We start from the raw sequence: 111,501 nt of genomic DNA on the forward strand, positions 1-111,501 counted from the left end.
TGCAGATAGTTGCGCTCAATCGTCCGGTCATAGCTGTTGTCGCGCATCGGATCGTCCTCCGCTGGAGCGATCCAATCAGCGAATTAGTGAACATGCACAGCAATGACGACGTGGCGACATCACGGCGCCTCGATCACCGTCGGCACGCCTGGCTCCAGCAGGCGCAAGCGCGTCCCGAAGCCGAGCACGTCGAAGGTCTTGCGCAGATCCTCGCTGCTCTGGCGGAAATGAGCCCAGCCTTCGGTGTGCAGCGGCACGATCGTCGCATCGGGAAAGGCACGCGCGGTCTCGATGGTGTCGTTGGTGTCCATGGTGAGATGGAACGGCCCGCGCGTTTGCGCCGCGCCTGCGAAGGGCAGCACCACACCGCATTTGAAGCGGCGCGCGACTTCGGCGACGCCGTCGAACCAGGTGGTGTCGCCGCTGATATAGACCGGCCGCGTGTCCTTCCGGCTCGACGACACCACGAAGCCGATGACGTCGCCGGACAAGGGCTCGATGCCGGCCGGGCCATGGCGCGCGGGCGTCGCGGTGATGGTCAGCGCATTGCCGTCGCCGTCCCTGAGATGCGCGGCGCTCCAGGGCGCAAGGCCCTCGACATGGCCGCCGAGGCGCTTTGCGCCGGCTTCGGTCGTCAGCACGCGCTTGACCTTGCCGAGAAGCTCCCGGCCGGAATTGTCGAGATTGTCGGAGTGCTGATCGTGGCTCAGCAACACGGCGTCGATCGGACCGATTGCGTCAGGCCTGACGGCAGGTCCGATCGTCTTCTCCAGCTTCACATGCGGCAGTTGATAGGCACCGGGCGCGTCGAAGGTGGGGTCGGTGAGCAGGCGAAAGCCGTCGATCTCGATCAGCGCAGTGGGGCCGCCGATCAGGGTGATGGAAACGGGCATGATGAACTCCTGTTACGAGACGAGCTTTGCCGGACGCGTCACCAGATAGATACCGAGCGCGACTGGAATGATCCCGAGCAAATCGCGGGCCTCGACATGCTCGCCGAGCACGAGAAACGCGAACAGCATGCCCAGTGGCGGCATCAGGAAATGATAGGCGCTGGCGGCGGTGGCGCCACACACTTTCAGGAGATGAAACCAGAGCAGGTAGGCGAGGATCGAGCCGCCGAGCACGAGGAAGGCAAAGGCGCCGATCAGGCTCGGGGTGACCACGATCGCGTGAACGTCGGCGAAGGTGAGCGCGACCGGCGCCAGCACGATGCCGGCGGCGAGATTCTGGATGCCGTTGCCGATCCACAACGAGCCCTTCGGCGCCAGCAGCTTGAACAGGATGGTGCCGGCTACGATCGAGGCCAGTGAGGCCAGCGTGAACAGGATGCCGTGCAGGCTGTCGGTGCCGACCGACAAACGGTGCCACACGATGAAGGTGACACCGATGACGCCGAGCAGCAGGCCCGCCGCCTTGCGCCAGGTCGTGCCTTCGCCGAGCAGCAGCGCCGCAAGCGCAGCCGTGAACACCGGATTGGCCGAGACGATCAGCCCGCCGAGGCCCGCGGAGACCGATTGCAGGCCGGTATAGCCGAGCCCGAGATAGAGGGCGTTGTTGGCGATGCCGAGCACGGCGAAGATCGCGGCGTCGCGCCAGGACAGGGACCAGCCGTCGCCTCGAATCCAGGTCGCGCCCAGGATCAGAACGCCGGCCAGCGAGAAGCGCGCGGCGAGCAGGATCAGTGGCGGGCAATAGGTGACGCCGATCTTGCCGGCGATGAAGGCGTAGCTCCAGAGCAGGCAGAACAGGCCGATATAGAGCGGCAGCGGATTGAAACGGCTGCGGGGGACGGCGATCGATGGGGCGAGCGACATGACATTCTCCTGAGCCCTCGATCTAGGAAGGCAGCTTGCCATTTGGAAATTAAATGATTAACTTCCATTCAGTGGATTTTCGAATGGAGGCGGCGATGCTCGATCTCGAGCTGCTGCGCAGCTTCGTCTCGGTGATCGAGGCCGGCGGCTTCACCCGCGCCGGCGAGCGCGTTCACCGCACGCAGTCGACCGTGAGCCAGCAGATCAAGCGGCTGGAGGAGGACGTCGGCCAGGCGCTGCTGCACCGCGACGGCAAAGATGTCCGCCCCACAGAGGCCGGCGAGCGGCTGCTGTCCTATGCGCGGCGGCTGCTCTCGCTGGCCGAGGAGGCGCGCGACGTGCTGCGCCAGCCCGAGGGCGAAGGCGCGATCCGGCTCGGCATTCCCGAGGATTTCGCGGCATACCGACTGGCGAAACTGCTCGGTGCGTTCTCGCGCTCGCATCCGCGCCTGCGGCTCGACGTCCGCGCCGACCAGAGCAAGCATCTGGCCCGTGATCTCGAACGCGGCGAACTCGATCTTGCGCTGTACAAGCGCGAGGCCGGCGCGAAGGACGCCATCGCGGTGTGGCCCGAGCGGGTGCACTGGGTCACCAGCAAGAGCCATCCGGTCGACGTCAACGTGCCCTCGGTGCCGCTGATCGGGTTTCCGCTCGGCTGCATCTATCGCGCCGGCGCCATTCACGCGCTGGAAAGCGCGGGCCGCGCCTGGCACACCGCCTACACGTCATCCAGTCTCGCCGGCATCCAGGCCGCGGTCGCCGCCGGCATGGGGCTGAGCATCCTGTCGGAGATGGCCATCCAGTCCGACCACCGCGTGCTGACCGCCAAGGATGGCTTTGCGCCGATCAACCGCACGGAGGTGGCATTGATGGCCGCGCCCGGCGCCAGCCCCGCAACGCTGCGGCTGGCCGATCGGCTCGCCGAGTTCTGCGATGATGTGCAGGCGAAGGCGGCCTAATAACACCGCGACGCGGCGATCGCGTGGACGCGGCGGTCGCCGAGCAGATGGGCGACAAAGCCGTTGGTCGGAAAGACCTTTGCGAAGGCGGCATCGCGGATGCTGAGGCCGCCAGTATAGGCGCCGAAGGCCGGCATCACGGCCCGCATCCCGTCACTGGCAAAGCAGCGGCGCTCCATCGAGCGGCCGCGCGTGGAAACGCGGGCCTTCGGATGCAGATGGCCGGCAATCTCGCCGCTTGCGCCGGTCGGCTCGTGGCGGAAGGCGATCGGGCCAACCAAGACTTCGTCGGCGGCGGTGCCGCCGAGATCACGCGGCAGCATGGGATCGTGATTGCCCGAGATCCAGATCCAGTCGCGGCCGGTCTGGAGTGCGGCGACAGCGTCGCGATCTTCCGCCGACAAACGCTCATGCGCGGTGCGGTCGTGAAAGCTGTCGCCGAGCGCGATGACGATGCGTGGATCATGGCGGGAGATGACAGCAGCAAGGCGGCTTAGCGTCGCCAGCGTGTCGTAGGGCGGCAGCAGCACGCCGCGGGTGGCGAAGCTGGAGGCTTTTTCCAGATGCAGGTCGGAGACGACGAGCAGGCGCTGCTCTTCCCAGAACAATGCACCGGCGAGGTCGGCCGCGAACGTCACACCGCTGATGGTAACCTTCGAAACGCGCATGTCCTCGACATCTCCTGAAACCTGCGCGCCTGCCGTCACGTCCGAACCTGCTCTTATCCCATGGCCTCTTTGACCAGCTCGTCGGCGGCTTCCGCCAACAGCTCGTCGCCAGCTTCGCCATAAACTGACTCGCGGCCGATTTCCAGCATCACGGGGACGGCGAGCGGGGAAACGCGGTCGAGTTCCCGAAGCGTGATCCGGCCCTGAATACGCATCAGCATGTCGCTGAGACGGCGCAGGTCGAGCAGGCCGGTGGCGGCATCGGCGCGGGCGGCGCGCAAGAGCACGTGATCGGCCTGGTGCTTGCGCAGCACGTCGTAGACCAGATCGGTGGAGAACAGCACCTGGCGCCGGCTTTTCTCTTCGCCGGTATGGCGTCGCGCGATCAGGCCGGAGATGATCGCGCAATTGCGGAAGGTGCGCTTCATGAGCGCCGATTCGGCGAGCCAGGCTTCGAGATCGTCGCCGAGCATGTCGGGGTCGAACAGGGCATCGAGATCGATCCGGCCGTCCCGGATCATGAACGACATATCGCCAAGCGCCCAGACCGCGATCGCATATTCGTTGGCAACGAAGCCGAGCGGCCGGGCGCGGGCGCGTTCGAGACGACGCGTCAGCAGCATGCCGAGGGTCTGGTGCGCGAGACGGCCCTCGAACGGATAACAGACGAGATAATGCTTGTTGGCGCGTGGAAAGCTCTCGACCAGGAGCTCGCGCACCGCGGGCACGCGGGAGACATCCTTTTGCAGCGACAGCCAATCGCGCACCTGCTCGGGCAAGCCACCCCATGCGCGCCCATCATCGAGCAGCCGGCGCACGCGCTCGGCGAGATAGGTCGAGAGCGGGAATTTGCCGCCCATATAGGACGGCACCTTCGGATCCTTGTCATGCGCGCGCGAGACATAGACCTGGTCCTCGACCAGGGTCTCGTAGCGGACCACCTCGCCGCTGAACACGAAAGTGTCGCCGGGGCTCAAGCCCTCGATGAAGGCTTCCTCGATCTCGCCAAGCAGCCTGCCGCCGCGCGCGATCACCCCGGTCGAGCCGCCTGCTTTTCCTTCACCGCCGCGCGAGCGCACTAGCCGCACCTTCAGCATGTCGTCCTCGACGATAGTGCCGACATTCATGCGGTAGCTCTGCCGCACTTTTGGGTTGGCGACGCGCCAGCGTCCTTCCTTGTCCTGCTTGATACGGGCGAAGCGCTCATAGGTCTTCAGCGCATAGCCGCCGGAGGCGACGAAATCGACCACGTCGTCGAAATCCTGCCGCGACAGGTTTGCGTAGGGCGCGGCGGTGCGAACCTCGCCGTAGAGCTCGTGCGAGAGGAACGGCTCGCCGCAGGCGCAGCCGAGCACGTGCTGGGCGAGCACATCGAGCGCGCCCGTGCGCAGCGGCGGCGTGTCCTGCGCATTCTCCGCGATGGCATCGATGGCGACGCGGCACTCCAGCACCTCGAAGCGGTTGGCGGGCACCAGCACCGCGCGCGAGGCTTCGTCGAGGCGGTGGTTGGCGCGGCCGATGCGCTGCATCAGGCGCGAGGATCCCTTGGGTGCGCCGATATTGACGACGAGATCGACGTCGCCCCAGTCGACGCCGAGGTCGAGCGAGGAGGTGCAGACCACGCCACGCAGCCTGCCCGTCGACATCGCGTCCTCGACCTTGCGGCGCTGGGCGACGTCCAGCGAGCCGTGATGCAGGGCGATGGCGAGGCCGTCATCGTTCATGCTCCAGAGATTCTGGAACAGCATCTCGGCCTGGCTGCGGGTGTTGACGAATACCAGCGTGGTCTTGTTCGCCTTGATCAGCTCGTAGATCTCAGGGAGCGCGTGGCGCGCGCTGTGACCGGCCCAGGGCAATCGCTCGCGCGTATCCAGCATCTCGACCAAAGGCGGCGCGGCGCCACCGGCGATGACGATGTCGGCCGCAGCTTCCCTGCCTTCGGGCTGCGGCACCAGGAAGCGCGCGAGCTGCTCCGGCTCGGCGACGGTCGCCGACAGGCCGATCGCACGCAGCTGCGGCGCCAGCCGCCATAGCCGCGCCAGCCCGAGTGAGAGCAAATCGCCACGCTTCGACGTCACCAGCGCATGCAGCTCGTCGAGCACGATGCGCTTCAAGGAGGAGAACAGGAATGGCGCGTCGTCGGAGGACAGCAACAGCGCAAGCTGCTCGGGCGTGGTCAGCAGAACGTCCGGCGGGTAGCGCCGCTGCCGCTGCCGGCGCGACACCGGCGTGTCGCCGGTGCGAGTCTCGACCTTGATCGGCAGCGCCATCTCGGCGATCGGCCGCTCCAGATTGCGCGCGATGTCGACGGCGAGCGCTTTCAGCGGCGAGATGTAGAGCGTGTGGAGACCGCCGCTGCGCTGCAGGCTGCGTCCGGTGGAGACGAGGCTCTTCTTCGCGCTAGCCTCCCGCCGAGCTGCATCAGAAGACAGCTCCACCAGCGTCGGCAGAAATCCCGCCAGCGTCTTGCCGGCGCCGGTCGGCGCGATCAGCAGCGCCGAGCGGTCCTCGCGTGCCTTCTCCAAGAGCGCCAATTGATGGGCGCGCGGCGACCAGCCGCGGGCTGCGAACCACGCGTTGAAGCGGTCCGGCAGCAGCGCAGGCGTCTCGGCCGGGGATTTGAGGATGCGGGGCGGCACGGCATAAGAAGTAAGCCGTGCGCGCGGGTTCGTCGAGGGGTTGAAGCGGCCGAATAGCCGACGCCACTGTCCCTGTCCCCTTGTGGGAGAGGGTGGATCGCCGCGCAACGGCGAGACGGATGAGGGGTCTCTCCCCACGAATCTAACTCTCGTTTGGAGGCGCGGATAAAAACCCCTCATCCGGCGCTTCGCGCCACCTTCTCCCGCAAGGGGAGAAGGAAGAGCTTCCCTACTCCGACATCGGCTTGTCGGAGATGTCCCAGTCCTTGCCGGTGAACGTCGAGATGAACAGCGTCTTCATTGGCGTGTAATTCTCGGGCGTGTAGCTGTAGGTGACGCCGTCGAGGAAATAGGGCGAGTGGAAACCGTTGAGGTTTGATGCCTGCTTCAGCACGTTGGCGCGGGTGAGCTCGTCGCCGCAGCGGCGCAGGATCTCGCCCATGGTCACCGCCTGGCCGTAGCCGGCGAAGGCGATGGTGTTGTCGGGATCGATCGCCGGTGTGTATTTCTTGCGCAGCTCCTCGAACGCCATCACGTCGGGGTCCTTCTCCCATTTCGGCAGGCCGACCTCCTTGTTGTAGCGGATGGCAACGATGCCGGTGGCGTTCTCGAGGCCCGCGGCGCTGAGGATGGAGCGGCCGGTCGAGCCGGCCGACAGCAGCTGCAGCGGTTTCCAGCCGAGCTCGGCTACTTTCCGAATCGACTGCGACGACGCCTTGCCAGTGGAGATGTTGTAGAAGACATCGGCGCCCGACTTCGAGAGGTTGATGAGCTGGGAATCGACCGTCGGCTCGGTGAGATCGTAGGTCTGCTCCATGATCACCTGCGCGGTGCCGCCGGCATCGGCCAGCACCTTCTTGAAGGGACCCAGGAAGTCGCGGCCGAAATCGTCGTTCTGGTAGAGGATGCCGATCTTGGCGTTCGGCTTCACGCTGACGACGTGCCGGGCCAGTATGCGCGCCTCGGTCGGGTAGAGCGGCAGGCCCGCCATGGTCCATTTGAACTCTTTCGGGTTATTCCACTTCGACGCCCCGGTGTTGAGCAGGAGCTGCGGCACGCCCTTGGAGTTCAGGTATTTGTGCACGGCGGTCTGCGGTGCGGTGCCGAGCGAGCCGTAGAGCGCCAGCACCTCCTCCTGCTCGACCAGGCGCCGCGTCGCCTCGACGCATTTCGGGGCGCTGTAGGCATCGTCCATGGTGAGGAACTTGATCTTGCGCCCGTTGATGCCGCCCTTCTCGTTCAGCATCTGGAAATATGCCTCGCCAATGCGGCCGAGCACGCCGTAGAGCGAGCCGGGGCCGGAATGCGGCACGGTCTGCCCGATCTTGATCTCGGTGTCGCTGGCCCCCGCATCGTATTTCTTCTCCGCGGCCCAGACATAAGGCGCAGGCAAAGTGGATGCGGCAATTGTGGCGAGCGCGGCGGCGCTGAAGTCGCGCCGCGATGGATTCTTGGTCATGTTTGTTTCTCCCTGTGCGCGCATTGTGCTGGCACCGCCGCACGGCTCGCAAGTGGGAAGTCGCAGCTTTGCGACGCAATGACGCTCAAATTGCCAGGCGATTAGCGCCTAGACTCAAGTTTTCTCGGCAACGGCGACGAGGCCGCGCACCGGCTCGTTGTTCTCGTTGCGCGGCGAGGCCGGCTCCAGTGTCAGCAGCTTGAGCCCGGCTTTCGCGATGGCGGCGCGCACATATTCCGCGGAATGGGCGTAGCGCAGGCCTTCGCCGAGCACGATGCCGCTGCCGTCATGCGTCTCCAGCGTGAAGGCCAGCACGCCGCCGGCTGCGAGCACGCGCTTGGCCTCGGTGAGCACCGGCGCAAGATCAGAGAGATAGACGAAGGCATCCGCGGCAACCACGAGGTTCGCGCTCGCATCACTCTTGTCGCGCAGACCTTCGATCATGTCGGCGACTTCGAGCTCGGCATAGAGATTGGTGGCGCGCGCCTGCTTGATCATGCCGGGCGACAGATCGATGCCCACGAAATGATCGACCTGCTTGGCGAAGGCGGCAGCCGCGAGCCCGGTGCCGCAGCCGAGATCGATGGTGCGCTTGAAGAAGGCGGGCTTCTTGGCTGCCGCGCGTGAGGCCAGCACCGCCTTGAAGATCAGGCTCGGGGCGCGGTAGCCGAGATCGTTGATCAGCGTGTGCTCGAAGCGCGGCGCATATTGATCGAACAGGGCCTGCACATAGGCCTTCGGCATCTCCGCCATCTCGGCATCACCGAGCCGCATCAGATGCAGGCCGGCGCCGTGCTGATCCTCGGGATCGGACCTGAGCGCTTCACGAAACGCCGCGATGGCCTTGTCGCGCTCTCCGAGCTGCTGACGGACTTCGCCGAGCGTGAACCAGGCCGAGGTGAAGTTCGGCGCGAGCTCGATCGCCTGCTCCAGCAGGTCCGCGGCCGCGGGCAGATCGCCCTTGAGTTGGAGGTCGCGCGCGAACTCGAAGCGGCGGTCGGCCATGAGATCGCCGGAGGTCAGGAACAAGCGCAGCGGCATAGGAACTCGGCTCGTCATTGCCGGGCTGACCCGGCAATCCATCAAAAAACGACTGTTTAAGTGGATGGATGCGCGGGTCAAGCCTCCGCCCATTGGCTTCGGCGGGCTTTTTACACCGCCGGGCCGGCGAAGCCTAACGGAGACGGCAAGCCCGCGCATGACAGGTGAATTCGGGGCGCCTGCCTCCTATATCGTCTCCATGCGCCCGCAAGACATCCTGCTGCCAGTTGCTGCCGGCCTGTGCTGCAAGCCCGGCGGCTTCCATATCGACCCCGTGCGCCCGGTTGAGCGGGCGGTGATCACCCACGGCCATTCCGATCATGCCCGCGCCGGCCATGGCGCGGTGCTGGCGACGCAGGAAACGCTGGACATGATGCGGCTGCGCTATGGCGAGCATTTTGCAGGCTCGACGCAAGCGATCCGCTATGGCGAGGAGGTCCGGCTCGGCGACGTCACCGTCAAGTTTCACCCGGCCGGACACGTCTTGGGCTCGGCACAGATTGCGGTGAGCTGCAAAGACACCTGCATCGTCGCCTCCGGCGATTACAAGGACGCACCCGATCCGACCTGCACGCCGTTCGAGCTCGTGCCCTGCGACGTTTTCATTACCGAGGCGACCTTCGGGCTGCCGGTATTCCGTCATGGCGATGCCGCCGACGAGGTGAAGAAGTTGCTCGCCTCCGTCGCCCTGTTTCCGGAGCGCGCGCATCTCGTCGGCGCCTATTCGCTTGGCAAGGCCCAGCGCGTGATCGCACTCTTGCGCCAGGCCGGCTACGACGCGCCGATCTACCTGCATGGTGCGATGGAGACGATCACGCATTACTATCAGAGCCGCGGCATCGAACTCGGCGAGCTCAGGCCCGCGAAAGGCGTGAAGAAAGCGGCGCTCGCCGGCACGATTACGCTGGCACCGCCGTCGGCAACATCCGATCTCTGGACACGGCGCTTCCCCGATCCTCTTACCGCCTTCGCCTCCGGGTGGATGCGCGTGCGCGCCCGAGCGCGGCAGCGCGGCGTCGAGCTGCCGCTGGTGATCTCCGACCATGCCGACTGGGACGGCCTCACCGCCACGATCGGTGCGACAGGTGCCGGCGAGATCTGGGTCACCCACGGCCAGGAAGACGCGCTGGTGCATTGGTGCCAAAGCAAGGGCTTGAAGGCGCGGCCGCTTGATCTCGTCGGCTATGGCGACGAGGAGGGGAGCGAGACGCCAATTGAAGGCGAGGCGGAGGCATGAACCGCTTCGCCGAGCTTCTGGACCGTCTCGCCTACGAGCCCGGCCGCAACAACAAGCTGCGGCTGATCACCGGCTATTTCCGCGAGGTCGGCGATCCCGACCGCGGCTACGCGCTCGCCGCGCTGACGGGCGCGCTCAGCTTCAAGCACGCCAAGCCGGCCCTGATCCGCGATCTCATCGCCGCGCGCACCGACCCGGTGCTGTTCGGGTTGAGCTACGATTATGTCGGCGATCTCTCGGAGACGGTGGCGCTGATGTGGCCAAAGCAGGCGCATGGTAATAACGAATCCTTTCCGGGCTACCCCTCTCCCCAGCCCTCCCCCACATCCACATCCGCCTTCGCTCTTCGAGCTTCGACGGACGAGAGGGGGGAGGGAGCGCAGCGGAGTACTGCGCAATCACCTGATGCTTCGGTAACCATCGCAAAACAGTCCAAGCGTGAGGGACACACGAGCCTCACCGTTCCCTCCCCCCTTGTGGGGGAGGGTCAGGAAGGGGGGTACCGCGGGCGCGATACCAATGTGTCCTCTCACCCAAGCAACCACAACAGCCCGCCACCCCCATCCCTCACCGAAGTCGTCACCACACTGCGAACGCTCGGCAAGACCGAGCTGCCAAGGCAACTCGAACGCTGGCTTGACGAGCTCGATGAGACCGGCCGCTGGGCACTGCTGAAGCTCGTCACCGGTGGGCTTCGCATCGGCATCTCCGCGCGTCTTGCCAAGACCGCGGTAGCGGCGCTCGGCGACAAGGATCCGCACGAGATCGAGCTGATCTGGCCGGGGCTCGCCCCGCCGTATCTCGACCTCTTCGCGTGGCTCGAGGGGCGCGCCGAAAAGCCGGTCAATCGCGATCCGGCGCCGTTTCGGCCCGTGATGTTGGCGCATGCGATCGAGGACATGGATTTCGCCGCACTCGATCCCGCCGATTACATCGCCGAATGGAAATGGGACGGCATCCGCGTGCAGGCGGTGGCAGGGCGCGATGATCGCGGCCACATCACGGCGCGGCTCTACTCGCGCACCGGCGAGGACATCACGGGAAGCTTTCCCGACCTCGTGCCGGCGCTGCGCTTGCCCGGCGCCATCGACGGCGAGCTGCTGATCCTGCGTGAGGGCCGCGTGCAGAGTTTCAACGTCCTGCAACAGCGGCTGAACCGCAAGGTGGTCTCGCCGAAGCTGATCAAGGAATTTCCGATCCACTTGCGCGCCTACGATTTGCTGGGCGACGACGAGAACGATCTGCGCGAGCTGCCGTTCGCGGAACGGCGTGAGCGGCTGGAGACCTTCATCGCAAAGCTTGACGATCCCCGCATCGACCTGTCGCCCACCATCCCGTTCGCAAGCTGGGAGGCGCTGACCGCTGCGCGCGCCGATCCTGCCAGCGCCGGTGCGGGCGAAGATGCGGACGCGGTCGAAGGCGTGATGCTGAAGCGGCGCGATGCGCCCTATATGCCGGGGCGGCCGAAGGGACAATGGTGGAAGTGGAAGCGCGACCCGCACATCATCGATGCCGTGCTGATGTACGCGCAGCGCGGTCATGGCAAGCGCTCGTCTTATTATTCCGACTACACGTTTGGCGTCTGGACCGCAGGCGATGGCGGCGACGAGTTGGTGCCGGTCGGGAAAGCCTATTTCGGCTTCACCGACGAGGAGCTGTTGCAGATCGACCGCTTCGTCCGCCGCAACACCACCGAGAAATTCGGCCCCGTCCGCCATGTCGTGCACGAGCCGGACAAGGGGCTGGTGCTGGAGGTCGCTTTCGAAGGGCTCCAGCGCTCGCCGCGACACAAATCCGGCGTCGCCATGCGTTTTCCCCGCATTAGCCGCTTGCGCTGGGACAAGCCGCCGCGCGAGGCCGATCGGCTGGAAACGCTGGAAAGGATGCTGAAGGCGGAGGCGGCGGAGATCGAGGCGTGAAAGCGCGCTGAGTCGAGGCTCGTTTCTCGCCCAGGCAGAGGTGCGCTCCCTCTCCCGCAAGCGGGAGAGGTTTGCACCGCGCCCGCGGCGGGCGGCGCGCCCAAATCGTGGCCCTGGCGCTGCCCGAATTAAAATGCGGTAAGCTGATTGACGCACCGTTGCGGGTTCCCCATGTGCCCCGCGGTGACCTATAATCGGGGCGAATCCCCGTTGAGGAGTTTCTTGCGATGGCCCACGACGTCAGAGATTTGCCGGCTGGCCGCAGCGATGGCCTGAACCGCTTTCTCGGCGGCACGCCGCTGGCGGTCGCGTTTCGGCTGGTCCTGCTCTCGATCCTGGTCGGCGTCGTGCTGGCCGCGATCGGCTTCGATCCCTGGAATATCATCTACAGCATCCGCCTGTTATTCCAGCGGCTGTGGGATCTCGGCTTCGATGCCGTGAACTGGCTGTGGCGCTACTTCCTGCTGGGCGCGGTCATCGTTATTCCGATCTGGCTGCTGTCGCGCGTGTTCGGCGCGCCGCGCGGCAGGTAAGGATTTAGGGGCCCGCAGCCGATGCAACTACGCTTTGTCGGCTGCGGTGACGCCTTCGGCTCCGGTGGCAGGCTCAACACCTGCTTCCACATCTCGGGGCGCGAGACCAATTTCCTGATCGATTGCGGCGCGTCGGCTCTGCCGGCCCTGAAACGGCTGGAGATCGAGCGCAATGACATCGATCTCATTCTCATCACACATTTCCACGGCGATCATTTCGCCGGGCTGCCATTCTTCCTGCTCGACGCCCAATTCTCGCGGCGGACGCGGCCGCTGACGATTGCGGGCCCGCAAGGCATCGAGATGCGACTAACGCAGGTGATGGAAGCGCTGTTCGAGCACTCCTCGAAGACAAAACAAGGTTTCGAGCTCTCCGTCGTCGAACTCGCGCCTCAGCAAAGCCAAAGCTTCGACGCAGTGACAGTGACGCCCTACCCGGTCGTGCACGGCCAATCCGGCGGGCCATTCCTGGCCTATCGCGTCGAGGCTGAGGGCCGCACGCTCGCCTACAGCGCCGATACCGAATGGACGGAGACGCTCATTCCGCTGGCGCATGGCGCGGATCTTTTCATTGCCGAAGCCTATATGTACGAGAAGGCGGTCAAGAACCATCTCAGCCTGAAGACCTTGGAACAGCATCTGCCCGCGATCGGCGCAAAGCGCCTCGTCCTCACCCATATGAGCGAGGACATGCTGTCGCGCCTGGACGACATCGAGCATCTCGCCGCCGAAGACGGCATGGCGCTCGTGTTCTGACATGCACGCGCCCGTTCATCCCAGGATCGGTTCCCGCCAGGTGTTCGCCATCGCCGGGCCTGCGATGGTCGCGAACCTCACTACGCCGCTGATCGGCGTGGTCTCGACCACAGCGATCGGACGGCTCGACGATGCGGCGCTGCTCGGCGGCGTCGCGATCGCGTCAGTGATTTTCGACTGCCTGTTCTGGCTGTTCGGCTTCCTGCGCATGAGCACGCTCGCCTTCACCGCGCAATCGCTGGGCGCTGGTGATACGCGCGAGCCGACCGCGATCCTGGCGCGCGGTTTCATCGTTGCTGGCCTGATCGGCGCCGCGCTGATCGCACTGCAACTGCCGCTCGCCGCGATGCTGTTCGACCTCATGGGCGGCAGCGAGGGCGTGACGCAGGCCGCGAAGACGTACTTCAAGATCCGGATCTGGTCGTCGCCGTTCGCGCTCGCCAACTACGTCATCCTCGGCTGGCTGATCGGCCAGGCCCGCGCCAATTCGGCTCTGTTGCTTCAGGTCGTCATCAACCTCGTCAACATGGCGGCGACGATCCTGCTGGTGCTGGTCTACGACACCGGCATCGCCGGCGCCGCGAGCGCCGCGCTGTTGTCGGAAGCCGTCGGGTTCGCCCTTGGCGTGATCGTCTGCCGCTATTATGCCGGCGGCGGCTTCGCCGTCCCGTACGCTACGCTGCTCGACCGCGAGAAGCTCCTGCGGATGCTGGCGGTGAATTCGGACATCCTGATCCGCACCGCGGCGCTGATCGCCGTGTTCCTGTTCTTCACCGCCAAGGGCGCACAGGCCGGCGACGTCATGCTGGCCGCCAACTCCGTGCTCAACAACTTCCTGCTGGTCAGCGCCTTCTTCCTCGACGGTCTCGCCAACGCGGCCCAGCAGCTCTGCGGCCGCAGCCTTGGCGCACGCGATGCCAAGGGATTTGCCGATTCGACCCGGCTGGTGCTGCTGTGGGGGCTCGGCTTTGCAATCGTCGTCGCGGTGCTGTTTGCGCTGTTCGGGCCGGCCCTGATCGATTTCATGACGGCAAGCGAAGACGTCCGCCGTACCGCGCGCGACTTCCTGCCGTTCGTTGTACTCGCGCCCCTACCCGGCGTCTTCGCCTTCGGCTTCGACGGCATCTACATCGGCGCGACCTGGGCGCGCGAGATGCGCAATTTGATGCTGGCCTCGCTCGCGATCTTCCTCGGCACCTGGTGGGCGCTGCAATCGTTCGGCAATGCCGGACTGTGGAGCGCCCTGCTGGCCTCCTACGTCTCGCGCGGCGGCTTGCAGGCCGCGCGCTATCCGGCGCAGTTCAGGGCGACGTTTTCGAAGCCGTAGAAAGATCGTACCCGAGATGTTCGTGTCCCGGACGCGCTGCAGCGTGAAACGCTGCTGCGCAGAGCCGGGACCCCGTGGCTTGTGGGCCCCGATCAGCACCGCACCGCCCAAGGCGGCGCGGAGTCCACCTTACATCCCCGGCCAATCTTCCGCCGTGAGCGTCGCCGCATCCGCGCCGACGATCTCGGAGAGCGAATCCCGCCCGGTGCGGAGCAGCGTCGAGGTCAGGTCGCGCTTGATCTCGTCGACGAGGCCGAGTCCTTTGTAGACCAGCGACGAATAGAGCTGGATCAAGCTGGCACCGGCGCGGATCTTGGTCAGCGCGGCCCCGCCCGAATCGACGCCACCAACGCCGATCAGGGGAAATGCGCCCTCGACGCGCACATAGGTCTCCGCGACCATGCGCGTCGACAGGCGGAATAGTGGTCGTCCGGACAGACCGCCCTGCTCCCTGGCGCGCATCTCCTCGCGCAGCGTGGTCGGTCGCGCGATCGTCGTGTTCGACACGATCATGCCGTCGACCCGGCGCGAGCGCGCCACCTGCACGACATCGTCGAGCTGAGCAAGGCTGAGATCAGGCGCGATCTTGAGCAGCACCGGCGTGTCGCCCGCCTTCTGGCGCACCCGTTCGCGCGCGTCGATCACGCGTGCGAGAAGATCGTCGAGCAGTGCGCCTTCCTGCAAATTGCGCAGACCCGGTGTGTTCGGCGAGGAGACGTTGACGGTGAAATAGCTCGCAACCGGCGCAAAGGTCTCTATCAGCTTGACGTAGTCGCCGACGCGATCGGGTGAATCCTTGTTGGCGCCGACATTGACGCCGACGATGCCGCCGTGCGCTGCGCGCGCCGCGAGCCGGCGCAAGGCGACGTCCGCGCCGTCATTGTTGAAGCCCATGCGGTTGATGACGGCCTCGTCGCGCTCCAGCCGGAACAGCCGCGGCCGCGGGTTGCCGCTTTGCGGCTTCGGCGTCACCGAGCCGATCTCGACGAAGCCGAAGCCGAGCCGCAGCAACGCATCCGGCACCTCGGCGCTTTTGTCGAAGCCCGCGGCCATGCCGATCGGATTGGGGAAGTTGAGCCCGAAGGCGCGCACCGCGAGCTTGGGATCATCAAGGCGCGGCTTGACGGGTGGCAAGAAGCGCAGACCCTGGATCGCGAGCCGATGCGCATCCTCCGGGTCGAGCCAGCGCAGCACCGGCAGCGAAAACGCGTCGAAAGCGCGGATCACGGGGCAAGCTCCGGAACATCGTGACCGCCGTCGGAACGCAAGTTGAGGTTCATCACAGCGATCACCGCGCCGAGATCGAGCTCGCCATAAAGGTGCGGAAACAGCTCGTCATTGCGCGATCGCTCCCAGCGCAATTCGCTGCCGAGCGCATCGCCGTCGACCTCGACCAGGAACAGCGCGCGCTGCCCGACATAGTGCTTGCGCAGGGTCTCGGGAACCTGGGCGGCGGTCGAGAAATGGATGAAACCGTCGCGCGCATCGTCCGCGCTGCCACGGTAGACACCCTGCCGTTCCGCCTCGCGCCAAGCCGAGGCCGGACAGATTTTGTAGATCTTGACCACCGCTACCGCAGTCCTGTTTGCTCTTTGAGTCTTTTGGGATTTTTCGTCTCTCGCGGGTCCTCAAAACCCGGCCGCGACCGTAAAGGCGGCCCCTTCCGAACTCAAGACCTAGAGCCTTTCCGTTCCGATGAAATCGGAACGGGCCTCTAGACTCTTGTTTTGACGCGTTTTCTTGACGCGAACCGGTGCCCACTTGGCTTGAAAAAGCTTCTGCCCACCACCCCTTGCGCGAAAAACGGAAAACCGGTTTGATTTGAGGACAGTTTTCCTGAGTTGCTTCGATGGTCAAACAGGCCAAAGCGCAGAGGATGCTGACTCACGACCAGATCTGGGTCGCGCTGGATCGGCTGGCGGCGCGCGCCGGGCTTTCGCCATCCGGCCTTGCCAAGCGCGCGGGGCTCGATCCCACCACCTTCAACAGGTCCAAACGCGTCACCTCCGACGGCCGCGAGCGTTGGCCCTCGACGGAATCGATCGCGAAGGCGTTGGCGGCGGCCGGCGCTTCGATCGACAGCTTTGCGAGGCTGATCGACGAGGAGGCCGGCGAGCCTCACTCGGTGCCGCTGCTCAGCTTCGCACTCGCCGGTGCGAGCGGCGCTTTCGACGAATCGGGCCTTCCATCCGGCAAGGGCTGGACCGAAATCGCGCTTCCCACCGCCGAGAACGGCCACGCCTTTGCGCTGGAGATTTCCGGCGATGCGCTCCAACCAGCCTATCGCGACGGCGACGTCATCCTGGTCTCGCGCGGCACGCCGATCCGCAAAGGCGATCGCGTGGTGGTGAAGACCAAAGCGGGCGAGATGGCGGTCGCGACGCTGAAGCGCCGCACGGCAAAGGCGCTGGACTTGCAGCCGTTCGATGCATCACAGGCGGAGCGGGCGATCGCGGTGAGTGATGTCGCCTGGATGGCGCGGATCGTCTGGGCGAGCCAGTGATTGCGCCCCGCCTGGCGTGGTGAACCAGGCGATGACATCACCCGCGCCGCGCGTTTCGCCGTGGCCCTCGGCAAGGTCAAGTACAAGCAATCGGGACTACGTCTTACGCACTCCGCGCCAGCGCGCCGTCGATCATGTTGACCGCGTTCTGGATGCCGTAGACCGCGACGAAGGAGCCGAAGCGCGGGCCCTTCTCCTGACCGAGCAGCACCTGGTAAAGCATGTTGAACCAGTCGAGCGTGACGCCGGGACGGCCGTCCTTGCCCTTCTTGACCTGATCGAGGAACGGCTCGCGGCGGCCGACCTCGTAGACGACGTTCTGAATGTCCTCGGCCGAGGCGTCCTGCGGCAGTTGCGACAGCGCATCGCGCAGGTCCTGTAGCGCGGCACGCTCGCTATCAGTCGGCTCGCGAAATTGCTTCGTGGGCGCGACGAAGTCGCGGTAGTAGTTGATGGCATAGCCGACCATGGCATCGAGCTTCGGATGCGTCTGCGGGCTCACGCCGGGACGGTAGCGGCCAATAAAACCCCACAAGGTCTCGGCATTCTCCGCGTTCGACGACGACACCAGCGTCAAGAGGAGCTGGAAGGTGACAGGCATGTCGCCTTTCGGCGGATGGCCGTTATGAATGTGCCAGACCGGATTGCCGAGCTGCTGCTTGGCATCCTGCCTGGCAAAGCCGTCGATGAATTGCTGGTAATCGTCGACATTGCGCGGGATGACGTCGAAATAGAGCCGCTTGGCCGCCTTCGGCTCACGGTACATGAACAGCGACAGCGATTCCGGCGAGGCGTAGCGTAGCCATTCGTCGATGGTGAGGCCGTTGCCCTTCGACTTCGAGATCTTCTGGCCCTTCTCGTCGAGGAACAGCTCGTAGTTGAAGCCTTCCGGCGGCGTGGCGCCAAGCGCTCTGGCAATCGCGCCGGACAGCTTCACGGAGTCGATGAGGTCCTTGCCGGCCATCTCGTAGTCGACGCCGAGCGCGACCCAGCGCATCGCCCAATCGGCCTTCCACTGACACTTGACGTTGCCGCCGGTGACCGGCGTTTCGACTTCCTGGTTGGTGTCAGGATCGACATAGGTCACCGTGCCGGCCGCGACATCGCGCCGGATCATCGGCACTTGCAGCACGACGCCTGTCGTCTTGCTGATCGGCAGGAACGGCGAATAGGTAGCGCGGCGGTCGGGCCCGAGCGTCGGCAGGATGATCGCCATGATCTTGTCGTAGGCGGCTAGCATCTTAAGCAGCGTCGCATCGAAGCGGCCCGATGTGTAGTAATCGGTCGAGCTCGCGAACTCGTAGTCGAAACCGAAATGGTCGAGGAAGGCGCGCAGGCGCGCATTGTTGTGCGCGCCAAAGCTGTCATGCGTGCCGAAGGGATCGGGGACGCGCGTGAGCGGCTTGCCGAGATTGGCTTCCAGCGGCGCCCGGTTCTGCACGTTGTCAGGCACCTTGCGCAGGCCATCCATGTCGTCGGAGAAGGCGAGCAGGCGCGTCTTGATCTTGTTCTCAGTCAGCACGCGGAAAGCATGGCGCACCATCGAGGTGCGCGCGACCTCGCCGAACGTGCCGATATGCGGCAAGCCGGAGGGACCGTAGCCGGTCTCGAACAGCACCTCGTCCTTCGGGCTTTTCTTCAGCCGCGCGACGATCGCCTTCGCCTGCTCGAACGGCCAGGCGTTGGATTGTTCGGCGAGCGCACGCAGGTCGCTCGGGTTCGCGGCAAGATCGATAACGGACATCAGGGCCTCCGGGCCGCGGAAAATAGCGATTTCCGGGCAGAATGCAATTTTGTGAGCGAGTGTCAGACCCTCACCCTGAGGAGCGCGCTGTTCGCGCGCGTCTCGAAGGGCGAGGCCATCAGTGGGGCCTTCATCCTTCGAGACGCTTGCTACGCAAGCCCTCAGGATGAGGATCTGAGAGCAGCGAAGAACCTAAAACGGGCTCACCGAAAAATACCGCAGCCACAGATCGGTGTAGCGGCCTTTTTCCCAGACGCGGAACAGGGCCCAGTTCAGGGCCTGGCGCAGCACGTCGTTGCCCTTGCGCACGGCGATGCCGATGCCCTCGCCGAAGAAGCGGCTCTCGACGAAGGGGCCGCCGGAGAAGGCGCAGCAATCGCCGGAATCGGTGCCGTTGATCCAGAACGCGAGCGAGATGGCGTCGCCGAAGATGAAATCGACCTCGCCCTTGCGTAAAGCGCTGCGGAGCGCATCGTCATTGGGATAGGCGTGCAGTTCGGCGTCGGTGAACATCGCCTTGAGATAAGCTTCGTGCGCGGAGCCGGCGATGACGCCGACCTTCTTGCCTTCGAGATATTCGGGCCGGATCTCCGGCATCACCGCGTCCTTGCGCGAGACGAAACGCGCCGGCACCCGGTAATAGGGATCGGTGAAATCGACGCGGGCGCGGAGCTGCGGGCTTACCGCCATCGAGGCGATAATGGCATCGCCGCGGTTGGAGGTGAGCGCGTCGACCAGCGTCTCGAAGCGGCGCATCTGCACCGTGCAGGTCACCTTGATCTCGTCGCACAATGCGCGGGCAAGATCGACGTTGAAGCCGGCCGGATTGCCATCGGCGCCGGTGAAGTTGAACGGCGGATAGTCAGTCTCGGTCAGGAAACGGATCACGGTCAGGCGTGACAGGTCCGGCCGCTCTGGACGGCGCCGCGGGTCCCAAAAACCGGGCACGGCCTGGGGGGCGGCCTGCGGCGCGGTTTGCGGCGTGGCCTGGGGCGCAGTGGGCGGCCGCTTTGCTGGTGTCTGGGCATTCGCGCCGGATAGGCCCGCGAGCAGGCAGCCGCCGATGGCCAGCCGGTGCAGCAAGCCACGGGCAGATTTCGACGATTTCGCCTGTTGCGATGGTGTCATCGGCCGGAAATGAACTGATATCGTTGGGATCGGAGGGCCTTATAGACCATTCGGCCCGGAACGCGAGCGCGGAATGCGGACAAGGTGACGGTGCGCTCCCCACCCCCGGTGCGGGGAAGGCGGAGGAGAGGTGTTTCATCGCAGGCGGGAGGTGAGGTCGCGGTGCGATCGCGCTCTTCTCAGAGATACCGCTTCAGCTCTGCCGCCGCCTCGTCCGGCGTCCGCTTCAAATTGAACGGCGAGACGAAGCGGCCGTCGCGGTCCATCAGATAGATCAGCGCGGTGTGGTCCATGGTGTAGTCGCCGTCCTTGGTCGGGACCTTCTTGGCGTAGACACGGTAGGACGTGATCACCTTGGCGATCTCGGCGGGATCGCCGGAGAGGCCCTCGAGATGCGGATCGAAGCTCGACAGATAGTCCTTCATCGCTTCCGGCGTGTCGCGCTCGGGGTCGACCGAGATGAAGATGGCATTGACCTTGTCGGCATCCTTGCCCATCGCGCGCAGCACTTCCGAGATCTCGAACAGCGAGGTCGGGCAGATGTCGGGGCAATGGGTGTAGCCGAAGAAGATCAGGGTCGGCTTGCCCTTCAGGTTCTTGTCGGTGACGGTCTTGCCGTTCTGATCGGTGAGCTGGAACGGGCCGCCGATCGCGGCCGGCTGCGCCACCTTGCTCATCCCGCCCATGGCCCAGAACATGATCAGGAGCCCGACGATGAGGCTTGCGGCGAAGGCAGTTGCGATCACCAGCGGACGGGCGATGGAGCTCATTGGCGGAACACTTCCTGTCGAGATCAGAAGCAGGCGGCGAAGCCGGTCCTGATCATTTCGAAGAACACCTGGGTGCCGTAGTGAAACCAGAGCGTGAGGGCGGCGACCACGACGAGCGTGCCGAGACCCGCGCCCACCCACAGCAGCACGGACGGCATCCGGCTGGCATTGGGCGAATTGTCCGATACTGGATGGGCCGGGTGCAGTGGTTGAACCATGGTCGTGATCGGGGCGAAGGGTTCCCTGCCTTTCAAATAGGCGCTGACGCGCGACCCGGCAAGCGCAGGGGTGGGGCAGAGATCACGATAAGCGTGTAGCAGCGCGAGCTTGCCGCAGGGTCACCACTCCCCGCAAGCCAAGCGGGAGAGCACCTCAATCGTGGTGCAAGTTTGCCAAAACCGGAGAGGTTGGGCCTACCTTGACGATGGCTTGTTGGTCGAGGCCTGCGCGTCCAGGTAGCAGGGCTTGTACATGGCCTGGAGCTGTTTGCCCCTCAGGAACAGCATGTGCGGGGTGAGGCCGCCGCGCTGCGCGATCCAGCGCTTCACCTGCGAGGGATACATCGCATAAAGCATCTGGGTAGCTTCAGGATTGGTGATGGCGCGGCCGTTGCTGCCGAAATCCCACGCCGCATGGAAGCCGAGCGTTGCGTGCGAGGTCACGCAGATCCGGTCGCGTGGGATGGCGCCGAGCACGATGGTGCAGGCGGACGCGCAGAGGCCGTCGATGATGACGGTTTCGCCTGATTGCCGCAGGCCCTGGTATTTGTCGACGTAGGTTCCGATCCTGCCGCCGCGGTCATCCGCAATTCGAACCACCGCGTGAGAAGCCCCCATGCCGGCGATCAGCAGAATCGCCGCAAGCAACCCCGTCAGAACCTTCATTGTCCCCCGCCCCAGTCGTATTCGAATCTGCGTGTCAGGTGGTGATGCACGGCTAGCGTCGGTCGAGTCTGCGGTTTTGTCTAGGCACGCCGGCTTGCTCAAAACAAATTCAAATCCAGTGTTGCGTCCGCGCTGCACTCGGCTGGTCTCTATCCCAAAGTGGAACAAGTTAATGATGTCTTACCGGCCACACCCTTGATCTCAGTTGCAACCGCTGGCTTCAATCCGGACAACTACAGGGGGGAACCCGAGGAGGGGGAGACACATGATTGAAGAGACGGACGTCATCGTCGTCGGCGCCGGACTATCCGGACTGGTGGCCGCAACGGAGATTGCGGACGCGGGCAAGCGCGTCATCGTGGTCGACCAGGAGGGCGAACAGTCGCTCGGCGGCCAGGCGTTCTGGTCGTTCGGCGGGTTGTTCCTGGTCGATTCGCAGGAGCAGCGCCGACTTGGCATCAAGGACTCCTACGAGCTCGCGCTCCAGGACTGGATCGGCGCCGCCGGCTTCGACCGCGACGAGGACTTCTGGCCGCGGCAATGGGCCGAGGCCTATGTGGGGTTCGCGGCCGGCGAGAAGCGCGGCTGGCTGCGGGCGATGGGCCATCGCATCTTCCCCGTGGTGGGCTGGGCCGAGCGCGGCGGCTACGATGCAATGGGCCATGGTAATTCGGTGCCGCGCTTCCACGTCACTTGGGGCACCGGCCCCGGCATCGTCGAACCATTCGAGCGCCGCGCGCGCGAAGCCGCCCAAAGCGCCCGGCTGAGCTTTCGGTTCCGCCATCGCGTCGATGCGCTCTCCATCACCAACGGCACGGTGGATGGCGTCAGCGGCGCCGTTCTCGCCCCCGATACGATCGAGCGGGGCAAGAGCTCGTCACGCAACGCCGTCGGCGAGTTCTCGCTGAAGGCGCAAGCGGTGATCGTCGCCTCCGGCGGCATCGGCGGCAATCATGAGCTGGTGCGGCAGAACTGGCCGAAGCGGCTCGGCGAGCCGCCGAAATTCATGATCTCGGGCGTGCCCGAGCATGTCGACGGCCGCATGATCGGCATCACGGAGAAGGCTGGCGCGCGGCTGATCAATCGCGACCGCATGTGGCATTACGTCGAGGGCATCCAGAACTGGTCACCCATCTGGCCGCGCCACGGCATCCGCATCCTGCCCGGCCCGTCCTCGATGTGGTTCGACGCCACGGGCACGCGGCTGCCGGCGCCGCTATTCCCGGGCTCCGACACGCTCGGCCAGCTCAAATACATCATGTCGACGGGCTATGATTATTCCTGGTTCATCCTGACGCAGAGCATCATCAACAAGGAATTTGCGCTGTCGGGCTCGGAGCAGAACCCCGACCTCACCGGCAAGAGCTGGCGCATGACCTTGCGCCGCGCCACCAACAAAGGCGCGCCGGGGCCGGTGGAGGCGTTCAAAAGCCACGGTGTCGACTTCATCGTGCGCGACAAGCTCGATGAGCTCGTTGCGGCCATGAACGAGCTTGCCGGCAGCGACCTCGTCAGGCTCGAGCACATCAGGATGCAGATCGAAGCGCGCGACCGAGAGATCGCCAATCCTTACGTCAAGGATGCGCAGGTGATGAACATCCACAATGCGCGCCGCTATATCGGCGACAAGCTGATCCGCACCGCCTCCCCGCACAGAATTCTGGATCCCGCGCATGGACCGCTGATCGCGGTGAAGCTCAACATCCTCACCCGCAAGACGCTGGGCGGCTTCGAGACCGATCTCGAGTCGCGCGTGTTCGGTGAGGACGGCAGCGTCATTCCCGGCCTTTATGCGGTCGGCGAAGCCGCCGGCTTCGGCGGCGGCGGCGTGCACGGCTACCGCTCGCTGGAGGGCACCTTCCTCGGCGGCTGCCTGTTCTCCGGGCGCAATGCCGGCCGCTCCGCGGCGAAGGCGGTGGGCTAGATCATGCGGCGGTGGATGCATATCGGGGCGTTCCTCGTGGCCCTCACCGCCGTCACGGCGGCGTCTGCCGATACGGTTGACGTCAACGGCGTGAAGCGTTCCTACACCGCGCAGCTGCCGGCGAAAAAGCCTGCGCCGCTAGTCGTCGTGTTGCATGGCAAGACCCAGCGCGGTGCCGACATGGTCGCGCGGACGGCGTGGCCGCAGCTTGCCAGGCGCGAGGGCCTCGCCGTTGTCTTTCCGGACGGACTCAACCACGCCTGGGCCGATGCGAGGACCAAGGCGGGACCCGCGCTCCGCGGTCCACCCGAGGGCACCGATGACGTCGCGTTCATCGCAAAACTTATCGAGAAGCTGGTGGCCGACGGCACCGCCGATGCAAAGCGTGTCTACGTGACCGGCATCTCCAACGGCGGCGCCATGGCGATGACGCTGGCTTGCGCCCGCGCCGATCTGCTCGCGGCAGCTGCGAGCGTGATCATGAATCTCACCGACGAGGCTGCTGTCACGTGCCATCCGTCCCGGCCGCTGCCGATTCTGATCATGAACGGCACGGCCGACCCGCTGGTGCCCTATGAAGGTGGACGCGGATCGGGCTATTATGCCGCAGACGGGTTCTGGTCGACCGACGAGACGCTGGCGTTCTGGCGCAAGCTCAATGGCTGCGACGCGGATGAGTTGACCGAAGCCGACCTGCCCGACAGAAGTCCCACCGACCAATCCACCGTGACGCGGATTTCCTCACGTTGCCCGGCCGGACACGACGTCGTGCTCTATCGCGTCAATCGAGGCGGCCATCGCATGCCCGGATTTGCACCTGACGCGCGTTTCCCGAAGGTCGCGACCGGCCTGCTCGGGCCACAGAACAGTGACATCGACGGCGCCGAGACGATCTGGGCTTTCTTCAGCCAGTTTCGCTGAGCGGCGCATCGCCGCAGGCAGCGCATGCGTGTCTGGCAAGGCATGCGCGCCTGGCAACGCATGCGTGCCTGGGCTGGCACAGCGCGAATCGCTGGGCTAGACAGGGCCGCCCTTCCACCAGGAGATCCCAAATGAGCATTCAGCGTTTTGAAACCGGCCCGCGCATGAGCCAGGTCGTCGTGCACGGCAACACCGTCTATCTCGCCGGTGTCGTCGCGAACAAGGCTGCCGGCGAAAGCGTGACGAAGCAGACCCAGGACATCCTGGCGACCATCGACGGCCACCTCGCCAAGGCCGGCACCGACAAATCGAAGCTGCTCTCGGCCACGATCTACATCACCGACATGAAAACGTTCGGCGAGATGAACGCGGTGTGGGACGCCTGGGTCTCGCCTGGCAACACGCCGGCCCGCGCCACCGTCGAAGCCAAGCTGGCGGCGCCGCAATACACCGTAGAGATCATGGTGACCGCGGCGAAGTGACGCCTGCATGAGATTATGCGTGCGCCGATGACCTCCGAGGTAATCGATCGGCGCGCGCATTCCTTCGATAGTTACGGTCAGCCAACACGGCACTGTCGAAGGAGAACATCATGACCGATCCCAACACCATCGCCTGCCGCTACATCGAGCTCTGGAACGAACGCGCCGCCGGCCGCCGGCGCGAACTGCTCAGCCAAAACTGGACAGCGGATGCGAGCTATGTCGATCCCCTGATGAAGGGCGACGGCCAGGACGGGATCCACGCGCTGATCGCAGGCGTGCAGCAGCGCTTTCCCGATTTCACCTTCAAGCTGATCGGCGAGCCCAACGGCTACGGCGACCATGTGCGCTTCTCGTGGGGACTTGGTCCTGACGGCGTCGACAGCCCGATCAAGGGAACGGATTTTGCCGTGCTAAAGGACGGCCGGATCAGGAGCGTGACGGGATTTCTGGATCAGGTGCCAGCGGGCGCGTGAAGGGCGGGCACGCTGCTTTCTTCCTTCTCCCCTTGTGGGAGAAGGTGGCGCGAAGCGCCGGATGAGGGGTTGCTTCCGCGATCCTTGCTGCTTGAGGGTCGTGCGCGGAGAGATACCCCTCGCCCGTCTCGCCGCTACGCGGCGAGCCACCCTCTCCCACAAGGGGAGAGGGAAAGAGTGCAACCCTCGACTGAACAGTCAAGCCAACCGATACGCAGCCTTCGCATTCACACCGAACGCCTTCTCGCGCACGTGTGCGCCCAGCCTCACCAGGCACGCCTCCAGCGCATCCTTGATCTCGCCGTAGCTCCCCGCAAGCAGACACACCGGCCAGTCCGAGCCGAAGATCAGCCGATCCTCGCCAAAGCATGTCGCGGCATGCTGAACGAACGGAAACAGACGCTCCGCATTCCAATCGCTCCAGACTGCTTCCGTCGCCAAGCCCGAAATCTTGCACCAGACATTGCCGCAAGCAGCGAGCGCCGCGATGCCATCGGCCCATTCGTCGCTTGCGCCATCGGCGATCGGCGGCTTGGCGGCGTGGTCGAGCACGAAGCGCGCTTGCGGGAAGGCCTGCGCGGTCGCGATCGCAGCCGGCAACTCGCGGGTGCGGACGAGGAAGTCGTAGGTGAGATCGCGGGCAAACACCGCGGTGAGGCCGCGCTGGACGTCTTCGCGGAGTAACCAATCCGGATCGGCTTCATCGTGGACCTGGTGACGAATGCCCACCAGCTTGTCCCCACCGGGCGCAGCGCGCAATCGATCGAGCGTTTCGTCAAGCGCCCCGTCCGTCAGATCAGCCCAGCCAACGACACCGATGACAGAGGGCGTCGCATGCGCGATGCGCAGGAACTCCTTGGTCTCCTCCAGCGCGGAGCGGCACTGCACCAGAATGCTCGCATCGATGCCGTTTGCCTTCAGCAATGGCGCAAGATCGCCAGGGCCGAAGGCGCGGCGGATCGGTGTGAGCTCGTCCGCGTCCATCCAGGGATAGTCGGCACGCGCCGGATCCCAGAAATGCTGGTGACCGTCGATGATCATGGCTCACGCTCCGCCCGGCAGCGGCGCCCGCGCATCGACGAGGTTTTGCGCGCGCAGCTCCTGCCAGAAGGCCTGCGGCACCGCCGCCTCCGACATCGCGATGTTCTCGGCCGCCTCCGCAGCATTGCGCGCGCCCATCACCGTGACCGTCACGGCCGGGTGGGCCATGCAGAACTGCAGCGCTGCGGCCTTTAGCTCGGTGCCGTGCTCGTGACAGAGTGCGTCGAGTTCCAGCGCACGCGCGACAAGCGCCGCGTCAGCATCCTGATAATTGAACTTCGCGCTCGTGTGCGGATTGGCCAAGATGCCGCTGTTGTAGACGCCGCCGAGCAGGATGCCGATGTTCCTGGCCTGGCAGGCCGGAAATAGCGCATCCAGCGCGCCCTGGTCGAGCAGCGTGTAGCGGCCGGCGAGCAGGAAGCAGTCGACCGGCACGGCGTCGGCAAAGCGGACCAGCATTTCCGACTGGTTCATGCCGGCGCCGATCGCCTTGACCGTGCCGTCCTCGCGCAGGCGCTGCAGCGCGCGGAAGGCACCGGTGACGGCATCGTCATAGTGGTCGTCGGGATCATGCACGAGCAGGACGTCGATGCGATCGAGCCCGAGCCTGGCGAGGCTTTCCTCCACCGAGCGCATCACGCCGTCATGGCTGAAATCGAACACCGGCCGCTCACGCGGCGTGCCCTTGTAGTGCTCGTCCTCGGCGGCGGCGCCCTCGGGCGCGCGCAAAAGACGCCCGACCTTAGTCGAGATCGCATAGGATTCACGCGGCTGCTGCCGCAGGAACGCGCCGAGCCGCCGCTCGGCCAGGCCAAAGCCGTAAAGCGGCGCGGTGTCGAAGAAGCGGATTCCGAGCGACCAGGCACGCGCGACCGTCGCTTGCGCATCGGCGTCGCTGACGGGTGCGAACAATCCGCCGAGCGGGGCGGAGCCGAGGCCGATCGAGGTGACGTCGAGAGAGCCGAGGCGCGACCGTTTCATTTCCATTGCCTTCCAGGAGTCGTCCTTCCAGCGGCGCAAATCATCTCCCCCGCTCGCGGAAACCGCAAGCGGGGGAGGCACGCAGGAGCGCGGGGCTGGCGGCGCTCCTACTTCAACATCTGTGCAACGTTGTCCTTGGTCACGAGATCGAGACCGGTGTAGACGATCTCCGGCACCTTCTCGCCCTTCTTGATGGCGAGCAGCGTGTCCATCGCCTTCTCGCCCATCTCGAACGGACGCTGGCCGACCAGCGCATTGGCATAGCCGTCGCGCAGGAGCTCAAGCTGCATCTTGAGCGTATCGGCGACCACCAGGGTGAACTTGCCGGAGTCGATGTCCTTCTTGTTCCTGGAGGCGAAGGCCTTGAAGCCTTCAGGAGCGAACATCGGCCAGCCGCCGATGGGAACGATCGCGGCGAGATCGGGCGTTGCGGTGCGCATGTCGGTCATCTGCTGGACCGCGAGCGCGGGATCGTCGTTGCAGAAGGTCGGCGAGCCCGCAACTTCGGTCCATTTCGAGCCCTTCAGCGCCTCGCGCACGCCGTCGACGCGCTCGGCGAGGTTCTTCGCGCCGGGACCGCCCGAAACCATCGCATATTTGCCGCCCTCGGGCCGCATTTTCAGCAATTGCTTGCCGAGCGCGACACCGAACTCCTTGTTGTTGGTGCCGATATAGGCAATGCGCTTGGAGCCCGGTGCATCGGCATCGAAGGTGATGACGGGGATGCCGGCCGCGGTTGCCGCCTCGATCGACTTGGTCATGGCCGCGACGTCGGCGACCGAGATGGCGAGACCGTCGACCTTCTGCGTGATGAAGTCCTGGATGATCTGGGCCTGCGTCGCCGGCTCATGCTCGACCGGACCCTTGTAGATGCACTCGATGTTGCCGAGCTCCTTGGCGCGCTTCAGGCAACCGTCGCGCGCGAAGTCGAAGAACGGATTGTTCATCGCTTTGGGCACGATGACGAAGCGGTAATTCGCAGCGAACGCCGGCGTCGCCATCATGGCAACGGTGATGCCAGCAAGAAGAAGTTTCCTCATTGTCTCCTCCACCCTTCTCTTGCGCCCATCCTTTCGAGATTCGTCCGGGAAGCGGACAGGCGGCATTTTCGTTGCCTCCCAGGAACGACGTCACGTCAGATCATCCGCGAGCGGATGCGATCGACCAGCACGGCCAGGATGATGATCACGCCCACCAGCGTCTGCTGCCAGTAGGAGCTGACTTGCGCCAGCACGAGGCCGTTGCGGATCACCTCCAGCAGCACGCAGCCGACGATGGCCCCCAACGGACCGCCGATGCCGCCGGCGAGATTGGCGCCACCGATCACGGCCGCCGCAATCACGTTGAGCTCGTAGGACGTCGCCATGTTGGCCGGCGCCGATCCAAGCCAGCCGGAGATGATGATGCCCTGGAGCCCCGCGGCGAGCGCGCAGATCACGTAGACCTCGATTTTTACCCGCACCACCGGAATGCCGGTGAGCTCGGCCGCCTTCTCGTTGCCACCGAGCGCGAAGACGTGGCGGCCGAACGAGGTATGGTGCAGCACCACGGCCATCGCCAGCGCGAGGATCACCAGATAGATGAAAGGCACGGGCACGCCGAGCACGTCGCCGGAGGTGAGCGCATAGAAATAATCTGCATCCGGTCCGCCCGGAAAACTGCCACGGCCGTTGGAGACGACGTAGCCGAGCCCGCGTACGATCGAGAGCATGCCGAGCGTGGTCACGAACGGCGACAGGCCGAGGACGGCGATGCAGAAGCCGTTGACGAGCCCGGCGACCAGCGCGACGCCGAGGCCGGCGAGGATCGAGACCAGCAGGATCAGCCCCGGCACGTTGGCGAGCACGGTCTTGCCGTCGGCCGCCATGTGCACGAACAGCGCGCCTGCCGGCGAGCCGGGCGCCGACAATTCGGTCATCACCATCGAGGTGATCATGGCGGAGAAACACATCATCGAGCCGACCGAGAGGTCGATGCCGCCGGTGATGATCACGAAGGTCACGCCCAGCGTGGCAATGGCGATGAAGGAGAAGTTCTTCGCCACGTTCTGCATGTTGCCTTCGGTGAAGAAGTACGGGCTGGCGAAATGCATGATCACCAGCAACACCGCCAGCGCGAGCAGCACATAGCCGGTCTGGGACGCGAAGATGCCGCGCTGCCACCATCTGATCCGGCCGACATTGGCGAAGCTGATCGGAGATTCCATGGGCATGGCCATCACGCCGCCTCCTTCGCGCCGGTGATCAGGGCGGTGACCTCCTCGGGCGAAGTCTGGTGGATCGGCTTGTCGGCGCGCTTCTCGCCGCGGCGCATGACGACCACGCGGTCGCACACCGCGAACACGTCGGGCATGCGGTGCGAGATCAGCATCACGGCGACACCCTGCTCCTTCAGCCGGTGGATCAGGCCGAGCACCTGCTCGACCTGGCGGACCGAAATCGCGGCCGTCGGCTCATCCATCATCACCAGCCGCGCATTGGAGAGCCGCGTCCGCGCGATCGCGACCGCCTGGCGCTGGCCGCCCGACATTTGCTTGACGAGATCATCGGGGCGGGTCTCCGAGCGCAATTCGCCGAACAGCTCCAGCGCCCGCGCCGCCATCGCCTTGTGGTCGAGCAACGCAATGGGTCCGAATGTGCGCTTCAGCTCGCGGCCGAGGAAGACGTTGGCAGCGGCGGTCAGATTGTCGGCGAGTGCGAGATCCTGGTAGACGACCTCGATGCCGACGGTGCGGGCATCGAGCGGTCGGCTGAAATGGACCGCATTGCCGGCAAAGCGGATCTCGCCATGGCTGGGGCGGAAATTGCCGGCGATGATCTTGACCAGCGTCGACTTACCGGCGCCGTTGTCGCCCATCAGGCCGACGACCTCGCCCGGGAACACCTGCATGTCGACCTCATGCAGCGCCCGGATCGCGCCGAACTCCTTGCCGATGCCAGTCAGCTCGAGCACCGGCGTTGCTTCAGCGCTTGTCATCAGCGGCCTTCCTCAGACATGTCGGTTGACCAGGGATTCCAGATATTCCTGCCGACCCGAGCGCGGCTGCGGGTCGAAGCCGGGGCCGAGCGCACGGTCGGCGAGATCGGCGAGCGAACGCTGGCCGCCGAGAATGGCCTGGCCCTCGGGCCCGGCCCATCCTTCGTAGCGCTTGGCAAGCGGTGTGGTGAGCACGCCGGCGTCGAGCATGTCGGCAGCGGCGAGGAAGGCGCGCGCGCAGGCATCCATCGAGCCGACATGGGCGTGGATCAGATCGTCGGGATCGATCGACTGACGTCTGATTTTGGCATCAAAATTGAGCCCGCCCGCGGTGAAGCCACCGTGGCTCAGGATCTCGTGGAACACCAAGGCGAGCTCCGGCACGTTCATCGCGAACTGGTCGGTGTCCCAGCCGAGCAGATCGTCGCCGCGGTTGACGTCGAGCGAGCCGAACACGCCGAGCGCCTCGGCGAGCGCAACCTCGTGATGGAAGGAGTGACCGGCGAGGATGGCGTGGTTCTGCTCGATGTTGAGCTTGACGTCGTTCAGGAGATCGTAGCGCTCGAGGAAGCCGTAACAGGTGGCGACGTCGAAATCGTATTGATGCTTGGTCGGCTCCTTCGGCTTGGGCTCGATCAGGATCGGTCCCTTGAAGCCTATTCTGTGCTTGTGCTCGACCACCAGCGAGACGAAGCGGCCGAGCTGGTCAAGCTCGCGCTTGAGATCGGTGTTGAGCAGCGTCTCGTAGCCCTCGCGCCCGCCCCATAGCACGTAATTCTGGCCGCCGAGCCGGTGCGTCACCTCCAGCGCGGCGCGGACCTGGCCGGCGGCATAGGTGAAGATATCGGGGTCCGGATTGGTCGCGGCGCCCGCCATGTAGCGACGATGCGTGAACAGATTGGCTGTGCCCCAGAGCAGGCGGACCTTCGCGGAAGCCATCTTCGCCTCGAACAGATCGGCAATCGCGTTGAGATTGGCGACGGACTCGCTAAGCGAGGCGCCTTCCGGCGCTGCATCGACGTCGTGGAAGGTGAAGAACGGCACGTCCAGCAGGCGGAACAGCTCGAAGGCAACATCGGCCTTGGCCCGCGCCAGCGCCATCGCATCGGTACCGTCGTGCCAGGGCCGCAGGAAGGTCTCGCCGCCGAAGGGGTCTGCGCCCGGCCAGCAGAACGAATGCCAATAGCAGACCGCAAATCGTAAGTGGTCCTCCAGCCGGCGGCCATGCACGAGGCGGTCCTTGTCGTACCAGCGGAAGGCGAGCGTGTTGTCCGCATCTTTGCCGGCAAAGGCGACAGGCGTGCTGGCCTCGAAGAATTTGGCTGACGCGTTCACTCAGGCAGTCTCCTTCAATGCAGGATAAAGCGCCCGCCAGCGCAGATAGGCCTCGTCATAGGCCGCAGTGACGGATGGGCGGGGTGTGAAGCTCGCGAGCCGCCGCGGGGGTTTGCAGACCTCTGCGGGGTCCTCGCCGGTCGCGGCGATACGGCCGAGCCGCGCAACGCCGAGCGCGGCGCCCACTTCGCCTTCCTCAACGCGATGAACGGGAATGCCGAGCACGTCGGCGCAGATCTGCGCCCACAGCGGCGAGCGCGAGCCACCGCCGACCAGATCGAGCTCAGCAAGCGGCCCACTCGCTGAGCTCAGCGCGGCCAGATTGTCGCGCGCGGCAAAGGCGACGCCTTCGAGCACGGCCTGGACGATCTGCGCCCGCCCGGTCGCACCGCGCAAGCCCACAAAGGCCCCGCTCGCGGTAGCATCGTTGTGCGGCGTACGCTCGCCATCGAGATACGGCAGGAAGGAGACGGGGCTGGGCCCGTCGACGCGCTCGCCGAGCGGTGCCAAGAGCGCTGCGGCCGGAGTCTCCATCACGCCAGACAGCCAGGCGAGCGAGGCCGCGGCCGACAGCATCACCCCCATCTGATGCCAGAGGCCGGGCAGCGCATGGCAGAAGGCATGCACGGCCGAAGCCGGCGCCGGCGCGAAGCGGTCGGTGACGCGGAAGACCACGCCCGAGGTGCCCAGCGACAGGAAAGCATTGCCCGGCGCGATCGCGCCAAGCCCGATCGCGCTCGCCGCATTGTCGCCGGCGCCGCCGGCGACCACGACATCCGCAGTCATGCCCCAGCGCTGCGCGTATTCCGACGCGAGCACCGCGCTCACCTCGCTGCCCTCGACGAGGCGCGGCATGTGATGCAGATCGAGCCCGGTGGCATGCAGCAACAGTGCCGACCAGCGGCGCAGACCAACATCCAGCCACAGCGTGCCGGCGGCGTCCGACATGTCCTCGACCATTTCGCCGGTGAGGCGATAGCGGACATAGGCCTTGGGCAGCAGCACCTTTGCGACGCGATCGAAGATCTTTGGCTCATGCCGCGCCACCCAGAGCAGCTTCGGCGCGGTGAAGCCAGGCATGGCGAGATTGCCGGCGATCGCGTGCAACGACGGACAGCGCCGCTCCAGCATGGCGCATTCGGCGTGCGAGCGGCCGTCGTTCCAGAGAATCGCGGAACGCAGCGGCCGCCCATCCTCGCCAAGCAGCGTCGCGCCATGCATCTGGCCCGACAGCCCGATGCCGGCGACCCGCGCGACCTCGCGCGGATGGCGGGCGGCGAGATCGTCCACCGCGCCGATCGCCGCATCGACCCAGGCGTCCGGATCCTGCTCGGACCACAGCGGCGCCGGGTGCGACAGCGCAAGCTCGCGCGCGGCCGTCGCGACAATCGCGCCGGCTTCGCTCACGAGCACCGCTTTCACACCGGATGTGCCGATGTCTAGTCCGAGATACACGCCATCCTCCCTTTTGCCTGTCGCGGTGCGCGAGCTTGACGTCGCATTCACCGCTGCAGACCATTTTGAAATCCAGCTGCCACTAGGGCAGATTGTCCCGCATCACGATGTCGATCCTGATCTTCTCCTGTTCGCGCAAGATCGGCTCGCCGCGGGCGAGCGCGAGCAGAACGCGCACGGCGGCACGCGCCTCATGGCCAGGGTTCTGCGAGATCGCCGCATGCATCACGCCCTGCAACAGCAGCCGCCGTGTCAACGCGGTGACGTCGTGCCCGACGAACACCACCTGCTTTTCGCGGCCGGCATCGGTCAAAGCCTTGGCTACGCCTTGCGTGCCGGCGCCGACGTTATAAAGCCCGACAATGTCAGCATGCCTGCCGAACAGCCGCGCCAATACTTGCTCCGAACGCTCGTCCTCGTCGCGCCCTTCCAGCACCGGCAGCACGCTGAGACCGGGGAATTCCGTCGCCATCACCTGGTTGAAGCCGAAGATGCGCTCGGCGTGGTCGCGCAGGCCCTGCGAGCCCGCGACGATCGCGACCTTGCCGGACCTCTGGCCGACCAGCCGCCCGACCAGCGCGCCGGCGGTGCGACCCGCAGCGATGTTGTCGATGCCGACATAATGATGGCGGCGCGAGGACGGCACGTCCGAGACCAGCGTCACCACCTTGGCGCCGGCATCGACGAGATCATTGATGGCGGCGCGAACACTCGGATGATCCAGCGCCACCACGGCGATGCCATCGTAATCGCCCGATAGCGCCTCCAGCGTGCCTGCGAGCGCGGAGGGGTCGAACACGTCGGTCGGCACCATCTCGACGCTGAGGCGGCGGGCCGACAGCCAGGCCGACATTTCGCCGAGATAGGCTTCGATCTGCTGCATGAACGGGTTCGAGCCCGACGGCATCACGAAGGCGAAGCGCCGGGCGCGGCTGCGGGCGAGCTCGGCGGCCGCAACGTGCGGCTGGAACGAATTGCGCTCGATCGCCGCCTTGACGCGCCGGACCGTGTCCGGGCGGACGCCCGGGCGGTTGTGGAGGACGCGGTCGACCGTGGCGAGGCTGACGCCGGCCTCGCGGGCGATATCCTTCAGCGTCAGCGCAGTTGGGGTGAGCGTCTCGGCCATGGCTGAAGGCTAGCAGAGGTGTTTTGAGGTGCGCAACTCATTTTGAGGAATGATGGGGTTTGGCTCCGCCCTCCCAGGAACAGGTCCTCCACTCGGCCGTTGCCGCCGCGTGCGTAACGACATCACCCATGATCCCGGCGAGGGCCTGAGCCCGACGCTCGAGCGCAACATCCAGGCGCTCGTCGCGCGTCGCCGTGGGGAGCAGCGGGCTGCCACGAACCAGGAAAAACTCGCCGACGCGATCACGGCCTTCACCGGCAGCATGCCGTTCGTTTATCTCCACCTGGCCATATTTGGTTTCTGGATCATCGCCAATCTGAATTGGCTGCCGGGGATCCCGGTCTGGGACGAAAGTTTTGTGGTGCTCGCGATGATCGCCTCGGTGGAAGCGATTTTCCTCTCCACCTTCGTGCTGATTTCGCAGAACCGCATGACCGCGGCCGCGGACAAGCGCGCCGATCTCGACCTCCAGATCAGCCTGCTCGCCGAGCATGAACTGACCAAGGTTGCCCGCCTGCTCACGCAGGTCGCCGAGCGGCTCGACGTCAAACCTGACTCGAAGCGCGATCTGGAGGAAGCGGCCCGGGACATCGCCCCCGAACGCGTGCTCGACAAGATCGAGGAGACGCGAAGAAGTTGAGGCTGCATGCACCTTGCGCCAGTCGGCTGCATGCACCTTGCGCCAGTCGGCAGGCTCAGCTGGTGGTCAGATCCAGCGTCAGGAACAGGCTGTTGGGATCCTCGACATAGCCTTCGAATGGACCGCAGGCGACGAAGCCGTGGGCCTGATAGAGGGCGTGCGCGGGTTTGAAATAACCCCAGGAGCCGGTTTCCAGGCTGAGCCGCGTCATGCCGCGCATGCGGGCTTCACTGATGATGTGGCGGAGCATCTGGCCGCCGAAGCCGCGCCGGCGTGTGGTCTGCAGCGTGTGCATCGACTTCACCTCGCCGTGGTCGGCCGAAAGCGTCTTCAGCGCGCCGGTGGCGACCAGTGTCTCGCCGTCCCAGCCGGTCCAGAATCCGATGTCGGGTGCACGAAGACCCGAGAGATCAAGTGCATGGGCGCTACCGGGCGCGGTCTGCGCCCGCGCCGCCGTGACGTGATGATCGAGCAGCGCGATGACACGGGGATCAAAGGTGTCGCCGGGGCGGATGTGCATCGTCAGGGCCTCACTCCAGGGTCTCGGATCGCATCGGTGCCCTCACATCTTGCCGTAGGAAGCGCCGCGCCGCGTGATGATGACGTAGCGCGCATCCTGCCGGGTCTCGTTCTCGAAAATCACCGCGCGCATCACGTCGAAATCCAGACAATCGCCCTCGTGCAACCGCACCGCCTTGGCGTCGATATGCACGGCGATGGCTCCCTCCAGCATCAATAATTGTTGGGTGAAGGCGTTGCGGCCCCAGGGACTGTACGGCACCCGCGCGCCGGCCGGCAGGTCGACGACGATGATCTCGATCCCGCTCGCCGCATCGGTTGGCGAGGCGTGGCGCCTTCGATAGCCGCTGTCGGGATCGCGCCAATGCGGCTGATCGGCAAGTCGCACCAGCCGCTCGGGCGGCTTCTCGGCCAGTGCGACCACATCGCTGAGCGACACGTCGAGCGCTGCGCAGAGTTTTCCGAGCAGCGCAGCCGTCGCACTGCTCTGCGCCCGCTCCACCCGCCCGATCATGGCCCGGCTGACGCCGGACCGAGTTGCCAGTTCGTTCAACGTCATGCCGGCCTGGGTCCGCAGCGTCTTCAGGCGGCGGCCGACCGCACGATCGAGTTTCTGCTGGTCCATTTTTTTAGCCCCGGCCTTCATCCAAGCGTTGCCCGGCGCAAGGACCGCATGCCGCCTCGACCAACCTAAGCCGGGCGAGAGGCGAATGCCGGGAGCGCCAGTCCAATATATTAGAATCTTTGCGCAGCCGGGACACCCGATTAGGATGCTTCCCATAAGCAGGACCGGGAGGCGACATGGGCGAGCCGACGCAGCGGACGATCAAGGCCAACGGTATCAGCCTCAACATCGCCGAGCAGGGCGAGGGGCCAATGGTGCTGCTCTGCCACGGCTTTCCGGAAGGCTGGTACTCCTGGCGCCACCAGCTCGAGGCGCTGGCAGCGGCCGGCTACCGCGCTGTTGCGCCCGACATGCGCGGCTATGGCAAGAGCGACCGGCCCGAAGCCATCGACCAGTATACGATCTTGCACATGGTCGGCGATCTCGTCGGCGTGCTCGACGCGTTCGAGGCGAAGGACGCCGTGATCGTCGGGCATGATTGGGGTGCGACAATTGCCTGGCACACGGCGCGCCTGCGTCCCGATCGCTTCCGCGCCGCTGCCATTCTCAGCGTACCCTATCGCCCGCGCAGTCCCGTGCGGCCGACCAGCGTCATGCCGCGGACAGCGGATGCGCAGTTCTATCAGTTGTACTTTCAGGAGCCCGGTGTCGCCGAAGCGGAGTTCGAACGGGATCCGCGCGCTACGCTCGGCGCCATGCTCTTCGGCGGTTCCGGCGAAGGGGCGGCGGCGATCCGCGCCAATGCCGAGCGCGCCGGCAGGACCGTCGGCATCGGGATGGTCTCGCGCAAGGATGGCATGTTGCCGAAGGTGCAGGTGCCGCTGCCCTCATGGCTGAGCGTCGCCGACCTCGATCATTACGGCGCCGAATTTGCCCGCAGCGGGTTTCGCGGGCCGCTCAACTATTACCGTAACATCGATCGCAACTGGGAGCTGATGGCGGCCTTCGAGGGGGTGAAGGTGACCGTGCCCTCACTCTTCATCGCCGGCGACCGTGACATGGTCATTGCCTTCCCCGGTGCCGCCGAGCATCTCGCCAACATGAGACAATGGGTGCCGCAGCTACGCGAGATCAAGATGCTGCCGGGCTGCGGACATTGGACGCAGCAGGAGCGGCCGGCGGAGGTGAACGCGGCGATCGTCGAATTCCTGCGAAGCCTGCCGAACTGAAGCTTGGAGCGGGCGAAGGGAATCGAACCCTCGTATGCAGCTTGGGAAGCTGCCGTTCTACCATTGAACTACGCCCGCGCACGGGTGCTTCGCGCACCTCATGATTAGCCGAGACGGCGCCGCGCGCCAAGCGCTTTGGCGCAGGCAAGCTGACGCTTCTTAACGGTTTGGCAAGATTCCAGGTGCGCCGGATTGTGGCGGTGTTATGATTTCGTGTCTGGGGAGACGTGCACTGAGTGGGGCGTGTGCATGGTGGGGCATGGTTACGCGATCTTCGACACGGCCATAGGGCGCTGCGGCATCATTTGGAGCAGCACCGGCGTGGTCGCCGTGCAATTGCCGGAGGCGCGGGAGATCGACACCCGCCGCCGGATTTTTGCGGTCCATCCCGAGGCGCGTGAGCAACGGCCGTCCAAAAACGCCGAGCTTGCAATCGAGGGCATCGTGGGCCTGCTGCAGGGCAGCGACTCCGATTTTTCCGACGTCAGCCTGGACGCCGGCGGTGTGCCTGGCTTCAACCGGCGCGTCTACGAATACGCCTGCACCATTCCGCGCGGGGACACGCGCACTTATCACGAGGTTGCGAAGGCGCTTGGCGCCTCCGGTGCCGCGCATTCGGTGGCGCAGGCGATCGCAAAAAATCCCTACATGCTGATCGTCCCCTGCCACCGGGTGCTGGAGGCCGGCAATTACACCGACCGACTCTCGCCCTACGCCGGCGTGATCTCCAAGCGACGGCTGCTGGCGCTCGAGGGCGCCCATCCCATCGCCAGCAAGACGCTGTTCGAGGTGCTGCTGCCGGTTGCCCCGCCACGCGCTCCCACCTAGATAGGCGGCATGGACGCGACCACGCTGCTGACGACGCCATCGCTGACGGTCTCCGAATTTCGCTGCGATGCGGGACCGGAGGACACACCGTTTGCGGAATGCCGCACCGGCCATTCCATTGCCTACGTCCGATCCGGCAGCTTCGGCTGCCATTGCCGCGCCGGCTTCTTCGAACTGGTGGCGGGCTCGATGCTGGTCGGCGCCCCGGGCGAGGAATACACCTGCACGCATGAGCACGTGTGCGGCGACGTCTGCCTGTCCTTTTTCCTCAGTGAAGATCTGGTCGACGCGCTCGGGGGACGCCGCGAGGTCTGGCAGGTCGGCGCGACGCCGCCGCTGCCCGAACTGATGGTGCTGGGCGAGCTGGCCCAGACGGCGGCAGATGGCAACAGCGATCTCGGCCTCGACGAGGTCGGCCAAATCCTGGCCGGCCGCTTCATTGAGGTCGTCTCGGGCAAGGCGCGCAGGCCGGCGCGGCCCACTGCGCGCGACCGCCGCCGCGCGGTGGAAGCCGCGCTGTGGATCGACGAGAACTCGCGATCTGAGCTCGACCTCGAACAGGCCGCACGGCAGGCCGGCCTCAGCCCGTTCCATTTCCTGCGGCTGTTCTCGGCCGTGCTCGGTGTCACCCCGCATCAATATCTGGTGCGCTCGCGCCTGCGGCACGCCGCGCGGCTGCTCACCGAGGACGATACCGCGGTCACCGACATCGCCTATGACGTCGGCTTTGGCGATCTCTCCAACTTCGTTCGCACCTTCCATCGTGCCGCGGGCGTCTCGCCGACCAAGTTCCGGCAGGCCTCGAAGGGACAGCGCAAGATTCTCCAAGAGCAGCTTGCCCTCAACTGACTAGGGTCGTCTCCGGCGCGCGCCATCAAGCGGCGCGCTTCTGCAATGGAGACGATCATGTACGACCACATCGGATTGCGCGTTGCCGACCTCGACGCCGCCACGCGCTTCTACACCGCAGTGCTCGCGCCGCTCGGTCATGTCCTGTGCTCGAGCGGCGACGGCTATGCCGGCTTCGGGCCGAAGGGCGAGCCGGCGCTGTGGCTGCACCTGAACAAGGGACGCAAGGCCGACGGCGCGCATATCGCCTTCCGCGCCAAGGATCATGACGCGGTCAAGGCGTTCCACAGCGAAGGCCTGAAGAACGGCGGCCGCGACAATGGCGGCGCCGGGCCGCGCAAGGATTACAGCCCGACCTATTATGCGGCGTTTTTGATCGACCCTGATGGCAACAATGTCGAGGCGGTTTGTGCGTGAGCGTGCTCGCGCCTCGCTACAAGTCGTCATGCCCCGGCTTGCCGCCTTCGCTAAAGCTTCGGCGGCCGAGCACCCTTGAGGCCGCGGCGTAGGCTTGGCGGAGCCGGGACCGGGCATCCAGTACGCCGCGGCTTCTCGATCCTATCACGTCGGTCTCTGGAATACTGGATCGCCCGATCAAGTCCGGCGATGACGCCTGAGATGACGGCCCTATCGCCCGCCTCTCCACACCATAGGAATCCCCATGGCCTCCATCCACAATGACATTCCCCTTCCCGCCTCCGCGCGCGACGTCTGGGACGCGGTGCGCGATTTCGGCGCGCTGCATCAGCGGCTGGTGCCGGGCTTCGTCACCGCCTGCAACCTCGACGGCGATGCGCGCATCGTCACCTTTGCCAACGGTTCGGTGGCACGCGAGGTGCTGGTCGATTGCGACGACGCGCGACGACGGCTGGTCTATGCGATCAACAACGAGCGGCTGAAGCACTACAGCGCCTGCGTGCAGGTGATCGCCGAGGACGAGACGCGGTGCCGCCTGGTCTGGACCATCGACATGTTGCCGAACGAGCTTGCATCCTATGTTCAGGGACAGACCAGCGAAGCCGTGATCGCGTTGCACAGGGCTTTTCCGCCCGCCGCGGCGTGACCTTTCTCACAGCGATCCGCCCTCGCCAGCCGTAAACATGCGACGTGCGTCCGGTTGGCTCCGCTCTCCCGGCGGAGCCGCGCACGCGAGGAGCATGCCATGAGAGGTGCGGACAAGGTGATCTGCCAGGCGGCCGCCGTGCTGCTGTTGTTTTCCGTCGCGAGCACGCCGGCGAAGGCGCAGCTTGCGGGTTTTGGTGGTGGTGCCGGTGGCGAGGACATGATGGCCCAGATGGCGCCAATGCTGGAGATGATGAAGGCGAAGATGGGCAAGCGCCGCTTCGCCATGCTGATGCAGACCATGGGCCCGATGATGAGTCGCATGATGGAGAACGGCGGCGGGCTCGGCGGCATGATGGGCGGCGGCCTGTCCGGCGGCAATCTCGGCGGCGGCTTCGGTGCGCCGAACTACGGCGGCTACACGCCGATGAGCGCCGGCTATATGCCGGCCGGGCTCGGCGGCATGGGCGGCCGCGACGTCATGGGCATGCTCGGCGGCGCCGGAGGCGGAGACATGATGGCGATGATCCCGCAATTGATGCGGCTCGCCAATGCCGGCGGCGGCCATCGCCGCCACAGGCATCGCTAGTCGGCAGCAGCTGACAGAGCTGGCCTGATCGCAGGTTTCATCTTGCGCGGTCCCCAGCGGGTCAGCACCACGCTGGAGCACGACAGCAGGCCGAGCACGACCATCGAGCTTGCGGCGAGCCAGAAGAAGCTCTGCGCTGTAGCGCCGTGGGCCGACAGCCACCAGCCACAAGCGGCGATGTAGATCAATCGCGCGGTCTGCGCCAGCACCGGCCCGATCACCTTGGCGGCGCCCTGCGAGGAGAAATACATCGTCGTTGCAAGGCCGAAGAAGGCGTAGAACGGTCCGACCGTCGAGAGATATTGATGGCTCGCCGCGCGCACGGCCACGCTGTCGGTGAAGATGTTGACCCAGAGATCGGGGAAGATCGCAACGAGGCATGCCGGCGCGCCGACCGCCACGAAGGCCGCAGCACTGGCGATCCAGGCGATGCGCCGGGCGCGCGCGATGCGGCCCGCCCCGATCGCCATCCCGACCATCGGCACACAGGCGATGCCGAACGAGAATGCGATCGAGGTCAGCAGGAATTCCAGCCGCGCGCCGATACCGTAGCCGGCGAGGATCGCGGTGCCGAACTGCGCCAGCATGTGAGTGAAGATCGAGATCGTCAGCACCGATTGCAGCGGCGAGAAGCAGGCGATGGCGCCGACCTTCAGGATGTCGAAAAACATCGCCCATTGGATGCGCAGGCCGCGCAGCTTCAGGACGATTCGGGCGCGGCCGGAGAACAGATACCAGCCCATCACGCCGATGTTCATGCAATAGGCGATCAGCGCGCCGGCCGCGACGCCGCGCATGCCGAGCTGCGGCACCGGCCCGAGCCCAAGGCCCAGCGTGCCCCCCAGCACAATCTGCCAGACCGCCGAGTTGAGGATCAACAGCGACGGCAGCTTCATGTTGCCGGTACCGCGCAGGACGCCCGCCAGGGTGTTGAGCAGCCAGGGCAGCACCGCGCCGCCGAAAAACACCTGCGTGTAGGCGATGGCGTGGGTCAGCACATTGCCGCGGCCGCCGAGCAATTCCAGCAGGCGCGGCCCGAAGATCAGCATTCCCAGCATGAAGACGAGACCGAAGCTGATGCCGATCAGAATCGCGTGCACGGCGAGCGTTCCGGCGCGCTCGCGATCCCCGGCGCCGAGCGCACGCGCGATGGCGGAGGCCACCGCGCCGCCCATGGCGCCGCCCGACATCGTCATGGTCAGAATCACGGTCGGAAACACCAGCGCCATCGCGGCCAGCGCCTCGACGCCGAGCCGGCCGACATAGGAGGTCTCGGCGATCACCACGCACATGCCGGCCGACAACCCGATCACGTTCGGCCAAGCGAGCCCAAGCAGCGTGCGCAGGATCGGACCGTCGGTCAGCGCGCTCCTGACCGGTCGCGGAGGCGGCGGCAGCGGGCGCTCCTGTTCATCGACCGGGATTTCGGCGATGTCGGACATGTCTTCTCCCGGACACGAGCGCCATTTGCGGCGCGGCAATAAACAGGTGTGCCAATCAATCTATTCGCGCGCAGGGCGCGGCAGGGCTTGTTAGCATGGCGGGCGCCGATTCCTCCTGCGTCAGGTGCAGGCGTGCCCTGCGGCAGCGGCTTGTCACCCTCGCCTATTCGATCGTCCAGACCAGCGGCGGGCGGCCGCCCTTCGCGGTGTGCATGCGCACGCCTATGTTTCTTCCGCATCCTGCAGCGAGGCCTTCGAACAATCCTTCCAGCACCTTGGCGCAGGTTTGGTGATAGTCGGCGACATCGTCCATCAGCCTCCAGCTCTGCTGATGGATTGCAAAGGCGCCTTCGGATTGCGAGGTCTCGGCCGCATCGTCCTGCGCGGCAAACAGCGCGCTCAGGAACGATGCGAATTCGCCCGCACCGCCGCGGCTCATCGCCAGCGCCGCCGCGACCTCGTCGAAATATTGCATGCCGATCAGCTTGCCGGTGAGATGCAGGAGATAGCCGGCGTCCTCGGGGCCGAACAGCTGCACGATCACGGGCGCGGCGGTGCGGACATATTCCATTGCGTAGTTGCGATAGGCTTTTTCGAGCCGCGGTTTCGGCCAGCTCGCCACCGGCAAAGCCGGCGCGGTCTTCGCATCGAACGTAGGGGCCTCCAGATGCCGCGCGAACACCAGGCGCTGGTCGAGATCGAGCGGATGATCGTATTGATGATAATAGCCTTCGAGCCCATCCTGGCCGTCGACGCTCTGCTTGGTGCAGACGAAGCCGAGGCGGAGATCGCCGAGGGCTACGCCGTTGTTGGCGTGCCAACCACGCAGCATCGCGCAGCTGATTTCGCCCGGCACGCCGCAGATTGCGGTGCCCCTCCAGATCCAGCGCGGCGGCGGGTAGCGGATCCAGGCCTTGGTGTCGCTCTCATACATGTATTCGACGTGCACACCGCCGATCCAGTTGGAGAGATAGTGGTATTGCGCGGCAGCCACCGCCGGCGGCAGATGACGGAGGCCGAGCTTTTCCAGCCCCGGCAGGAAGCGCTCCTGCTGCTGGCGGCGGAACACGCGGAAGACGAATTCAGCGGCATCCGCCGTGCCGCGCCGCGTGACCACGGTGAGGATCAGGCCGGTGAAGTAGGCGTGATAGAGATCGGCGACCGCGCGCCAGCGTTTCCATTGGGCTTGCTGCGCTGTGTCTGATGCGGCGGTCATGTTCGCTCCCGATCCTTGTTTTGTCGAATGTGTCACTGCACCCGGTGACAGGCAACATGGCACGCATGCAGACGCCCTGCACGACGGCCCGTCAATTCCGCATCACGAATTTTGCGCAGCCTTGGCCGCGCGTTCGCGCTCGATGCGCTCCGTCACGTCGCGCGCCATCGCGACCGATCCGAGCACGGCTCCGCCGGCATCCTGTACCAGCGCAAAGGTCATCTCAATGTAGAGCTTGCGCCCGCTCTTGTGCAGCGCGCGTGTCAGCGTCGGCTTGCCTGCAAGCTTCATCGTGCCGCTGGCCAGCGCAGCCTCGAAGCCTTTCCAGTGCGCGGCGCGCAGATGCTCGGGAATGATCAGATCGAGGTTCTGGCCGAGCGCCTCCCCGGCGGAGAAACCGAACAAGGCGGCCGATGCTCGATTCCAGCGCGTGATCGTGCCGGAGCGATCCGAATAGATCAGCGCGTCCGCGACGTCGTCGATGATTCTCGCGTCGAGTTGGGATGGATTGGTCATGACACCACCTCGCATGTAGCCCGGATTTGGGCCCGCATCCTGACACATACTCGGTGTCGTCACCCGACTTGATCGGGCGATCCAGTACTCCGCTGCGGAAGTTTTTTGCAACGAACTATCGCCGCAGAGTACTGGATGCCCCGGCCAAGCCGGGGCATGACAGCGGAGCGTGGGGCTAACACTACACCCGGAAATGCTTGCTCAGTTTCAGCCCCTGCGCCTGGTAGTTCGAGCCGATGCGCTGGCCGTACATCGCATCGGGACGCGCCAGCATCTTCTCGTAGACGAGGCGGCCGACGATCTGGCCATGCTCGAGGATGAAGGGCACCTCGCGCGAGCGCACCTCCAGCACGGCGCGCGCGCCTTGCCCGCCGGCACCGGCATAGCCGAAGCCGGGATCGAAGAAACCGGCATAATGCACGCGGAATTCGCCGACCAAGGGATCGAAGGGCACCATCTCCGCGGCGTAATCGGGCGGGACCTGCACGGCCTCTTTCGAGGCCAGGATGTAGAACTCGCCGGGATCGAGGATCAGGCTGCCGTCGGGACGGGCCGACATCGGCTCCCAAAAATCTTCCACCGCATAGCCCGAGCGGCGGTCGACGTCGACGACGCCGGTGTGGCGCTTGGCGCGGTAACCGACGAAGCCGTTGGCCTTCTCGCCGGAGAGGTCAACCGAGACAGCGACGCCGCCGGACAGATCTGCATCGTCGATGTCGACGAGGCGCTCGGTCGCATGCAAGCCATCGAGCTCGTCGGCATTGAGGATGGCGTCACCGGTGCGGAAGCGTACCTGGGACAGGCGCGAGCCCTCGCGCACCAGCACCGGAAACGTCTTCGGGCTGATCTCGGCATAGAGCGGGCCGTGATAACCGGCGCCGATCATGTCGAAGCGGCGGGTCCCGTCGGCGATCACGCGGGTGAAGACGTCGAGCCGGCCGGTCGAGCTCTTGGGATTCGCGGCCGCGACGATCTCCGGCGGCAGCGCGAGGCTCTCCAGCAGCGGCACGATGTAGACGCAGTTGGTCTCGAGCACCGCGCCGTCGGCAAGGCTGAACTCGTGCAGCTTCAATTCGTCGATGCGCTCGGCGACGGTGGCGCCGGGACCGGGCAGGAAGCTGGCGCGGACGCGATAGGCGATGTCGCCGAGGCGCAGATCGAGGCTCGCCGGCTGGATTTGGCTTTCGACGAAGTCGTAGGCGGGCAGGATCAGCCCCGCCTCTGCCATCGCCGCAATCATGCGGTCAGGCAGGATACCATTGGCGTCGGCAGCGACCGTGAACGTCAACCGGGGGTCCTCATCAAGGGGCAAACGCATCCCGAGATACGGGAAATACTAGCCTTTTACGGCTATCCGATGGACGCCTTGACGGAAAGGGCATTGCGGAATATGAGCATCACTTATCCCGTGGTGATTTGAGCCGGCCGGCTTGCAGCCACGTTAAATAAGTCGCTAAACAGGCCGGGGACCTCTGTGATCCCGGCCCGTGGAGATATCCAGGCCGGTTTTTTTGTGACCATTTTTTGCTCGAATGGTCATGTCGGAGGTCCTATGACGAAGTCGCCTGCCACTTACCGTCCCGAAACCCGCCTGGTCCATTCCGGCACCCTGCGCTCGCAATATGGCGAGACGTCGGAGGCGCTGTTCCTGACGCAAGGGTACGTCTACAACAGCGCCGAGGAGTGCGAGGCGCGGTTCAAGGGCGAGGACCCCGGCTTCATCTATTCGCGCTATTCCAATCCGACCATCGCGATGTTCGAGCGCCGCATGATCGAGCTCGAAGGCGCCGAAGCCGCTCGCTCGGCGGCCACCGGCATGGCCGCGGTGACGACTGCGATCCTGGCGCCCCTGAAGGCGGGCGATCATGTGGTGGCGTCGCGCGCGCTGTTCGGCTCGTGCCTCTATGTGGTGCAGGATCTGCTGCCGCGCTACGGTATCGAGACCACGCTGGTCGACGGCCTCGACCTCGACCAATGGCAGCGCGCTCTCAAGCCGAACACCAAGACGTTCTTCCTGGAGAGCCCGACCAATCCGACGTTAGATGTGCTCGACATTCCCTCGATCGCCGAGATCGCGCACAAGGGCGGCGCGCGACTGGTCGTCGACAACGTGTTCGCAACCCCGATCTGGCAGAGCCCGCTCGCGCTCGGGGCCGACGTCGTGGTCTATTCCGCGACCAAGCATATCGACGGCCAGGGCCGCTGTCTCGGTGGCATCATCCTGTCCTCGGAAGCCTTCATCGCCGAGCACATCCACAATTTCATGCGCCAGACCGGCCCGTCGATCTCGCCGTTCAACGCCTGGGTCCTGCTCAAGGGCCTGGAAACGCTGGGCGTGCGCGTGCGCGCGCAGACCGACACCGCAGCGCGCATTGCCGAGGTGCTGGCGAGCCATCCCAAGATCTCGCGGCTGGTCTATCCCGGCCGCGCCGATCATCCTCAGGCCGCGCTGGTGAAGAAGCAGATGCGTGGCGGCTCGACGCTGGTCGGCTTCGAGGTGAAGGGCGGCAAGCAGGCGGCGTTCCGCGTGCTCAATGAGTTGAAGCTGGCGAAGATCTCCAACAATCTCGGCGACGCCAAGAGCCTCGTCACGCATCCGGCCACTACGACGCATCAGCGTCTGAAGCCCGAAGACCGCGCCGCGCTCGGCATCAGCGAAGGCTTCATCCGCTTCTCCGCCGGGCTCGAGCATGCGGAAGATCTGATCGAGGATCTGACGGCGGCGCTGGAGAAGGCGTGATCTTCTTACCCTCCCCTGGAGGGGGAGGGTCGGCTCACATGGAGCGCAGCGAAATGTGAGACGGGGTGGGGTGACGGTCTTTCCGCATCCAACGCTGCCCGAGCGGAGAGATCACCCACCCCGCTCGCCTGTGCGCGATCGACCCTCCCCCTCCCAGGGGAGGGTGAAGCAACCTACATCGGCCGATACGTGCGCACATCCGCGGGCACGTTCACACCGAGCTTGATCTGGCCGACGGAGCGGATGATGTCATCGGCGAGGAGTTGGGCGAAGCATGCGTAGCCCCAATCGTTCATGTGCAGGCCGTCGGCGATAACGAAACTCTCGACCGGGATCGCCTGCTTCTCGTGCCAGTCGCGCATCACCTCGAAGCGCGGGAAGATGCCAACGTGACGGAGCTCGGCGACGTTGCCGAGCAGCTTCACCATCTTGCCGGCGCTCTCGGCGCGCTGGTTGACCGCCGGCGAATATTGCGGATCGACCAGCACGATGTCGGCGCCACCGGCGGCCTGGATGCGGCTGATGCCGTCCTCGACCAGTTTTGCGGTATCGGCGGGATCGAGATTGCGCAGCACGGCGTTGGTGCCGACCTGCCAGATCACGAGATCCGGATGCACGTCGATGACCTGCGTCTGGAGGCGCTTCATCATCTCGGGCGCATCCTCGCCACCGACGCCGGCATTGATGACGGTGATGTCAGCGGTCGGATAGTGCCGGCGCAGCTGTGCGGCGAGACGGTTCGGATAACTGAACTCCGGCGAGCTCGCACCGAATCCTGCGGTGGACGACGAGCCGAACGCGACGATGACGACGGGCTGGCCGGCGACGAGCTTGCTTGCGACACGCGGCAGCGAGCCCATCGCCTTCGAGCCGCCCTTCGGCGGCAGGCAGGGCACGCGGCTGAAGATGTCGCCGGCGGACTTTGCGACTTCCTTCACCTTGTCGATGGCGCGCGCCGTGACGCCGCGCTGCTCGGGGGACGTCGCGGCGACGGTGGTCTGGGAGGGCGGTGCGGCAGCGGAATCAGCCGGCTGCGCGGGCGTCGCCTGAGCGGCTTGCGTCTGCGCGCGCGGCTGCGAAGCGGGCATCAGCAGCAGCAGCGCCGCCGCCGCGGGCGCCAGCCATGACGTCAGGCAAAAAGGGCGGAGAGAACTCATTAACGCTAGACCTCAATTTTGCTGCTGGGCCGGCTCCAGATGGGCAGCATCAATCACGAACTGTGCCAACGCCCGGCCAAGGCAATCATGGACCTGTTTCGCCAGTTCAGGCCCGCGGGACGGGTTGAACAAGTCGAATTGGCCCTGATCATTCCATTGTCGCATGATCGCGAAACGGTCGAACAGCGGGACGTCGTGCTCCTGCGCCACCACACGCATATTATCGAGAAAAGGCTGCGCCGAGATCATGGTTTCGGTACGCGGACTGTACTGCAAATTCATCAAGACGACGTCAGCCCCTGCCTTTTGCAACGCGGTAACCCCTTCGGTTACCGCGCCGCGAAAATCGTCGGGATCGATGGATCGGATAGCATCCACGGTCCCGGTCTGCCAGATGACCAAAGTAGGCGTTTTTGCTTCCATCAGCTTAATGAAAGTGGACGCGGTCTCCCCTGCCGTTTTCTTGCTCTGTATTTCTACGGAGACGTGCACCACTTCGGACGCGGGCAGCTTCTCCTTGAGGATCGTCTCCATGCGTGCCGGATATGAGCTGCTCTCCGAGGATGGAATCGTGGTCGAGCGGCTTCCGATGACCAGAATCTCGAGCGGCTTGCCGGACTTGATGGCATCGGCGACCTTGGGAAGCTGGCTTTCGCTGGTAAGCAGATAGGACGGCAATTCGCAGGCCGGGGGCGCGGCCGAGGCAGCAGGCGCAGCATCGCCCGCGCGCGCCGTGGCCGCGGCGAGGCCACCGCATAGCAGGATCAGGCTCAGGAGAACCTTCGCCTTCATCAGCCCCCTCCCGCCAGATCGGCGTTGCCGACGGCGTTTTTGGTTTTCGCACCGCTCTTGTCAGCCACGCGCTTGTACCACGAAATCACCCACGCCACCCCCCACATGATCAGGATTCCGGAGAGACTAATCAACGCATGCATGGCTGCCCCGCCGGAAACTTCGGCCAGGATGAAATGGCCGGCGAAAGCCAGGAAGACGCCGAGACAGAAGATCTCGAGCGAATGCTGCCCGCATAGGATCAGCGGCCGCAGCCAGGGCGATTTCAGGCCCGGCCAGGTCCGCGGCAGGAAGCGCACGGTGAGCGCGGCCAGCGCCAGGAAATGTGTGAAGCGCAGCACGTCGAGATCGGTCTTGTCGATCGGATACATCCACTGCTCGATCCGCTTCGGCATGAAGTGGCCGAGCTGCGGCACGTACCAGGTCAGCGTCACGTAGAACGCCGCGGCGAGATAGGCGATCGAGATCCACATCGTCACGGGTGATGCCAGAATGCGCGACATGCGCCGCGCGCCTCCGAGCGCACACCATGCACCGAAGACGAAAAGCAATTGCCAGGCCAGCGGATTGAACGCCCAGAAGCCGTTCGGATAGGCCGAGAAGTAGAGGTCGTATTCCCACGTCACGGCGTAGAGCACGACCGAGAGGCCGAGCGTGACGTCGGGCTTCCACTTCATCGACCACAGGATCAACGGCAGCGCCAGCATCAGCACGATGTAGAGCGGCAGCACGTCCATGTTGACGGGCCGGAAGCGCAGCAGCAGCGCCTGCACGATGGTGACGTCGGGCTGCTTGAGGAAATCCATGATGCCCATCTCTTCGGTGTAGAGCGGGTTCTCGAAGCTGGTCGCCACATAGGAGATTTCGGCGAGGAAGATCGTGAACAGGAAGACGTGGGCGACGTAAATCTGCCAGACGCGGCGCAGGATGCGCGCGGTGGCGATGACGGCGCCGCTCTCCAGCATTGCCCGGCCGTAGACGAAGGCGGCGGTATAGCCGGAGATGAAGATGAAGATCTCGGTGGCGTCGCTGAAGCCGTAATTGCGAATGGTGAACCAGGTCAGCAGGCTGGTTGGCAGATGGTCGATGAAGATCAGCCACAGCGCCAGGCCGCGGAACAGATCGAGCCGGAGCTCGCGCTCGCCGATCGCCGGCAGCGTAATGGCTGGCGCGGCGGCGCGCGGCTTGGTCCCTGCGGGTTTGGCACCGGCGGTTCCCGCGATCGTCGATCCCGTCACTTGGTCGGCAATGGTCATCGGGGCCAAAAACCCTTCCGCAAATCGCGACGTTCAATGGAGTTTACCGGTCCGGCCGTCGTCTCGCAAAGCGGCCGGATCACATAAGGTTGTCTCCCCCTTGGGAGTCCCTTCCCCGCGAATTCTGGCGGGACGATGTCGCCAAAGCCGTCTCCGGCGTTTGGTTCCCCGGGCGGATTTCGCTATGATGGGCCATCATGTACCGCGCCGTGACCCGCCAGATCGAAGTGACCGTCGAGCCGAACTTTGTTCCGGAGCAGTCGTCGGCCGACCGCTCCCGCTATTTCTGGTCCTACACCATCGTCATCACCAATTCCGGTGACGAGACCGTGCAGCTGAAGACGCGGCACTGGATCATCACCGACGCCTCCGGCCGCCAGCAGGAGGTGAAGGGCGAGGGCGTCGTCGGTGAGCAGCCGATCCTGGCCCCCGGCGAGCGCTTCGAATACACCTCCGGCGTGCCGCTCACGACCGCCTCCGGCTTCATGACCGGCCGCTACCAGATGGTCAGCGAAAGCGGCGAGCGCTTCGAGATCGACGTGCCGACGTTCTCGCTGGACAGTCCGGACAACAAGCGGGTGTTGAACTAGCCTCCGATGTCATTCCCCGCGAAGGCGGAGAATCCAGCAAGCCGCGGCCTATCGGTTCAATCAGTGTTTGGCTCAATCACTGTCGTCTCGGAGTATTGGATCGCCCGATCACGGGCGGGCAGCGAGCATGTGCGAGCGGCCTCCCCAGCCTCGTCATTCCTAGCGTAGCTATGCGCGGTGCCTAGGCGTCCTCCACGCCCGCCTCGTGCGGCGTGAACTGGTAGACCGACGAGCAGAACTCGCAGGTGACGACGACCTTGTCGTCCTTGACCATCGCGGCGCGATCGTCGGGCGAGAAGCTCTTGAGCATCGAGGCAACCGCATCGCGCGAGCAGGAGCACCGCGCTTCCAGAACCTGCGAATTGAACACGCGCACGCCGCGCTCGTGGAAGAGGCGGAACAGCAGCCGCTCGCCGGAGAGCTCGGGATCGATCAGCTCGACGTCCTCGACGGTCTCGATCAGCGAACGCGCCTCGACCCAGGCGTCGTCTTCGGCGACGCTGTGCACCTCGCTGCCTTCGGGCGCATCCCCGGGATGCAGGTCCGCCTGCCGCGCGCGCTCCGGCGCCTTGGGCAGAAACTGCATCAACATGCCACCGGCGCGCCAGCGATGCTTGCCGCCGTCGCTACTGCGCCACTCCTCGCCGACCGCAAGACGCACGCGCGTCGGGATCTGCTCGGAGCGGAGGAAATATTCGTGAGCGGCCTCTTCCAGGCTGCCACCGTCGAGCGCGACCAGACCCTGGTAACGGCTCATGTCGGGGCCCTGGTCGATGGTCATGGCGAGATGACCGCGGCCGAGCAGCGTGCCGGAATCTTTGGCGTTACCGAGACGCGCGGCATCGAAACGCGCATAGGCGCGCAGGCGATCCGGCGCCATGTAGTCGACGACAAAGAACGACACCGGACCGTCGGTTTGGGCCTGGAGGATGAAGCGGCCCTCGAATTTCAGCGCCGAGCCGAGCAACGTCGTCAGCACGATGGCCTCGCCGAGCAGCTTGCCGACGGGAGCGGGATAATCGTGCTTGGTGAGAATGTCGTCGAGCGCCGGACCGAGCCGCACCAAGCGGCCGCGCACGTCGAGTGCGTCGACCTCGTAGGGCAGCACGGCGTCATCGATCGGAACCGGTGATGGCGCGCGAACCGGGCCTTCTGGCCCGGTTTTCATGTCAGGGGATTGGGAAACCATGGCCGTGTATCTGGGGTCGGAGGTGGGAAATGGAAGGGGGCGCGAGGGAGTGTTCCCGAGGCAGTTATGATCACACACGATACTGCTGGTTCGGCGTCGTCCCGGCTTCTCGCCAGGACGACGAACCAAACCCACTTCGCCTTCACCAGGCTGCGCTACTTCACCGCGTCAAAGCACCAGGCCAGAATGCCCTTCTGCGCGTGCAGGCGGTTTTCGGCCTCGTCGAACACGACCGATTGCGGGCCGTCGATCACTTCATCCGTGACCTCCTCGCCGCGATGGGCAGGCAGGCAGTGCATGAACAGCGCGTCGGGCTTGGCCAGCGACATCAGCTTGGCATTGACCTGGTAGGGCTTGAGCACGTTGTGGCGGTGCTCGCCTTCCTTGTCGCCCATCGACACCCAGGTGTCGGTGACGACGCAGTCGGCGCCCCTCACGGCGGCTTCCGGATCGGTGCCGAGCACGATCGGCGCATTGGTCATCTTGATCCAATCGCGCATCGCCTTTTTCGGCGCGAGCTCCGGCGGCGTTGCGACGTTGAGCTGGAACTTGAAGCGCTCGGCGGCGTGGGCCCAGGACGCCAGCACGTTGTTGTCGTCGCCTGTCCAGGCCACCGTCTTGCCCTCGATCGGGCCGCGATGCTCCTCATAGGTCATGAGGTCGGCCATCACCTGGCAAGGGTGCGAACGGCGCGTCAGGCCGTTGATGACGGGCACGGTCGCATGGGCCGCAAGCTCCAGCAGCGCCTCGTGATTGAGGATGCGGATCATGATGGCGTCGACATAGCGCGACAGCACGCGCGCGGTGTCGGCGATGGTCTCGCCCCGGCCGAGCTGCATTTCGGCGCCGGTGAGCATGATGGGCTCGCCGCCGAGCTGGCGCATGGCGACGTCGAACGACACCCGCGTCCGCGTCGAGGGGCGCTCGAAGATCATCGCCAGCGTCTTGCCTTCGAGCGGCCTGACCGGCTGATGCGCCTTCTGCTTCGCCTTCATGGCGGAGGATGCGGCGAGCATGCGCTTGAGCTCCGACAGCGGGAGCTCGTTGATGTCGAGGAAGTGCTTTGGCGAATTGCTCATCAGCTTGCCGCCCGCTTGGTCTGACTGCACGAGATCGCCGCGCAGGCGCGCTCGAGCCGCCCGACGCTGTCCTCGATCTCGGCTTCGGTGACGATCAGAGGCGGTAGGAAGCGCACCACATTGTCGCCGGCGCCGACGGTGAGCAGCTTTTCGTTGCGCAGGGCGGTAACGAGATCACCCGAAGGCACGACCGCCTTGATGCCGATCAGGAGCCCCTCACCACGGACTTCGCTGACGACATCAGGATAGCGATCGATCACCGAGGCGAGCTTCTGCTTGAGCAGCAGCGACATCCTCTGCACGTGATCGAAAAAGCCGGGCTCGAGCATGACGTCGAGCACGGCGTTCGCAGCGGAAATCGCGAGCGGATTGCCGCCGAAGGTCGAGCCGTGCGAGCCGGGCGTCATGCCGGAGGCCGCTTCCGCGGTGGCAAGACAAGCGCCGATCGGGAAGCCGCCACCGAGCGCTTTCGCCAGCGACATCACGTCGGGGGTGACGCCGAGACGGCGATGCGCGAACAGATCGCCGGTGCGGCCCATGCCGGTCTGCACCTCGTCGAACGCGAGCAACAGGCCCTTCTCGTCACAGAGCTGACGCAGCGCCTTGAGGAAGGCGGGTGTTGACGAACGCACACCGCCCTCGCCCTGGATCGGCTCGATCAGGATGCCGGCGGTCTGCGGACCGATCGCCTTCTTCACGGCCTCGATATCGCCATGCGGGACCTGGTCGAAGCCATCCATGGGCGGGCCGAAACCTTCAAGATATTTTGCCGAGCCCGTCGCCGCCAACGTCGCCAGCGTGCGGCCGTGGAAGGCGCCTTCGAAGGTGATCATGCGATAGCGATCGGGATGGCCTTTGGCGGCATGATAGCGCCGCACGACCTTGATCACGCATTCCAACGCTTCGGCGCCGGAATTGCAGAAGAACACGAAGTCCGCGAAACTTTCGTTGCACAAACGCGTTGCAAGCCGTTCGCCATCGGGACTCTGGAACAGGTTCGACATGTGCCAGAGCTTGGTCGCCTGCTCCTGCAATGCCTTGACCAACGCAGGATGGGCGTGGCCGAGCGCGTTCACGGCGACGCCCGAGGTGAAATCGAGATAGCGATCGCCATTGGTCGCGATCAGCCAGCAGCCTTCGCCGCGCTCGAAGCCAAGGTCCGCCCTGGCGAAAACGGGAAGCAGATGCGGCGCGGCGCTGTTGGTCATGACCATCACTTGGATGTTGCATTTGGACGTTGAGACCTGCCTGGCATGCCTTGCGCAGCGCACCATTGACCGGTCCGGAAAACGAAACGTGCCGCCTTTTAAGGGCGGCACGCGTCACCATCTTATGCCTGGCAAGACGGGTGTCAATGCCGCCCGGAAAGCCTCGCGAAACGCGAAATCCGTAGTCTTGCGGTGCCGATCTTGCGGGGTTTTCACCACGGAACATGTGGAAGCGAGTCGGCGGACTCTTGCGCGGGAGTCACGCCATATTGTAGCGTTTGGACTGTCAGATACGACATCTCGTGCAGCGGTTCTGATCCCAAGAGTCCTCATGTACCGGCGTAAACGTTCGGGCGTCAGTCACGCGCCCGGCGAGCCTTAAGGGATTCTGACGGCACGGGTTTTTCAAGGCTTAAGCATTCGCTGTGAGGCCCCAGGATGGCGGCGCGCAACGAGGGAAAGGGTGCAATGACGGTTTTGACCTGGTCCGACGATCGCGTCGAGCAGCTGAAAAAGCTCTGGGAGGCCGGACTTTCGGCCAGCCAGATCGCGGCCGAGCTCGGCAATGTGACCCGCAATGCCGTGATCGGCAAAGTGCACAGGCTCGGCCTGTCGGGCCGCGCCAAGAGCCCTTCATCGGCAGCGCCGCGGCCGCGCAAGGCGCGGCCCGCGCAGCATATGATGCGGGTGACCCGGCCGATCTCGCGCGGCAACACCGCGCTGGCGCAGGCCTTCGAGGTCGAGGTGGAGGCCGAACCGGTCACCTACGACAACGTGGTGCCGATGAGTCAGCGGCTGTCGCTGCTGGAATTGAACGAGGCGACGTGCCACTGGCCGGTCGGCGATCCCTCCAGCCCGGACTTCTTCTTCTGTGGCGGCAAGGCGCTGTCAGGCCTGCCCTACTGCGCCCAGCACTCGCGCGTCGCCTATCAGCCGGCAGCGGATCGCCGGCGGGCGGCACCGAAGCCGAGCACGCGGTGATTATTTCCTGAGATCGAACCGGCAGCCGTCACGCGGTGACGGCGCAACAAACCCGACGTCGTCCCGGACAAGCGAAGCGCCGGACCGGGACCGATAGCCACCGCAAGCCGTGGTTACGGGGACTCGGAGTTACCTTTTCGCGCAACAACCACGTCCTGTGGCTATGCGTCCGGATCGGCGCTTCGCTCCGGACAACGCTGCGCGTTGCCGGGAGCTACGCTTGTCCGGGACGACGACCGAGCTTGGTGACGCAGTTGGGCCTACGTCTGCTCCGCCTTTGCAAACCGATCATCCAGCGCATAACCCGCGCCGCGGACGGTGCGGATCGGGTCCTGCTCGCGGCCGAGATTGAGCAGCTTGCGCAGGCGGCCGATATGGACGTCGACGGTGCGCTCGTCGATGTAGATGTCGCGGCCCCAGACGCTGTCGAGCAGCTGCTCGCGCGAGAACACGCGGCCGGGATGCTCCAGGAAGAACTCCAGCAGGCGATATTCGGTCGGGCCGAGATCGATCGGCCGGCCCGAGCGCGCGACGCGGCGCTTGTCGCGATCGAGCTCGATGTCGCCATAGGCGAGCACGGTGGCGAGCCGCTCGGGGCTTGCGCGCCGCAGAAGGCCCTTCACGCGCGCGAGCAGCTCCGGCACCGAGAACGGCTTGACGATGTAGTCATCGGCGCCGGTCGCAAGACCCCGCACCCGCTCGCTTTCCTCGCCGCGCGCGGTCAGCATGATGATCGGGAGCTGCTTGGTCTCGGGACGGGTGCGCAGCCGCCGACACAACTCGATGCCGGACAGTCCCGGCAGCATCCAGTCGAGCACGATCAGATCGGGGATGTGTTCCTTGAGGCGGGTGTCGGCGTCGTCGCCGCGCATTACCGTCTCCACGTCATAGCCGTCGCCTTCGAGGTTGTAACGGAGAAGCTCGGTGAGAGCTTCCTCGTCCTCAACCACCATAATGCGTGCGCCCATGTTGTCGTCGCTCCCTAGGTATTCGGTACCGTCGTGGCGAAGGTCGTCATGTCGCCCTTCGGCCGCTTGTCGGTGATCGCCTGCCCCTCGATCATGTAGAACACGGTCTCGGCGATGTTGGTGGCGTGATCACCGATGCGCTCGATGTTCTTGGCGCAAAACATCAGATGGATGCAGAACGAGATGTTGCGCGGATCCTCCATCATATAGGTGAGGAGCTCGCGGAACAGAGAGGTGCAGATGGCGTCCACTTCCTCGTCGCCCTTCCACACCGCCATCGCCGCCGGCAAATCGTGCGCGGCATAGGCATCCAGCACCGACTTGACCTGCTGCTGCACGAGGTCGGTCATGTGCTCCAGGCCGCGGAACAGTTTCAGCGGATGGAAGTCCGTCTCCAGCGCCGCAACGCGCTTGCCCATGTTCTTGGCGAGGTCGCCGATGCGCTCGAGATCGGTGGCAACGCGCATGGCGCCGACGATCTCGCGTAAATCCACCGCCATCGGCTGGCGGCGGGCGATGGTGAGCACGGCGCGCTCCTCGATGCGCTTCTGAAGCGCGTCGAGCTCGGCATCGGTGGTGACGACGCGCTGGCCGAGCGCGACGTCGCGGCGGATCAGCGCGTCGACGGAATCGACGATCATGCGCTCGGCGATGCCGCCCATCTCGGCGACGAGGCGAGTGAGCTCCTGGAGGTCGGTATCGAAGGCCTTTGCGGTATGTTCAGTACCCATGTCCCGTCTCCTCAGCCGAACCGGCCGGTGATGTAATCCTGCGTACGCCGGTCGCTCGGCGACGTGAAGATCTTGCTGGTGTCGTCGAACTCGATCAGCTCGCCGAGATACATGAAGGCGGTTTTATCAGAGACGCGCGCCGCCTGCTGCATGTTGTGGGTGACGATCGCGATCGTGTAGTTCTCGGACAATTCCTGGATCAGCTCCTCGACCTTGGCGGTCGAGATCGGGTCGAGCGCCGAGCAGGGCTCATCGAACAAGATCACTTCGGGCCGCACCGCGACCGTGCGGGCGATGCAGAGGCGCTGCTGCTGGCCGCCGGAGAGCGACAAGCCGGACGCGTTGAGCTTATCCTTGACCTCGTTCCACAGCGCGCCGCCGCGCAGCGCCTTCTCGACGCGGTCGTCCATCTCGGACTTCGAGATCTTCTCGTAGAGGCGGATGCCGAAGGCGATGTTCTCGTAGATCGTCATCGGGAACGGCGTCGGTTTCTGGAACACCATGCCGACCCGGGCGCGCAGCAGGTTAAGGTCCAGCTTGGGATCGAGGATATTGGTCTGGTCGAGCAACAGCTGGCCGGTGGCGCGCTGGCCCGGATAGAGATCGTACATCCGGTTGAAGATGCGCAGCAGGGTCGACTTGCCGCAGCCCGACGGGCCGATGAAGGCCGTGACGCGGTTGGTGCCGAGGGCCAGATTGATGTTCTTCAGCGCGTGGTGCTCACCGTAGTAGAAATTGAGGTTGCGCGCGGTGACCTTGGCAGGCGCCTCGGGTAGCGGCTGTGAGCCGGGATGAACGGTCGGCGCACTTACGGAAACAGACATTTCACTCATTTTGCAGTCCTCTCGGCGCCAAGGATGCGCGCGCCAATGTTCAGGGCAAGCACGGTCAGGGTGATGAGCAGCGCCCCACTCCAGGCGAGCTGCTTCCAATAGGCGTAGGGGCTCTGCACGAAGTTGTTGATGGTGACAGGCAGGTTGGCCATCGTCTTGTCGAGGCCGAGGCTGAAGAACTGGTTCGACAGCGCCGTGAACAGCAGCGGCGCGGTCTCGCCGGCGACGCGCGCAGTCGCCAGCAGCACGCCGGTGATCAGGCCGGAGCGCGCGGCACGATAGGCGATCCGTTTGATCACCAGCGAGCGCGGCAGGCCGAGCGCGCTGGCAGCCTCACGCAGCGGGTTCGGCACCAGCAGCAACATGTCTTCGGTGGTGCGCACCACGACCGGGATCACGATCACGGCGAGCGCCAGCGCGCCGGCGATCGCCGAGAAGCCGCGCATCGGCACCACCACCGCGCCGTAGATGAACAGGCCGATGATGATCGAAGGCGCCGAGAGCAGGATGTCGTTGATGAAGCGGATCACCGAGGTCAGCTTGTCGTTGCGGCCGTACTCGGCGAGATAGGTGCCGGCGAACAGGCCGAGCGGCGCGCCGATGCCGACGCCGATCACGGTCATGATCAGCGAGCCGACGATGGCGTTGAGCAGGCCGCCCTCGTTCGATCCGGGCGGGGGCGTGTTCTCGGTGAAGACCTGGTAGTTGAGCCCGGCCAGGCCATTGTAAAGCAGCGTGATCAAAATCAGCGCGAGCCAAGTGACGCCGAAGGCGGCGGCTGCGATGCAGAGACCGCGGATGACGATGTCCCAGCGGCGACGGCGCGAATAGATCGGGTTCATGGCGTCACTTTCCGGCCTTGGTTTCCAGCCGCATCAGCATCAGCCGCGCGGCCGCGAGCACGAAGAACGTCAGCACGAACAGGAGCAGGCCGAGCAGGATCAGGCCGGACTGGTGCAGGCCGTCACTCTCGGCGAATTCGGAGGCGATCGCCGCCGAGATCGTGGTGCCCGGAGCGAAGATCGACGAGGAGATGCGGAACGAGTTGCCGATGATGAAGGTCACCGCCATCGTCTCGCCGAGCGCGCGACCGAGCGCCAGCATGACGCCGCCGATGATGCCGACGCGGGTGTAGGGGATCACCACGCTGCGGACGACTTCCCAGGTGGTGCAGCCGACGCCGTAGGCGGCTTCCTTCAGCACCGGCGGCACCGTCTTGAACACGTCGACCGAGATCGAGGTGATGAAGGGCAGCACCATGATGGCGAGGATCAGCGCGGCATTGAACAGGCTGAGATAGGACGGCGGACCTGCGAAGATCGCCCCCAGCACGGGGACGCCGTCGAAGACCCTGATCATGAACGGCTGGAAGGTGTTGGCCAGGAACGGGCCCAGCACGAAGAAGCCCCACATGCCGTAGATGATCGAGGGAATGCCGGCGAGCAGCTCGATCGCCATGCCGATCGGGCGGCGCAGCCATTGCGGGCAGAGCTCGGTGAGGAAGATCGCAATACCGAGACCGACCGGAATGGCGATCAGCATCGCGATGAAGGAGGTGACGAGCGTGCCGTACATCGGCCCGAGCGCGCCGAGCACGGGCGGATCGGCCGACGGCGCCCAGCGCTGCGTCCATAGGAACGAGAGGCCGTATTCCTTCATCGCGGGGAAGGCGCCAACGATCAGCGAAATGATGATGCCACCGAGGATCAGCAGCACCGAGATCGCGGAAAGTCGCGTGATCCAGTAGAAGGTGACGTCGCCGAGCTTGAACGCGCTCAAGGCCTTGGCGCGGTCATACGGTCCGGCGTCGTCGATTACGTCGCTCTGAACGGCCATCTCTGCCACGCCGATCCCCTGTACCCAGATTTATAGACGCTTGTTGCCGGTCCCGCGCCCCCGACACAGCACGACGCTGATCGGGGCCCGGTTGTTGTCCCGGCGCAGCGCAGCAGCATTTCACGCTGCTGCGCGTCCGGGACATGAGAGCCGTTCGCCTCAGCTCTTGATCTCGGCGGCCCAGGTCTTCTCGATCAGCTGGACGACGCTGTCCGGCATCGGGATGTAGTCGAGTTCTTCAGCCGCCTTGCCACCGTTCTTGAACGCCCAGCGGAAGAACTTGATGGCTTCCTGGGAGGCGGCCTTGTCGGTCACAGACTTGTGCATCAGGATGAAGGTCGCCGCCGTGATCGGCCAGGACTTCTCGCCCGGCTGGTCGGTCAGGATGACGTAATAGCCGGGAGCCTTGGCCCAGTCGGCGTTGGAGGCGGCGGCCTGGAAGGCCTCGACGGTCGGCTGCACCGGCTTGCCGGCCTTGTTGACGAGACCGGTGTAGGTCAGCTTGTTCTGCTTGGCATAGGCGTACTCGACATAGCCGATCGAGTTCTTAGTCTGGCTGATGTTGCCCGACACGCCTTCGTTGCCCTTGGCGCCGACGCCGACCGGCCACTCCACCGCGGTGCCTTCGCCGACCTTGCTCTTCCAGTCCGCGCTGGCCTTGGAGAGATAGTTGGTGAAGTTGAAGGTGGTGCCCGAACCGTCGGAACGGCGGACCACGGTGATCGCCTCCGCCGGCAGCTTCACGTTCGGATTGAGCTTCTTGATCGCGGCGTCGTCCCATTTGGTGATCTTGCCGAGATAGATGTTGGCCAGCGTCTCGCCGTCGAACACCAGCTCGCCGGGCTTCACGCCCTCGAGGTTGACGACGGGGACGATGGCGCCCATCACCATCGGCCACTGCACGAGACCGTCCTTCTCGAGCTGCTCGGCCTTGAGCGGCGCGTCGCTGGCGCCGAAGGTCACGGTCTTAGCCAGGATCTGCTTGATACCGCCGCCCGAGCCGATCGACTGGTAATTCAGACCGTTGCCGGTCTCCTTCTTGTAGGCATCAGCCCACTTTGAATAGATCGGGAACGGGAACGTCGCACCGGCACCCGTGATATCGGCAGCAAAGGCCGCCGTCGCCGAGGCGGCGACCAAGCCGGCAGCGACGATCGTTTTGAGGAAATTCATGCTGGTCTCCATACAGGGGGAGCGAAGCGCCGTCCGCGCCCGATCGCGCTCCCCGCGCCGCCCCTTTAGGAGCGGTCGGCTGTGCTTTTACGAAGGTTTCGTGACAGCTGGATGACACCCTCAAGCAATTGGAATCGCTTGATTTTCAGGTCGCAGCCGAAGTCCTCGTCTGGGGAAAACAGGCGGTAAAAGTGGCGCCCTGCCGGGGGACGCTTTCGATCAGAAGCCGGCCGCGATGACGGTTAAGAATATGTTTCACCAGCGATAATCCGAGCCCGGTTCCGCCCTGCGCGCGGCTGTCGCCGACGTCGACCCGGTAGAAGCGCTCCGTCAGCCGGGGCAGGTGCTCCGGTGCGATGCCGGGGCCGAAATCCCGGACCATGACGCGGATTTCCTGAGCCCCATCAGTGACCGCGCTTGAGGTCAGCGACACAATGACGCGTCCGCCCGATGCGCCGTATTTGAGCGCGTTCTCGATCAGGTTCTCGAACAGGCGGAGCAGCTCCTCGCGGTCGCCCGCGATCATCACGGCGGCTTCCGGCAGATGGGTCTCGACATCGACCTGGCGCTCCCGCGCCAGCGGTTCGAGCCCGTCCGCGACCTGGCGGATGATCGGCAAGAGATCGACCAGGGTGTCGGGGCGGACATGGGCCGACAATTCGACCCGCGACAGCGACAGCAAATCGTCGATCAGGCGCGCCATGCGGGTGGCCTGGTTGTGCATGATGCCGAGGAAGCGCTCGCGCGCTTTTGGATCGTCCTTGGCCTGGCCCTGGAGTGTGTCGATGAAGCCCGACAGTGCGGCGAGCGGAGTGCGCAGCTCGTGGCTGGCATTGGCGACGAAATCGGCCCGCATCTCCTCGACCCGCCGCAGCGGCGTCTGGTCGTGGAAGGTCATCAGCATGCACTTGTCGGCGCCGCCGAAGGTGGTCGGCACCGGCACCGGCGTGATCATGAGCTCCATCCAGCGATCGACCGGAACATGATCGAGATAGGTCGCGCGCCGCGGCTCGGTGGTCGCGATCGCCTCGCGCAAGGCCGTGATAATCTCCGGCGAGCGCAACGCGAACTGGGCAAGCTCGTTCCTGCGCAGCGCCGGCGCGAGCTGGGCGGCGGCGGCATTGAGGTGGATGACGCGGCCGGCGCGGTCGAGCAGCACCGCAGGATCCGGCATGCCGGCAACGACCGCGGCCACCGCCGCGCTCTCGACCGGATTGATGCGCCTGACGTCGTCGCGCGAGGCGGCGGGATCGTGCAGGCGCCAGGGAATCAGCGCCGCGGCTGCAATGCAGAGGAATACGGTGGCAGCGTGCAGCACCGACAATTCGCCGAGCGAAACCACGACGGACAGCGCCAGCGCCGCGGCGATCAGCACGATGGTCGAGTGTCGCAGCCGGTCGGACCAGGGCTGGCTGGAGGGAGAAGATGGGGCGTCGATCGCCATCGGGGAGGGCTTCTCCTAAAAGGCCTGCGTCGGTCAGGCGCCGCTGTCGCTGCGCTCTCTCACATAGGCGGCCTCACGCGCCGGACCGGGATCGAGCTTGAGCGCCGCCTGCTGCAAGCGCTTCGAACGTGCGCCGATTATAACTTCCCGAAACGTCAGCAAGATTACAGATATGACGAAGGGGGACAGATAATAGAGGACGCGGAACAGGAGCATTCCACCCAGAAGCTCCTCCCGGTCCATCTGCCAGAGGCCGACCAGCATGGCGGCGTCGAACACGCCAAGACCTCCGGGTGAATGGCTGGCAAAGCCGAGCAGTGTCGCCGAGACGAAGATCACTGCGACCACGACGAAGCCGAGATTGGGCTCGTCCGGGACCAGCACGTACATCGCGAGCGCGCAGAAACCGAGATCGACAATGCCGATCGCGATCTGGAGCAGCGTCAGCGGGCCGCCCGGCAGCACTACGGTCCAAGGCCCCCGGCCGACCACCCGCGGCTGGGTCCAGACCCATACCACATAAGCGACCAGCCCCACGATGATCATCAGCGCCAGCGTCCGGTTCAGCCAGGCCGGCAGTTGGTCGATCGCGGCGGCGGCCTCCGGATGGTAGGAGATGCCGAGGCCGAGCACGGCGGCATTGCCGAGCCAGAAGGTCAGGCCGGCGAGGAAGCAGATCTTGGCGACGTCGATCGCGTTCAGCCCATAGGCCGAATAGATGCGGTAGCGCACCGCACCGCCAGTGAAGACGCTGGCGCCGACATTGTGGCCGATCGAATAGCTGGTGAAGGCGGCAAGCGCGTTGATCCGGTAGGGCACATGGGCGTGCCCGATCGCACGCGTGGCGAACAGGTCGTAGAAGGTCAGGGTGAAATAGCCCGCAGCCACGAACAGCGCAGCCATCGCAATCTGGCTCGGCTCGGTACTTTTGATTGCCTCGATGACCTCGTTGCGATCGATGCCTCGCAGCATGTGGTAAAGCACATAGCAAGCGATGCCGATGACCGCGACGCTGATCACAACTCCAAGCTTATGCAGGACTTGCTTCTGGCGCAGAAACGTCGTCGCTCTGCGGATGGCTTCCAGCATCTAGACCTCGAACAACGCTTCAGCGGCCAGGGTGGCCGGCGGACAGGCGGACGACGCACGGGCACTCGACGAACCGGCTCCGGCATCGCGCATGCCCCCTGCCCCTCCACTAGCGCGTTTTCGGACGAAGTGGAATTCGCCAATTCGAACAAAAACACGTGCCTTCAATGTTTTAGGCAGGTTGGGGGCTCCTGATGCAAGGTTTGGCGCCTTCGGCGGCAAGGCTTAATGCGAATCTCCTTGGCAATCCTGCGCAGACGCCATGAAGTTTTGATGATTTCAACCGCACAATGTTCCGTCACGGCTTAAGCCGACGTCAATCTATGGGGCACGCCGGCCTGTTGAAAGAGGGGCCGACCCGGACATTGTTCACGGATTCGAATGCGCCGGAAGGGTGCTGGGCGCAGAATGGACTCAAGGCGCGGTTACATAGCCGCGGCGATGGGCACCGGCCTGATCCTCGAAAATCGCCATGGCCGTGGTCATCCGCCGGAAACCCAGACGTTCGTAAAAACCCTCTTTGCCGGGGACCGCGTAGAGGATGATTTTCCGGTGGGTCCGGCATCGCACAAGCAAGCGCTCGATGATCTCGCGGCCAAGGCCCTGTCCCTGACGATCAGGGTGCACGGCAACATCGCAGAGATAGGCGCAGTCGCGACCGTCGGCCAGCACGCGCCCGGCACCGATCAGCCGCCCCTCGTCACAAGCAAAGGTGCGAAACATGCTGTTGCCGAACACGAGCGCAAGATCGGTCGGCGTCTTGTGGCCGAGCGGCGCGATGCGATAGAGCTCGGAAAGCTCGTGCCAATCCACGGCGGCGAGATCGTCGGTCCAGGCAATCGACATTGGCAAAGCCCTCCCCGCGTCAGTGCCGCGCGGCCGCGACGATATCATCGGCGCCGGGAAAGTGCCCCTTGCTGCGGCTGGCGACGATCCGGTCGCCGAGCCTGATCTGGAAGATCTTGCCCTTGCCGGGGACGAGGTCCGACTCCAGCGCCAGTTGCCGGCGGAGCGCCGCAGCCACGTCTCTGGCGCGCTTCTCGTATCCGCACGGGCGGCAACAAATGATGGTCACGGCAGACATCTCGTCCTCCTTCAGGCCGCGAGTTGCGGACGCACCGCTTCGATGCCGGCGATCCAGCCGGCGACGGAGCGGCCAATCGCTTCCGCGTGATCCTCCTGAAGATAGTGCAGGCCCGGCCCGAGACGGACAAGCGCGCAGTGCTTGAGCGAGGCAGCGAACGTCTCGGCAAATTCCGGAGCGACGAGCGCACCCGGCTCGCCTGCAAACAGCAGCTTTGGATATGACGCTTCGGCGAGCGATGCATGCGCCGATTGCAGCGCTGCGTAGACATCGGCTGGCTCGCCTGCGATCGGCAGCTCACGGGGGAAGGCGAGGACGGGACGGCGGCTCTCCCGCGTCGGAAACGGCGCGCGATAGGGCGCCATCTCCTCCTCGCTCAGCGTGCGCATGATGCCGCCGGGCAGCACGCGCTCAACGAAGGCATTCGCCTCCAGAACCATCGCCTCGCCCTCGCCCTGCGTCCTGAACTTGCGGAAGGTCTGGCGCGCCGCGTCGGTCTGGTGAAAATCCTGCCAGCTCGGCATCGGTCGGATGAACTCCATGAAGGCGAGGCCGCGCACGAAGGTCGGACGGCGCGCGGCGAGATGAAATGCGAGCGCAGTGCCCCAATCCTGGGCAACGAGATAAGCCGAGGACAAGCCGAGCTGTTCAATCAACGCATCAAGGTAGCCGGCGTGATCAACGAAGCGGTAGGCGATGTCGGGCTTGCCGGACTCGCCGAAGCCGATGAGGTCGGGCGCGATGCAATGCGCGACCGGCGCCACCAGCGGCAGGATGTTGCGCCAGATGTGCGAGGAGGTGGGATTGCCGTGCAAGAACAACGCGACCGGCTGATCGCGCCCTCCTGTCGCGCGGTAAGCCATCGTGCTCCCAAGCACGGACGCGGTGCGCATTTCCATGTTGACTGGCTTGCTCATGTTGGCTCCCTGAACACAGTTTGAAATGCGATAGTCTTGAAACGTTCGAGCGCGTCCGGATTGCGGTCGACCTTCATGCGCAGGATCGCCCCCTGCCAGGACGCAAGCAGGAAGTCGGCAAGCTCCTCGGCCTCGAAATCGGACGCGATTTCGCCGCGCGTCTGTGCCCCGGCGATGCAGGCCGCGAAGGGCATGCGCCACTCGGCAAAAATTTCGGCAAGACGGGTGCGCAGCATCTCGCTGCTGCCGGCCGCTTCGAGACTGAGGTCCCCGATCAGGCAGCCGCGACCATAGCCGTCGGCCTCGAGCCGACCGGTGATGATGTCGAGATAGCGCCTGAGCCGAGCCCGCGGCGTCAGCGAGGTGTCGTCGAGGGCTTCCGCGACCAATCCCCTGGTGATGGCGAAGTAGCGGTCGAGCACCTCGGAGGCGAACGCCTCCTTGGAACGAAAATGATTGGTGAAGGACCCCTGCGGGGCGCCCGCCGCAGCGGTGACGTCACGTACGCTGGTACCGTGATAGCCGGTCCGGAACATGACTTTGAGGCCGGCGTCGAGGATGGCGTCTTTGAGCGAGGGCTTTGGCATTAAGCGATAATACGCACGTACGTATTATTGTCAACCAGACCTCCCGTTTCGGCAATATACTTGTTTGATCAATGTGTTATCGTAATGAAAGAGGCAAGCTCCGCCGATCAGTCAGAGCTTCAGGCTTCACACTGCTGGCGGCGTGCTTCGCGAGACTACCCGGTCGCGCAGCCAGGCACCGATGGTGCAACCCACGAGATAACACGCGAACATGATCAGGCCAAGGTCGAGCCAATAGCCGAAGCGGCCGGGGACCACGTGCGCAAACGACGCCGCGACCATGGCGGCGGCAAGCGCGGCGAGCCACCGCGCGGTCACCTTCGAGGTGCCGTTGCCACGCTGGACCACGGAGATCCAGCCCATGCAAAAGCCCAGCAGCAGCGAGCCGACCAGCCAACCCATATGGAACGAAGCCAGATAGGGCATCATCACCTCACCAGAAATTCGATGCGGCGGTTCTGCGCCTTGCCGTCGTCGGTGTCGTTGCCGGCGAGGGGCTGCGTGCTGCCGTGGCCGACCGCAGTGAAGCGGCTGGCGGGCAGGCCGGCCTTGACCAGATAATCGATCACCGCCTGCGCGCGCTTCTCCGAGAGAGCCAGGTTGAAGGAATCCTCGCCGTCGGCGTCGGTATGCCCGGCGACCTCGATATTGGCGGTGGGACAGCGCAACGCCGTCTCGATCAGATGGTCGAGAATGCCGGCGGAATCCGGATCGATATCGGCGCGCTTCGCCGTGAAGCGGATCTTGCCCTTGGCCAGGAGATCCGAGAACAATTGCTGGCACACGGTGCCGTCGACGGGGCCTGCCGCAGGCTTCACCGTAATCTCCGGCTTGTATTGCCAGTTCTTCGGGAAGTCCTTGCCCGGCCCTGCGCGGATGTCACTGGCGGCACCTTCATAGAGTGCATCGCCCGACAGCTTCACCTCGCGATCCGTGACCACGAGCGTGCCGGTGGACAGCCGCGACAGCGCGCCGAGCGCTGCGACAATGGCGGTGTTGAACGAGCCGGGCGCCCCGATGCTGGCCTTGAGATTGTCCACGACCTTCTCGTTGAAGAACTTTCGCGAGGCGCTGGTTGCGATCGCCGCGTGCACATTGCTGTCCGGGACATAGCCTGTCAGCGTCAGCGTCGCGGCCACCGGATCCTTGTAGGCCTGGAAGATGTAGGGCGGCGCCTTGACGTCGTTGGCGGCGATCGAAAAACCCTCCGGCAGGTTTTTCAGTGCGGCCGCAATCGCCTCGCGACCACCGAGTTCGCGCGCCATGCCCGACAGATTGACCTTGGTGTCGGTTATCGTGATCTTGCCGTCCTTGAGCTTGCCAATCTGATCGAGCAGCAATGTCGCGGCGGCCTCGAACCGTGGCGGCGCACCGCGCGCCAAGCCCATCTGATCGGTCACCTCGACGCCGGCGACTTCCTTGCGCGCCGCCTCGGTCAGACGCGCCCGCATCGAGGGCAGCGGCGCGGAGCCCGACAGGGTCACCCGCACCACGTCACGTTCGGCATTCCAGACGAAGGGTTTGGCCTCGGGAACAAGGCGGGTCCGGTCGTCGACCAGCCGCACACCGGGGACGGCTTCGACCGCCGTCACGGCATCGCGGCGTCCTTCCTCGGAGAACGCATCCGCCGCCAGGCTGACGTCGCGGCCGTCGACCGCGATCCGGGTCTTGTCCAGAACGGTATCCTTGAGCGCCGCCGCGCTGCGGGCCGACAGGTCCGCCTCGACCGGCAACGTGTTATTCCAGGCCGCAAATCCCCACATGACGACAAGGGGGATCAGCCCTGGCCACCATTTGCTGGCCCACCTGAAAAGCTTCTGCATTCGACGACCCGAACTCTGGAACCGGAGACAAAACAAACCCTTGGCAGGCTGTCAAACCGGAAATGGTGCCCTTCTGGAGGCCCGGCGTCGACAATTGGAATAACTTTTTGTTCAAGGGTTCTCCCGTAAGTTGAAGGCGGAATGCCAGAGTCCGCCAGCCGGCCATGAAGCAACTGCGTAACAACGTCATCCGCGCCGGGCTGGAAGCACTCTATTTCAGCGGGGCGCACCATCTGTTGCGCCCGCTTTTGTCGGGCGTCGGTGCCATTTTCATGCTGCACCATGTGCGGCCGGCCCGCGAGGCCGCATTCCAGCCGAACCGTCATCTCGAGGTCACGCCCGAATTCCTGCGCGCCACGCTGTGCCATCTGCGCGCGCGCGACATCGACATCATCGGCATGGACCAGCTGCATGAGCGGCTGGTGCATGGCCGGTTCGATCGCCGCTTCGCCGCCTTCACCCTCGACGACGGCTATCGCGACAATCTCGATCATGCGCTGCCGGTGCTGCGCGAATTTGACGCGCCTCTCGCGGTCTATGTCGCGAGCGATTTCGCCGAGGGCACCGGACGTCTGTGGTGGACGGCGCTGGAAGCGGTGATCGCCAAGGCCGAGCAGATCGACGTGAAAATCGGCCATTCCACGCTGCGGCTCGATGCGACGACGCCCGCCGCCAAGCAGGCGGCATTCGACCGTTTGCACGACTGGCTGCGCGCGCTACCGGGCGAACACGATCTCAAGCGCGAGATCGAAGGCCTCTGCACGAATTACGGCGTCGACATGGAAGCGCTGTGCCGCAGCCTCTGCCTGTCGTGGGACGAGGTGAAGACATTGGCCGCCGATCCCCTGGTCACGATCGGCGCACACAGCATCAGCCATTGCAATCTCGCTAAACAGGCGGAGGGGATCGCCGCGCACGAGATGGCGGCGAGCCGCGCGCGGATCGAGCAGGCCCTCGGCCGTCCCGTGCAGCACTTCGCCTATCCCTATGGCGACCGTGAAGCGGCGGGCGCGCGTGAATTCGCGCTCGCTGCGGCAGCCGGGTTCAAGACGGCGGTGACCACGCGGCCCGGCATGCTGTTCGCCGAAAACGCCGGCCATATGACCGCGCTGCCGCGCGTTTCGCTCAACGGCAACTACCAGGACACACGAATTCTGCCGGTGCTGACCTCGGGCGCCGCGACCGCGATGTGGAACGGCTTTCGCAGGATTGCGGCGGCTTAGCATCAACCGCATCGGTCGTCCGGACGGCGGCCCATGGGCCCTAGCCGGGACGACACCGAGTGGATCAATGCGCCCAGGCGCTCCGAGACGACAAGATTGACTCCCCTCCCGGCCGCGCCCACAACGCGTGACAACCGAACGGAGGCACCATGTTCAACGATCTGTTTTCGCTCAAAAGCCGCGTTGCGCTCGTGACCGGTGGCTCGCGCGGCATCGGCAAGATGATCGCGGCGGGCTTTCTCAGTGCAGGTGCTGCGAAGGTCTACATCACCGCGCGCAAGGCAGGGCCGTGCGAGCAGACCGCCAAGGAGCTCTCCGCGCGATATGGCGGCGAATGCATCGCGCTGCCGATTGACATCTCGACGGTCGAAGGCTGCGACAGGCTGGCCTCCGAGATCATCAAGCTGGAGCCGAAGCTCGACATCCTCGTCAACAATGCGGGCGCGGCCTGGGGTGCGGATTTCGACGAGTTTCCGGAGAGCGGCTGGGACAAAGTGATGGACCTCAACGTCAAGGCGCCGTTCTTCCTGACCAAGGCGCTGGCCGGCCCCTTGCGCGCGGCAGCCTCCGCCGAACGGCCGGCGAAGGTGATCAACATCGCCTCGATCGACGGCATCTTCGTCAATCCGATGGAGACCTATTCCTATGCCGCGAGCAAGGCCGGACTGATCCATCTGACCCGGCGCATGGCGGTGAAGCTGATCTCCGACCACGTCGTGGTCACGGCGATCGCGCCGGGGCCGTTCCAGTCCGACATGAACCGCGCCGCGCGCGACCATGGCGACGAGGTCGCAACGCGGGTGCCCGCGGGGCGCATCGGCACTGACGAGGACATGGCGGGCGCCGCGATCTATCTCGCCTCGCGCGCGGGGGATTACGTCGTGGGCGCGACCATCGCCGTCGACGGCGGCATCGTCTATGCGAATCCGGGGATCAAGGGGAGCGGATGGGATAGCTGAGGGGTTGCGGGGGTTCGATGCTTTCGCCTCACGCGCGCCGTCATGCCCAGCGAAGGCGGGGCATCCAGTACGCCGCGGCTTCTCGGCAAAGCCAGGACTACCTCTGGAATGCTGGATCACCCGCTTTCGCGGGTGATGACACCGTTTGTGTTGCGCGAGCCTCAGGCCCGACGCTTACGACTCGATCTTCACATACTCGAAATCGCCGGGCTTGTTGTCGATGCCGACCTTTGGCGGCGCAATCCAGGAGGCGAACTTGCCGGTTTCGGTGACGGGCTGCATCAAGGAGGTGATGAAGTCGCCGTCGCTTGCCGACGGCAGCCATTCGTCCTTGCGCTTGGCCCAGGTCGCCTCGTCGATCAGGATGCCGTCGGGCGTAGCATGGATATCCTTGAACTCGCCGATGTGGCGATGAAAGGCGACATTTGGCAGCGTCAGCTTGTAGTCGTAGCCTGCGGTCGAGATCACCTTGTTCCAGCGTAGCATGCCCTTGACGCAGTCTTGGCTGTAATCGTCGCGCAGGCGCATGTTGAGCGCGGTCAGCGCCGGCTCATCGACCAGCTTGATCTCGCCGTTGATGAACTTGAGCACCGGATAGGTGGCGTTCTTGAGCTGGTGATCGTCCTCGATCTGGGTCTCGTGGTAGCGGCCCTTGATGCCGGCGTTGAAGGCATTGGCCGCATTGGTCGACACTTCCGAGCCGAACAGGTCGAGCGACAGCGTGTAGTGCAGATTCAGCTTCTTCTGGATGGTCGGCAGGTCGATCACCCCTAGTGCGCGGACTCTTGCGATGTCGGTGGGGTCGGTGATAGCGGCTTCGCGCATGGCATCGCAGGTGCGCTGCACGACGCGGGTGATGCCGGTCTCGCCGACGAACATGTGATGCGCCTCTTCCGTGAGCATGAAGCGGCAGGTGCGCGACAGCGGATCGAAGCCCGACTGCGCCAGCGAATGCAGCTGCATCTTGCCATCACGGTCGGTGAAATAGGTGAACATGAAGAAGGACAGCCAGTCCGGTGTCGCCTCGTTGAAGGCGCCCAGCATGCGCGGCGCATCGGCATCGCCCGAGCGGCGGCGCAGCAAATCATCGGCTTCTTCGCGGCCGTCGCGGCCAAAATATTTCTGGAGCAGATACACCATCGCCCAGAGGTGACGGCCTTCCTCGACATTGACCTGGAACAGATTGCGCATGTCATAGAGCGACGGCGCGGTCTTGCCGAGATGGCGCTGCTGCTCGACCGAGGCGGGCTCGGTGTCGCCCTGGATCACGATCAGGCGGCGCAGCATGGCGCGATGCTCGCCCGGGACTTCCTGCCAGGCCGGCTCGCCGTAATGCTCGCCGAAGGGCACGACGCGGTTCTCTTCTTGCGGCGCAAGCAAAATGCCCCAGCGATATTCGGGCATGCGGACATAGTCGAACTTGGCCCAGCCTCGCGGATCGACCGAATAAGCGGTGCGCAAGTACACCAGCGATTCCTGGAAGCCTTCTGGCCCCATGTCGTTCCACCAGTCCATGTAGCCGGGATGCCAGCCTTCCAGCGCTTTGAGCACCTGGCGGTCTTCGGCGAGATTGACGTTGTTCGGGATCTTGGTCGAGTAGTCGACGTTCATGATATTCATGTTCATGGCCGTGCTCCTTGGTCTGTCTCGTTTCCCGGACGCTGCGCAACGCGAAGCGGTGCGCTGCAGAGCCGGGACCCATTGTCTGGTCCAGCGGGGTCCCGGTTCTGCGCAGCGTCACTTCGTGCCGCAGCGCGCCCGGGACACGAAAGTTGTCACACCCGCGTCATATCGAATTTCGGCTTCTGACCGCTGCCGTAGCGGCGCAGCGCGCCTTCCTCGCCGACAGCGTTGGGGCGCTGGAAGATCCAGTTCTGCCACGCGGTGAGGCGCGCGAAAATTTTTGATTCCATCGTCTCGGGACCGACAAAGCGCAGGCTCGCTTCCATGCCGGTGAGGCTGTCGGGCGAGAAACTGGCGCGCTCCTCGAGGAACACGCGGACCTCGTCGTCCCAATCGATGTCGTCGAGCGCGAAGGTGACGAGGCCGAGTTCTTCCGCCTGCTCGGCGTCGAGCGCGGTGCCAAGCGTCGCCTCCGCGCGCTCGACATCGGACGGATCAGCCTGGAAGCGCGATTGAAGCCGCGTCAGCCCATGGCTCATCGGATACGGGCCGAAATTCATCGCGGACAATTCGATCGACGGCGGCGGGCGGTTGTCGCCCTGGCGCGTGCCGATCAGCATGTAGGAGCGGTCGGCAGCGAACACGAGCTCGGCGAGCGTGCCGGCGAAGCAGGAGCCGGGCTCGACCAGCGTCACCAGCGTGCGCGAGGTGACGTCGATGCGCTTGAGGACTCGCTTCCAGTAGTGCCTGAGTTCATTGACCAGCCAGTGCGCCTTGTTGGCTTCGAGGAAGGCGTCGCTGGCAAGCACATGAGCGCGGTCACCATGGCTCTTGAACACCAGCATGGCGATCTCGAGCTCGTTGATGCGCAGATGCAGGATGGCGTCGTCGAGCTCGCGCGCGGCCTGGAGCGGCCAGAACGAAGCCCCTTGCGCCATCATGCCGTCAATGTCGGCCGGCGGCGCCGCTTCCGGCGCCTTGATGGAGATGGTAGCGATGCGCGCGGTGCGATCGATGTCGACCGTGACGAAGCCGTAGCGGATGCTGGTCTCGTCGATCAGGCGCTTGAGCGGCGTCAGCGCGACGCCCTTGCCGCTCCCCTTGCGCTTCGAGGCGGCCGCGAATTCCTTGGCACGCTCGGCGATCTTCGCCTCCAGCTTTGAGTTCGGCGCGATCTCATCGACGAGGCGCCATTGCACGGCGCGCTTGCCCTTCACGCCCTCCTCGATGGTGCAGAAGAAATCAGCGTGGTCGCGGCGCACTTTTCGCTTGTCGACGACGCGGGTCAGTCCGCCGGTGCCGGGCAGCACGGCGAGCAAAGGCACTTCGGGCAAGGCAACGGCAGACGAACCGTCATCGGCGAGGATGATGTAGTCGGTCGCAAGCGCGAGCTCATAGCCGCCGCCGGCCGCCGAGCCGTTCACCACGGTGATGAAGCGCTGGCCGGAATTCTCCGAGGAGTCCTCCATGCCATTGCGGGTCTCGTTGGTGAACTTGCAGAAATTGACCTTGTGAGCGTGGGTGGAGCCGGCGAGCATGCGGATGTTGGCGCCGGCGCAGAACACGCGGTTTTTGGCCGAGCGCATCACGACGACCTTCACCTCGGGATGCTCGAAGCGCAGCCGCTGGATCGCATCCGCGAGCTCGATGTCGACACCGAGATCGTAGGAGTTGAGCTTGAGAAGATAGCCTTCGAACAGACCGCCATTCTCGTCGACGTCCATGATCAGCGTCGCGACGTCGCCATCGACCGCGAGCTTCCAATGCCGGTAGCGGGACGGGTCTGTCTGGAAATCGATGAACGTCGCGCCGCCTGCGAGGCGCCGATCTTCCCCGGCCATGGGTCACACCCTAAGCTTGATTATGCATTTTCGCCGTAGCGTTAGATGCACAATAATGCATCTTTTTGGATGCGTCTAGCCATTAACTGCCGCGTCATGCACTTTGTTTCATGCCGATGCCGGCCAAGACTGCCTTGATATTACGAGCCCGCTGCGGTCCTACGCGGTCTCGGACCTGTCACGCCGCCGCCATCATGCGGCGCGTCCTTGCAGGCCTCGATCGTCGCGCAGGGCCGCTTTCGCGAATTGCGCGATCGCCTCGAGCGTCGCCGCCGGCGCCTCTCGATGCGGGGAATGCCCCGCACCTGAAATGATTTTCAGATCGACCGGGCAGTAGCACTCCTCCTGCGCGATCTCGACCTGACGCAGAGTGCCGTATTGGTCGTCCACGCCCTGCAGGACCATGACGGGAACGCGGATATAGGCGAGGTATTCCGAGATGTCCCAGTCGCGGAATTTTGGATCGAGCCAGGCGCCGTTCCAGCCGTAGAACGCGTTGTCGACGTCCTGATGCCAGCGCGCGAGCTTGGCCCTAAGGTCCGTGGTCTCGAAGGCCGTCTTGATCGCGGCGATGGATTTCACCGAGACGTCCTCGACGATGAAATGCGGCGCGATCAGCACGAGGCCGCTCAGGCGATGATCCTGATGCGCGCCGGCATAGATCGTCGCGATCGAGGCGCCGTCGGAATGGCCGAGCAGGAGGCCGCGCTTGAAGCCGATCATGTCGAGCAGCTTCGGCAGCACGTCGAGCGCCTCGCGCTGCATGTAATCGAGCGGCCGCGGCAGCGCGACCTTGCTCGACTGGCCGTAGCCTGCGCGCGAATAGACGAAGATGCCGGCGCCTGTGGCTTGCTGAAGCTTGTCCGGGAAGTCGCCCCACTGCGCGAGCGAGCCGAGGCCTTCATGCAGCATGACGATGCTGGGCGCGTCTGCAGCTTGCGGCGCGAGCCATTTGTATTCGAGGCAGGCGCCATCGATGCTGAGGAAACCGGTGGGGGTGAGGTTGGTCATGGTGTTACTCTTCTCTCTCGTCGTATCGAGCGTGGGACGCAATCACGCGCGGCTCGCTCGGTCGTTCCCTCCCCCTTGTGGGGGAGGGCTAGGGAGAGGGGTGCCACACGGGAACTCCCGGTGTGACGAAGAACATCGTTGCGCGACGACAATGACCGATTGCTTGGCTACCCCTCTCCCCCGCCCTCCCCCCACAAGGGGGGAGGGAGCGCAGCGGAGTTTGCCGCGCGCGCGAGTCGCACGTCGCATAGGCCCGCTCAATTCGCCCCCTCCCGCAACTTGAACCGCTGAATCTTCCCGGTCGCCGTCTTCGGCAGCGAATCCACCACGTCGATCCAGCGCGGATATTTCCACGGGCCGATCTTCTGCTTGACGTGCTCCTTCAGCATCTCCTGCAAGTCCGTCGTCTTCGCACCCGGACGCAGCACGACGAAGGCTTTTGGCTTCAACAGCCCTTCCGGATCGGCCTCGGGCACGACAGCGGCTTCCAGCACGGCGGGGTGTGTGATCAGTGCGCTCTCGACCTCGAAGGGGGAGACCCAGATGCCGGAGACCTTGAACATGTCGTCGGCACGGCCGCAGAAGGTATAGCGGCCGTCGGCATCCCTGACATATTTGTCGCCGGTGCGGGTCCACGGGCCTTCAAAAGTGCGGCGGCTCTTATGGCGTTGATTCCAGTAACCCTCGCCAGCGGAGGGCGCATCGACCAGGAGCTCGCCGATCTCGCCATCGGCGACGTCCTCGCCGGCCTCGTTGACGAGCCGCACTGCATAGCCCGGCACCGGCTTGCCGGAGGAGCCGTACTTGATGTCGCCGGGCGCGTTCGACAGGAAGATGTGGAGCAACTCGGTCGAGCCGACACCGTCAATAATGTCGACGCCGAAGCGCGCCTTCCAGCTACGACCAACGGATTCCGGCAGCGCCTCGCCGGCCGAGGTGCAGATGCGCAACGCCTTGCCGCCGCGCTCGTTCTTCATCGACTCATCGTTGAGCATGGCCGCGAACAGCGTCGGCACGCCGTAGAAGATCGAAGGATTGTAGCGGTTCATCAGGTCGAACATGCGTGCCGGCGTCGGCCGCTCGCTGTTCAGGATCACGCTGGCGCCGACCGACATCGGGAAGGTCAGCGCATTGCCGAGGCCATAGGCGAAGAACAGCTTTGCGGCGGACAGGCAGACGTCGCTCTCGCGGATGCCGAGCACCTGCTTGGCGTAGGTATCCGCGGTCGCCTGCAAGTTCGAATGCAGATGGCGCACGCCCTTGGGCATGCCGGTGGAGCCCGACGAATAGAGCCAGAACGCCGGCTCGTCCGGATGCGTCGCCGCCGTGGTGAACTGGTCGCTCTCGCCCGCGAGCTCCTCGGCGAGCTGCCTGTGGCCATTCTGCTTGTCGCCGGAGACCACAACGTGCTCGAGATTGGGCATGCGGCCGACGACGTCCTTGATGACGGGATAGAGCGCCTCAGACACGAACAGCACGCGGGCGCGGCAATCGGCGAGAATGTAGGCGTATTGGTCCGCGGTCAGCAGCGTGTTGAGCGGCACCGGCACGATGCCGGCGCGGATCGCGCCGAGGAACACGATCGGGAAGTCGACCGTATCCAACATGATCATCGCCACGCGCTCCTCGCGACGGATGCCGAGCCGGCGCAGCATGTTGGCGGCGCGGCGCGTCTGGTGCTGCAGTTCGCCATAGGTGAGCCGCGAGACGGTGTCGTCGAAGACAGGCTTGCCTCCCCTGCCCTCTTCGACGTTACGGTCGAGCAGCCAGGTCACCGCGTTGTAGGATCCCTCGCTCACGGACGTCTCCCCAATTTAGAATTATAATTCATAGAAAGACACTGTGGCGGCTTGCTGTCAATGCCAGCAGGCATTATGTTTCATTAAAATGCGCCGCAGGACATCCGCTAAAGAAGACTCATGATCGAAAGTCCCGACGCCGAATCCCGATTTCTCGAACAGCTCGGCCAGCGCGTGCGCACCATGCGCGCGCTGCGCGGCATGTCGCGCAAAGTGCTCGCCAAAGTATCAGGGATTTCGGAGCGCTACATCGCGCAACTCGAGAGCGGCAAGGGCAATGTCTCGATCGTGCTGCTCCGACGCGTCTCCGACGCGATGGGTGCACATCTCGAAGACCTGCTTCCTAGCGCCGATCCAACGCCAGACTGGCAGATGTTCCGCGATCTCCTGCGCAAGGCGACACCGGCGCAGATTGCACAGGCCAAGGATCTGCTCGCCGGCGGCAGCGCGTCTGCACCGCGGCGCGCGCCGTTCTGCGGCATTGCGCTGATCGGCCTACGCGGCGCCGGCAAATCCACACTTGGTCGGATGCTGGCGAAGAAGATCGGCTGGAGTTTTGTCGAGCTCAACAAGGAGGTCGAGCAGCAGAACGGGCTCTCGGTCGCCGAGATCATTGCGCTGTACGGCCAGGAAGGCTTTCGCCGCATGGAGCAGGCGGCGCTGCAGCAGCTGCTCGCGCGCAACGAGCTGATGGTGCTGGCGACCGGCGGCGGCATCGTCTCCGAGCCCCTGACCTTCGACCAGATCCTGTCGTCGTTCTATACGATCTGGCTGAAGGCCGAGCCGGAGGAGCACATGGCCCGCGTCCGCCGCCAGGGCGATCTGCGTCCGATGGCGGACGATCGCTCGGCGATGGCCGAGCTGCGCAACATCCTGCTCAGCCGCGAACCGCTGTATTCGCGCGCCACCGCGGTGGTGGACACCGCGGGCCTGTCCGTCGATGCCGCGGCCGCACGGCTGATCGACGCGGTCCGCCCGGTGCTGCAGAACGAAGCGCGCAGCTTCGGCCTGCGCAGCCTCGCGCTGTAGAATCCCTTCCTCGCTGCATCTACACCCTCCAATTTCACTATATCCCAGCCCAACAGCAAGCGAAGACCGATGACCGATAGCGACGTCGCAATCTCCATGTTCGAGCGGATCGGCGGCAGTGCCACGATCGAGCGGCTGGTCGATCGCTTCTACGAGCGCATGGACACGCTGCCGGAAGCGAAAGTCATCCGCGCGATGCATGCGGCCGACCTCGGTCTGATCAGGGACGTGCTGAAGCGCTATCTGACCGAATGGACCGGCGGCCCGCGGCTCTACTCCGTCGAGAAAGGCCATCCGCGGCTGCGCCAGCGCCACATCGGCTTTGCGATCGGTGATGCCGAGCGCGACGCATGGATGGCCTGCATGCGCGGCGCGCTGGAGGAGACGGTCAGTGACACGAACGCGCGGCAGGACCTCGCCAAGGCGCTGTCCGGTCTCGCCGACTGGATGCGCAACCGGAATTGATCGGGCGTGGTGCTGCCGACCTTTAGCCCGCCCACACGAGCTGCGACGCGGCTAGACCGACCAGTAATGCGGATGCGGGTAGGACCGCGAGCGGTCGCCCCAGTCGAACGCATCGTCGTCGAACTCGCATGGGCCGCTGCTGAGCTCGTCCAGCGTCAACTCGGTCTGGAACGCCTGCCGGCTTGGATCGTATTTCAGCGCGCTCCACTGGAGAGGGTAATGGTGACGGGTGCCGAGCAGCCCGCCAGTCTTGATCACGGCATAGGCGACCATTCCGCTCATCTTGTCCAGCATCAGTCGCTCGATCGTGCCGAGCTTCGTCCCGTCGCGTCCGTACACGGCGACGTGCTCCACGCGATCGCTGGGAACCATGGTATGGTGCATGGCGTCCTCCCTGTTCTCTTGTGCTTGCCCTCATTATAGCACCGGTTTCGAGGCGACGGGAATGCAGCTACAGAAGCTGCGAGCGCACCAATTCCGCGCCCTCGCGCAACAGCGGCAGGAAACGGTCGAGCAGCTCCTGTGCCGGCACGCGGTCGACGTGAGCCCCCATGTTGATGGCGGCGACGATCACGCCGTCATAGCGCCGGACGGGAACCGAGATCGAGCGGAAATGCGGCTCCGCCTCGCGGTCGACCAGTGAATAGCCCTGCGCGCGGTCGGCAGTGATGCGCGCTAGCAGCGCTTTTGAATCAACCTCCGTCTGCGGCGTCAGCGCCTCGCGCTTCATGGTCTTCAGTCGCGCTGCAAGATCGGCATCATCGAACTGGCCGAGCATTGCGCGACCGACAGAGGTGCAGAAGGCCGGAAGGCGGTAGCCGATCTCGAGACCGCCGGAGAAAACGCGCGCAGGGCTTCCGCGCGCGATGAATACGACGTCATCGCCATCGAGCACCGCGAGCGACGAGATCTCCTGCGCGGCGGTCGCGATGCGATCAAGGACCGGCTGAAGGACCACGACGAGCTGGTTCGAGCGCAGATAGGACGCTGCCAGCGTCAGCACATGAGGCGTCAGCGAGAACAGCTTTCCGTCACCGGAAGCGAAGCCGCCGCGCTGAAGCGTGAACAGCATGCGCCGCGCGGTGGCGCGGGGCAGATCGGCGGCGCGGGCAAGATCGCTCAGCGTCATCGGGCCGGCTGTAGTGCCGAAGCACTGGAGCAGCCGTAAACCGCGATCAAGGCTCTCGACGAAATCCGTCGCGCGCTCCTCGCTCTCGCTCCGCTTTACCTTGGGCATGGCTTCAGATGATCCTGCAAAATAGTGCTTGCTGCCGCGCCAAGGCATGTCATAATTCGCCCATTCGTTCAATAGGCGAACAAACTCCCTGCACAAGGATGTACGCGCCATGATGAGCCAGGAGCAGAACGACCTGATCACCCGCACCGGGCCCAAGGACCCCTGCGGCAGACTGATGCGGAGTTACTGGCAGCCGGCGGCGCTGGTGGACGAGCTAGAGGGTGCGCGGCCGATCCGTCCCGTAAAACTGCTCGGCGAGAGCCTGGTGCTGTTTCGCGACGAGACCGGACGGTACGGCCTGATCGACCGCCATTGCGCGCATCGCGGCGCCGACCTCGCCTTTGGTCGGCTCGAACATAGCGGCCTGCGCTGCGCCTTCCATGGCTGGCTGTTCGACGCCACCGGCCAGTGCATCGAGACGCCGGCCGAGCCGAAGGATTCCAAGCTCTGTCAGAACATTCGCCAGCGCTCTTATCCCGTCGTCGAGAAGAGCGGCATCCTCTGGGCTTATCTCGGCGAAGGTGCGCCGCCGGCCTTCCCGGAGCTCGACTGCTTTGTTGCGCCCGGCACGCACACGTTCGCCTTCAAGGGCCACATGGCCTGCAACTGGCTCCAGGCGCTGGAGGTCGGCATCGATCCCGCGCACGCCTCCTATCTGCACCGCTTCTTCGAGGACGAGGACACCTCGACCGCCTACGGCAAGCAATTCCGCGGTGCCTCCGCCGGCTCTGACTTGCCGATGACGAAGATCCTGCGCGAATACGACCGTCCAATCATCAATGTCGAGCATACCGAATACGGCCTCAGGCTGATCGCGCTGCGCGAGATCGACGAGGAGCGCACCCATGTGCGCGTCACCAATCAGCTCTTCCCACACGGCTTCGTCATCCCCATGAGCACGGAGATGACGATCACGCAGTGGCACGTGCCGCTCGATGACGAGAACTGCTATTGGTACGCGATCTTCACCAGCTACACGAACCCGGTGGACAAGGCGAAGATGCGCGAGCAGCGGCTCGAGCTCTATGAGTTGCCCGACTACAAATCGCGCAAGAACCGCAGCAACGATTACGGCTTCGATCCGCACGAACAGCAGACCGCGACCTACACCGGCATGGGCACCGACATCAACGTCCACGACCAGTGGGCGGTGGAATCGATGGGCGCGATCCAGGACCGCACCAAGGAGCATCTCGGTCAGAGCGACAAGGCGATCGTGCAATATCGCCGCCTGCTGCGGCAGGAGATCGAGAAGGTGACGGGCGGCGAGAAGCCGATGCTGTTCCTGGACGAGGCCAACGCGCGCAGCATCCAGGGACCGGCGACCATGGACGGCATTGGTCCGACGCGGGGCTGGGAGACCTACTGGATGGAGGTCGACGTCAAGCGCCGCCGCGACGCGCCATGGACCGCGCCGGTGCCGAAGGACATCGCCGACAACGTGCACCGGCTGACGGCGGCGGAGTAGCGCGGAATGCAGGGCCCTCCTTCGTCATTGCGAGCGCAGCGAAGCAATCCAGACTGCCTCTCCGGAAAGACCCTGGATTGCTTCGCTGCGCTCGCAATGACGGGGTATGTTGCAGCGGCCTCGCGCCTTACGGCTTCAGGAGTAGCAAAGTGACTTTCGTCGCGCGCCATGCGCTGTGGTCGGATGAGCAGAGGGACGCGGCGGCGCGCATGCGCCGCATCGTCGAGGAAAAGAACCTCGAGATCATCCGCCTCGCCTTCCCGGACCAGCACGGCATCTTGCGGGGAAAGACCATCATCGCCGCTGAAGCTCTCGCCTCGCTGGAGAGCGGCTGCTCCATCACCACGACGATGCTTGCCAAGGACACCTCGCATCGCACGGTGTTTCCGGTGTTCACCTCCGGCGGCGGCTTCGGCATGAAGGAGATGGAGGGCGCAGCCGACGTGCTGATGGTCGCCGATCCCAGCACTTTTCGCGTGCTGCCGTGGGCGCCCGCCACAGGCTGGGTGCTGTGCGATCTCTATTTCAACGATGGCCGCGCCGTGCCGTTCGCAACGCGGGCGCTGTATCGCAAGGTTCTCGATGACCTCGCAAGCCGCGGCCATGATTTCGTCGCCGGGCTCGAGGTCGAATTCCACGTCTTCAAGCTCGACGACGCGCATATGCGGCCCGAGGACGCCGGCCAGCCCGGCACGCCGCCCTCGGTCAGCCTGCTCAGCCACGGCTATCAATATCTCACCGAGCAGCGCTTCGACCAGATGGAACCGGTGCTGGAGATTTTGCGGCGTGACATCGTCGCGCTCGGCTTGCCCTTGCGCTCGGTCGAGGTCGAGTTCGGCCCCAGCCAGTGTGAGTTCACCTTCGCGCCGAAGAAGGGGCTGGAGCCCGCCGACAACATGGTGCTGTTCCGCTCTGCCATAAAGCAGATCGCGCGCCGGCATGGCTATCACGCCACCTTCATGTGCCGGCCGAAACTGCCGAACGTGTTCGCGAGCGGCTGGCACTTGCACCAATCGATCGTCTCGCGCGGAAATGGCGAGAACCTGTTCATGGCCAAGGAAACGGCAAAGGACAGCGAGCCGCTCAGCGCGTTCGGCCAGGCGTACCTCGCCGGCCTGCTCGACCACGCCCGCGCCTCCACCGTGTTCACCACGCCGACCATCAACGGTTACAAGCGCTACCGCTCCTATTCGCTGGCACCGGACCGCGCGATCTGGGGCCGCGACAATCGCGGCGTGATGATCCGCGTGCTCGGCACGCCCGGCGATGCTGCGACGCGCCTGGAGAATCGCATCGGCGAGCCCGCCGCCAATCCCTATCTCTACATGGCCTCACAGATTCTCTCCGGCCTCGACGGTGTCGACCGCAAGCTCGATCCAGGCCCGTCGGCGGACACACCCTACGAGACCAAGGCGCCGCTCTTGCCGAAATCGCTGCGCGACGCCGTCGCTGCGCTGAAGGACGATCCGTTCTTCCGCGAAAAGCTTGGGCCTGAGTTCGCCGACTATTACACCCACATCAAGAACGCCGAGATCGATCGCTTCCTGTCTGAGGTAACCGACTGGGAGCACCGCGAATATTTCGAGATGTTTTAATCGAGGAGCTCACGCCTCCGTGAGGCGACTTCGTCCCACCTGTTCCGACGACATCTGACTGCCATCCGACGAAGCCATTTTCCCCATCCCTCGAAAACCGGCGGAAAGACGCCGGGTCTAGATTAGCCGTGATGAACAACGGAGTTCGATCATGTGGGACCAATTATTCAGCCTGATCTATCACCTCTCCTGCCGGACCACGCTGATTGAGATCGGGACGCATCGGCTAGCGCGTTAACTTCCCTATCGGACCGAATAGGTAACACGCATTGGCCAAATGGGCACTTACATGCGCAAGCTGATTCTGATCGCGGCCCTGTTGCTGGTTGCAACAGAAGCCTTTGCTGCTGGCCCGCGAAGCCTGAGCCTCGCCGCAACCGATGCGAGCCAGGCCGAGCAGCCCGCCGCGACGGCCGCGCCGCAGTCGACCCAGGCCCCGGCAGGGCCCGCGGCCGTTCAGGCCACAACGACGACGCCCACGCCGCCACCTGCTGCAACCGCCGCAACGGCCGCGCAGTCGACTGCCACGCCCGCGAGCAGCACGACCGGCAGCAGCAAGGCGAAGCGACGCCAGCCCTCCGTCGAAGCGCGCGTGATCCGCGAACTGCATCGCCACGGGATTTATTGGTGAGGGCAAGCTCTCACGACCGCCATTGCCAGCGAAGCGAAGCAATCCAGACTGCCGCCGAGGATCCTGGATTGCTCGCTGCGCTCGCAAGGGCGAAGTTGGGGCGGACGTCGCGCTCCTTAGGGGCCTCAGATTCCTAAATATTTATGCTGAAGGTCCGGCGCGGCCATCAGCTCGTCGGAGGTGCCGCTCCAGACCGTCTTGCCGCGCTCGATGATGTAGTGGCGGTCGCAGATGCGGGCGAGGTGATCGACATTCTTGTCGACCACCAGGATCGACTGTCCGCGGCTCTTGAGCAGCGACAGGCAGTTCCAGATCTCTTCGCGAATCAGCGGCGCGAGGCCTTCGGTCGCTTCATCCAGAATCAGAAGCTTCGGGTTGGTCATCAGTGCGCGCCCGATGGCGAGCATCTGCTGCTCTCCGCCGGAGAGCTGGTTGCCCATGTTGGAGGCACGCTCGGCGAGGCGCGGAAACAGCACGTAGATCGCGGCCAGCGTCCAGGGATTGGGGCTAGCGAAACGATCGGCGGCGGCGGCTACGAGATTTTCGCGCACGGTGAGGTTCGGGAAGATCTGACGTCCCTCCGGCACGATGCCGACGCCGAGCTGGGCGATCCGGTATGACGGAAGCTGCCGCACCTCGACGCCCGCGAAACGGATGCTGCCTGCGCGCGCCGGCGTCAGGCCCATGATGGAGCGGATGGTGGTGGTCTTGCCCATGCCGTTGCGGCCCATCAGCGAGACCATCTCGCCCGGTTTGATCGACAGCGACAGGCCGAACAGCACCTGGGACAGGCCGTAGCAGGTCTCGATGCCCTCGACGTCCAGCAGCGTGTCAGCCATGATGCGTCACCACATGCTGATCGCCGAGATAGGCGCGCTTGACGTCCTCGTTCTGGCGGATCGCGGCCGGATCGCCGGAGGCGATGACGCGGCCATAAACCAGCACCGAAATCCGGTCGGCGAGCGCGAACACCGCCGGCATGTCGTGCTCGACGAGCACGATCGAGACCTCTTTGCGCAGCTCCTGGAGCAACTTCACCATGCGCTGCGATTCGGTGACGCCGAGACCTGCCATCGGCTCGTCGAGCAGCAGGAGCTTCGGCTTGCTCGCGAGCGCAACCGCGAGCTCGAGCTCGCGCCGCTCGCCATGGCTGAGCCTGGACACCACGACATCGGCGCGGTGCAACAGGCCGACGCGATCGAGCGCTGCATGGGCGGCATCGCGCAGGCCCTTCTCCTTGCGCGCATTGGCGAAGAAGCGGAACGACGTACCGGCATGCGCTTGGGCTGCCAGGGCGACATTATCGGCGGCGGTGAAGTCGAGCAGCAGCGAGGTGATCTGGAACGAACGGGCGAGGCCCAGCGCGCAGCGGCGATAGGCCGGCAGATAGGTGATGTCCCGCCCCGCCAGCGACACGCTGCCGGAATGCGGTTCGAGGTGCCCCGTGAGCTGGCTGATCAGCGTGGTCTTGCCGGCACCGTTCGGGCCGATAATGGCGTGCAACTCGCCGCTAGCGACCTCGAGCGAGACGTTGTCGGTCGCGATGATGCCGCCGAAGCGGCGCACCAGCTTTTCGACGCGGAGCAGGGGTTCAGCCACGGCCAGCCCTCCCGAGCGCGCCCATGATGCCGCCGCGGCCGAACAGGACGATGAGCAGCAAGAGCGGGCCCATGATCAGCGCCCAATATTCGGTGATCTGCGACAAGAACTCTTCCAGCAGCAGGAACACCACCGCGCCCATGATCGGACCGAACAGCGTGCCCATGCCCCCCAGGATCACCATCACCATGAGATCGCCGGAGCGGGTCCAGTACATCACGGCGGGACTGACGAAATCGGTGTTATTGGCGAGCAGCGCGCCGGCAAGGCCGCACATGGTGCCTGATATGACGAAGCAGACGAGCTGGTAGCGCTTGGCGGCGAAGCCGATCGCCTGCATGCGCTGCTCGTTGGAGCGCAGGCCCTGCACGACGAGGCCGAAGCGCGAATTGACGATGCGCCAGATCAGGAAAATGACACCGAGCAGGCAGGCGAGGCAGAGATAATAGAACTGCATGCGGTCGCCGAGATTGATCAGTCCGGAGAAGTCGCTGCGCTTGTAAACGGTGAGACCGTCGTCGCCGCCGTAGCGCGCCAGGCCCGAGGCGACGTAATAGGCCATCTGCGCGAAGGCCAGCGTGATCATGATGAAATAGACGCCGCGCGTGCGCAAAGAGAGCGCGCCGATCACCAGCGCGTAAGTCGCGGAGGCCGCAAGCGCGACGGGAAACTGGATGAAGCCGCTTCCGACGCCCTCCTGCGCGAGCATCCCGACTGCGTAGCCGCCGATGCCGAGATAGGCAGCGTGACCAAAACTCATCATGCCGCCGAAGCCCATGATGAGATTGAGGCTCGCCGCCGCCAGCGCCAAGATGATGATACGGGTGAACAGCGTCAGGATGAAGATGTTGCCGGTCAGGTGCGAATAGAGCGGCAGCAGCACGAGGCCCGCCAGCATCAGGGCCGTCACGGCTTTGCTCACACTGAAAGCCTTCATCGACGATTGGCCGGAAACAGCCCCTCCGGCCGCACCACCAGCACGATCGCCATTAGGAGATAGATCAGCATGGACGACAGCGCGGGCGCGGCAGTGGAGGCCGCGGCGCCGCTCAGCACCTGCCGGAGCAGGTTCGGCAGGAAAGCGCGGCCGAGCGTGTCGATCATGCCGACGAAGATTGCGGCCAGGAACGCGCCGCGGATCGAGCCAATGCCGCCGATCACGATGATGACGAAGGCGAGGATCAGGATGTTCTCGCCCATGCCGATCTGCACGGTGAGGATCGGCGCCTGCATCAGACCGGCAAGGCCTGCGAGCGCGGCACCTAAGCCAAAAACCAGCGTGTAGAGCAGCTTGATGTTGATGCCGAGCGCGCCGATCATCTCGCGGTTGGAGGCCCCGGCCCGGATCAGCATGCCGATGCGGGTGCGCATCACGCCGAGATAGAGCAAAAGCGCGACCAGCAGCGCGACCGCGATGATGGCGAGGCGATAGGCGGGATAATGAATGCCGGGCAGGATCGGGACCGGCACGGTGAGCCAGGCCGGCAGCGGCAACGCCAGGCCGGCCGGGCCCCAGATCAGCCGCACGGCTTCGTTGAAGAACAGAATCAGGCCGAAGGTCGCGAGCACGTGGTCGAGATGGTCTCGCCCGTAGAGATGCCGCAGCGCAGTCATCTCGAGCACGATGCCGAGCACGAGGGTTGCGCCAAGCGCCATCAGCGCACCGAGCAGGAAGCTGCCGGTCCACGCGGCGAAGGTCGCGGCGAAATAGGCGCCCATCATGTAGAGCGAGCCGTGCGCGAGGTTGACGAGATCCATGATCCCGAACACCAGCGTCAGGCCGGCGGCGAGCAGGAACAGCAGCAGGCCGAACTGCAATCCGTTCAAGAACTGTTCGACGACGAGCAGCATCAAGACTCTTTCAGGCGCACGCAGTGTCACGCCGATGTTCGAACACGGTCGCCATCAGTGAAAGAGCTCCCCCTGCCTGTTCAAGGCCGAAAAATGGGTAATGGCAGTATCGTTCCGAGGCAAGTGCGATTTGACACCAAACATGCACTTTGTTGCATCCCGGCGCCACGCGGCCGACACCTGCTTTGCAATGCAAGAAGATTGCCGCGCGGTATGGGGCAACCTGCCGCACCCAAACGGTCACCCTCCCCCAGGCAAGCCGAGGGAGGGTGGAATGTCGTTGAAGCTTTAGCGAGAGATGCGTCTAGTGCGACGTCATCTGGTTGGGAAGGTCGTCCGGTTCAGCGAGCACGCTATTCACCGTCGAGGCCTCCAGCGCTGCCATCCTGAACAGATAGGCCAGCGTCGTCAGTCCGGCATCGTCCGCCATCTGCGCGAGCTCGAGCGCCATGTCGGACATGTAACCGAGATTCTCGTCCTCGATCTGCGCCATGATCTGGCTGTCCCGCATCATGTTCGACATCTCAAGCGCTCTTTCGTTGCGCGGCAGCGACGCCGCGGAGGTTAGCACGGGCAATACAGTCGATCCGCGGACCGTCCTGCTGGACGATGCTCGTCATTCCGATACGGTCGCGCACGATATCGAGCGACCCCTGACTGACCTCGATCGTTGCAGCCATGGTCCAGGAATTTTCCATCAGCGCCGGCAATCCCAGCGGTGTCACGATGAATCCGATGTCGTTGAAGCGCGGCAACCACCACGTCTCCATGACGAGACAGAGACGCTCGATGCCCTGATCGAGACAGAACTCCTGCGCAGCCGCCATCAATTGCAGATTGAAGGCGCCGTCGCGGCGCTCCCGTGACACGAAGAAGCGCGACCACTCCCAGACCAGCGGGTCCGACGGGCATCCGCGCACGGCCGCGAGATGCGGGAAGACTTCGCTCATCATTGTCGGTCTGGCGGTGGGATACAGGCGGAAGCTGCCGAGCACCCGGCGGTTTTCGAGAGCCAGCAGGTAGACCGCATCCTCATTGTCGTAGCTATCGATCTCGCGGCCGTCGGGCTTGCGTAGCGACTCCCATTTCCGCTCCTCGACAAAAATCTCGTGACGGACCCGAAAATACTGTTCGAGAACGTCCTCGTTGAGGTGCCGATTGGCGGCAGAAATCACATGAATCATGCACTCCCCCCTGGCTCGAAATGAAGGGAGCCTCAGCGAAAAAGGCAAAGTCGACTATTGGGAAATTTCCCAGTAGGCGAGGATTTCAGGGATTGATGATTCTGTGGCGGATCGCGATCGCGACCGCATGCGTCCGGTTGACGGCGCCGAGCTTGCGCGCGGCAGTTGCAAGATGCTCTTCCGCAGTGCGTTGCGTGATGTGCAGGATCTCGCCGATCTCCCAGGCGGACTTGCCTTGCGACGCCCAGGCAATCACCTCGCGCTCGCGCGGGGTCAGGCGCATCGACGGATGCGGCGCCGGATCGAGCAGACGGCGAATGTGATCGAAGCCGTACATCCCGATCAGGTGCAGCGCCGGCTTGCTGCGCGCATTGAGATCGAGGTGGACGCCACCGAGCGAGACGCCGGCCTCATAGCCGGTCAAGCCGTGGATCGGCACGACGAAGCCGCGCGACATGCGGAAATCGGCGGCGCGCCGCATCACCTCCACCGCACCCGGCTCCAGCTCCGGATCATACGGCGCCTCAGACCACTCGAAAGGATTCACCGTCTGCCGGCATTTGCGGATCACGGGGTCGACACGGTCGTAACTCTTTTGGACATAGAGGTTGAACCACTCCGCCGGCCATTTCTTGGCGAGCACCATCTGGGAAAAGCGCTGATCGGGATTCGGCAAGCCCGTTACGATGATATGTTCGAAACCGTATCGGCTGAACGCGGTCGCAAGCGCGTCCATGGCGTCCGGAACTTTGGTATAGGCTTCCAAGCCTTCGATGAAGTCGAGCGCCTCCCGACCATAGTCTACGGCGGACATCAGTGCGTTTCCTGACTCTCGCCCCGCCGTATAGCACGCATTGGGGAGCTGCCTCAGGTCGCCGTGGCCGTAGTTTACCGGTGCTCATCCGCTCCGAAGACTTAATCTACTTGTGGCAGAAATGACGTCACGATACACCTGAAGCGTACGAAGCGGGAAAACCACGATGGAAGACGAGGACATCGCTCTCAACAGCGTGCTCGGCCTGGAATTGAACCGCGTGTTTTTCGCCGTCCGCCAAACGGCAAACAAGCAAAAGATCATCGAGTTCGCGCGCGAGGTGCTGCAAAGCGAGCGCGCCGAGCTGGCGAACAGCCTCTTGCCCGAGGGCCCGGCGGGTTAGCCAACGCAGTTGCAGCTTCACGCGCCCCGCTTCCATTTGAACGCGCTGATTTCCGTCGAAACGATCCGACTGTTGCCGTCTCCCCTCCCGAGCGGGAAGCCTAAGGACCCGAGAGCAACTTGCCTCCTCCGCCCATGTTGACAGACACTTGCCGCTGGATGACATCTCGGCTCTCGTGAGATGATCGAGATCACGATCATCCTTCGGACGCCCGGACATGATGACGCTGCGCCAGGTTGAAGTGATACGTGCCGTGATGGTGACGGGCACCATCGGCGGCGCGGCGAAGCTGCTCAACGTCTCGGCACCGGGGATCAGCCGCCTCGTCAAATACACCGAGCGCTCGCTCGGCATCCGCTTCTTCCAGCGCCAGAACGGGCGCTATTTCCCGACGCCGGAAGCCGAGAACATCTTCGAGCAGATCAACGGCGTCTACAAGAAGGTCGACGACCTCTCCGAGATCATCTCCAAGATCGGCCGCGGCGGATTGTCGGAGCTGCGCATCGGCTCGGTGCCGAGCATCTCGCAGGTGATGGTGCCGCGCGCGATCGAGCGCGTCCGCCGCCGCTATCCGGACCTCGGCATCGACATCAACATCCTCAAGCTCGAGGAAGCCATCGATTATCTGATGCTCGGCCGCGGCGAGTGCGTGGCGATGAGCTACCGACTGGAACATTCAGGGCTCGACTTCATGCCGCTCGCCTCGGGCGAGCTCTATTGCATCGTGCCGCCGGGACATGAGCTCGCCGGCCGCAAGCAGGTCTCTGCCGCCGAGATCACCCGCTATCCGCTGATCGGGATCGATCCGAACGACCCTTACGGACGGATCATGGCCGAGATCTTTGCGCGCAACCGGCTCGACTACAACATCACCATCCGCGCGCGCTTCGGCACCACGGTCTGCGCCCTGGTCAAGGCGGGGCTCGGCATCGCTATCATCGACCAGTTCACGGTGGCCCATGGCGGCTATCCCGGAATCGAGCTCTTGAAGATCACCGAGCCGACGCGGTTCGACACCTATATCGCGGTGAAGCGCGGCGCGCCGCTGTCGCTCCATGCCGAGTATTTCATCGATGCCCTGCGCGCCGAGATGCGCGCGGTCGAGCCGTCCCGCGGCAACGGCAAGGCCGTTTCGGCACGCGGGCGGAAGAAATAACATTATGTTAGGTTTACCGGATAAAAGGGTAATTGTGTTAGGCAGGGGAAAGGCTATCGTCGCGGCTGGAATTGCGCGGATTTCCCCGCTAATGGCCGGGCCCGGACGCTCCCAACGAGACGATAGCGAACCATGTCGAAGCGCGAACACGCCGCCAGCAGGAAGCTTCTCACCGGCCTGATCGGCGCGCCGATCGCGCATTCCGCGTCCCCCGCCATGCATGAGCGCGCCGCCGAGGCGCTCGGCCTGCGCGGCCACTACCAGCTCATCGAAGTGGCCGGTGCCGATGCGGCCGGGCTCCGCATGATGCTCGAAGGCGTGCGCCGGCTCGGCTTTGCCGGCGTCAATGTGACCTATCCTTATAAGGAAGCGGTGGTCCCACTGCTCGATGCGCTGGCGCCGGACGCTGCCGCCATGGGCGCGGTCAACACCGTCGTCGTCAGGGACGGCCAGCTGACCGGCCACAACACCGACACTACAGGCTTTGCGCGTGCGGTGGCCCCGCTGCTGGCGCCATCAGCCAACTCCGTTGCCGTGATCGGCGCAGGCGGCGTCGGCAAGGCGATCGCGTTTGCGCTGGCGGGCCTGGAGGTGACCGATATCCGCATCTTCGACAGCGAGCCGGCGCGCGCCGAGAAACTCGCCTCGCTGCTTGCCAGGCAGGGCCGCGCGAGGGTGGCCGGAAACGTCGAGGACGCACTCGATGGTGCAACCGGTCTCGTCAATGGCACGCCGGTCGGCATGCTGCCGAACCGAGACACCCCGGTGCCGGCGGCGCTGCTCAGGGCAGACCTGTGGGTCGCCGATGCCGTCTATTCGCCGCTGATCACGCCGCTGCTTGCCGCAGCGCGACAGAAAGGCGCTCTGATCATGACCGGGCGGGAGCTTGCGATCTATCAGGCCGCCGACGCCTTTGAACTGTTCACCGGCCTTGCTCCATCGACCGAGATCATGGGAGAGGCTTTTGATGCCGTGATGGCTGCGCGCACCGCCGCCTATCAGGCAGCTTGAGACGAAGCGGCCGGGCACAAGGCCGCTTGCAAGATTTGAAACGGGAGGAGAGGACGATGAAATCAACGCTATTGGTGGGCGCGCTGCTCACCGCCATGACGGCAACGAGCGCCCTTGGCCAGGCGATCAAGCTCGCCGACGTCGCCGAGCTCTCCGGCGGCGGCGCCACCGTCGGCACCAACTGGAAGAACGGCATCGACCTCGCGATCGAGGAGATCAACGCCAAGGGCGGCGTGCTCGGCCGCAAGCTGGAGGTCACCCACGCCGACTCGCAGTCCAACCCCGGCGTCGCCCGCGCCCAGGTGCAGAAGGCGCTCGACGCCGAGCCCTATGTGCTGCTCGGTCCCGGCTATTCCGGCTCGGTGAAGGTCACCGCGCCGCTCGCGGCCGAAGCCGGTATAGCGCAGATCATGGGCGGCGAAGCCGCAGAGCTGACGCAGGCGGGCAACAAGTTCCTGTTCCGCACCTCGTTCGGCCAGCAATCCTCGATGCCGAAGGTCGCCAAATACATCCACGACGAGATGAAGGCGAAGACGGTTGCGGTGGTCTGGGTCAACAACGACTTCGGCCGCGGCGGCCGCGACGTCGTCGTCAAGGAGCTCGACCGGCTCGGCTCCAAGGTGGTTGCCGATCTCTCCACCGAAGCGGGCCAGGCCGATTTCGCCGCCGACGTCGGCAAGATCAAGGCTGCCAATCCCGATGCCGTGTTCGTTTATCTCAATGAGGAAGAGAGCGCGCGCATCCTGAAAGAACTGAAGCGGCAGGGCGTCACCGCACCGCTGATGGGCGAGACCACGCTGATCGGCCAGAAGGTGATCGAGCTCGCTGGCGATGCCGCCAAGGGCGCGCGCGGCCATGTCGGCCTCACCACCGATGCCCCGGTCGATCTGATCAAGGCGTTCCGCGAGAAATTTTCCAAGAAGTACAATTACGTGCCTGATCATAACGGCCTGAAGGGCTATCTCGCCGTCTACATGGTCAAGGCCACCACCGAGAAGATGGGCAAGGTCGACTCGAAGAAGTTTGCCGACACGCTGCATGGCCTGACCATCAAGGCCGCCGACGAGCCGGGCATTTTGATGGACGTCACCTTCAGCGACACCGGAGACATCGACCGTCAGAGCTTCCTGGTCGAGGTGGTCGAAGGCAAGCAGGTCGTGAAGCAGGTGCTGCCGAAAGTGAAGTGAGGTTCGTCTCTCTCCGCTTGCGGGGAGAGACCGGAATTTGCGCAGCAAATTCCGGGTGAGGGGGAGCTTCCGCGGGTCCAACTATTACCGCCCTCGCGAAGGCTCGCCCTCACCGTAGCCGATGCTTCGCATCGGCGTTCTTAAGAACGGCGGCCGTAGGCCGCCTACGCCTCTGCCCGCAAACGTGACGAACGGGAAGGCAGAACGGCGAGAGGGGAAAATGTCCAGTCTGTTCGATCTTCTGGTCGCGGGACTTGCCACCGGCGCGATCTATGCGCTGGTCGCGGTCGGCTTCACGCTGCTGTGGCAGACTTCGCAGACCATCAATTTCGCCCAGGGCGAGTTCGTGATGCTGCCGGCGTTCCTGATGCTGGCGGCGATGCATGCCGGCGCCCCGTTCTGGCTCGCGATCATCCTCGGCATCCTGCTCTCGATGATCTTGCTCGGTCTCGCCTTCAAGCTGCTGCTGGTCGATCCGATGATGCGCCACGGCGTGCTGCCGCTGGCGATCGCGACCATGGCGCTGGCCATCGGCATCAAGGAATCCGTCAAGCAGTTCTTCAGCGCCGAGGCCTCGCCCTTCCCGTCGATCGTGCCGACCGGCGATATCTCCATCCTTGGCCATGCGGTGTCGCTGCAAAGCATCGGCGTCCTCGTCGTCGCCATCCTTGCCGTCTTCGGCTTGACCGCACTGCTCAACCGCACCTCGCTCGGCCACCAGATGCAGGCGGCGGCGCAGAACCCGACGGTGGCGCGGATCATCGGCGTGCCGGTCGAGCGCATGATCCTGCTGACCTTCCTGATCAACGCCTTCCTGGTGGCGCTAGCCTCACTGCTGATCACGCCGATCTATCTCGCCAAATTCTCCTCCGGCGAGGTGCTGGGCCAGGCGGCATTCATCGCCGCGATCGTCGGCGGCTTCAACCAGGTGCGCGGCGCAATCGCCGGCGGTCTTTTGATTGGCGTGCTCGACAATCTCGCGGCCGCCTATGTCTCGACGCAGTATCGCGCCGCCGTTCCGATGATCTTCCTGATCGCCGTCATCCTGTTCCGGCCGCAGGGCTTGCTCGGCCGCGCCGAGGAGCGCACGGTATGATCAGCTTTGGCAAACCCCTGAAGATTGCGCTCGGCCTCATCGCCATCGCCGCGCTGATCATTGTCCCCATGAACTTCAACCGTTACGGTCTGTTCATCCTGAGCCAATGGGCGGTGATGAGCATCGCCGCGATGGGGCTCAACCTTACGCTCGGCTATGCCGGCCAGGTCTCGCTGGCGCAGGGCGCCTTCGTCGGCATCGGCGCTTATGCGGCGGCGATCATGACCACCCATGGCTGGCCGCTGCCGGCCGCGATTCTGGTCGCGATCGCCTTGAGCTTTGCGGTCGGCTGGGTGCTGGGTTATCCCGCGCTGCGCGTGCAGCACCACTACCTCGCCTTCGTTACCCTCGCCTTCTCCACTCTCGCCTTCCTGGTGTTCCGCAACGAGAGCTGGCTCACCGGCGGCATCTACGGCATCTCCAACATCCCGCGCCCGCACGTCTTCGGGCTAGCGACCAACAAGCCGCTGCCCTTCTATTATGTCTGCCTCGGCTCGCTCGCGATCGTGTCGCTTGCCGTGTGGTGGCTGATCCGCTCGCCCTGGGGCCGCGCCTTCATGGCGCTGCGCGAGAATCCGCTGCGTGCGCAATCGCTCGGCGTCGACACCCGGCGCTACACGCTGATGGCCTTTGCGATCGGCTCGGCGCTCGGCGGCGTCGCCGGCGCACTCTATGCGCCGCTGACGCAATATATCGATCCCGTGCCGTTCAACCTGTCGCTCTCGCTCGACCTGCTGATGATGGTGATCGTCGGCGGGGCCGGCTTCTATTTCGGTCCGTTCCTGGGCGCGATGATTGCCGTGCTGCTGCCGGAATGGCTGCGCTTCACCGAAGGCTATTATCTCATGCTCTATGCGGTTGCGGTGATGCTGCTCTTGATCTGGTCGCCGACCGGCATCCTGGGAATCCTCGATCGCGCGATGGCGGCGCGACGGACCAAGGCGGCGTCCGCGCTGCGCGCCGTCGCAAAGTCACGCCTGGAGACGGTGCAATGAGCGCAGTCCTCGAGGTTACCAATATCAAGAAAAACTTTGGCGGCATCAGCGCCGTCGATGGCGTCAGCTTCGACGTGCGCGAGGGCGAGATCCTCGGCCTGATCGGACCGAACGGCTGCGGCAAGTCGACGCTGTTCAACTGCATCCTCGGCCAGCTCACGCCGTCAGGCGGCGAGGTCAGGCTGGACGGCAAGGTGGTGACGGGCCTGCGGCCCTCCGAACTCAACAAGTTGGGGGTCAGCCGCACCTTCCAGCTCCTGCAGGTTTTTCCAAAGCTCTCGGTGCGGGAGAACCTGATTCTGGCCGGACAGGAGCACCAGGGCAACATGGCCTCGCGCCTCGTCGGCCGCTCCGATGCCGGGCTGAGCGACGCCGCCAACCAGATGATCGGCTTCTTCAAGCTCGACCATCTCGCGGACGAGCCGGCCGGCGGCCTCTCCTATGGCCAGCAAAAACTGCTCGATGCCGCCATGGCCTTCATGGGCGGACCGCGCCTGGTGCTGCTCGACGAGCCAGCCGGCGGCGTCAACCCGTCGATGCTGGCGGACCTCAAGGACCGCCTGGTTGCGATCAACCGCGAGAAGAACGCCACCTTCGTCGTGATCGAGCACAACATGGAATTCGTGATGTCGCTGTGCTCGCGGGTGATGGTGATGGCGGAAGGCAAGGTGCTGGCGATGGGACGGCCGGATGAGGTGCGGAAAAACCTCGCCGTCATCGAAGCCTATCTCGGACATTAGGGAGCGCGAGCCATGAGCGACCCGATCCTCTCTGTTCACAATCTCGTCGGCGGCTACGGCAAGATGACGATTTTGAACGGCACGACCTTCGCCGTGCCGCAAGCCACGATCACGACGATCATCGGCCCGAACGGCGCCGGCAAGTCCACCGTCTTCAAGGCAATCTTCGGCCTGCTCAAGCTGCGCGAGGGCAAGATCAGCTTTGCCGGCCGCGACGTCACGAACCTGAGCCAGCGCGCGCTGCTCAATGCCGGCATCTGCTACGTGCCGCAGGGCCGCAACATCTTTCCCGAGCTTTCGGTACGCCACAACATCGAACTCGGCGGCGTCGCTGCGGACAAGAGCCTCGATCTTCCCAAGCGGATCGAGGCGGCACTCGACCTGTTTCCGGCGCTGCGGCAAAAATCGACGCAGCAGGCTTCCACGCTGTCCGGCGGCGAGCAGAAGCAACTCGAGATCGCCCGCTCGCTGCTGCTCGAACCCAGGCTGGTGCTGATCGACGAGCCCTCGATCGGCCTGTCGCCGCTGATGGTGCAGCAGACCTTCGATATCCTCAAAAGCTTGCGCGACCGCGGCGTCACGATCCTGATGATCGAGCAGAACGCACGTTCGGCGCTGGAGATCTCGGACATCGGCATCGTGCTCGAGCTCGGCCAGACCCGGATGATCGACGACGCCAAGCGCATTCTGAACGATCCCCGCATCGGGCAATTGTTCCTGGGCGGCGCCATGGAGGAGAGCGCCGCATGAACAAGCGTTCGATCGCAACCGTGTCCCTCTCCGGCACCCTCGACGAAAAGCTGCGCGCCATCGCCTCAGCCGGCTTCGACGCGGTCGAGATCTTCGAGAACGATCTGTTGTCGTTCGGCGCGGGCCCGCGCGAGGTGGCACAGCTCTGCAAGGACCTCAATCTCGAGATCTGCGCGTTCCAGCCGTTCCGCGATTTCGAAGGCATGCCGGAGCCGCAGCGTTCGCGCAACTTTGCCCGTGCGATGCGCAAGTTCGATTTGATGCAAGAGCTCGGCACCGATCTCTTGCTGATCTGCTCCAACGTTTCGCCCACCTCGCTTGGCGGCATCGACCGTGCCGCGGACGATTTTCGCGAGCTCGGCGAACGTGCGGTGAAACGTGGTTTGCGCGTCGGATACGAGGCGCTGGCTTGGGGACGACACGTCAACGACTACCGCGACGCCTGGGAGATCGTGCGCCGCGCCGATCATCCGGCAATCGGCATCATCCTCGACAGCTTTCATGCGCTGGCGCCCGGCTTTCCGACCCGCGCGATGGCTTCGATTCCCGGCGACAAGATCTTTCTGGTGCAGCTTGCTGACGCGCCGAAGCTCGAGCTCGACATCCTCTCCTGGAGCCGGCACTTCCGCTCCTTCCCGGGCCAGGGTGACCTCCCGGTCCGCGAGTTCATGGCGGCGGTGGCGGCGACCGGCTATGCCGGGCCGCTGTCGCTGGAGATCTTCAACGACCAGTTCCGCGCCGGCTCGGCGGCCCAGACGGCGGTCGACGGCCTGCGCTCGCTGATCCTGCTGGAGGACCAGCTCGCACCGGACTGGCCAAAGCTTGTCCGCGAGCCGCTGGCGCCGAAATCCAGAAGCCACGGTACCGGCTTCGTCGAGTTCGCCGTCAACGAGACCAAGGCCGGCGAGCTTGCCCGACTGTTCGCGCAGCTCGGTTTTCGCAGGACCGGCAAGCACCGCAGCAAGGCGGTGGAGCGTTGGTCGCAAGGCAAGGTCGAGCTCGTCATCAATTCCGAGACGGACGGCTTTGCGCATTCGCATTACGTCACCCATGGCCCCGGCGTCTGTGCGATCGCACTCGACGTCGACAATGCGGGCCTTTCCATGCAGCGCGCCGAAGCGCTGAAGGCGCGCACCTTCTACCAGCCGGTCGGGCCGGGCGAACTCGAGATCCCGGCGATCCACGGCGTCGGCGGCAGCCTGCTCTATTTTCTGGATCAGGCCGGCAAGAACTGGGACACCGATTTCGAGCCGGTACCGAGCGAGGCGAGCGAGGACGCGCTGCTGGCGGTCGATCACATCGCGCAGTCGATGCCCTATGACGAGATGCTGTCCTGGCTGTTGTTCTACACCGGCATCCTCGACCTGACGCGACTGCCGCAGATGGAGATCGTCGACCCGAGAGGCTTGGTGCAGAGCCAGGCCATCATCAACGCCGACCAGAGCCTGTGCTTCGTGCTCAACGGCTCCTCTGCCAACCGCACGCTGCCGTCGCGCTTCATCTCCGAGTTCTTCGGCTCCGGCGTGCAGCACGTCGCGTTCTCGTGCCGCAACATCTTTGCGACGGTCGCGGAGATGCGCAAGCGCGGCGCGGATTTCCTCGACATCCCTGATAATTACTACGACGACATCGAAGCCAAATACGACCTTTCGCCCGAGCTGATGGCGCAACTGCGCGCCAATCACATCCTCTACGACCGCGAGGGTGACGGCGAATTCTTCCAGGTCTACACCCACATCTTCGACGAGCGCTTCTTCTTCGAGATCGTCGAACGGCGGCGCTATCAGGGCTTTGGCGCGGCCAATGCCGGCATCAGGCTCGCAGCGCAGGCCCGCGAGGTGCGGCCTGCGAGCATGCCAAGGATGTAGGCTCCTCCGGGTGAGGGGGTCTCCGCGAGTCACATCGCAGCGACGAGCAAGGCTCCCTCAACACGTCATTGCGAGCGTAGCGAAGCAATCCAGAATCCCTCCGCGGAAAGACTCTAGATTGCTTCGCTACGCTCGCAATGACGGTGCGGCGACTATCGAATAAACGTCTCTCTCCGTCCCAACGGAGACTTCTCCTCACCCAGCCCCTCTCCCCGCATCCGCGTACGCTAAAGCTTCGGCGGGCAAGCGCGGGAAGAGGGGAAGATCAAGACCTCACTTCATCTTGCACTTGTCGTGGAAACGATCCTGGTCGTTCTCGACGATGGTGGCGACGGTCTTCAGCGCGAGCTGGCCTTCGGCGTCCTTGACCACGTCCTGGAGATAGAAGCTCTGGATCGGGATGTGATTGTTGCCGTACTTGAAGGAGCCGCGCAGCGACTTGAAGTTGGCCTTTTCCATCTCGGCCTTCATCGCATCCTTCTTGCTGGTGTCGCCCTTCACCGCGACCACGGCGCTGTTGATGAGCTGGGCGGCATCATACGATTGTGCGCCGTAGTAGGTCGGCCGCAGGCCGGGATACTTCTTGCGATAATCGGCGACGAAGCGCTTGTTCTGCTCGTTGGGGAGGTCATTGACCCATTCCTGCGCGCCGGGCACTCCGAGCGCATTCTCCTTCTGGAGCGGCAGCGACAGCTCGTCGATGGTGAAGACGGTGTAGAGCGGCATGGTGCTCTTGAGGCCGGCTTGGGCATATTGATTGAGGAACTGCACGCCGGCGGCACCGGGGTAGAACACGAAGATCGACTCGGCGCCGGAGGCGCGCGCCTTGGAGAGCTCGGCGGAGAAGTCGAGCTGGCTCGGCCAGACCGTGTACTCCTCGCCCTTGATCTCGCCCTTGAACGTGCTCTTCAAACCGGCGAGCATGTCCTTGCCGGCGGCGTAGTTCGGCCCGATCAGGAACACGCTCTTGACGCCCTTCTGGTTCATGTAGAGGCCCATCGCCTGCGGCGTCTGGTCGTTCTGCCAGGAGGTCGAGAACACATAAGGCGAGCACAGCTCGCCCGCGAGCTGCGAGGGACCGGCATTGGCCGAGATCAGGAAGGTCTGCGAGTCCACCGCGGTCTTGAGCGAGGCCAGGAGCACGTTCGACCAGATGTAGCCGACGATGAAATCGACCTTGTCGGACTGCACCAGCTTCTCGGTCTTCTGCTTGCCGACATCCGGCTTCTGCCCGTCGTCCTCGTAGATCACCTCGACCGGCTTGCCGTCCATCTTGCGGCCGAGATGATCGAGCGCGAGCTCGAAGGAATTGCGCATGTCATTGCCGATCACGGCGGTCGGGCCGCTGAAGGTCGACACGAAGCCGATCTTGATGGTGTCGCCGGCGCATGCCGGATTTGCCAGCACCAGCGCCGCTGCGCCCGCCAGCCAGAATGCCGTCCTCATAACCACTCCCCTCCTTGATTATCGGTCCCGAGGCGGGGTGATCGCCGCCCCCGGGCCAGTCTCTATTGAACGCAAAATCTGTCGAGCCGCCAATGGCTCAGGGCCCGTCCCTGCACCATATTTCGCCCCAATTGGAGATGGCAAGAAATATAGTTCTACTCACTTCGGCCAAGCCATGATCAACGCTGCGGCGCTTTTTCGCGCCACATCGATACACTTGGCCTATTCGACGATTGATGACGCCTATTGGACCGCGGCCCCAGAACCGCACTTAAATGAACAAATAGTGCAGCGCGATTCGAGGGGCGCATCATGACCACGACACCGCACCGCGTCGTCATCGTCGGAGCCGGCTTTGGCGGGCTGGAGACGACCTATCGGCTCGCGGGCGCGCCGGTCGAGATCACGCTGATCGACCGCCGCAACCATCATCTGTTCCAGCCGCTGCTCTACCAGGTCGCGACCGCCTCGCTGGCGACCAGCGAGATCGCCTGGCCAATTCGCCATCTCATGCGCGATCGCCGTGAGGTGACGACGCTGTTTGCCACAGTGAGCGGCGTCGACACGGCACGTCGCTGCGTTCTGATCGACGACGGCAGCGAGGTGCCCTACGACACGCTGGTGCTAGCCACCGGTGCGCGACACGCCTATTTCGGCCACGACGAATGGGAGCAATTCGCGCCGGGCCTGAAGACGCTGGAGGACGCGACAACGCTGCGCCGGCACATCCTGGTGGCATTCGAGCGCGCCGAGCGCGAAACGGATCAGGAGAGGCGCGCGGCGCGGCTGACCTTCGTCATCGTCGGCGCCGGCCCGACTGGCGTCGAGCTCGCCGGCACCATCGCCGAGATGGCGCACCACACTCTGCCCGGCGATTTCCGCAACATCGACACGACCAAGGCGCGTGTCGTGCTGATCGAGGCCGGCCCGCGCGTGCTCGCCGGCTTTGCCGACGACCTCTCGGCTTACGCGCAGGCGTCGCTGGAAAAGATCGGCGTTGAGGTCGTGCTGGGGCAACCCGTGACCGAGATCGACCGCGATGGCGTGGTGTTCGGCGGCACGCGGCTCAACGCCAAGACCAGGATCTGGGCCGCCGGCGTGCGCGCTTCGCCCGCTGCCGAATGGCTGGGCGCACCAAGCGATCGCGCCGGGCGGGTGCAGGTCGAGGCGGACCTGACCATTCCGGGGCATCCCGAGATCTTCGCGATCGGCGATACCGTCAGCATCAATGCCTGGGAGGGCAAGCCGGTGCCCGGCATCGCGCCGGCGGCGAAGCAGCAGGGCCGCCATGTCGCCGAGACCATCAAGGCTCGGCTACGCGGGCAGGCGAAGGGCGCCTTCCGCTACAAGCACGCCGGCAGCCTCGCGCAGATCGGCAAGCGGCTCGCGGTAATCGATTTCGGCCGCATCAAGCTGCGCGGCACCATCGCGTGGTGGATCTGGGGCATCGCCCACATCTACTTCCTGATCGGCCTCCGCCACCGCCTCAGCGTCGCGCTGAGCTGGCTCTGGATCTACGCCCGCGACCAGCGGGCGGCGCGACTGATCACGCAAGGGAGTAGCAAGGTGGTGTAGTTCTCCTTCTCCCCTTGTGGGAGAAGGTGGCGCGAAGCGCCGGATGAGGGGTTCTCTCAACTCGAAAGGGAGTTCGTGAGGAGACAACCCCTCACCCGGCTCCGCTTTGCGAAGCCACCCTCTCCCACAAGGGGAGAGGGTGCAGCAGCGCGCGCAGCTCCACCTACTTCACCAACTCACACCCGCCCTCCGCCAGCGGGCGGAACGCCTGGTCCGCGGGAATCGTCGAGACCAGCTTGTAATAGTCGTAGGGGTATTTCGACTCCTCGGGCTTCTTCACCTCGAACAGGTACATTGGGTGCACGACCCGGCCATCCTGACGAATCGTGGTGTCGCCGAACAGCTTGTCCTTGTCCCTGAACTTCTTCATCTCGGGCACGACGTTCTTGGCATTATCGCTGCCCGTGGCGGCGACGGCGTTGAGATAGGCGAGCGTGGAGGCGTAGACGCCGGCCTGATTGCCGCTTGGCATCTTGCCGTTCATGCCGGGCCGCGCGGCGAAGCGCTTGGCGAAAGCGCGCGTGTCGTCGTTCATGTCCCAGTAGAAGGCTTCCATCAGCTGGAGCCCTTGCGCGACCTTGATGCCCATGCCGTGGACGTCGTTGATGAAGAGCAGGAAGGCAACCAGCTTCTGGCCGCTCTGCTGGATGCCGAATTCGGCGGCCTGCTTCACTGCGTTGATGGTATCTCCGCCGGCATTGGCGAGGCCGATAACCTGCGCTTTCGAGCTTTGCGCCTGCAACAGGAAGGACGCGAAATCGGAGGTCCCGAGCGGATGCTTGGACGAACCCACCACCTTGCCGCCATGCGCCTCGATGTATTTCTGTGCCTCAGCCTCGATTCCCTTGCCGAGCGCGTAGTCGACCGTGAGGAAATACCACTCCTTGCCGCCACGCGACATCATCGCGGCCGCCGTGGTGTTACCGGTCGCCCAGGCGTCGTTGACCCATTGAATGGTGTTGGGCGAGCAGGCCTTGCCGGTGAGATCGGAGCTTGCCGTCGAGGACGCCAGGAACGTCATGCGGCTATCGCGCAAGAGCGAGTTGATGGAGAGGCCGACCGCCGAGTTCGGCACGTCGACGATGGCATCAACGCCTTCGACGTCGAGCCATTTGCGCGCGATGGCGCGGCCGACATCGGCCTTGTTCTGATGGTCGGCATAGACGATCTCGACCTTGATGCCCTTGCCGCCACCGTTGAAATCCTCGGCCGCCATGCGCGCGGCCTCGACTGAGCCCATGCCGTTGGTGTCCTGGAAGATGCCGGAGATGTCGTTGAGCACGCCGACGCGCACGACATTGTCGGATATCTCGGCGCTTGCCGCGCCGACCATCAGGCTCGCAGCCAGTGCGAGCGTCCACTTCAGATGCTTCATCGTTCCCTCTCCTGTTGAATGTGTTGCCACGCCGACCGTTGCCGGCGCGGCACAGATTTCAGACCTGCCGCTCCGGCAGCCTCACGATGAGCCCGTCGAGCGCGGGCGTGATGTGGATCTGGCAGGACAGCCGACTGTTCGGGAGCCGCTCGCTTGCGGTGCCCTCGAGCAGCGCATCCTCCTCGTCGGCCATTGCTGGCAGGCGCGCGAGCCAGCTCTCGTCGACATAGACGTGACAGGTCGCACACATGGCGTTGCCGCCGCATTCGGCCAGAATGCCGTCGACGCCGTGGCGGGTCGCGGCCTGCATGGCGCTTTCGCCATCGCTGGTCTCGACACGATCAGACCTGCCGTCGGGATGGATGAAAGTGATGGCGGGCATGAAGCTCCTCGTCAGGCCGGGGTGATGGTGACAGGCAGGCTGTCGAGCCCGCGCAGCGTGTTGTTGAAGCGGCGCTTCGGCTCACCCGCGATCTCGATTTTCGCGATACGGCGCGCCAGAGCCGTCAGCATCACCTCGCCTTCGAGGCGGGCGACGAGCTGACCGACGCACATATGGATGCCGGAGCCGAACCCGACATGGCCCGAGGTGCGGCGGGTGATGTCGTAGCTGTCGGGCTTGTCCCAGCGCCGCGGATCGCGGTTGGCGGCGGCGAGGAACATCAGCACCTTCTCACCTTCGCCGATCTTCGCGCCGGACAGCTCGACCTCCCGCGTGGTGGTGCGGAAGAAGGTCTGCACCGGGCTTTCGAACCGCACGGCCTCCTCGAAAGCGCCACGCGCGAGCGAGAGATCCTCGCGCAGGCGCTGCCATTGATCCGGGAAGCGCGCGAGGCAATAGACCGCGGCGCCGATGCCGTTGACAGTGGTGTCGAGGCCGGCCGACAGCAGCGAGCGCACCAGCAGCGGCGCTTCGGTCGCGGTGATCTCGCCGTCATCGACGCGGTCATGAATGCAGGCGCCGAATCCGCCGGGTGCCAGATTCTCGCGCTGGCACTGCTCGGCGACATAAGCCTGATGCGGCGCCGAACGTTCGATCGCCTCCTGGCGCAACTGGTTGGGCGGGCCGAAGGCGTTGAACACGACGCTCGCATAGGGAATCAAATGCTCGCGGCCTTCCGGCTTAAGCCCGAGCGCATCCGGAAAAATCGAGAGTGGATAGGCCTCGGCAAGATCCGCGATCGCATCGAAGCTGCGCTTCTCCAGCAGCGCATCGACCCGCACCTCGGCCGCTGCGGCAAAGCGGTCGCGCACCTGCTTCATCACGGTGGGGGAAAGCACCTTTGACAGCACGGCGCGGGTGCGGGTGTGCGCGGGCGGATCGGCCTCCAGGATCAGGCTCGGCGGCCGCCACGGCGTCTCCTTCTTGAAATCACTGAGGCCGACACCGCGGCTGGAGCAGAAGGTCGCCGGATCATTCAGCACGGCATGGACCTCGGCATAGCGCGCCACACCGTACACGCTCCATTTGTCGAGATAGACGACCGGGCCCGCCTCCCGCAGCAGTTCATGCGTGGGGTAGGGATCGGCAAAAAAACTCATCGCGAAGGGATCGACGTCGAGATGCGGCACGGCCGCGACGTCAGTTGCTACAGGGGAGCCGGATGCGGTCATGGAAGACCTCTCTCATTTTGATCTTGTGAAAGGGCGGCGCTTACCCTTAGGTCATGGGACAAGCCGCGACTCAGAACCCCGATATGCCGCCGTCCTTGACCAGAGCCCGCCAAAAGCCTGCGCCCGCCGAATTCGGGCCGACGCTCGATCTCGACCGTTACGTCCCGGCCTTCATCACCTTCATCGCCAACAAGCTCTCGAACAGCGCGACCTCGTTCTATCAGCGGCAGTTCGGCGTCAACGTCACGGAATGGCGGATCATGTCGCTGCTGGCGATCGAGCCCGGCATTCCGGCGTCGCGCATCTGCCACGTCATCGGCTTCGACAAGGGCCCGGTGAGCCGGACGCTCGCGGGGCTCGAAAAGCGCGGGCTGGTGTCGATCCGCACCGACCCGAACGATGGCCGCACCCATTCGATCTCGCTCACGGCGAAGGGCCGCGCCACCCACGACAAGGTGATCGTCGCGGCGCTCGAACGCGAGCGGCGCCTCCTGTCCTGCCTCAGCAAGGACGAGCGCGAGGTGCTGATCGACCTGCTCCGTCGGCTGCACGAAAATCTCGGCGCGGTGACCGGCAGCACTGAGCCCTGACAGATCGCGCGCGAGCTGTCTGCTCCTCTCCTGCCCAGGCATACGCCGGCACCTGCCGACGGTGCCATTCCTGCCGCGCATGGTGTTCCTCCGAAGCGGATGCGGCGGTTGCCCCGCCGTCCTCCCTGCCGGAAACGGTTCGCATAAATTAGTTGCTTGGGCAACAAAAAGAATTGGCAAGATATTGCGACAGAATGACTGGCCTATCGGCCAAGCCGTTTAGTCGGATTTCGCCGGAAGTCCTTCCACGGGGACAGTCTGATTTGCTTCGTCGCAAGGGTCCCTCTGCACAGCAACGACGACGTGGAAAGAGCGTGCCTGACTTCGTCTCGACCAGCAGATAGCTACAAGCCAACCCACTCGCTCGACGCATCATCATTCAGCCGCGCCACCGCATCGGCACGACGCGTCAGCACGGCGCGCTGGTTGATGTAGCCCTTGTCGGTGATCTCGCCGCCGTCGACCGAGGCCGGCTCGGCGAGCAGCAGCGCGCGCGTGGCATGGCCGGAGGAGTTGCTGCTCTGCTGTTTCAGCCGCGTCAGAGCCTGCGCGATCGCGGTCCTGACCTTATCATGCGCCAGCACGTCGTTCACAGCCGCCGTGTCGCCCAGCCCGGCATGGGCGCGGCAGGCAGCAATATTCGGAAACACCAGGAAGCGCACCTCGTCGCCGCCATGGCCGGTAACGACGATATCCTGCGCGAGCGGCGCCAATGCGGCGATGCCGGCGACACGCAAGGTGCCGACACTGACCCAAGTTCCGGAATTGAGCTTGAAATCTTCCGCGACGCGCCCATCGAAGAACAAGCCGCGCTCAGGCCGCTTCGCATCGGCAAACTTTACGGCATCGCCGATGAGATAGAAGCCTTCGTCGTCGAACGCCTGCTTCGTCAGCTCCGGCGCCTTCCAATAGCCCGGCGTGACGTTGGGGCCGCGCACGCGAACTTCCAGCTTGTCGCCGGCGGCGACGAGCTTGAGCTCGGTGCCGGGAATCGGCACGCCGATATTGCCCGAGCGTTCTGCGAGGAAATGGCAATCGGTCGCGAGCGGGGACGTCTCGGTCGAGCCCCAGGCCGAGACCATCGGCAACGCATGGCCGACGGTCTTGATCGAGAGATCTTCGAGTGCATCCCAGATATTCTGCGGCAGCGCCGCGCCGGCATAGAAAGCGAATTTCACCTCGCCGAAGAAGCGGCGGCGCAGCTCCTCGTCGCCGCGCAGTGCCGCGGTCAGCATGTCGAAGCCGCGCGGCACGTTGAAATAGACCGTCGGCATCACGCTTCGTAGATTGGCGAGGGACGTCGCAAACAGACCCGGCGCGGGCTTGCCGCCGTCGATATAGAGCGAGCCGCCGTTGCGCAGCACGAGGTTGAAATTGTGGTTGGCGCCGAAGGTGTGGCTCCAGGGCAGCCAATCGAGGATCACGAGATCGCCGCGGCCCGGTTCGAGAAACGTCCAGGTCTGCGCCTTGGCCTGTTGGCTCGAGGTCAGCATTCGCTGGGTGTTGATGACCGCCTTGGGCGTACCGGTCGAGCCCGAGGTGAACAGGAATTTCGCGATCGTATCCGGCGTCACCGCGGCGAAGGCTCTGGCGACGTCGAGCGTCTCTACGGTCTCCGCAATGGAGCGGAACGACAGCGCATCGGCGTCGTCGGCATGGCCGCTGATGATCTGCGCCGTGTGCAACGGCCTGATCGCGGCCAGCGCCGCCGCAAATGGCTTGGTTGCGGAGACATAGATCGCGCCCGGCGCGAGCAGCGCGATCATGCTCCTGAGCTTGTCGAAATCTTTCGACACCAGCGAATAGGCGGATGAAACGGCCGCTGAGGGCACGCCGACATGCTGCGCGGCGAGCGCGAGCAGCGCGTGATCGATGCTGTTGTCGGAGAGAATAGCGAGCGGTCGCTCGGCACTGAGGCCCTGCGCCAGGATCCAGGACGCGGCCGCCCGCACCTGCCGCAGCGCCTGCGCATAGGTGACGGTAGTCCAAGGCGCATCGGCACTGCCGCGCTCGGCGAGGAAGATCGTATCGGATGTTTGCCGCGCCCATTGCTCCAGCCAGTCGCCGGTGCAGCGCGCGCTCGCGCCAAGTGGCTCGGGCGAGCGCAGCACGATGCTGCCGTCGGCGCGATGCTCTGCGACCGTCCTTGGCGTTGCGAACAGGCTTGCAGCGTCACCGCGTGGGGCGGTCGTCATGGGGTTTCCTCCTCCGCCCGGATTCGGGATCGGCTGCCGCCTCGTTCCGGGCTGCTTGGCCACAATGTTGGGCGGGACAATTGTTGTCGTCAACAACAATCTTTCGCGCCGCCCGTCGAGGCGCTAAGGTCGCGCCGAGGGAGACACGATGTGACAAGCAGCGCAGCCCAGACGTCCCCACGCAAACGCGCCGGCAACGGCGCAGTGCAGCGGAGTGACTCCGACGAGGTCGGCCTCGATGCGTTAGTCGGGCATGCCGGCTACGCGGTGCGGCGCCTCCAGATATGGATCTTTCAGGACTTCATCAGGACGCTCGGTGAGGTCGACATCAGGCCGACGCAATATTCGGTGCTGACGGTGATCGGTGCCAATCCGGGCCTGTCGCAGATGGCGGTAGCCAAGCGCCTCGGCATCGAGCGCGCGCGGCTGGTGCATCTGCTCGACAGCCTCGAACGGCGCAGATATGTGAAGCGGGTCAAGTCGAAGACGGACCGGCGCTCGCACGCGTTGCACCTCACGGCGCAGGGCGCGACGGCACTGGCCAAGTTCAAACGACTTGCCGCGGAGCATGAGCGGCATGTCGAGGCGAAGATCGGAAGGGAGAACCGGCAACACCTGCTTCGGATTCTCGCCGACTTTACGTGACCCCGGCTGCTCATAATTTAAGCAGATGCCCCCTAACCAAGCGCGTGCGCTCGACCCCCAGCTCGCTGCAAAGCCCTGATATCACGATATTATCCTGGGTATTTGCCCAACCTCGATGCTGTACACAATGGCACATCGCTTGCTTCGAGCCGGGTGAACCAGTTGCCGGAGTTTTGTCGTCATGGGGGCTGAGCAGCCTGAAACGATCGCCGCGATTGTGGCCGCGCATCGCGCGGGCACGCTGACGCCGGCGCAGACGGTCGCACGGACCTACCAGCGCATTCGCGACCACAACGATCCTGCGGTCTTCATCAGCCTGCGCGACGAGAAGGACGCGATCGCGGAGGCCGAGAGACTTGCCACGAAGGATGCCGCGAGCCTGCCGCTCTATGGCGTGCCGGTTGCGGTGAAGGACAATATCGACGCGCTGGGATTTCCGACCACCGCGGCCTGTCCGGCCTTCGCCTATACGCCAACGCGCGACTCCAGCGCCGTGGAGCGCCTGCGCGCTGCGGGCGCCATTATCATCGGCAAGACCAATCTCGATCAGTTCGCGACCGGCCTGGTCGGCGTGCGCTCGCCCTACGGCATTCCCAAAAATTCGATCCATGAGGATCTCATTCCCGGCGGATCGAGTTCGGGCTCGGCAGTCGCCGTCGGCGCCGGGCTCGTGCCGCTCTCACTCGGTACCGACACTGCCGGCAGCGGCCGCGTGCCGGCGATGCTCAACAACATCGTCGGGCTGAAGCCGAGCCTCGGCATGATCTCGACCGCAGGTCTCGTGCCCGCCTGCCGCACGTTGGACTGCATCTCGGTGTTCGCACTGACAGTCGATGACGCCGCGCTGGCGCTCTCCGTGATGGCCGGCCCGGATCAGGCCGACCCGTTCTCGCGCGACCGGCCGCTTCAGCAGCTCACGCCGTTCCCGGCGAATTTGCGCCTCGGCGTGCCACGCAACGGGCAGTTGATCTTCTTCGGCGACAAGACGGCGGAAGCCGCCTACGGCGATGCGCTGAAACGCTGGAGCGCGCTTGGCGCGGATCTCGTCGAGTTCGACCTCGAGCCATTCTACGAGACGGCGCGGCTGCTCTATGAGGGCCCGTGGGTCGCCGAGCGCTACCTCGTGATCAAGGATCTGCTCGCGTCCGCACCCGATGCGATCCACCCCGTGACGCGCGAGATCACGGCGGCCGGCGCGCGGTTGACGGCCGCCGAGACCTTCTGCGCGCTCTATCGCCTGCAGGGCCTGCGCAAGATCGCCGAGCGCACATTTGCGAACATCGACGCGCTGGTGCTGCCGGCCGCGCCGAGCGCCTATACGACCGCGGAGGTGCTAGCCAATCCAATCGAGCTCAACAGCCGGCTCGGTACCTACACCAACTTTGTCAATCTGCTCGACCTCTGCGGCCTTGCCGTGCCGGCGTCGATGCGCGCCGACGGCATTCCGTTCGGCATTACGCTGCTCGCCCCCGCAGGGTGCGATGCGTTGCTCGCCAGCATCGGCCGTGTGTTCCATGCGGATACGCAGCTGGGTCTCGGCGCAAAGAACGTGGCGCAAGCACCGCTCGCGCCGCTGCCCGCAAGCAGCGGCGAGGAGATTCCGATCGCAGTCGTCGGCGCCCATCTCTCCGGCATGGCGCTGAATGGCGAGCTCAAGGCGCTGAACGGACGCCTGATCGAAGCGACCAAGACCGCGCCGGACTACAAGCTCTATGCACTCAAGACGACGCCGCCCAAGCCGGGCATGCTGCGCGTCGAAGCCGGCAAGGGCGCCGCAATCGAGCTGGAGATCTGGTCCCTGTCGTCGTCTGCCTTCGGCAAGTTCGTCAATGCGATTCCTTCGCCGATGGCGATCGGCACGATAAGGCTTACTGACGGCCGCAGTGTGAAAGGGTTTCTCGTCGAGCCGGAGGCGTTGCCCGATGCACGCGACATCACGGCGTATGGCGGCTGGCGGAAGTATATGGCGGAAGCCGCGACGACGTAGGTGCGGTAGGGTGGGTAAAGCGAAGCGTGCCCACCATCCAACATCATTGCGGATGGATGGTGGGCACGGTGCTTCGCACCTTTTGCCCACCCTACCGCACCGAGCGAGTCGCCCTACACCGACACCGAATAGATCTCATACTCCCCGCGGACCAATTCGATATGCGCGCGCATGGCTGCCGCGGCGCCCTGCTTGTCACCGCGCATGATGGCGACGACGACGCGGTCGTGCTCAGCTTGCGACTTGGCGAGCCGTCCGAGATTGCGGAACTGGGCGCGGCGGAACGGCTGCACGCGGACGCGGGTGGCGAGCGTGATCTCGGCGATGTAGCCGTTCTGCGATCCCGCATAGATCGCGTTGTGGAAGCGCTCGTTGACCTCGTGGAAACGCTCGGGATTGCCGGCATAGCTCAGCACCCGTAGCTCCTCGTGGACGGCCTCCAGGCCGTGCCGCTCGGCGGCCGACATGCGCTCGGCGGCAAGGCCGGCGCACAATGCCTCGAGCTCCGCCATCGCCTCGAACATGCTCTTCAGCCGCTCGATCGAGGGCTGCGCCACCACTGCCCCACGATGGGCGCGCGCCTCGACAAGACCGCTCGCGACGAGCTGGCGCAACGCCTCGCGCACCGGCGTGCGCGAGACGCTGAAGCGCCGCGCGATGTCGGTCTCGTCGAGCGGCGCACCGGGAGCCAAAGTTCCACGCACGATCTCGTCGGCGAGCTGAAGACGCAGCTCTTCCGCGCGCGTGACCTTGTGCAGCGACGGTGAGGGACGGTCGACGCGCGGCACCACCGGCTCGGCTGGCAGCGCTCCCGGCGGAAAGTCGTCAAGCCTCATACGGTCTCTTTCGGCTCGTCGATGATGCTGACATGGGCGGCGACGACGCGCCAGCCCTCCGGAAAGCGAATCCAGGTCTGCATCTGCCGGCCGACCTTGCCGGGCGCGGTGTCGCGATAGAACAAGGTGGAGGCCACGGCCGTGTCGCGGCCATAGCTCGTAATCACGGTCTTCGCGGTGCGCCGGTTCAGGCCGACCGGCGAGCGGCCGGCGCGAAAGCCGGAGATCGCCTCATAGCCGTAGAGGTTCTCGCCGATACCGTAGCGCAGCGTGCGGGGGTCGTTGCGGAAGAGCTCACCGAGCACGGCGACGTCGTTGCTGACGAGGGCCTGCTCATAGCGCTCGAACGCGGCTCTGACTTCGGCGATCACGTCGGGAAGATCGATCTCCATCTCAAAATCCTCTTAAAGTCCCCTTGGCGACGGCGCCGATACCACGCCCATTTTCTCCAGTGCGTACGCGACGCGCAAGGCGAGGTCCTCGCGCCAGGGCGCGGCGATGATCTGCACGCCGATCGGCAGCGGCTCGAGCGGCACCGGCACGGCGACGACCGGCAGGCCGATAAAGGAGATCGGCTGGGTGTGGATGCCGATATTGGCGCGCACCGGCAGCTCGACGCCGTCGAGCGTGAAATTGATCTGGCCAAGCTTCGGCGCGGTGCACGGCGTCGCCGGCGCAAGCAACACGTCGACAGACTTAAAAATCTCGGCGAGCTGGCCGCGATACCAGCGTCGGAATTTTTGTGCGCGGTCGACCAGCGGCGCCGGTACCATGGCGCCCGCAATCAGCCGGTCGCGCACGGCAGGATCAAAATCGTTCGGGCGCTTGCGCAGGCGATCGAGATGCAGCGAAGCGCCTTCGGTAGTGGTGATGACGTAAGCCGCCGCGCGGGCGCGCGAGGCTTCGGGAATGTCGACGATCTCAGTCGCGCCAAGCGCCTTGGCAACGCGGCTGACGGCTTCGACGGCTTCCGGAAACACGTTCTTCTGAAAGTGACCGCCGGCGATCGCGATGCGCAAGCCCGAGATGGACTGGCCGAGCAGCGGCGCCACCTGTTCGACGCCACGCGTGGTGCAGGCGCCATCGTCGGCATCCGGTCCCTGCATGACGTCATAGGCGAGCGCGAGGTCGGCGACGGAGCGTGCCAGCGGGCCGAGATGATCGAGGCTCGCGACAAACGGGAACGAGCGCGCTCGCGACAGCCGGCCGTAGGTCGGCTTCAAACCAAAGATGCCGCAGAACGAGGACGGCACCCGGATTGAGCCATTGGTGTCCGAGCCCAGCGCGATCGGCACCAACGCGGCGCCAACGGCGCTGCCCGATCCACCCGAGGAGCCGCCGGTCATCCGCGTGGTGTCATGCGGATTGCGCGAGGGACCGTCATGGACGTTCTCGCCGGTGAAGTCGTAGGCGTATTCACCCATGTTGAGCGCACCGACCAGCACGGCGCCGGCTGCTTCCATCCGCTCGATCAGCGCGGCGTCGCGCCTGGCTGGCGAGAGGTCGCGGTTGATCTTCGAGCCCGCGCGCGTCACGAGGTTAGCTACGTCGAACAGGTTCTTCACTGCAAAGGGCACGCCGGCGAGCGGGCCGACTTTCTTACCCGCGGCGATCTCGGCATCGATCGCGCGCGCCTTGGCACGGGCGCGGTCGGCGGTGACATCGGTGAAGGAATTGAGGATGGTGTCGTGCTGCTTGATGCGCGCGAGAGCTGTTTCCGTGGCAGCGAGCGCCGACATCCTGCCGCCCGCAACCGCGCTCGCGATCTCGGTGGCGGTCATCTCTGGCTTTGTGATCATGGCGACATCAGGCCGTGAAAATCGGCGCCGGCTCGGTCTCGTCCGGCAGCGCGAATTCGTCGACGAGGCGGCCAAGCCGCAGCGAGACTTCGAGATTGGCGCGAACGGCGGGTCTCCAGGCCTCCTCGACCGGTAGCGCAAGCGCCTTCGATACGGCTTCGATATAGTCGTCCAGCGGCTCGGCCATCACGCTCCCAAACTATCTCAGTGAACCTGCAACGGCGGATGCGGGATCGCCATCAGCAGTTCCTTGGTGTAGGCGTCCTGCGGATCGCTCAAGACCTTCTCGGAAGAGCCTTCTTCGACGATCCGTCCCGTCCGCATCACAATGACACGATCGCACAACAAGCGCACCACATTCAAATCATGCGAGACGAACAGATAGCTCATACCTAGGCGCTGCTTCAGGTCCTGAAGTAGATTGAGGACAACGGCCTGCACCGACACGTCAAGCGCCGCCGTCGGCTCGTCCAGGATGATGAGTTTTGGATGCAGGGCAATGGCGCGGGCGATGCCGACGCGGGCCTTCTGGCCGCCGGACAATTGATGTGGGAAGCGATCGAGCAGGTCGTGCGGCAGGCCGACCATCGTGGCCAGGTCCTCGCAACGGGCGCGCAGCGCGTCGCGCCCCCTGATGTCGCCGAGATGCATGATCGGGTCCGCGATGGCGCGCGCGGCGGTGAAGCGCGGGTTGAGGCTGTCGGTCGGGTCCTGGAACACCATCTGGATGCGGCTGCGCTGCGGCAGCCGGGCGAAGGCGGCAGGCGCGATGCTGCCGATGTCATCGCCGCCGAATTGGATCAGGCCCGAGGTCTGGTCGAGCAGGCGCATCACCATCATCGACGTCGTCGATTTGCCGCAGCCGGACTCGCCGACCAGGCCGACGCTCTCGCCGACGCGAATCGAGAAGCTGATGCCGTCGACGGCGCGG

Annotated in this window: 111 protein-coding genes, 1 tRNA gene and 1 riboswitch (1 of these 113 only partly in view); of the genes, 41 read left to right on the forward strand and 71 right to left on the reverse strand. The window is 64.8% G+C overall.

Annotation, left to right across the window (positions count from 1 at the left end; all coding sequences use genetic code 11):
• Positions 1–119: 119 nt before the first annotated feature.
• Positions 120–893 (reverse strand): MBL fold metallo-hydrolase, encoded by a 774-nt coding sequence (locus IVA96_RS18780; RefSeq protein ID WP_247281781.1) that lies wholly within the window; start codon positions 891–893, stop codon positions 120–122.
• A gap of 12 nt (positions 894–905) precedes the next feature.
• Positions 906–1,817 carry a DMT family transporter gene (locus IVA96_RS18785; protein ID WP_247281782.1) on the reverse strand — a complete coding sequence of 304 codons (912 nt, stop codon included), beginning with the start codon at positions 1,815–1,817 and terminating at the stop codon, positions 906–908.
• 95 nt (positions 1,818–1,912) lie between these two features.
• On the opposite strand from IVA96_RS18785, the gene IVA96_RS18790 reads away from it, so the two are divergent.
• Positions 1,913–2,776, forward strand: a complete 864-nt coding sequence (locus IVA96_RS18790; RefSeq protein ID WP_247281783.1) for a LysR substrate-binding domain-containing protein — start codon at positions 1,913–1,915, stop codon at positions 2,774–2,776.
• On the opposite strand, the gene pdeM is transcribed toward IVA96_RS18790, so the two are convergent.
• The 4 genes from pdeM to IVA96_RS18810 form a co-directional block, all read right to left on the reverse strand.
• A complete protein-coding gene (gene pdeM, locus IVA96_RS18795) occupies positions 2,773–3,444 on the reverse strand; it encodes a ligase-associated DNA damage response endonuclease PdeM (RefSeq protein ID WP_247281784.1) in 672 nt (223 codons plus the stop codon). The two genes, IVA96_RS18790 and pdeM, sit on opposite strands and share 4 nt — an antisense overlap.
• Positions 3,445–3,497: 53 nt before the next feature.
• Positions 3,498–6,083: a ligase-associated DNA damage response DEXH box helicase gene (locus IVA96_RS18800; RefSeq protein ID WP_247281785.1), complete on the reverse strand. Its 2,586-nt coding sequence runs from the start codon at positions 6,081–6,083 to the stop codon at positions 3,498–3,500.
• Between the two features lie 229 nt (positions 6,084–6,312).
• The gene (locus IVA96_RS18805) at positions 6,313–7,542 is read right to left on the reverse strand and encodes an ABC transporter substrate-binding protein (protein ID WP_247281786.1); all 1,230 of its coding nucleotides are present in this window, start codon (positions 7,540–7,542) and stop codon (positions 6,313–6,315) included.
• 114 nt (positions 7,543–7,656) lie between these two features.
• The gene (locus IVA96_RS18810) at positions 7,657–8,583 is read right to left on the reverse strand and encodes a methyltransferase domain-containing protein (RefSeq protein WP_247418602.1); all 927 of its coding nucleotides are present in this window, start codon (positions 8,581–8,583) and stop codon (positions 7,657–7,659) included.
• A gap of 199 nt (positions 8,584–8,782) precedes the next feature.
• On the opposite strand from IVA96_RS18810, the gene IVA96_RS18815 reads away from it, so the two are divergent.
• The 5 genes from IVA96_RS18815 (at position 8,783) to IVA96_RS18835 (ending at position 14,355) form a co-directional block, all read left to right on the forward strand.
• A complete protein-coding gene (locus IVA96_RS18815) occupies positions 8,783–9,820 on the forward strand; it encodes a ligase-associated DNA damage response exonuclease (protein WP_247418708.1) in 1,038 nt (345 codons plus the stop codon).
• Positions 9,817–11,739, forward strand: a complete 1,923-nt coding sequence (locus tag IVA96_RS18820; protein WP_247418603.1) for a cisplatin damage response ATP-dependent DNA ligase — start codon at positions 9,817–9,819, stop codon at positions 11,737–11,739. Before IVA96_RS18815 ends, IVA96_RS18820 begins: the two co-directional genes overlap by 4 nt.
• A gap of 227 nt (positions 11,740–11,966) precedes the next feature.
• Positions 11,967–12,272 carry a DUF6460 domain-containing protein gene (locus tag IVA96_RS18825; RefSeq protein WP_247281789.1) on the forward strand — a complete coding sequence of 102 codons (306 nt, stop codon included), beginning with the start codon at positions 11,967–11,969 and terminating at the stop codon, positions 12,270–12,272.
• 21 nt (positions 12,273–12,293) lie between these two features.
• Positions 12,294–13,028 carry an MBL fold metallo-hydrolase gene (locus IVA96_RS18830; protein WP_247281790.1) on the forward strand — a complete coding sequence of 245 codons (735 nt, stop codon included), beginning with the start codon at positions 12,294–12,296 and terminating at the stop codon, positions 13,026–13,028.
• A gap of 1 nt (position 13,029) precedes the next feature.
• Positions 13,030–14,355 carry an MATE family efflux transporter gene (locus IVA96_RS18835; protein ID WP_247281791.1) on the forward strand — a complete coding sequence of 442 codons (1,326 nt, stop codon included), beginning with the start codon at positions 13,030–13,032 and terminating at the stop codon, positions 14,353–14,355.
• A 129-nt stretch (positions 14,356–14,484) separates the two neighbouring features.
• Here IVA96_RS18835 and IVA96_RS18840 read toward each other — a convergent pair whose 3' ends face one another.
• Both IVA96_RS18840 and IVA96_RS18845 read right to left on the reverse strand, forming a co-directional pair.
• Positions 14,485–15,582 (reverse strand): quinone-dependent dihydroorotate dehydrogenase, encoded by a 1,098-nt coding sequence (locus tag IVA96_RS18840; RefSeq protein WP_247281792.1) that lies wholly within the window; start codon positions 15,580–15,582, stop codon positions 14,485–14,487.
• Positions 15,579–15,923 carry a DUF952 domain-containing protein gene (locus IVA96_RS18845; protein WP_247418604.1) on the reverse strand — a complete coding sequence of 115 codons (345 nt, stop codon included), beginning with the start codon at positions 15,921–15,923 and terminating at the stop codon, positions 15,579–15,581. The genes IVA96_RS18840 and IVA96_RS18845 overlap by 4 nt, the downstream gene beginning before the upstream one ends.
• Before the next feature lie 281 nt (positions 15,924–16,204).
• Here IVA96_RS18845 and IVA96_RS18850 point away from each other — a divergent pair, with 281 nt between their 5' ends.
• Positions 16,205–16,858: a helix-turn-helix transcriptional regulator gene (locus IVA96_RS18850; protein WP_247418606.1), complete on the forward strand. Its 654-nt coding sequence runs from the start codon at positions 16,205–16,207 to the stop codon at positions 16,856–16,858.
• Between the two features lie 103 nt (positions 16,859–16,961).
• On the opposite strand, the gene IVA96_RS18855 is transcribed toward IVA96_RS18850, so the two are convergent.
• The 5 genes from IVA96_RS18855 to IVA96_RS18875 all read right to left on the reverse strand — a co-directional run bounded on the left by IVA96_RS18855 (position 16,962) and on the right by IVA96_RS18875 (position 21,384).
• Positions 16,962–18,602, reverse strand: a complete 1,641-nt coding sequence (locus IVA96_RS18855) for a lysine--tRNA ligase (protein WP_247418608.1) — start codon at positions 18,600–18,602, stop codon at positions 16,962–16,964.
• A 192-nt stretch (positions 18,603–18,794) separates the two neighbouring features.
• Positions 18,795–19,730: a transporter substrate-binding domain-containing protein gene (locus IVA96_RS18860; RefSeq protein ID WP_247418609.1), complete on the reverse strand. Its 936-nt coding sequence runs from the start codon at positions 19,728–19,730 to the stop codon at positions 18,795–18,797.
• 179 nt (positions 19,731–19,909) lie between these two features.
• Entirely contained in the window at positions 19,910–20,500 is a 591-nt protein-coding gene (locus IVA96_RS18865) for an SCO family protein (RefSeq protein ID WP_247418611.1), read from the reverse strand.
• A gap of 23 nt (positions 20,501–20,523) precedes the next feature.
• On the reverse strand, positions 20,524–20,718 hold the full coding sequence (locus tag IVA96_RS18870) for a hypothetical protein (RefSeq protein WP_247418612.1): 195 nt from the start codon (positions 20,716–20,718) through the stop codon (positions 20,524–20,526).
• A gap of 195 nt (positions 20,719–20,913) precedes the next feature.
• Positions 20,914–21,384: a hypothetical protein gene (locus tag IVA96_RS18875; RefSeq protein WP_247281799.1), complete on the reverse strand. Its 471-nt coding sequence runs from the start codon at positions 21,382–21,384 to the stop codon at positions 20,914–20,916.
• A 265-nt stretch (positions 21,385–21,649) separates the two neighbouring features.
• Between IVA96_RS18875 and IVA96_RS18880 the strand changes: the two genes are divergently transcribed.
• The 4 genes from IVA96_RS18880 to IVA96_RS18895 all read left to right on the forward strand — a co-directional run bounded on the left by IVA96_RS18880 (position 21,650) and on the right by IVA96_RS18895 (position 25,187).
• Positions 21,650–23,308 (forward strand): FAD-binding dehydrogenase, encoded by a 1,659-nt coding sequence (locus IVA96_RS18880; RefSeq protein ID WP_247418622.1) that lies wholly within the window; start codon positions 21,650–21,652, stop codon positions 23,306–23,308.
• A 3-nt stretch (positions 23,309–23,311) separates the two neighbouring features.
• The gene (locus IVA96_RS18885) at positions 23,312–24,229 is read left to right on the forward strand and encodes a PHB depolymerase family esterase (RefSeq protein ID WP_247281801.1); all 918 of its coding nucleotides are present in this window, start codon (positions 23,312–23,314) and stop codon (positions 24,227–24,229) included.
• Positions 24,230–24,360: 131 nt separating this feature from the next.
• Positions 24,361–24,711 (forward strand): RidA family protein, encoded by a 351-nt coding sequence (locus IVA96_RS18890; RefSeq protein ID WP_027575148.1) that lies wholly within the window; start codon positions 24,361–24,363, stop codon positions 24,709–24,711.
• Positions 24,712–24,821: 110 nt separating this feature from the next.
• Positions 24,822–25,187, forward strand: a complete 366-nt coding sequence (locus IVA96_RS18895) for a nuclear transport factor 2 family protein (RefSeq protein ID WP_247418625.1) — start codon at positions 24,822–24,824, stop codon at positions 25,185–25,187.
• A 198-nt stretch (positions 25,188–25,385) separates the two neighbouring features.
• Here IVA96_RS18895 and IVA96_RS18900 read toward each other — a convergent pair whose 3' ends face one another.
• The 8 genes from IVA96_RS18900 to IVA96_RS18935 form a co-directional block, all read right to left on the reverse strand.
• A complete protein-coding gene (locus IVA96_RS18900; RefSeq protein ID WP_247418629.1) occupies positions 25,386–26,228 on the reverse strand; it encodes an amidohydrolase family protein in 843 nt (280 codons plus the stop codon).
• A 3-nt stretch (positions 26,229–26,231) separates the two neighbouring features.
• Positions 26,232–27,209: an aldo/keto reductase gene (locus IVA96_RS18905; RefSeq protein ID WP_247418630.1), complete on the reverse strand. Its 978-nt coding sequence runs from the start codon at positions 27,207–27,209 to the stop codon at positions 26,232–26,234.
• A gap of 107 nt (positions 27,210–27,316) precedes the next feature.
• On the reverse strand, positions 27,317–28,249 hold the full coding sequence (locus IVA96_RS18910; protein ID WP_247307798.1) for a sugar-binding protein: 933 nt from the start codon (positions 28,247–28,249) through the stop codon (positions 27,317–27,319).
• A gap of 95 nt (positions 28,250–28,344) precedes the next feature.
• Positions 28,345–29,427, reverse strand: coding sequence for an ABC transporter permease (locus IVA96_RS18915; protein ID WP_247418631.1), 1,083 nt, complete (start codon positions 29,425–29,427; stop codon positions 28,345–28,347).
• Entirely contained in the window at positions 29,427–30,185 is a 759-nt protein-coding gene (locus IVA96_RS18920) for an ATP-binding cassette domain-containing protein (RefSeq protein WP_247281807.1), read from the reverse strand. Before IVA96_RS18920 ends, IVA96_RS18915 begins: the two co-directional genes overlap by 1 nt.
• 12 nt (positions 30,186–30,197) lie before the next feature.
• Complete coding sequence (gene xylA, locus IVA96_RS18925) at positions 30,198–31,520, reverse strand: xylose isomerase (protein WP_247281808.1); 1,323 nt, start codon at positions 31,518–31,520, stop codon at positions 30,198–30,200.
• Positions 31,521–32,975: a xylulokinase gene (xylB, locus tag IVA96_RS18930; protein ID WP_247281809.1), complete on the reverse strand. Its 1,455-nt coding sequence runs from the start codon at positions 32,973–32,975 to the stop codon at positions 31,521–31,523.
• Positions 32,976–33,057: 82 nt separating this feature from the next.
• Positions 33,058–34,101: a LacI family DNA-binding transcriptional regulator gene (locus IVA96_RS18935; RefSeq protein ID WP_247281810.1), complete on the reverse strand. Its 1,044-nt coding sequence runs from the start codon at positions 34,099–34,101 to the stop codon at positions 33,058–33,060.
• 109 nt (positions 34,102–34,210) lie between these two features.
• Between IVA96_RS18935 and IVA96_RS18940 the strand changes: the two genes are divergently transcribed.
• The gene (locus IVA96_RS18940) at positions 34,211–34,741 is read left to right on the forward strand and encodes a DUF1003 domain-containing protein (RefSeq protein ID WP_247281811.1); all 531 of its coding nucleotides are present in this window, start codon (positions 34,211–34,213) and stop codon (positions 34,739–34,741) included.
• A gap of 55 nt (positions 34,742–34,796) precedes the next feature.
• Here the strand turns inward: IVA96_RS18940 and IVA96_RS18945 are convergent, their stop codons facing one another.
• A complete protein-coding gene (locus tag IVA96_RS18945) occupies positions 34,797–35,261 on the reverse strand; it encodes a GNAT family N-acetyltransferase (RefSeq protein ID WP_247281812.1) in 465 nt (154 codons plus the stop codon).
• Between the two features lie 42 nt (positions 35,262–35,303).
• Entirely contained in the window at positions 35,304–35,885 is a 582-nt protein-coding gene (locus tag IVA96_RS18950; protein ID WP_247418634.1) for an XRE family transcriptional regulator, read from the reverse strand.
• Positions 35,886–36,061: 176 nt separating this feature from the next.
• Here IVA96_RS18950 and IVA96_RS18955 point away from each other — a divergent pair, with 176 nt between their 5' ends.
• A complete protein-coding gene (locus tag IVA96_RS18955; protein ID WP_247281814.1) occupies positions 36,062–37,054 on the forward strand; it encodes an alpha/beta hydrolase in 993 nt (330 codons plus the stop codon).
• Positions 37,055–37,058: 4 nt separating this feature from the next.
• Here the strand turns inward: IVA96_RS18955 and IVA96_RS18960 are convergent.
• Positions 37,059–37,132: transfer RNA gene (locus tag IVA96_RS18960), tRNA-Gly, on the reverse strand.
• Between the two features lie 171 nt (positions 37,133–37,303).
• Between IVA96_RS18960 and IVA96_RS18965 the strand changes: the two genes are divergently transcribed.
• From IVA96_RS18965 to IVA96_RS18985, 5 genes are all read left to right on the forward strand, one after another.
• Complete coding sequence (locus IVA96_RS18965; RefSeq protein ID WP_247418636.1) at positions 37,304–37,882, forward strand: methylated-DNA--[protein]-cysteine S-methyltransferase; 579 nt, start codon at positions 37,304–37,306, stop codon at positions 37,880–37,882.
• A gap of 9 nt (positions 37,883–37,891) precedes the next feature.
• Positions 37,892–38,731: an AraC family transcriptional regulator gene (locus tag IVA96_RS18970; protein WP_247418637.1), complete on the forward strand. Its 840-nt coding sequence runs from the start codon at positions 37,892–37,894 to the stop codon at positions 38,729–38,731.
• Between the two features lie 57 nt (positions 38,732–38,788).
• Positions 38,789–39,148: a VOC family protein gene (locus tag IVA96_RS18975; RefSeq protein WP_247418638.1), complete on the forward strand. Its 360-nt coding sequence runs from the start codon at positions 38,789–38,791 to the stop codon at positions 39,146–39,148.
• 244 nt (positions 39,149–39,392) lie between these two features.
• Positions 39,393–39,794, forward strand: a complete 402-nt coding sequence (locus tag IVA96_RS18980) for an SRPBCC family protein (RefSeq protein WP_247281818.1) — start codon at positions 39,393–39,395, stop codon at positions 39,792–39,794.
• A 99-nt stretch (positions 39,795–39,893) separates the two neighbouring features.
• On the forward strand, positions 39,894–40,382 hold the full coding sequence (locus tag IVA96_RS18985; protein WP_247418641.1) for a hypothetical protein: 489 nt from the start codon (positions 39,894–39,896) through the stop codon (positions 40,380–40,382).
• On the opposite strand, the gene IVA96_RS18990 is transcribed toward IVA96_RS18985, so the two are convergent.
• The 4 genes from IVA96_RS18990 to IVA96_RS19005 all read right to left on the reverse strand — a co-directional run bounded on the left by IVA96_RS18990 (position 40,379) and on the right by IVA96_RS19005 (position 44,844).
• A complete protein-coding gene (locus IVA96_RS18990) occupies positions 40,379–41,824 on the reverse strand; it encodes an MATE family efflux transporter (RefSeq protein WP_247418643.1) in 1,446 nt (481 codons plus the stop codon). The genes IVA96_RS18985 and IVA96_RS18990 overlap by 4 nt on opposite strands.
• 163 nt (positions 41,825–41,987) lie before the next feature.
• The gene (locus tag IVA96_RS18995; RefSeq protein WP_247418645.1) at positions 41,988–43,040 is read right to left on the reverse strand and encodes a hypothetical protein; all 1,053 of its coding nucleotides are present in this window, start codon (positions 43,038–43,040) and stop codon (positions 41,988–41,990) included.
• 102 nt (positions 43,041–43,142) lie between these two features.
• Positions 43,143–43,556 carry a PAS domain S-box protein gene (locus IVA96_RS19000; protein ID WP_247418647.1) on the reverse strand — a complete coding sequence of 138 codons (414 nt, stop codon included), beginning with the start codon at positions 43,554–43,556 and terminating at the stop codon, positions 43,143–43,145.
• Positions 43,557–43,737: 181 nt separating this feature from the next.
• Complete coding sequence (locus IVA96_RS19005) at positions 43,738–44,844, reverse strand: 2'-deoxycytidine 5'-triphosphate deaminase (RefSeq protein ID WP_247281823.1); 1,107 nt, start codon at positions 44,842–44,844, stop codon at positions 43,738–43,740.
• A gap of 110 nt (positions 44,845–44,954) precedes the next feature.
• Positions 44,955–45,034, forward strand: a riboswitch (SAM riboswitch).
• A 74-nt stretch (positions 45,035–45,108) separates the two neighbouring features.
• Here IVA96_RS19005 and IVA96_RS19010 point away from each other — a divergent pair.
• On the forward strand, positions 45,109–46,296 hold the full coding sequence (locus IVA96_RS19010) for an O-succinylhomoserine sulfhydrylase (protein ID WP_247418649.1): 1,188 nt from the start codon (positions 45,109–45,111) through the stop codon (positions 46,294–46,296).
• Positions 46,297–46,469: 173 nt separating this feature from the next.
• Here IVA96_RS19010 and IVA96_RS19015 read toward each other — a convergent pair whose 3' ends face one another.
• Genes IVA96_RS19015 through IVA96_RS19025 form a run of 3 tightly spaced genes read right to left on the reverse strand, consistent with a single transcriptional unit; the run spans position 46,470 to position 49,501 of the window.
• Positions 46,470–47,453: an SGNH/GDSL hydrolase family protein gene (locus tag IVA96_RS19015; protein ID WP_247418651.1), complete on the reverse strand. Its 984-nt coding sequence runs from the start codon at positions 47,451–47,453 to the stop codon at positions 46,470–46,472.
• Between the two features lie 12 nt (positions 47,454–47,465).
• Positions 47,466–48,245 carry an SGNH/GDSL hydrolase family protein gene (locus IVA96_RS19020; protein WP_247418653.1) on the reverse strand — a complete coding sequence of 260 codons (780 nt, stop codon included), beginning with the start codon at positions 48,243–48,245 and terminating at the stop codon, positions 47,466–47,468.
• A complete protein-coding gene (locus IVA96_RS19025) occupies positions 48,245–49,501 on the reverse strand; it encodes an OpgC domain-containing protein (protein ID WP_247281827.1) in 1,257 nt (418 codons plus the stop codon). Before IVA96_RS19025 ends, IVA96_RS19020 begins: the two co-directional genes overlap by 1 nt.
• A 197-nt stretch (positions 49,502–49,698) precedes the next feature.
• On the opposite strand from IVA96_RS19025, the gene apaG reads away from it, so the two are divergent.
• Positions 49,699–50,091, forward strand: a complete 393-nt coding sequence (gene apaG, locus IVA96_RS19030) for a Co2+/Mg2+ efflux protein ApaG (protein WP_176945497.1) — start codon at positions 49,699–49,701, stop codon at positions 50,089–50,091.
• Positions 50,092–50,272: 181 nt separating this feature from the next.
• Here the strand turns inward: apaG and IVA96_RS19035 are convergent, their stop codons facing one another.
• From IVA96_RS19035 to IVA96_RS19045, 3 genes are all read right to left on the reverse strand, one after another.
• Complete coding sequence (locus IVA96_RS19035; protein ID WP_247418655.1) at positions 50,273–51,280, reverse strand: Hsp33 family molecular chaperone; 1,008 nt, start codon at positions 51,278–51,280, stop codon at positions 50,273–50,275.
• A gap of 155 nt (positions 51,281–51,435) precedes the next feature.
• Positions 51,436–52,359, reverse strand: a complete 924-nt coding sequence (argF, locus tag IVA96_RS19040) for an ornithine carbamoyltransferase (RefSeq protein WP_247281829.1) — start codon at positions 52,357–52,359, stop codon at positions 51,436–51,438.
• Positions 52,359–53,567, reverse strand: coding sequence for an aspartate aminotransferase family protein (locus IVA96_RS19045; protein WP_247281830.1), 1,209 nt, complete (start codon positions 53,565–53,567; stop codon positions 52,359–52,361). The genes argF and IVA96_RS19045 overlap by 1 nt, the downstream gene beginning before the upstream one ends.
• A 468-nt stretch (positions 53,568–54,035) precedes the next feature.
• Between IVA96_RS19045 and IVA96_RS19050 the strand changes: the two genes are divergently transcribed.
• Positions 54,036–54,548: a GcrA family cell cycle regulator gene (locus tag IVA96_RS19050; protein ID WP_247281831.1), complete on the forward strand. Its 513-nt coding sequence runs from the start codon at positions 54,036–54,038 to the stop codon at positions 54,546–54,548.
• A 260-nt stretch (positions 54,549–54,808) separates the two neighbouring features.
• On the opposite strand, the gene phoB is transcribed toward IVA96_RS19050, so the two are convergent.
• The 14 genes from phoB to IVA96_RS19120 form a co-directional block, all read right to left on the reverse strand.
• On the reverse strand, positions 54,809–55,516 hold the full coding sequence (phoB, locus tag IVA96_RS19055) for a phosphate regulon transcriptional regulator PhoB (RefSeq protein ID WP_008143479.1): 708 nt from the start codon (positions 55,514–55,516) through the stop codon (positions 54,809–54,811).
• Between the two features lie 14 nt (positions 55,517–55,530).
• Positions 55,531–56,247 carry a phosphate signaling complex protein PhoU gene (phoU, locus tag IVA96_RS19060; protein WP_091884957.1) on the reverse strand — a complete coding sequence of 239 codons (717 nt, stop codon included), beginning with the start codon at positions 56,245–56,247 and terminating at the stop codon, positions 55,531–55,533.
• A gap of 11 nt (positions 56,248–56,258) precedes the next feature.
• A complete protein-coding gene (gene pstB / locus IVA96_RS19065; protein WP_008541003.1) occupies positions 56,259–57,080 on the reverse strand; it encodes a phosphate ABC transporter ATP-binding protein PstB in 822 nt (273 codons plus the stop codon).
• Complete coding sequence (gene pstA, locus IVA96_RS19070; RefSeq protein ID WP_247281832.1) at positions 57,077–57,922, reverse strand: phosphate ABC transporter permease PstA; 846 nt, start codon at positions 57,920–57,922, stop codon at positions 57,077–57,079. Before pstA ends, pstB begins: the two co-directional genes overlap by 4 nt.
• Positions 57,923–57,926: 4 nt before the next feature.
• Positions 57,927–58,916, reverse strand: coding sequence for a phosphate ABC transporter permease subunit PstC (gene pstC, locus IVA96_RS19075; protein ID WP_247282048.1), 990 nt, complete (start codon positions 58,914–58,916; stop codon positions 57,927–57,929).
• Between the two features lie 159 nt (positions 58,917–59,075).
• Positions 59,076–60,089 carry a phosphate ABC transporter substrate-binding protein PstS gene (pstS, locus tag IVA96_RS19080; protein WP_247418657.1) on the reverse strand — a complete coding sequence of 338 codons (1,014 nt, stop codon included), beginning with the start codon at positions 60,087–60,089 and terminating at the stop codon, positions 59,076–59,078.
• A 145-nt stretch (positions 60,090–60,234) separates the two neighbouring features.
• The gene (locus IVA96_RS19085; protein ID WP_247281834.1) at positions 60,235–61,533 is read right to left on the reverse strand and encodes an ATP-binding protein; all 1,299 of its coding nucleotides are present in this window, start codon (positions 61,531–61,533) and stop codon (positions 60,235–60,237) included.
• A 33-nt stretch (positions 61,534–61,566) separates the two neighbouring features.
• The gene (locus IVA96_RS19090) at positions 61,567–62,622 is read right to left on the reverse strand and encodes a lysylphosphatidylglycerol synthase domain-containing protein (protein ID WP_247281835.1); all 1,056 of its coding nucleotides are present in this window, start codon (positions 62,620–62,622) and stop codon (positions 61,567–61,569) included.
• Between the two features lie 414 nt (positions 62,623–63,036).
• The gene (locus IVA96_RS19095; RefSeq protein ID WP_247281836.1) at positions 63,037–63,468 is read right to left on the reverse strand and encodes a GNAT family N-acetyltransferase; all 432 of its coding nucleotides are present in this window, start codon (positions 63,466–63,468) and stop codon (positions 63,037–63,039) included.
• Positions 63,469–63,487: 19 nt separating this feature from the next.
• Positions 63,488–63,706 carry an Rdx family protein gene (locus tag IVA96_RS19100; RefSeq protein WP_247281837.1) on the reverse strand — a complete coding sequence of 73 codons (219 nt, stop codon included), beginning with the start codon at positions 63,704–63,706 and terminating at the stop codon, positions 63,488–63,490.
• Between the two features lie 11 nt (positions 63,707–63,717).
• Positions 63,718–64,623 (reverse strand): haloalkane dehalogenase, encoded by a 906-nt coding sequence (locus tag IVA96_RS19105; protein WP_247281838.1) that lies wholly within the window; start codon positions 64,621–64,623, stop codon positions 63,718–63,720.
• Positions 64,620–65,210 (reverse strand): TetR/AcrR family transcriptional regulator, encoded by a 591-nt coding sequence (locus tag IVA96_RS19110; RefSeq protein WP_247281839.1) that lies wholly within the window; start codon positions 65,208–65,210, stop codon positions 64,620–64,622. The genes IVA96_RS19105 and IVA96_RS19110 overlap by 4 nt, the downstream gene beginning before the upstream one ends.
• A gap of 126 nt (positions 65,211–65,336) precedes the next feature.
• Positions 65,337–65,636, reverse strand: a complete 300-nt coding sequence (locus tag IVA96_RS19115; RefSeq protein ID WP_247282049.1) for a hypothetical protein — start codon at positions 65,634–65,636, stop codon at positions 65,337–65,339.
• Positions 65,637–65,638: 2 nt separating this feature from the next.
• Positions 65,639–67,033 carry an OmpA family protein gene (locus IVA96_RS19120; protein ID WP_247281840.1) on the reverse strand — a complete coding sequence of 465 codons (1,395 nt, stop codon included), beginning with the start codon at positions 67,031–67,033 and terminating at the stop codon, positions 65,639–65,641.
• Between the two features lie 164 nt (positions 67,034–67,197).
• Here IVA96_RS19120 and IVA96_RS19125 point away from each other — a divergent pair, with 164 nt between their 5' ends.
• Entirely contained in the window at positions 67,198–68,256 is a 1,059-nt protein-coding gene (locus IVA96_RS19125; protein WP_247281841.1) for a polysaccharide deacetylase family protein, read from the forward strand.
• Between the two features lie 149 nt (positions 68,257–68,405).
• Entirely contained in the window at positions 68,406–69,215 is an 810-nt protein-coding gene (locus tag IVA96_RS19130) for an SDR family oxidoreductase (protein ID WP_247418660.1), read from the forward strand.
• A gap of 174 nt (positions 69,216–69,389) precedes the next feature.
• On the opposite strand, the gene boxB is transcribed toward IVA96_RS19130, so the two are convergent.
• The 4 genes from boxB to IVA96_RS19150 all read right to left on the reverse strand — a co-directional run bounded on the left by boxB (position 69,390) and on the right by IVA96_RS19150 (position 75,489).
• The gene (boxB, locus tag IVA96_RS19135; RefSeq protein ID WP_247281843.1) at positions 69,390–70,841 is read right to left on the reverse strand and encodes a benzoyl-CoA 2,3-epoxidase subunit BoxB; all 1,452 of its coding nucleotides are present in this window, start codon (positions 70,839–70,841) and stop codon (positions 69,390–69,392) included.
• A 149-nt stretch (positions 70,842–70,990) separates the two neighbouring features.
• The gene (gene boxC / locus IVA96_RS19140; RefSeq protein ID WP_247281844.1) at positions 70,991–72,679 is read right to left on the reverse strand and encodes a 2,3-epoxybenzoyl-CoA dihydrolase; all 1,689 of its coding nucleotides are present in this window, start codon (positions 72,677–72,679) and stop codon (positions 70,991–70,993) included.
• A gap of 192 nt (positions 72,680–72,871) precedes the next feature.
• Positions 72,872–73,690, reverse strand: coding sequence for an alpha/beta hydrolase (locus tag IVA96_RS19145; RefSeq protein ID WP_247281845.1), 819 nt, complete (start codon positions 73,688–73,690; stop codon positions 72,872–72,874).
• 257 nt (positions 73,691–73,947) lie between these two features.
• Positions 73,948–75,489, reverse strand: a complete 1,542-nt coding sequence (locus IVA96_RS19150) for a benzoate-CoA ligase family protein (RefSeq protein ID WP_247281846.1) — start codon at positions 75,487–75,489, stop codon at positions 73,948–73,950.
• A gap of 120 nt (positions 75,490–75,609) precedes the next feature.
• Between IVA96_RS19150 and IVA96_RS19155 the strand changes: the two genes are divergently transcribed.
• Both IVA96_RS19155 and IVA96_RS19160 read left to right on the forward strand, forming a co-directional pair.
• Complete coding sequence (locus tag IVA96_RS19155) at positions 75,610–76,518, forward strand: helix-turn-helix transcriptional regulator (RefSeq protein ID WP_247418663.1); 909 nt, start codon at positions 75,610–75,612, stop codon at positions 76,516–76,518.
• Between the two features lie 69 nt (positions 76,519–76,587).
• Positions 76,588–76,983: a group II truncated hemoglobin gene (locus IVA96_RS19160; RefSeq protein ID WP_247281848.1), complete on the forward strand. Its 396-nt coding sequence runs from the start codon at positions 76,588–76,590 to the stop codon at positions 76,981–76,983.
• Between the two features lie 51 nt (positions 76,984–77,034).
• On the opposite strand, the gene IVA96_RS19165 is transcribed toward IVA96_RS19160, so the two are convergent.
• Positions 77,035–77,367: a PRC-barrel domain-containing protein gene (locus IVA96_RS19165; RefSeq protein ID WP_247281849.1), complete on the reverse strand. Its 333-nt coding sequence runs from the start codon at positions 77,365–77,367 to the stop codon at positions 77,035–77,037.
• Positions 77,368–77,434: 67 nt separating this feature from the next.
• The gene (locus tag IVA96_RS19170; protein WP_247281850.1) at positions 77,435–78,220 is read right to left on the reverse strand and encodes an IclR family transcriptional regulator C-terminal domain-containing protein; all 786 of its coding nucleotides are present in this window, start codon (positions 78,218–78,220) and stop codon (positions 77,435–77,437) included.
• Between the two features lie 109 nt (positions 78,221–78,329).
• On the opposite strand from IVA96_RS19170, the gene IVA96_RS19175 reads away from it, so the two are divergent.
• The 3 genes from IVA96_RS19175 (at position 78,330) to IVA96_RS19185 (ending at position 81,914) form a co-directional block, all read left to right on the forward strand.
• A complete protein-coding gene (locus tag IVA96_RS19175) occupies positions 78,330–79,688 on the forward strand; it encodes an aromatic ring-hydroxylating dioxygenase subunit alpha (RefSeq protein WP_247418673.1) in 1,359 nt (452 codons plus the stop codon).
• A 149-nt stretch (positions 79,689–79,837) separates the two neighbouring features.
• Positions 79,838–81,283 carry a glutamine synthetase family protein gene (locus tag IVA96_RS19180; RefSeq protein ID WP_247281852.1) on the forward strand — a complete coding sequence of 482 codons (1,446 nt, stop codon included), beginning with the start codon at positions 79,838–79,840 and terminating at the stop codon, positions 81,281–81,283.
• A gap of 289 nt (positions 81,284–81,572) precedes the next feature.
• The gene (locus IVA96_RS19185; RefSeq protein WP_247281853.1) at positions 81,573–81,914 is read left to right on the forward strand and encodes a hypothetical protein; all 342 of its coding nucleotides are present in this window, start codon (positions 81,573–81,575) and stop codon (positions 81,912–81,914) included.
• A gap of 125 nt (positions 81,915–82,039) precedes the next feature.
• Here IVA96_RS19185 and IVA96_RS19190 read toward each other — a convergent pair whose 3' ends face one another.
• The 7 genes from IVA96_RS19190 to IVA96_RS19220 form a co-directional block, all read right to left on the reverse strand.
• Entirely contained in the window at positions 82,040–82,753 is a 714-nt protein-coding gene (locus IVA96_RS19190; protein WP_247418674.1) for an ABC transporter ATP-binding protein, read from the reverse strand.
• The gene (locus tag IVA96_RS19195; RefSeq protein WP_247281855.1) at positions 82,746–83,513 is read right to left on the reverse strand and encodes an ABC transporter ATP-binding protein; all 768 of its coding nucleotides are present in this window, start codon (positions 83,511–83,513) and stop codon (positions 82,746–82,748) included. Before IVA96_RS19195 ends, IVA96_RS19190 begins: the two co-directional genes overlap by 8 nt.
• Complete coding sequence (locus tag IVA96_RS19200) at positions 83,506–84,450, reverse strand: branched-chain amino acid ABC transporter permease (RefSeq protein ID WP_247281856.1); 945 nt, start codon at positions 84,448–84,450, stop codon at positions 83,506–83,508. The genes IVA96_RS19195 and IVA96_RS19200 overlap by 8 nt, the downstream gene beginning before the upstream one ends.
• Positions 84,447–85,364, reverse strand: coding sequence for a branched-chain amino acid ABC transporter permease (locus tag IVA96_RS19205; protein WP_247281857.1), 918 nt, complete (start codon positions 85,362–85,364; stop codon positions 84,447–84,449). Before IVA96_RS19205 ends, IVA96_RS19200 begins: the two co-directional genes overlap by 4 nt.
• Before the next feature lie 304 nt (positions 85,365–85,668).
• A complete protein-coding gene (locus tag IVA96_RS19210; RefSeq protein WP_247418677.1) occupies positions 85,669–85,887 on the reverse strand; it encodes a hypothetical protein in 219 nt (72 codons plus the stop codon).
• A 1-nt stretch (position 85,888) separates the two neighbouring features.
• Positions 85,889–86,548, reverse strand: a complete 660-nt coding sequence (locus IVA96_RS19215; protein WP_247418679.1) for an acyl-homoserine-lactone synthase — start codon at positions 86,546–86,548, stop codon at positions 85,889–85,891.
• An 85-nt stretch (positions 86,549–86,633) separates the two neighbouring features.
• Positions 86,634–87,362, reverse strand: a complete 729-nt coding sequence (locus IVA96_RS19220) for a LuxR family transcriptional regulator (protein WP_247281860.1) — start codon at positions 87,360–87,362, stop codon at positions 86,634–86,636.
• 166 nt (positions 87,363–87,528) lie between these two features.
• Between IVA96_RS19220 and IVA96_RS19225 the strand changes: the two genes are divergently transcribed.
• From IVA96_RS19225 to IVA96_RS19265, 9 genes are all read left to right on the forward strand, one after another.
• A complete protein-coding gene (locus IVA96_RS19225) occupies positions 87,529–87,705 on the forward strand; it encodes a hypothetical protein (RefSeq protein WP_247281861.1) in 177 nt (58 codons plus the stop codon).
• Between the two features lie 217 nt (positions 87,706–87,922).
• Positions 87,923–88,861 (forward strand): LysR family transcriptional regulator, encoded by a 939-nt coding sequence (locus IVA96_RS19230; RefSeq protein ID WP_247307702.1) that lies wholly within the window; start codon positions 87,923–87,925, stop codon positions 88,859–88,861.
• Between the two features lie 132 nt (positions 88,862–88,993).
• A complete protein-coding gene (locus IVA96_RS19235; protein ID WP_247281863.1) occupies positions 88,994–89,872 on the forward strand; it encodes a shikimate dehydrogenase in 879 nt (292 codons plus the stop codon).
• A 56-nt stretch (positions 89,873–89,928) separates the two neighbouring features.
• A complete protein-coding gene (locus tag IVA96_RS19240; protein WP_247281864.1) occupies positions 89,929–91,059 on the forward strand; it encodes an ABC transporter substrate-binding protein in 1,131 nt (376 codons plus the stop codon).
• A 220-nt stretch (positions 91,060–91,279) separates the two neighbouring features.
• A complete protein-coding gene (locus tag IVA96_RS19245) occupies positions 91,280–92,155 on the forward strand; it encodes a branched-chain amino acid ABC transporter permease (protein WP_247418688.1) in 876 nt (291 codons plus the stop codon).
• A complete protein-coding gene (locus tag IVA96_RS19250; protein ID WP_247281866.1) occupies positions 92,152–93,150 on the forward strand; it encodes a branched-chain amino acid ABC transporter permease in 999 nt (332 codons plus the stop codon). Before IVA96_RS19245 ends, IVA96_RS19250 begins: the two co-directional genes overlap by 4 nt.
• A complete protein-coding gene (locus IVA96_RS19255; RefSeq protein ID WP_247281867.1) occupies positions 93,147–93,890 on the forward strand; it encodes an ABC transporter ATP-binding protein in 744 nt (247 codons plus the stop codon). The genes IVA96_RS19250 and IVA96_RS19255 overlap by 4 nt, the downstream gene beginning before the upstream one ends.
• Positions 93,891–93,902: 12 nt before the next feature.
• A complete protein-coding gene (locus IVA96_RS19260; protein WP_247281868.1) occupies positions 93,903–94,640 on the forward strand; it encodes an ABC transporter ATP-binding protein in 738 nt (245 codons plus the stop codon).
• Positions 94,637–96,508 (forward strand): sugar phosphate isomerase/epimerase and 4-hydroxyphenylpyruvate domain-containing protein, encoded by a 1,872-nt coding sequence (locus IVA96_RS19265; protein WP_247281869.1) that lies wholly within the window; start codon positions 94,637–94,639, stop codon positions 96,506–96,508. The genes IVA96_RS19260 and IVA96_RS19265 overlap by 4 nt, the downstream gene beginning before the upstream one ends.
• 273 nt (positions 96,509–96,781) lie before the next feature.
• Here IVA96_RS19265 and IVA96_RS19270 read toward each other — a convergent pair whose 3' ends face one another.
• Complete coding sequence (locus IVA96_RS19270; RefSeq protein ID WP_247281870.1) at positions 96,782–97,954, reverse strand: ABC transporter substrate-binding protein; 1,173 nt, start codon at positions 97,952–97,954, stop codon at positions 96,782–96,784.
• 312 nt (positions 97,955–98,266) lie between these two features.
• Between IVA96_RS19270 and IVA96_RS19275 the strand changes: the two genes are divergently transcribed.
• A complete protein-coding gene (locus IVA96_RS19275; protein WP_247281871.1) occupies positions 98,267–99,529 on the forward strand; it encodes an NAD(P)/FAD-dependent oxidoreductase in 1,263 nt (420 codons plus the stop codon).
• A gap of 163 nt (positions 99,530–99,692) precedes the next feature.
• Here the strand turns inward: IVA96_RS19275 and IVA96_RS19280 are convergent, their stop codons facing one another.
• From IVA96_RS19280 to IVA96_RS19290, 3 genes are read right to left on the reverse strand one after another with little or no spacing between them, the layout of a single operon-like run.
• The gene (locus IVA96_RS19280) at positions 99,693–100,904 is read right to left on the reverse strand and encodes an ABC transporter substrate-binding protein (RefSeq protein ID WP_247281872.1); all 1,212 of its coding nucleotides are present in this window, start codon (positions 100,902–100,904) and stop codon (positions 99,693–99,695) included.
• A 58-nt stretch (positions 100,905–100,962) separates the two neighbouring features.
• Positions 100,963–101,286, reverse strand: a complete 324-nt coding sequence (locus IVA96_RS19285) for a 2Fe-2S iron-sulfur cluster-binding protein (protein ID WP_247418692.1) — start codon at positions 101,284–101,286, stop codon at positions 100,963–100,965.
• An 11-nt stretch (positions 101,287–101,297) separates the two neighbouring features.
• Positions 101,298–102,518: a cytochrome P450 gene (locus IVA96_RS19290; protein ID WP_247281874.1), complete on the reverse strand. Its 1,221-nt coding sequence runs from the start codon at positions 102,516–102,518 to the stop codon at positions 101,298–101,300.
• Positions 102,519–102,601: 83 nt separating this feature from the next.
• Here IVA96_RS19290 and IVA96_RS19295 point away from each other — a divergent pair, with 83 nt between their 5' ends.
• On the forward strand, positions 102,602–103,108 hold the full coding sequence (locus tag IVA96_RS19295) for a MarR family transcriptional regulator (protein WP_247281875.1): 507 nt from the start codon (positions 102,602–102,604) through the stop codon (positions 103,106–103,108).
• 344 nt (positions 103,109–103,452) lie between these two features.
• On the opposite strand, the gene IVA96_RS19300 is transcribed toward IVA96_RS19295, so the two are convergent.
• Positions 103,453–105,303 carry a feruloyl-CoA synthase gene (locus IVA96_RS19300; protein WP_247281876.1) on the reverse strand — a complete coding sequence of 617 codons (1,851 nt, stop codon included), beginning with the start codon at positions 105,301–105,303 and terminating at the stop codon, positions 103,453–103,455.
• Between the two features lie 150 nt (positions 105,304–105,453).
• Between IVA96_RS19300 and IVA96_RS19305 the strand changes: the two genes are divergently transcribed.
• On the forward strand, positions 105,454–105,948 hold the full coding sequence (locus tag IVA96_RS19305) for a MarR family winged helix-turn-helix transcriptional regulator (protein ID WP_247281877.1): 495 nt from the start codon (positions 105,454–105,456) through the stop codon (positions 105,946–105,948).
• A gap of 181 nt (positions 105,949–106,129) precedes the next feature.
• Complete coding sequence (gene atzF / locus IVA96_RS19310) at positions 106,130–107,935, forward strand: allophanate hydrolase (protein ID WP_247418699.1); 1,806 nt, start codon at positions 106,130–106,132, stop codon at positions 107,933–107,935.
• Between the two features lie 113 nt (positions 107,936–108,048).
• On the opposite strand, the gene IVA96_RS19315 is transcribed toward atzF, so the two are convergent.
• The 5 genes in view from IVA96_RS19315 to IVA96_RS19335 are tightly spaced (at most 17 nt apart) and all read right to left on the reverse strand, a layout consistent with a single transcriptional unit that may run on beyond the window.
• Entirely contained in the window at positions 108,049–108,771 is a 723-nt protein-coding gene (locus tag IVA96_RS19315) for a GntR family transcriptional regulator (protein ID WP_247281879.1), read from the reverse strand.
• Entirely contained in the window at positions 108,768–109,163 is a 396-nt protein-coding gene (hpxZ, locus tag IVA96_RS19320) for an oxalurate catabolism protein HpxZ (RefSeq protein ID WP_247281880.1), read from the reverse strand. The genes IVA96_RS19315 and hpxZ overlap by 4 nt, the downstream gene beginning before the upstream one ends.
• Positions 109,164–109,175: 12 nt before the next feature.
• Positions 109,176–110,570 (reverse strand): AtzE family amidohydrolase, encoded by a 1,395-nt coding sequence (locus IVA96_RS19325; RefSeq protein WP_247418701.1) that lies wholly within the window; start codon positions 110,568–110,570, stop codon positions 109,176–109,178.
• A 7-nt stretch (positions 110,571–110,577) separates the two neighbouring features.
• Positions 110,578–110,757 (reverse strand): DUF4089 domain-containing protein, encoded by a 180-nt coding sequence (locus tag IVA96_RS19330; protein ID WP_247281882.1) that lies wholly within the window; start codon positions 110,755–110,757, stop codon positions 110,578–110,580.
• A gap of 17 nt (positions 110,758–110,774) precedes the next feature.
• Positions 110,775–111,501, reverse strand: the 3' end of a protein-coding gene (locus tag IVA96_RS19335; RefSeq protein ID WP_247418703.1) for an ABC transporter ATP-binding protein. 1,058 nt of this gene lie beyond the right edge of the window; 727 of the gene's 1,785 nt are visible here — the last part of the coding sequence; its start codon lies beyond the right edge, outside the window; the stop codon is at positions 110,775–110,777.

Origin of the sequence: Bradyrhizobium sp. 159, from assembly GCF_023073795.1 — a bacterium.
GTDB lineage: Bacteria > Pseudomonadota > Alphaproteobacteria > Rhizobiales > Xanthobacteraceae > Bradyrhizobium.

Excerpts from the sequence above, each read along its gene's own strand:
- IVA96_RS18780 (WP_247281781.1), bottom strand. The coding sequence starts at position 893 with ATGCCCGTTTCCATCACCCTGATCGGCGGCCCCACTGCGCTGATCGAG.
- IVA96_RS18785 (WP_247281782.1), bottom strand. The coding sequence starts at position 1,817 with ATGTCGCTCGCCCCATCGATCGCCGTCCCCCGCAGCCGTTTCAATCCG.
- IVA96_RS18790 (WP_247281783.1), top strand. The coding sequence starts at position 1,913 with ATGCTCGATCTCGAGCTGCTGCGCAGCTTCGTCTCGGTGATCGAGGCC.
- pdeM (WP_247281784.1), bottom strand. The coding sequence starts at position 3,444 with ATGCGCGTTTCGAAGGTTACCATCAGCGGTGTGACGTTCGCGGCCGAC.
- IVA96_RS18805 (WP_247281786.1), bottom strand. The coding sequence starts at position 7,542 with ATGACCAAGAATCCATCGCGGCGCGACTTCAGCGCCGCCGCGCTCGCC.
- IVA96_RS18810 (WP_247418602.1), bottom strand. The coding sequence starts at position 8,583 with ATGCCGCTGCGCTTGTTCCTGACCTCCGGCGATCTCATGGCCGACCGC.
- IVA96_RS18815 (WP_247418708.1), top strand. The coding sequence starts at position 8,783 with ATGCGCCCGCAAGACATCCTGCTGCCAGTTGCTGCCGGCCTGTGCTGC.
- IVA96_RS18820 (WP_247418603.1), top strand. The coding sequence starts at position 9,817 with ATGAACCGCTTCGCCGAGCTTCTGGACCGTCTCGCCTACGAGCCCGGC.
- IVA96_RS18825 (WP_247281789.1), top strand. The coding sequence starts at position 11,967 with ATGGCCCACGACGTCAGAGATTTGCCGGCTGGCCGCAGCGATGGCCTG.
- IVA96_RS18830 (WP_247281790.1), top strand. The coding sequence starts at position 12,294 with ATGCAACTACGCTTTGTCGGCTGCGGTGACGCCTTCGGCTCCGGTGGC.
- IVA96_RS18835 (WP_247281791.1), top strand. The coding sequence starts at position 13,030 with ATGCACGCGCCCGTTCATCCCAGGATCGGTTCCCGCCAGGTGTTCGCC.
- IVA96_RS18850 (WP_247418606.1), top strand. The coding sequence starts at position 16,205 with ATGGTCAAACAGGCCAAAGCGCAGAGGATGCTGACTCACGACCAGATC.
- IVA96_RS18855 (WP_247418608.1), bottom strand. The coding sequence starts at position 18,602 with ATGTCCGTTATCGATCTTGCCGCGAACCCGAGCGACCTGCGTGCGCTC.
- IVA96_RS18860 (WP_247418609.1), bottom strand. The coding sequence starts at position 19,730 with ATGACACCATCGCAACAGGCGAAATCGTCGAAATCTGCCCGTGGCTTG.
- IVA96_RS18865 (WP_247418611.1), bottom strand. The coding sequence starts at position 20,500 with ATGAGCTCCATCGCCCGTCCGCTGGTGATCGCAACTGCCTTCGCCGCA.
- IVA96_RS18870 (WP_247418612.1), bottom strand. The coding sequence starts at position 20,718 with ATGGTTCAACCACTGCACCCGGCCCATCCAGTATCGGACAATTCGCCC.
- IVA96_RS18875 (WP_247281799.1), bottom strand. The coding sequence starts at position 21,384 with ATGAAGGTTCTGACGGGGTTGCTTGCGGCGATTCTGCTGATCGCCGGC.
- IVA96_RS18880 (WP_247418622.1), top strand. The coding sequence starts at position 21,650 with ATGATTGAAGAGACGGACGTCATCGTCGTCGGCGCCGGACTATCCGGA.
- IVA96_RS18885 (WP_247281801.1), top strand. The coding sequence starts at position 23,312 with ATGCGGCGGTGGATGCATATCGGGGCGTTCCTCGTGGCCCTCACCGCC.
- IVA96_RS18890 (WP_027575148.1), top strand. The coding sequence starts at position 24,361 with ATGAGCATTCAGCGTTTTGAAACCGGCCCGCGCATGAGCCAGGTCGTC.
- IVA96_RS18895 (WP_247418625.1), top strand. The coding sequence starts at position 24,822 with ATGACCGATCCCAACACCATCGCCTGCCGCTACATCGAGCTCTGGAAC.
- IVA96_RS18900 (WP_247418629.1), bottom strand. The coding sequence starts at position 26,228 with ATGATCATCGACGGTCACCAGCATTTCTGGGATCCGGCGCGTGCCGAC.
- IVA96_RS18905 (WP_247418630.1), bottom strand. The coding sequence starts at position 27,209 with ATGAAACGGTCGCGCCTCGGCTCTCTCGACGTCACCTCGATCGGCCTC.
- IVA96_RS18910 (WP_247307798.1), bottom strand. The coding sequence starts at position 28,249 with ATGAGGAAACTTCTTCTTGCTGGCATCACCGTTGCCATGATGGCGACG.
- IVA96_RS18915 (WP_247418631.1), bottom strand. The coding sequence starts at position 29,427 with ATGGCCATGCCCATGGAATCTCCGATCAGCTTCGCCAATGTCGGCCGG.
- IVA96_RS18920 (WP_247281807.1), bottom strand. The coding sequence starts at position 30,185 with ATGACAAGCGCTGAAGCAACGCCGGTGCTCGAGCTGACTGGCATCGGC.
- IVA96_RS18935 (WP_247281810.1), bottom strand. The coding sequence starts at position 34,101 with ATGGCCGAGACGCTCACCCCAACTGCGCTGACGCTGAAGGATATCGCC.
- IVA96_RS18945 (WP_247281812.1), bottom strand. The coding sequence starts at position 35,261 with ATGCACATCCGCCCCGGCGACACCTTTGATCCCCGTGTCATCGCGCTG.
- IVA96_RS18950 (WP_247418634.1), bottom strand. The coding sequence starts at position 35,885 with ATGGACCAGCAGAAACTCGATCGTGCGGTCGGCCGCCGCCTGAAGACG.
- IVA96_RS18955 (WP_247281814.1), top strand. The coding sequence starts at position 36,062 with ATGGGCGAGCCGACGCAGCGGACGATCAAGGCCAACGGTATCAGCCTC.
- IVA96_RS18965 (WP_247418636.1), top strand. The coding sequence starts at position 37,304 with ATGGTGGGGCATGGTTACGCGATCTTCGACACGGCCATAGGGCGCTGC.
- IVA96_RS18970 (WP_247418637.1), top strand. The coding sequence starts at position 37,892 with ATGGACGCGACCACGCTGCTGACGACGCCATCGCTGACGGTCTCCGAA.
- IVA96_RS18975 (WP_247418638.1), top strand. The coding sequence starts at position 38,789 with ATGTACGACCACATCGGATTGCGCGTTGCCGACCTCGACGCCGCCACG.
- IVA96_RS18980 (WP_247281818.1), top strand. The coding sequence starts at position 39,393 with ATGGCCTCCATCCACAATGACATTCCCCTTCCCGCCTCCGCGCGCGAC.
- IVA96_RS18985 (WP_247418641.1), top strand. The coding sequence starts at position 39,894 with ATGAGAGGTGCGGACAAGGTGATCTGCCAGGCGGCCGCCGTGCTGCTG.
- IVA96_RS18990 (WP_247418643.1), bottom strand. The coding sequence starts at position 41,824 with ATGTCCGACATCGCCGAAATCCCGGTCGATGAACAGGAGCGCCCGCTG.
- IVA96_RS18995 (WP_247418645.1), bottom strand. The coding sequence starts at position 43,040 with ATGACCGCCGCATCAGACACAGCGCAGCAAGCCCAATGGAAACGCTGG.
- IVA96_RS19000 (WP_247418647.1), bottom strand. The coding sequence starts at position 43,556 with ATGACCAATCCATCCCAACTCGACGCGAGAATCATCGACGACGTCGCG.
- IVA96_RS19010 (WP_247418649.1), top strand. The coding sequence starts at position 45,109 with ATGACGAAGTCGCCTGCCACTTACCGTCCCGAAACCCGCCTGGTCCAT.
- IVA96_RS19015 (WP_247418651.1), bottom strand. The coding sequence starts at position 47,453 with ATGAGTTCTCTCCGCCCTTTTTGCCTGACGTCATGGCTGGCGCCCGCG.
- IVA96_RS19020 (WP_247418653.1), bottom strand. The coding sequence starts at position 48,245 with ATGAAGGCGAAGGTTCTCCTGAGCCTGATCCTGCTATGCGGTGGCCTC.
- IVA96_RS19025 (WP_247281827.1), bottom strand. The coding sequence starts at position 49,501 with ATGACCATTGCCGACCAAGTGACGGGATCGACGATCGCGGGAACCGCC.
- apaG (WP_176945497.1), top strand. The coding sequence starts at position 49,699 with ATGTACCGCGCCGTGACCCGCCAGATCGAAGTGACCGTCGAGCCGAAC.
- IVA96_RS19035 (WP_247418655.1), bottom strand. The coding sequence starts at position 51,280 with ATGGTTTCCCAATCCCCTGACATGAAAACCGGGCCAGAAGGCCCGGTT.
- argF (WP_247281829.1), bottom strand. The coding sequence starts at position 52,359 with ATGAGCAATTCGCCAAAGCACTTCCTCGACATCAACGAGCTCCCGCTG.
- IVA96_RS19045 (WP_247281830.1), bottom strand. The coding sequence starts at position 53,567 with ATGACCAACAGCGCCGCGCCGCATCTGCTTCCCGTTTTCGCCAGGGCG.
- IVA96_RS19050 (WP_247281831.1), top strand. The coding sequence starts at position 54,036 with ATGACGGTTTTGACCTGGTCCGACGATCGCGTCGAGCAGCTGAAAAAG.
- phoB (WP_008143479.1), bottom strand. The coding sequence starts at position 55,516 with ATGGGCGCACGCATTATGGTGGTTGAGGACGAGGAAGCTCTCACCGAG.
- phoU (WP_091884957.1), bottom strand. The coding sequence starts at position 56,247 with ATGGGTACTGAACATACCGCAAAGGCCTTCGATACCGACCTCCAGGAG.
- pstB (WP_008541003.1), bottom strand. The coding sequence starts at position 57,080 with ATGAGTGAAATGTCTGTTTCCGTAAGTGCGCCGACCGTTCATCCCGGC.
- pstA (WP_247281832.1), bottom strand. The coding sequence starts at position 57,922 with ATGAACCCGATCTATTCGCGCCGTCGCCGCTGGGACATCGTCATCCGC.
- pstC (WP_247282048.1), bottom strand. The coding sequence starts at position 58,916 with ATGGCCGTTCAGAGCGACGTAATCGACGACGCCGGACCGTATGACCGC.
- pstS (WP_247418657.1), bottom strand. The coding sequence starts at position 60,089 with ATGAATTTCCTCAAAACGATCGTCGCTGCCGGCTTGGTCGCCGCCTCG.
- IVA96_RS19085 (WP_247281834.1), bottom strand. The coding sequence starts at position 61,533 with ATGGCGATCGACGCCCCATCTTCTCCCTCCAGCCAGCCCTGGTCCGAC.
- IVA96_RS19090 (WP_247281835.1), bottom strand. The coding sequence starts at position 62,622 with ATGCTGGAAGCCATCCGCAGAGCGACGACGTTTCTGCGCCAGAAGCAA.
- IVA96_RS19095 (WP_247281836.1), bottom strand. The coding sequence starts at position 63,468 with ATGTCGATTGCCTGGACCGACGATCTCGCCGCCGTGGATTGGCACGAG.
- IVA96_RS19100 (WP_247281837.1), bottom strand. The coding sequence starts at position 63,706 with ATGTCTGCCGTGACCATCATTTGTTGCCGCCCGTGCGGATACGAGAAG.
- IVA96_RS19105 (WP_247281838.1), bottom strand. The coding sequence starts at position 64,623 with ATGAGCAAGCCAGTCAACATGGAAATGCGCACCGCGTCCGTGCTTGGG.
- IVA96_RS19110 (WP_247281839.1), bottom strand. The coding sequence starts at position 65,210 with ATGCCAAAGCCCTCGCTCAAAGACGCCATCCTCGACGCCGGCCTCAAA.
- IVA96_RS19115 (WP_247282049.1), bottom strand. The coding sequence starts at position 65,636 with ATGCCCTATCTGGCTTCGTTCCATATGGGTTGGCTGGTCGGCTCGCTG.
- IVA96_RS19120 (WP_247281840.1), bottom strand. The coding sequence starts at position 67,033 with ATGCAGAAGCTTTTCAGGTGGGCCAGCAAATGGTGGCCAGGGCTGATC.
- IVA96_RS19125 (WP_247281841.1), top strand. The coding sequence starts at position 67,198 with ATGAAGCAACTGCGTAACAACGTCATCCGCGCCGGGCTGGAAGCACTC.
- IVA96_RS19130 (WP_247418660.1), top strand. The coding sequence starts at position 68,406 with ATGTTCAACGATCTGTTTTCGCTCAAAAGCCGCGTTGCGCTCGTGACC.
- boxB (WP_247281843.1), bottom strand. The coding sequence starts at position 70,841 with ATGAACATGAATATCATGAACGTCGACTACTCGACCAAGATCCCGAAC.
- boxC (WP_247281844.1), bottom strand. The coding sequence starts at position 72,679 with ATGGCCGGGGAAGATCGGCGCCTCGCAGGCGGCGCGACGTTCATCGAT.
- IVA96_RS19145 (WP_247281845.1), bottom strand. The coding sequence starts at position 73,690 with ATGACCAACCTCACCCCCACCGGTTTCCTCAGCATCGATGGCGCCTGC.
- IVA96_RS19155 (WP_247418663.1), top strand. The coding sequence starts at position 75,610 with ATGATCGAAAGTCCCGACGCCGAATCCCGATTTCTCGAACAGCTCGGC.
- IVA96_RS19160 (WP_247281848.1), top strand. The coding sequence starts at position 76,588 with ATGACCGATAGCGACGTCGCAATCTCCATGTTCGAGCGGATCGGCGGC.
- IVA96_RS19165 (WP_247281849.1), bottom strand. The coding sequence starts at position 77,367 with ATGCACCATACCATGGTTCCCAGCGATCGCGTGGAGCACGTCGCCGTG.
- IVA96_RS19170 (WP_247281850.1), bottom strand. The coding sequence starts at position 78,220 with ATGCCCAAGGTAAAGCGGAGCGAGAGCGAGGAGCGCGCGACGGATTTC.
- IVA96_RS19175 (WP_247418673.1), top strand. The coding sequence starts at position 78,330 with ATGATGAGCCAGGAGCAGAACGACCTGATCACCCGCACCGGGCCCAAG.
- IVA96_RS19185 (WP_247281853.1), top strand. The coding sequence starts at position 81,573 with ATGCGCAAGCTGATTCTGATCGCGGCCCTGTTGCTGGTTGCAACAGAA.
- IVA96_RS19190 (WP_247418674.1), bottom strand. The coding sequence starts at position 82,753 with ATGGCTGACACGCTGCTGGACGTCGAGGGCATCGAGACCTGCTACGGC.
- IVA96_RS19200 (WP_247281856.1), bottom strand. The coding sequence starts at position 84,450 with ATGAAGGCTTTCAGTGTGAGCAAAGCCGTGACGGCCCTGATGCTGGCG.
- IVA96_RS19205 (WP_247281857.1), bottom strand. The coding sequence starts at position 85,364 with ATGCTGCTCGTCGTCGAACAGTTCTTGAACGGATTGCAGTTCGGCCTG.
- IVA96_RS19210 (WP_247418677.1), bottom strand. The coding sequence starts at position 85,887 with ATGTCGAACATGATGCGGGACAGCCAGATCATGGCGCAGATCGAGGAC.
- IVA96_RS19215 (WP_247418679.1), bottom strand. The coding sequence starts at position 86,548 with ATGATTCATGTGATTTCTGCCGCCAATCGGCACCTCAACGAGGACGTT.
- IVA96_RS19220 (WP_247281860.1), bottom strand. The coding sequence starts at position 87,362 with ATGTCCGCCGTAGACTATGGTCGGGAGGCGCTCGACTTCATCGAAGGC.
- IVA96_RS19225 (WP_247281861.1), top strand. The coding sequence starts at position 87,529 with ATGGAAGACGAGGACATCGCTCTCAACAGCGTGCTCGGCCTGGAATTG.
- IVA96_RS19230 (WP_247307702.1), top strand. The coding sequence starts at position 87,923 with ATGATGACGCTGCGCCAGGTTGAAGTGATACGTGCCGTGATGGTGACG.
- IVA96_RS19235 (WP_247281863.1), top strand. The coding sequence starts at position 88,994 with ATGTCGAAGCGCGAACACGCCGCCAGCAGGAAGCTTCTCACCGGCCTG.
- IVA96_RS19240 (WP_247281864.1), top strand. The coding sequence starts at position 89,929 with ATGAAATCAACGCTATTGGTGGGCGCGCTGCTCACCGCCATGACGGCA.
- IVA96_RS19245 (WP_247418688.1), top strand. The coding sequence starts at position 91,280 with ATGTCCAGTCTGTTCGATCTTCTGGTCGCGGGACTTGCCACCGGCGCG.
- IVA96_RS19250 (WP_247281866.1), top strand. The coding sequence starts at position 92,152 with ATGATCAGCTTTGGCAAACCCCTGAAGATTGCGCTCGGCCTCATCGCC.
- IVA96_RS19255 (WP_247281867.1), top strand. The coding sequence starts at position 93,147 with ATGAGCGCAGTCCTCGAGGTTACCAATATCAAGAAAAACTTTGGCGGC.
- IVA96_RS19260 (WP_247281868.1), top strand. The coding sequence starts at position 93,903 with ATGAGCGACCCGATCCTCTCTGTTCACAATCTCGTCGGCGGCTACGGC.
- IVA96_RS19265 (WP_247281869.1), top strand. The coding sequence starts at position 94,637 with ATGAACAAGCGTTCGATCGCAACCGTGTCCCTCTCCGGCACCCTCGAC.
- IVA96_RS19270 (WP_247281870.1), bottom strand. The coding sequence starts at position 97,954 with ATGAGGACGGCATTCTGGCTGGCGGGCGCAGCGGCGCTGGTGCTGGCA.
- IVA96_RS19275 (WP_247281871.1), top strand. The coding sequence starts at position 98,267 with ATGACCACGACACCGCACCGCGTCGTCATCGTCGGAGCCGGCTTTGGC.
- IVA96_RS19280 (WP_247281872.1), bottom strand. The coding sequence starts at position 100,904 with ATGAAGCATCTGAAGTGGACGCTCGCACTGGCTGCGAGCCTGATGGTC.
- IVA96_RS19285 (WP_247418692.1), bottom strand. The coding sequence starts at position 101,286 with ATGCCCGCCATCACTTTCATCCATCCCGACGGCAGGTCTGATCGTGTC.
- IVA96_RS19290 (WP_247281874.1), bottom strand. The coding sequence starts at position 102,518 with ATGACCGCATCCGGCTCCCCTGTAGCAACTGACGTCGCGGCCGTGCCG.
- IVA96_RS19295 (WP_247281875.1), top strand. The coding sequence starts at position 102,602 with ATGCCGCCGTCCTTGACCAGAGCCCGCCAAAAGCCTGCGCCCGCCGAA.
- IVA96_RS19300 (WP_247281876.1), bottom strand. The coding sequence starts at position 105,303 with ATGACGACCGCCCCACGCGGTGACGCTGCAAGCCTGTTCGCAACGCCA.
- atzF (WP_247418699.1), top strand. The coding sequence starts at position 106,130 with ATGGGGGCTGAGCAGCCTGAAACGATCGCCGCGATTGTGGCCGCGCAT.
- IVA96_RS19315 (WP_247281879.1), bottom strand. The coding sequence starts at position 108,771 with ATGAGGCTTGACGACTTTCCGCCGGGAGCGCTGCCAGCCGAGCCGGTG.
- hpxZ (WP_247281880.1), bottom strand. The coding sequence starts at position 109,163 with ATGGAGATCGATCTTCCCGACGTGATCGCCGAAGTCAGAGCCGCGTTC.
- IVA96_RS19325 (WP_247418701.1), bottom strand. The coding sequence starts at position 110,570 with ATGATCACAAAGCCAGAGATGACCGCCACCGAGATCGCGAGCGCGGTT.
- IVA96_RS19330 (WP_247281882.1), bottom strand. The coding sequence starts at position 110,757 with ATGGCCGAGCCGCTGGACGACTATATCGAAGCCGTATCGAAGGCGCTT.